This window comes from Micromonospora sp. CA-248260 (genome assembly GCF_050942205.1).
GTDB classification, from domain to species: domain Bacteria; phylum Actinomycetota; class Actinomycetes; order Mycobacteriales; family Micromonosporaceae; genus Micromonospora; species Micromonospora antibiotica.
On the sequence record NZ_CP192021.1, the window covers coordinates 278,577 to 392,110 of the forward strand.

The 113,534-nt window shown below is 71.9% G+C and carries 101 protein-coding genes and 2 pseudogenes (2 of these 103 cut by a window edge); 57 read left to right on the forward strand and 46 right to left on the reverse strand.

All coding sequences use genetic code 11. The features are described from left to right. The 4 genes from ACQP2H_RS01395 to ACQP2H_RS01410 all read right to left on the reverse strand — a co-directional run. Positions 1-142, reverse strand: partial view of an acyl carrier protein gene (locus tag ACQP2H_RS01395; RefSeq protein WP_208565400.1) — the 5' portion only. 128 nt of this gene lie to the left of the window's left edge; the window shows 142 of its 270 coding nt (coding positions 1-142); the start codon lies at positions 140-142; the stop codon falls past the left edge of the window. A 47-nt stretch (positions 143-189) separates the two neighbouring features. Then, positions 190-1,617 carry a class I adenylate-forming enzyme family protein gene (locus ACQP2H_RS01400; protein ID WP_433230572.1) on the reverse strand — a complete coding sequence of 476 codons (1,428 nt, stop codon included), beginning with the start codon at positions 1,615-1,617 and terminating at the stop codon, positions 190-192. Positions 1,618-1,620: 3 nt separating this feature from the next. Then, a complete protein-coding gene (locus tag ACQP2H_RS01405; RefSeq protein ID WP_433230574.1) occupies positions 1,621-3,102 on the reverse strand; it encodes a nitroreductase family protein in 1,482 nt (493 codons plus the stop codon). A 202-nt stretch (positions 3,103-3,304) separates the two neighbouring features. Continuing rightward, on the reverse strand, positions 3,305-4,912 hold the full coding sequence (locus ACQP2H_RS01410) for an FAD-dependent monooxygenase (RefSeq protein ID WP_433230577.1): 1,608 nt from the start codon (positions 4,910-4,912) through the stop codon (positions 3,305-3,307). Between the two features lie 236 nt (positions 4,913-5,148). On the opposite strand from ACQP2H_RS01410, the gene ACQP2H_RS01415 reads away from it, so the two are divergent. Then, complete coding sequence (locus ACQP2H_RS01415; protein ID WP_363818056.1) at positions 5,149-6,183, forward strand: ketoacyl-ACP synthase III family protein; 1,035 nt, start codon at positions 5,149-5,151, stop codon at positions 6,181-6,183. Between the two features lie 34 nt (positions 6,184-6,217). Then, positions 6,218-7,360 carry a ThiF family adenylyltransferase gene (locus tag ACQP2H_RS01420; protein ID WP_433230580.1) on the forward strand — a complete coding sequence of 381 codons (1,143 nt, stop codon included), beginning with the start codon at positions 6,218-6,220 and terminating at the stop codon, positions 7,358-7,360. Between the two features lie 64 nt (positions 7,361-7,424). Here the strand turns inward: ACQP2H_RS01420 and ACQP2H_RS01425 are convergent, their stop codons facing one another. Continuing rightward, positions 7,425-7,925 (reverse strand): FBP domain-containing protein, encoded by a 501-nt coding sequence (locus tag ACQP2H_RS01425; RefSeq protein WP_219465648.1) that lies wholly within the window; start codon positions 7,923-7,925, stop codon positions 7,425-7,427. Between the two features lie 110 nt (positions 7,926-8,035). On the opposite strand from ACQP2H_RS01425, the gene ACQP2H_RS01430 reads away from it, so the two are divergent. Continuing rightward, on the forward strand, positions 8,036-9,457 hold the full coding sequence (locus ACQP2H_RS01430; protein WP_219465650.1) for an MDR family MFS transporter: 1,422 nt from the start codon (positions 8,036-8,038) through the stop codon (positions 9,455-9,457). A 116-nt stretch (positions 9,458-9,573) separates the two neighbouring features. On the opposite strand, the gene ACQP2H_RS01435 is transcribed toward ACQP2H_RS01430, so the two are convergent. Together ACQP2H_RS01435 and rfbA are read right to left on the reverse strand one after the other, a co-directional pair. Continuing rightward, positions 9,574-10,800, reverse strand: a complete 1,227-nt coding sequence (locus ACQP2H_RS01435; protein WP_219465652.1) for a 3-deoxy-7-phosphoheptulonate synthase — start codon at positions 10,798-10,800, stop codon at positions 9,574-9,576. A 291-nt stretch (positions 10,801-11,091) separates the two neighbouring features. Further along, the gene (gene rfbA, locus ACQP2H_RS01440) at positions 11,092-11,985 is read right to left on the reverse strand and encodes a glucose-1-phosphate thymidylyltransferase RfbA (protein WP_219465654.1); all 894 of its coding nucleotides are present in this window, start codon (positions 11,983-11,985) and stop codon (positions 11,092-11,094) included. Positions 11,986-12,513: 528 nt separating this feature from the next. Between rfbA and ACQP2H_RS01445 the strand changes: the two genes are divergently transcribed. The 8 genes from ACQP2H_RS01445 (at position 12,514) to ACQP2H_RS01480 (ending at position 21,687) form a co-directional block, all read left to right on the forward strand. Further along, positions 12,514-13,383 (forward strand): helix-turn-helix transcriptional regulator, encoded by an 870-nt coding sequence (locus tag ACQP2H_RS01445; RefSeq protein ID WP_363818066.1) that lies wholly within the window; start codon positions 12,514-12,516, stop codon positions 13,381-13,383. A gap of 32 nt (positions 13,384-13,415) precedes the next feature. Beyond that, on the forward strand, positions 13,416-14,180 hold the full coding sequence (locus ACQP2H_RS01450; protein WP_219465658.1) for an SDR family NAD(P)-dependent oxidoreductase: 765 nt from the start codon (positions 13,416-13,418) through the stop codon (positions 14,178-14,180). Between the two features lie 444 nt (positions 14,181-14,624). After that, on the forward strand, positions 14,625-15,746 hold the full coding sequence (locus ACQP2H_RS01455) for an acyltransferase family protein (RefSeq protein WP_357532887.1): 1,122 nt from the start codon (positions 14,625-14,627) through the stop codon (positions 15,744-15,746). Positions 15,747-15,800: 54 nt separating this feature from the next. Beyond that, a complete protein-coding gene (locus ACQP2H_RS01460; RefSeq protein WP_433230587.1) occupies positions 15,801-16,925 on the forward strand; it encodes a glycosyltransferase in 1,125 nt (374 codons plus the stop codon). Between the two features lie 93 nt (positions 16,926-17,018). Continuing rightward, positions 17,019-17,804, forward strand: a complete 786-nt coding sequence (locus ACQP2H_RS01465; protein WP_433230590.1) for a 2,3-dihydro-2,3-dihydroxybenzoate dehydrogenase — start codon at positions 17,019-17,021, stop codon at positions 17,802-17,804. 24 nt (positions 17,805-17,828) lie between these two features. Next, positions 17,829-18,539: an isochorismatase family protein gene (locus tag ACQP2H_RS01470; RefSeq protein WP_357532891.1), complete on the forward strand. Its 711-nt coding sequence runs from the start codon at positions 17,829-17,831 to the stop codon at positions 18,537-18,539. After that, positions 18,506-20,458, forward strand: a complete 1,953-nt coding sequence (locus tag ACQP2H_RS01475; RefSeq protein ID WP_357532893.1) for a chorismate-binding protein — start codon at positions 18,506-18,508, stop codon at positions 20,456-20,458. The genes ACQP2H_RS01470 and ACQP2H_RS01475 overlap by 34 nt, the downstream gene beginning before the upstream one ends. 26 nt (positions 20,459-20,484) lie before the next feature. Beyond that, positions 20,485-21,687, forward strand: coding sequence for an FAD-dependent monooxygenase (locus ACQP2H_RS01480; protein WP_357532895.1), 1,203 nt, complete (start codon positions 20,485-20,487; stop codon positions 21,685-21,687). A 14-nt stretch (positions 21,688-21,701) separates the two neighbouring features. Here the strand turns inward: ACQP2H_RS01480 and ACQP2H_RS01485 are convergent, their stop codons facing one another. The 6 genes from ACQP2H_RS01485 to ACQP2H_RS01510 all read right to left on the reverse strand — a co-directional run bounded on the left by ACQP2H_RS01485 (position 21,702) and on the right by ACQP2H_RS01510 (position 27,775). Then, entirely contained in the window at positions 21,702-22,748 is a 1,047-nt protein-coding gene (locus ACQP2H_RS01485) for a hypothetical protein (RefSeq protein WP_433230593.1), read from the reverse strand. A 268-nt stretch (positions 22,749-23,016) separates the two neighbouring features. Continuing rightward, a complete protein-coding gene (locus ACQP2H_RS01490; RefSeq protein ID WP_433233414.1) occupies positions 23,017-23,814 on the reverse strand; it encodes an ABC transporter ATP-binding protein in 798 nt (265 codons plus the stop codon). After that, positions 23,811-24,878, reverse strand: coding sequence for a FecCD family ABC transporter permease (locus tag ACQP2H_RS01495; RefSeq protein ID WP_219465671.1), 1,068 nt, complete (start codon positions 24,876-24,878; stop codon positions 23,811-23,813). The genes ACQP2H_RS01490 and ACQP2H_RS01495 overlap by 4 nt, the downstream gene beginning before the upstream one ends. Next, entirely contained in the window at positions 24,875-25,924 is a 1,050-nt protein-coding gene (locus ACQP2H_RS01500; RefSeq protein WP_255597821.1) for a FecCD family ABC transporter permease, read from the reverse strand. The genes ACQP2H_RS01495 and ACQP2H_RS01500 overlap by 4 nt, the downstream gene beginning before the upstream one ends. Beyond that, positions 25,921-26,859: an ABC transporter substrate-binding protein gene (locus ACQP2H_RS01505; protein ID WP_219465673.1), complete on the reverse strand. Its 939-nt coding sequence runs from the start codon at positions 26,857-26,859 to the stop codon at positions 25,921-25,923. The genes ACQP2H_RS01500 and ACQP2H_RS01505 overlap by 4 nt, the downstream gene beginning before the upstream one ends. 64 nt (positions 26,860-26,923) lie before the next feature. Then, on the reverse strand, positions 26,924-27,775 hold the full coding sequence (locus ACQP2H_RS01510) for a siderophore-interacting protein (RefSeq protein ID WP_357532902.1): 852 nt from the start codon (positions 27,773-27,775) through the stop codon (positions 26,924-26,926). Positions 27,776-28,009: 234 nt separating this feature from the next. Here ACQP2H_RS01510 and ACQP2H_RS01515 point away from each other — a divergent pair, with 234 nt between their 5' ends. After that, positions 28,010-28,570, forward strand: coding sequence for a carboxymuconolactone decarboxylase family protein (locus ACQP2H_RS01515; RefSeq protein ID WP_219465685.1), 561 nt, complete (start codon positions 28,010-28,012; stop codon positions 28,568-28,570). A 49-nt stretch (positions 28,571-28,619) separates the two neighbouring features. Here the strand turns inward: ACQP2H_RS01515 and ACQP2H_RS01520 are convergent, their stop codons facing one another. Both ACQP2H_RS01520 and ACQP2H_RS01525 read right to left on the reverse strand, forming a co-directional pair. Beyond that, a complete protein-coding gene (locus ACQP2H_RS01520) occupies positions 28,620-30,002 on the reverse strand; it encodes an FHA domain-containing serine/threonine-protein kinase (protein ID WP_357532905.1) in 1,383 nt (460 codons plus the stop codon). Between the two features lie 14 nt (positions 30,003-30,016). Next, on the reverse strand, positions 30,017-30,703 hold the full coding sequence (locus ACQP2H_RS01525; RefSeq protein ID WP_433230601.1) for a DUF7019 family protein: 687 nt from the start codon (positions 30,701-30,703) through the stop codon (positions 30,017-30,019). 94 nt (positions 30,704-30,797) lie between these two features. Here ACQP2H_RS01525 and ACQP2H_RS01530 point away from each other — a divergent pair, with 94 nt between their 5' ends. Next, entirely contained in the window at positions 30,798-34,361 is a 3,564-nt protein-coding gene (locus tag ACQP2H_RS01530; protein WP_433230604.1) for a protein kinase domain-containing protein, read from the forward strand. Here ACQP2H_RS01530 and ACQP2H_RS01535 read toward each other — a convergent pair. Beyond that, positions 34,351-35,067 (reverse strand): hypothetical protein, encoded by a 717-nt coding sequence (locus ACQP2H_RS01535; RefSeq protein ID WP_357532909.1) that lies wholly within the window; start codon positions 35,065-35,067, stop codon positions 34,351-34,353. The genes ACQP2H_RS01530 and ACQP2H_RS01535 overlap by 11 nt on opposite strands. Positions 35,068-35,379: 312 nt before the next feature. Here ACQP2H_RS01535 and ACQP2H_RS01540 point away from each other — a divergent pair, with 312 nt between their 5' ends. The 3 genes from ACQP2H_RS01540 to ACQP2H_RS01550 all read left to right on the forward strand — a co-directional run bounded on the left by ACQP2H_RS01540 (position 35,380) and on the right by ACQP2H_RS01550 (position 39,850). Next, the gene (locus ACQP2H_RS01540; protein ID WP_219465703.1) at positions 35,380-36,915 is read left to right on the forward strand and encodes a hypothetical protein; all 1,536 of its coding nucleotides are present in this window, start codon (positions 35,380-35,382) and stop codon (positions 36,913-36,915) included. A 370-nt stretch (positions 36,916-37,285) separates the two neighbouring features. Next, positions 37,286-38,425: a tryptophan dimethylallyltransferase family protein gene (locus ACQP2H_RS01545; protein WP_219465705.1), complete on the forward strand. Its 1,140-nt coding sequence runs from the start codon at positions 37,286-37,288 to the stop codon at positions 38,423-38,425. 18 nt (positions 38,426-38,443) lie between these two features. Beyond that, entirely contained in the window at positions 38,444-39,850 is a 1,407-nt protein-coding gene (locus ACQP2H_RS01550) for a tryptophanase (protein WP_308290971.1), read from the forward strand. A gap of 127 nt (positions 39,851-39,977) precedes the next feature. Here ACQP2H_RS01550 and ACQP2H_RS01555 read toward each other — a convergent pair whose 3' ends face one another. From ACQP2H_RS01555 to ACQP2H_RS01570, 4 genes are read right to left on the reverse strand one after another with little or no spacing between them, the layout of a single operon-like run. After that, positions 39,978-40,532 (reverse strand): GTP-binding protein, encoded by a 555-nt coding sequence (locus ACQP2H_RS01555; protein WP_308290972.1) that lies wholly within the window; start codon positions 40,530-40,532, stop codon positions 39,978-39,980. A gap of 19 nt (positions 40,533-40,551) precedes the next feature. Then, the gene (locus ACQP2H_RS01560) at positions 40,552-40,917 is read right to left on the reverse strand and encodes a DUF742 domain-containing protein (protein ID WP_208565425.1); all 366 of its coding nucleotides are present in this window, start codon (positions 40,915-40,917) and stop codon (positions 40,552-40,554) included. After that, a complete protein-coding gene (locus tag ACQP2H_RS01565; RefSeq protein WP_208565426.1) occupies positions 40,914-41,345 on the reverse strand; it encodes a roadblock/LC7 domain-containing protein in 432 nt (143 codons plus the stop codon). The genes ACQP2H_RS01560 and ACQP2H_RS01565 overlap by 4 nt, the downstream gene beginning before the upstream one ends. Beyond that, positions 41,342-43,750: a nitrate- and nitrite sensing domain-containing protein gene (locus tag ACQP2H_RS01570; protein WP_357532914.1), complete on the reverse strand. Its 2,409-nt coding sequence runs from the start codon at positions 43,748-43,750 to the stop codon at positions 41,342-41,344. The genes ACQP2H_RS01565 and ACQP2H_RS01570 overlap by 4 nt, the downstream gene beginning before the upstream one ends. 502 nt (positions 43,751-44,252) lie before the next feature. Here ACQP2H_RS01570 and ACQP2H_RS01575 point away from each other — a divergent pair. Both ACQP2H_RS01575 and ACQP2H_RS01580 read left to right on the forward strand, forming a co-directional pair. Next, positions 44,253-44,960, forward strand: a complete 708-nt coding sequence (locus tag ACQP2H_RS01575) for a hypothetical protein (protein WP_433230610.1) — start codon at positions 44,253-44,255, stop codon at positions 44,958-44,960. A gap of 222 nt (positions 44,961-45,182) precedes the next feature. Beyond that, positions 45,183-46,265: an NAD-dependent epimerase/dehydratase family protein gene (locus ACQP2H_RS01580; protein WP_357532916.1), complete on the forward strand. Its 1,083-nt coding sequence runs from the start codon at positions 45,183-45,185 to the stop codon at positions 46,263-46,265. 267 nt (positions 46,266-46,532) lie between these two features. Here ACQP2H_RS01580 and ACQP2H_RS01585 read toward each other — a convergent pair whose 3' ends face one another. The 3 genes from ACQP2H_RS01585 to ACQP2H_RS01595 form a co-directional block, all read right to left on the reverse strand. Next, positions 46,533-47,282: a ZIP family metal transporter gene (locus ACQP2H_RS01585; RefSeq protein WP_433230614.1), complete on the reverse strand. Its 750-nt coding sequence runs from the start codon at positions 47,280-47,282 to the stop codon at positions 46,533-46,535. Positions 47,283-47,409: 127 nt separating this feature from the next. Further along, positions 47,410-48,618 (reverse strand): GNAT family N-acetyltransferase, encoded by a 1,209-nt coding sequence (locus tag ACQP2H_RS01590; RefSeq protein ID WP_433230617.1) that lies wholly within the window; start codon positions 48,616-48,618, stop codon positions 47,410-47,412. Positions 48,619-48,668: 50 nt separating this feature from the next. After that, positions 48,669-49,388 (reverse strand): PP2C family protein-serine/threonine phosphatase, encoded by a 720-nt coding sequence (locus ACQP2H_RS01595; RefSeq protein WP_208565430.1) that lies wholly within the window; start codon positions 49,386-49,388, stop codon positions 48,669-48,671. A 63-nt stretch (positions 49,389-49,451) separates the two neighbouring features. Between ACQP2H_RS01595 and ACQP2H_RS01600 the strand changes: the two genes are divergently transcribed. Further along, a complete protein-coding gene (locus tag ACQP2H_RS01600; protein ID WP_357532919.1) occupies positions 49,452-50,498 on the forward strand; it encodes a response regulator transcription factor in 1,047 nt (348 codons plus the stop codon). On the opposite strand, the gene ACQP2H_RS01605 is transcribed toward ACQP2H_RS01600, so the two are convergent. Beyond that, a complete protein-coding gene (locus ACQP2H_RS01605; protein ID WP_219465716.1) occupies positions 50,483-51,043 on the reverse strand; it encodes a helix-turn-helix domain-containing protein in 561 nt (186 codons plus the stop codon). The genes ACQP2H_RS01600 and ACQP2H_RS01605 overlap by 16 nt on opposite strands. Positions 51,044-51,159: 116 nt before the next feature. Between ACQP2H_RS01605 and ACQP2H_RS01610 the strand changes: the two genes are divergently transcribed. Then, positions 51,160-52,365: a benzoate/H(+) symporter BenE family transporter gene (locus ACQP2H_RS01610; protein WP_357532923.1), complete on the forward strand. Its 1,206-nt coding sequence runs from the start codon at positions 51,160-51,162 to the stop codon at positions 52,363-52,365. On the opposite strand, the gene ACQP2H_RS01615 is transcribed toward ACQP2H_RS01610, so the two are convergent. From ACQP2H_RS01615 to ACQP2H_RS01635, 5 genes are all read right to left on the reverse strand, one after another. Next, positions 52,352-52,552: a hypothetical protein gene (locus tag ACQP2H_RS01615; RefSeq protein ID WP_219465724.1), complete on the reverse strand. Its 201-nt coding sequence runs from the start codon at positions 52,550-52,552 to the stop codon at positions 52,352-52,354. The two genes, ACQP2H_RS01610 and ACQP2H_RS01615, sit on opposite strands and share 14 nt — an antisense overlap. A gap of 424 nt (positions 52,553-52,976) precedes the next feature. Then, positions 52,977-53,336, reverse strand: coding sequence for a hypothetical protein (locus ACQP2H_RS01620; protein ID WP_219465726.1), 360 nt, complete (start codon positions 53,334-53,336; stop codon positions 52,977-52,979). A gap of 44 nt (positions 53,337-53,380) precedes the next feature. Then, entirely contained in the window at positions 53,381-53,629 is a 249-nt protein-coding gene (locus tag ACQP2H_RS01625) for a hypothetical protein (RefSeq protein WP_088642027.1), read from the reverse strand. Positions 53,630-53,708: 79 nt separating this feature from the next. Further along, positions 53,709-54,179: a large conductance mechanosensitive channel protein MscL gene (gene mscL, locus ACQP2H_RS01630; RefSeq protein ID WP_433230623.1), complete on the reverse strand. Its 471-nt coding sequence runs from the start codon at positions 54,177-54,179 to the stop codon at positions 53,709-53,711. 42 nt (positions 54,180-54,221) lie between these two features. Then, positions 54,222-54,905 carry a FadR/GntR family transcriptional regulator gene (locus tag ACQP2H_RS01635; RefSeq protein ID WP_433230626.1) on the reverse strand — a complete coding sequence of 228 codons (684 nt, stop codon included), beginning with the start codon at positions 54,903-54,905 and terminating at the stop codon, positions 54,222-54,224. 160 nt (positions 54,906-55,065) lie between these two features. On the opposite strand from ACQP2H_RS01635, the gene ACQP2H_RS01640 reads away from it, so the two are divergent. Beyond that, positions 55,066-56,220: an MFS transporter gene (locus ACQP2H_RS01640; protein WP_357533341.1), complete on the forward strand. Its 1,155-nt coding sequence runs from the start codon at positions 55,066-55,068 to the stop codon at positions 56,218-56,220. A 9-nt stretch (positions 56,221-56,229) separates the two neighbouring features. Here the strand turns inward: ACQP2H_RS01640 and ACQP2H_RS01645 are convergent, their stop codons facing one another. Further along, complete coding sequence (locus tag ACQP2H_RS01645; RefSeq protein ID WP_067310147.1) at positions 56,230-56,586, reverse strand: STAS domain-containing protein; 357 nt, start codon at positions 56,584-56,586, stop codon at positions 56,230-56,232. A gap of 158 nt (positions 56,587-56,744) precedes the next feature. On the opposite strand from ACQP2H_RS01645, the gene ACQP2H_RS01650 reads away from it, so the two are divergent. From ACQP2H_RS01650 to ACQP2H_RS01675, 6 genes are read left to right on the forward strand one after another with little or no spacing between them, the layout of a single operon-like run. Further along, the gene (locus tag ACQP2H_RS01650; RefSeq protein ID WP_433230629.1) at positions 56,745-57,605 is read left to right on the forward strand and encodes an STAS domain-containing protein; all 861 of its coding nucleotides are present in this window, start codon (positions 56,745-56,747) and stop codon (positions 57,603-57,605) included. Continuing rightward, positions 57,605-58,024: an STAS domain-containing protein gene (locus tag ACQP2H_RS01655; protein WP_219465738.1), complete on the forward strand. Its 420-nt coding sequence runs from the start codon at positions 57,605-57,607 to the stop codon at positions 58,022-58,024. Before ACQP2H_RS01650 ends, ACQP2H_RS01655 begins: the two co-directional genes overlap by 1 nt. Then, positions 58,021-58,437 carry an anti-sigma regulatory factor gene (locus ACQP2H_RS01660; protein ID WP_219465741.1) on the forward strand — a complete coding sequence of 139 codons (417 nt, stop codon included), beginning with the start codon at positions 58,021-58,023 and terminating at the stop codon, positions 58,435-58,437. Before ACQP2H_RS01655 ends, ACQP2H_RS01660 begins: the two co-directional genes overlap by 4 nt. Further along, a complete protein-coding gene (locus ACQP2H_RS01665; protein ID WP_219465743.1) occupies positions 58,434-59,450 on the forward strand; it encodes a SpoIIE family protein phosphatase in 1,017 nt (338 codons plus the stop codon). Before ACQP2H_RS01660 ends, ACQP2H_RS01665 begins: the two co-directional genes overlap by 4 nt. Positions 59,451-59,473: 23 nt before the next feature. After that, positions 59,474-60,799 carry an ATP-binding protein gene (locus tag ACQP2H_RS01670; protein WP_219470578.1) on the forward strand — a complete coding sequence of 442 codons (1,326 nt, stop codon included), beginning with the start codon at positions 59,474-59,476 and terminating at the stop codon, positions 60,797-60,799. Between the two features lies 1 nt (position 60,800). Then, positions 60,801-62,339 (forward strand): SpoIIE family protein phosphatase, encoded by a 1,539-nt coding sequence (locus ACQP2H_RS01675; RefSeq protein ID WP_433230634.1) that lies wholly within the window; start codon positions 60,801-60,803, stop codon positions 62,337-62,339. A gap of 677 nt (positions 62,340-63,016) precedes the next feature. Here the strand turns inward: ACQP2H_RS01675 and ACQP2H_RS01680 are convergent. Continuing rightward, the gene (locus ACQP2H_RS01680; RefSeq protein ID WP_208565444.1) at positions 63,017-63,892 is read right to left on the reverse strand and encodes a helix-turn-helix domain-containing protein; all 876 of its coding nucleotides are present in this window, start codon (positions 63,890-63,892) and stop codon (positions 63,017-63,019) included. Positions 63,893-63,923: 31 nt separating this feature from the next. On the opposite strand from ACQP2H_RS01680, the gene ACQP2H_RS01685 reads away from it, so the two are divergent. The 5 genes from ACQP2H_RS01685 to ACQP2H_RS01705 are packed head-to-tail and all read left to right on the forward strand — an operon-like array spanning position 63,924 to position 67,295. Continuing rightward, entirely contained in the window at positions 63,924-64,496 is a 573-nt protein-coding gene (locus tag ACQP2H_RS01685) for a TIGR03086 family metal-binding protein (RefSeq protein WP_219465756.1), read from the forward strand. 33 nt (positions 64,497-64,529) lie between these two features. Next, positions 64,530-65,066 carry a PadR family transcriptional regulator gene (locus ACQP2H_RS01690; protein ID WP_204958604.1) on the forward strand — a complete coding sequence of 179 codons (537 nt, stop codon included), beginning with the start codon at positions 64,530-64,532 and terminating at the stop codon, positions 65,064-65,066. Then, positions 65,063-65,788 (forward strand): ABC transporter ATP-binding protein, encoded by a 726-nt coding sequence (locus ACQP2H_RS01695; protein WP_433230638.1) that lies wholly within the window; start codon positions 65,063-65,065, stop codon positions 65,786-65,788. Before ACQP2H_RS01690 ends, ACQP2H_RS01695 begins: the two co-directional genes overlap by 4 nt. Next, on the forward strand, positions 65,785-66,132 hold the full coding sequence (locus tag ACQP2H_RS01700) for a hypothetical protein (protein WP_433230641.1): 348 nt from the start codon (positions 65,785-65,787) through the stop codon (positions 66,130-66,132). The genes ACQP2H_RS01695 and ACQP2H_RS01700 overlap by 4 nt, the downstream gene beginning before the upstream one ends. Continuing rightward, positions 66,129-67,295 carry an FtsX-like permease family protein gene (locus ACQP2H_RS01705; RefSeq protein WP_433230643.1) on the forward strand — a complete coding sequence of 389 codons (1,167 nt, stop codon included), beginning with the start codon at positions 66,129-66,131 and terminating at the stop codon, positions 67,293-67,295. Before ACQP2H_RS01700 ends, ACQP2H_RS01705 begins: the two co-directional genes overlap by 4 nt. Before the next feature lie 127 nt (positions 67,296-67,422). Here ACQP2H_RS01705 and ACQP2H_RS01710 read toward each other — a convergent pair whose 3' ends face one another. Beyond that, positions 67,423-69,519, reverse strand: a complete 2,097-nt coding sequence (locus ACQP2H_RS01710) for a S9 family peptidase (RefSeq protein WP_433230646.1) — start codon at positions 69,517-69,519, stop codon at positions 67,423-67,425. A 74-nt stretch (positions 69,520-69,593) separates the two neighbouring features. Here ACQP2H_RS01710 and ACQP2H_RS01715 point away from each other — a divergent pair, with 74 nt between their 5' ends. Beyond that, a complete protein-coding gene (locus tag ACQP2H_RS01715; protein ID WP_433230649.1) occupies positions 69,594-71,030 on the forward strand; it encodes an FAD-binding oxidoreductase in 1,437 nt (478 codons plus the stop codon). Between the two features lie 136 nt (positions 71,031-71,166). On the opposite strand, the gene ACQP2H_RS01720 is transcribed toward ACQP2H_RS01715, so the two are convergent. Further along, on the reverse strand, positions 71,167-73,233 hold the full coding sequence (locus tag ACQP2H_RS01720; RefSeq protein WP_433230652.1) for a SpoIIE family protein phosphatase: 2,067 nt from the start codon (positions 73,231-73,233) through the stop codon (positions 71,167-71,169). A 320-nt stretch (positions 73,234-73,553) separates the two neighbouring features. Between ACQP2H_RS01720 and ACQP2H_RS01725 the strand changes: the two genes are divergently transcribed. Together ACQP2H_RS01725 and ACQP2H_RS01730 are read left to right on the forward strand one after the other, a co-directional pair. Beyond that, a complete protein-coding gene (locus ACQP2H_RS01725) occupies positions 73,554-77,918 on the forward strand; it encodes a HAMP domain-containing protein (protein WP_219465767.1) in 4,365 nt (1,454 codons plus the stop codon). Beyond that, positions 77,915-78,472, forward strand: coding sequence for a response regulator (locus ACQP2H_RS01730; protein ID WP_208565450.1), 558 nt, complete (start codon positions 77,915-77,917; stop codon positions 78,470-78,472). The genes ACQP2H_RS01725 and ACQP2H_RS01730 overlap by 4 nt, the downstream gene beginning before the upstream one ends. Positions 78,473-78,550: 78 nt before the next feature. Here ACQP2H_RS01730 and ACQP2H_RS01735 read toward each other — a convergent pair whose 3' ends face one another. After that, positions 78,551-79,048, reverse strand: coding sequence for a GbsR/MarR family transcriptional regulator (locus tag ACQP2H_RS01735; RefSeq protein ID WP_219465770.1), 498 nt, complete (start codon positions 79,046-79,048; stop codon positions 78,551-78,553). Positions 79,049-79,143: 95 nt separating this feature from the next. Between ACQP2H_RS01735 and ACQP2H_RS01740 the strand changes: the two genes are divergently transcribed. Then, entirely contained in the window at positions 79,144-80,178 is a 1,035-nt protein-coding gene (locus ACQP2H_RS01740; RefSeq protein ID WP_363818123.1) for an ABC transporter ATP-binding protein, read from the forward strand. Here the strand turns inward: ACQP2H_RS01740 and ACQP2H_RS01745 are convergent. Next, positions 80,097-80,477: pseudogene (locus ACQP2H_RS01745) on the reverse strand (hypothetical protein); the annotation flags it as partial. The gene ACQP2H_RS01740 and the pseudogene ACQP2H_RS01745 overlap by 82 nt on opposite strands. Here ACQP2H_RS01745 and ACQP2H_RS01750 point away from each other — a divergent pair. After that, a complete protein-coding gene (locus tag ACQP2H_RS01750; protein ID WP_363818126.1) occupies positions 80,406-81,767 on the forward strand; it encodes an ABC transporter permease in 1,362 nt (453 codons plus the stop codon). The pseudogene ACQP2H_RS01745 and the gene ACQP2H_RS01750 sit on opposite strands and share 72 nt — an antisense overlap. A gap of 78 nt (positions 81,768-81,845) precedes the next feature. On the opposite strand, the gene ACQP2H_RS01755 is transcribed toward ACQP2H_RS01750, so the two are convergent. Continuing rightward, a complete protein-coding gene (locus ACQP2H_RS01755; protein WP_208565454.1) occupies positions 81,846-82,181 on the reverse strand; it encodes an STAS domain-containing protein in 336 nt (111 codons plus the stop codon). Between the two features lie 170 nt (positions 82,182-82,351). Between ACQP2H_RS01755 and hemL the strand changes: the two genes are divergently transcribed. From hemL to ccsB, 6 genes are read left to right on the forward strand one after another with little or no spacing between them, the layout of a single operon-like run. Beyond that, positions 82,352-83,689 carry a glutamate-1-semialdehyde 2,1-aminomutase gene (gene hemL / locus ACQP2H_RS01760; protein WP_357532944.1) on the forward strand — a complete coding sequence of 446 codons (1,338 nt, stop codon included), beginning with the start codon at positions 82,352-82,354 and terminating at the stop codon, positions 83,687-83,689. 6 nt (positions 83,690-83,695) lie between these two features. Next, entirely contained in the window at positions 83,696-84,343 is a 648-nt protein-coding gene (locus ACQP2H_RS01765) for a histidine phosphatase family protein (RefSeq protein ID WP_208565456.1), read from the forward strand. A gap of 1 nt (position 84,344) precedes the next feature. After that, positions 84,345-84,920, forward strand: a complete 576-nt coding sequence (locus ACQP2H_RS01770; RefSeq protein ID WP_357532946.1) for a TlpA family protein disulfide reductase — start codon at positions 84,345-84,347, stop codon at positions 84,918-84,920. Continuing rightward, positions 84,920-85,822 carry a cytochrome c biogenesis CcdA family protein gene (locus tag ACQP2H_RS01775; protein WP_219465788.1) on the forward strand — a complete coding sequence of 301 codons (903 nt, stop codon included), beginning with the start codon at positions 84,920-84,922 and terminating at the stop codon, positions 85,820-85,822. The genes ACQP2H_RS01770 and ACQP2H_RS01775 overlap by 1 nt, the downstream gene beginning before the upstream one ends. Continuing rightward, positions 85,822-87,444, forward strand: a complete 1,623-nt coding sequence (gene resB, locus ACQP2H_RS01780; protein ID WP_363818136.1) for a cytochrome c biogenesis protein ResB — start codon at positions 85,822-85,824, stop codon at positions 87,442-87,444. The genes ACQP2H_RS01775 and resB overlap by 1 nt, the downstream gene beginning before the upstream one ends. Beyond that, positions 87,444-88,454, forward strand: coding sequence for a c-type cytochrome biogenesis protein CcsB (gene ccsB, locus ACQP2H_RS01785; protein ID WP_219465791.1), 1,011 nt, complete (start codon positions 87,444-87,446; stop codon positions 88,452-88,454). The genes resB and ccsB overlap by 1 nt, the downstream gene beginning before the upstream one ends. Here ccsB and ACQP2H_RS01790 read toward each other — a convergent pair. Next, positions 88,420-88,641, reverse strand: a complete 222-nt coding sequence (locus ACQP2H_RS01790; protein WP_219470581.1) for a hypothetical protein — start codon at positions 88,639-88,641, stop codon at positions 88,420-88,422. The two genes, ccsB and ACQP2H_RS01790, sit on opposite strands and share 35 nt — an antisense overlap. Before the next feature lie 609 nt (positions 88,642-89,250). Here ACQP2H_RS01790 and ACQP2H_RS01795 point away from each other — a divergent pair. Together ACQP2H_RS01795 and ACQP2H_RS01800 are read left to right on the forward strand one after the other, a co-directional pair. Beyond that, entirely contained in the window at positions 89,251-90,774 is a 1,524-nt protein-coding gene (locus tag ACQP2H_RS01795; protein WP_433230662.1) for a ricin-type beta-trefoil lectin domain protein, read from the forward strand. A 93-nt stretch (positions 90,775-90,867) separates the two neighbouring features. Next, positions 90,868-91,983: a LacI family DNA-binding transcriptional regulator gene (locus tag ACQP2H_RS01800; RefSeq protein ID WP_357532955.1), complete on the forward strand. Its 1,116-nt coding sequence runs from the start codon at positions 90,868-90,870 to the stop codon at positions 91,981-91,983. 106 nt (positions 91,984-92,089) lie between these two features. Here ACQP2H_RS01800 and ACQP2H_RS01805 read toward each other — a convergent pair whose 3' ends face one another. Then, positions 92,090-92,566, reverse strand: coding sequence for a MarR family winged helix-turn-helix transcriptional regulator (locus ACQP2H_RS01805; protein ID WP_219465793.1), 477 nt, complete (start codon positions 92,564-92,566; stop codon positions 92,090-92,092). 48 nt (positions 92,567-92,614) lie between these two features. Between ACQP2H_RS01805 and ACQP2H_RS01810 the strand changes: the two genes are divergently transcribed. From ACQP2H_RS01810 to ACQP2H_RS01820, 3 genes are read left to right on the forward strand one after another with little or no spacing between them, the layout of a single operon-like run. Further along, positions 92,615-93,190: a carboxymuconolactone decarboxylase family protein gene (locus tag ACQP2H_RS01810; RefSeq protein ID WP_433230665.1), complete on the forward strand. Its 576-nt coding sequence runs from the start codon at positions 92,615-92,617 to the stop codon at positions 93,188-93,190. A 45-nt stretch (positions 93,191-93,235) separates the two neighbouring features. Beyond that, the gene (locus ACQP2H_RS01815) at positions 93,236-93,517 is read left to right on the forward strand and encodes a hypothetical protein (protein ID WP_204925727.1); all 282 of its coding nucleotides are present in this window, start codon (positions 93,236-93,238) and stop codon (positions 93,515-93,517) included. Beyond that, positions 93,514-93,870, forward strand: coding sequence for a ribbon-helix-helix protein, CopG family (locus tag ACQP2H_RS01820; RefSeq protein ID WP_363818148.1), 357 nt, complete (start codon positions 93,514-93,516; stop codon positions 93,868-93,870). The genes ACQP2H_RS01815 and ACQP2H_RS01820 overlap by 4 nt, the downstream gene beginning before the upstream one ends. Before the next feature lie 146 nt (positions 93,871-94,016). Here the strand turns inward: ACQP2H_RS01820 and ACQP2H_RS01825 are convergent, their stop codons facing one another. Next, complete coding sequence (locus tag ACQP2H_RS01825; protein ID WP_219465799.1) at positions 94,017-94,889, reverse strand: alpha/beta fold hydrolase; 873 nt, start codon at positions 94,887-94,889, stop codon at positions 94,017-94,019. Between the two features lie 209 nt (positions 94,890-95,098). Here ACQP2H_RS01825 and ACQP2H_RS01830 point away from each other — a divergent pair, with 209 nt between their 5' ends. Both ACQP2H_RS01830 and mqnP read left to right on the forward strand, forming a co-directional pair. Beyond that, positions 95,099-96,559 (forward strand): menaquinone biosynthesis decarboxylase, encoded by a 1,461-nt coding sequence (locus ACQP2H_RS01830; RefSeq protein WP_219465808.1) that lies wholly within the window; start codon positions 95,099-95,101, stop codon positions 96,557-96,559. Then, positions 96,559-97,470, forward strand: coding sequence for a menaquinone biosynthesis prenyltransferase MqnP (gene mqnP, locus ACQP2H_RS01835; RefSeq protein ID WP_357532961.1), 912 nt, complete (start codon positions 96,559-96,561; stop codon positions 97,468-97,470). Before ACQP2H_RS01830 ends, mqnP begins: the two co-directional genes overlap by 1 nt. Before the next feature lie 201 nt (positions 97,471-97,671). Here the strand turns inward: mqnP and ACQP2H_RS01840 are convergent, their stop codons facing one another. Then, the gene (locus ACQP2H_RS01840) at positions 97,672-98,631 is read right to left on the reverse strand and encodes a terpene synthase family protein (protein ID WP_357532963.1); all 960 of its coding nucleotides are present in this window, start codon (positions 98,629-98,631) and stop codon (positions 97,672-97,674) included. Positions 98,632-98,877: 246 nt separating this feature from the next. Here ACQP2H_RS01840 and ACQP2H_RS01845 point away from each other — a divergent pair, with 246 nt between their 5' ends. After that, on the forward strand, positions 98,878-99,504 hold the full coding sequence (locus ACQP2H_RS01845; protein ID WP_208565475.1) for a UbiX family flavin prenyltransferase: 627 nt from the start codon (positions 98,878-98,880) through the stop codon (positions 99,502-99,504). A 258-nt stretch (positions 99,505-99,762) separates the two neighbouring features. Here ACQP2H_RS01845 and ACQP2H_RS01850 read toward each other — a convergent pair whose 3' ends face one another. Continuing rightward, the gene (locus ACQP2H_RS01850) at positions 99,763-100,029 is read right to left on the reverse strand and encodes a BldC family transcriptional regulator (RefSeq protein WP_084261470.1); all 267 of its coding nucleotides are present in this window, start codon (positions 100,027-100,029) and stop codon (positions 99,763-99,765) included. Positions 100,030-100,297: 268 nt separating this feature from the next. Between ACQP2H_RS01850 and ACQP2H_RS01855 the strand changes: the two genes are divergently transcribed. Together ACQP2H_RS01855 and ACQP2H_RS01860 are read left to right on the forward strand one after the other, a co-directional pair. Then, a complete protein-coding gene (locus ACQP2H_RS01855; RefSeq protein WP_208565476.1) occupies positions 100,298-100,756 on the forward strand; it encodes an Lrp/AsnC family transcriptional regulator in 459 nt (152 codons plus the stop codon). Between the two features lie 127 nt (positions 100,757-100,883). Continuing rightward, positions 100,884-101,975 carry a PLP-dependent cysteine synthase family protein gene (locus ACQP2H_RS01860; RefSeq protein ID WP_219465810.1) on the forward strand — a complete coding sequence of 364 codons (1,092 nt, stop codon included), beginning with the start codon at positions 100,884-100,886 and terminating at the stop codon, positions 101,973-101,975. A 182-nt stretch (positions 101,976-102,157) separates the two neighbouring features. Here ACQP2H_RS01860 and ACQP2H_RS01865 read toward each other — a convergent pair whose 3' ends face one another. The 4 genes from ACQP2H_RS01865 to ACQP2H_RS01880 all read right to left on the reverse strand — a co-directional run bounded on the left by ACQP2H_RS01865 (position 102,158) and on the right by ACQP2H_RS01880 (position 108,554). Further along, complete coding sequence (locus ACQP2H_RS01865; protein WP_219465812.1) at positions 102,158-102,778, reverse strand: putative glycolipid-binding domain-containing protein; 621 nt, start codon at positions 102,776-102,778, stop codon at positions 102,158-102,160. Positions 102,779-102,872: 94 nt separating this feature from the next. Next, positions 102,873-104,801: a DEAD/DEAH box helicase gene (locus ACQP2H_RS01870; protein ID WP_433230675.1), complete on the reverse strand. Its 1,929-nt coding sequence runs from the start codon at positions 104,799-104,801 to the stop codon at positions 102,873-102,875. A 255-nt stretch (positions 104,802-105,056) separates the two neighbouring features. Continuing rightward, complete coding sequence (locus ACQP2H_RS01875) at positions 105,057-105,641, reverse strand: hypothetical protein (RefSeq protein ID WP_433230678.1); 585 nt, start codon at positions 105,639-105,641, stop codon at positions 105,057-105,059. A 1,350-nt stretch (positions 105,642-106,991) separates the two neighbouring features. Next, a complete protein-coding gene (locus ACQP2H_RS01880) occupies positions 106,992-108,554 on the reverse strand; it encodes a C40 family peptidase (protein ID WP_363818158.1) in 1,563 nt (520 codons plus the stop codon). Between the two features lie 246 nt (positions 108,555-108,800). Here ACQP2H_RS01880 and mqnE point away from each other — a divergent pair, with 246 nt between their 5' ends. From mqnE to ACQP2H_RS01895, 3 genes are all read left to right on the forward strand, one after another. Continuing rightward, complete coding sequence (mqnE, locus tag ACQP2H_RS01885) at positions 108,801-109,970, forward strand: aminofutalosine synthase MqnE (RefSeq protein ID WP_219465818.1); 1,170 nt, start codon at positions 108,801-108,803, stop codon at positions 109,968-109,970. A 23-nt stretch (positions 109,971-109,993) separates the two neighbouring features. Then, a complete protein-coding gene (locus ACQP2H_RS01890) occupies positions 109,994-110,434 on the forward strand; it encodes a hypothetical protein (protein WP_219465820.1) in 441 nt (146 codons plus the stop codon). A 127-nt stretch (positions 110,435-110,561) separates the two neighbouring features. Further along, positions 110,562-110,834, forward strand: a complete 273-nt coding sequence (locus tag ACQP2H_RS01895) for a DUF4229 domain-containing protein (protein ID WP_204958639.1) — start codon at positions 110,562-110,564, stop codon at positions 110,832-110,834. A gap of 248 nt (positions 110,835-111,082) precedes the next feature. On the opposite strand, the gene ACQP2H_RS01900 is transcribed toward ACQP2H_RS01895, so the two are convergent. Beyond that, positions 111,083-112,459 (reverse strand): C39 family peptidase, encoded by a 1,377-nt coding sequence (locus ACQP2H_RS01900; protein ID WP_363818162.1) that lies wholly within the window; start codon positions 112,457-112,459, stop codon positions 111,083-111,085. A gap of 204 nt (positions 112,460-112,663) precedes the next feature. Here ACQP2H_RS01900 and ACQP2H_RS01905 point away from each other — a divergent pair. Further along, positions 112,664-113,534, forward strand: a pseudogene (locus tag ACQP2H_RS01905) (M14 family metallopeptidase) (its annotated part continues 437 nt past the right edge of the window); the annotation flags it as partial.

Genomic DNA, 113,534 nt, shown 5'->3' on the forward strand with positions numbered 1-113,534 from the left:
GGATGTAGGACAGCGACGAGTACCCCAGCGCCGGAAGCGATCCGCCGGCCCGGTCGAGGTCCGCCTCGCTGAGCCCGCCCTCGGCCGACTCGGTGATGATGCGCGCGACTTTCTGTCGAATTCTGGTGCCGCTTTCCGACATGACCATCTCCTTGCACATTGCGGCTATCGGGATCGATACGTGGCGTCTCAGCCGTCGGTGCGGTCGACGGCGAACAGTCCTTCGAGGGCCGCCATCGCCGGCTTGCCGGCGGACCCCCGGGGGATCTCGGGGACGACACGGACCAGGCTGGGAATCTTGTACGGTGCGAGCCGGCCGGCCAGGAAGCGTCGTGGCCCCGAGGGGTCCAGCGAGTCGTCGGCGGCCAGCACGGCAGCCAGGGCGGGCACGCCGTGCCGGTCCAACACCTGGAGCACCACGGCGTCGCGGACACCGGCAGCCGCCCGCAGGGCCTCCACCACCTCGGTGGCATCGATCTTCCGGCCGCCCACGTTGATCACCCGGTGGCTGCGTCCACTCAGGAACAGGCTGCCGTCGGCCAGGTAGCCGCGGTCACCCGTGCGGTAGTGACCGTCGTCGGTCATCCGGCTCTCCAACAGCCCCGGGGCGTTGAGGTAGCGGGTGCCCATGGACTCGCTGCGTACCTCGACGGGACCCGGGTTCGCCCTGGTCCCCGCGCGCAGCAGTACGCCCGGCAGCGGCCCACCGAGGCCCAGGTCGGTCAGTGGATCGGTGGCGAAGGTGAGCGGGCCGGCCTCCGCGGCGCCGAAGTAGTTCCGCAGCGGCACCCCGGTCGCCTCGACGAACCGGTGTTTCGTGCCGGGATCGAGCGGTGCCGCCGACGAGATGGCCATGCGTAGCCGGCTGAACGAGCCGTCGGTCACCGGTCGGCGTACCAGCGAGTCGTAGAGTGCGGGAAAGCCGACCAGCCGGGTGGCGGCGCACGCCGCGACCGCCCGGCCCACCGCACTGCCGGACGGCAGACCGTTGGGCAGGTGCAACCGGGCGCCCACCAGGAACGCCGACAGCAGCGAGGTGTTGAAGGCGAGGCCGTTCGACAGGGACGCGAAGCAGGCGATGCTGTCGTCGGCGTCCAGGCCCGTCCCCGTCGCCCAGTTGACGGCGGCCCGGTGCACCGCCTGCCCGCGGAACTCGATGCAGTGGGGCCGCCCCGTCGAGCCGGAGGTGAAACGGCAGACCTCGGTCTGCGGGTCGAGTGCGGCGCGACCGGCGGACGGGGCGCCGGTGACGGTCAGGGTGCCCAGCTCACCACGCGGGGTGCCCCAGCCGGGCGCGGGGGAGTCGTGCACCAGGAGGTCGAGGCCGCAGTCCTCCCGGATCGCCGCTGTCTCCTGCACCCCGCTGACCCGGTCGATGAGGAAGGGGACCGCGCCGCAGCGGAGGGCGGCCAGGTAGGCGACCACGTAGGCGACACCGTTGCCGGCCCGGATTCCGATGCGGCCACGGTCTCCACCCGGCAGCAACCCGGCCAACGTGTCGGCCCAGACCGCACTCGACCGGATGAGCTCACCGTAGGTCAGTGTGGTCTGCCGGTCGGAGACCGCCGGCCGGTCGCCGTGCCGTCGGGCGGCGTCGTCGATCACCTCGATCAGCATGTCTCAGGCCTCGTCATGGGCGTAGGCGCGTTGCAGCCGGTCGAGCTTGACCGCCACGACGCCGGCCTGACCGACCAGGGCCACGTACAGGGCTTCGTCCCTCTGCGGCAGCGCACTGACCCGGTGCCAACCGGCGGCGTCGAACCCGCCGATGGTGGTGATCGCCAGTCCCGCGTCGGCGGCACCCAGACACAGCAGGTGGGCCAGTACGCCCGCCCGCAACAGGGCCGCGTCCACGCCGTCGATGCCGAGCTGGAAGATGGCGTCCCGGGGGGCGTGGAAGACCACCGCCGCAGCGGCATGTCGGAGGTGCTCCTGACCCATGCAGATACGCACCAGTTCGTCACCGTCGACCACGTGCTCCGCCACCGGCTCCGGGGCGAGCGTCCCGTCGTACACCCGGTAAGCCCCGGCCGCCAACCCTGCCACCCGGCGGGCGAGCACGGTGATGCCGAACGTGCCGGTCACGGGAAGGTCCCACGGCAGGCGGGTCCCCGTGGCCCTCAGCGCCCGGCGGACGTCGCCCACCGGCACCGTCTCGCCGGTGAAGTCCTTGGCGGAGCGTCGTCGCGGCGCCGCCACGGCCAACTGTCCGGCGACCGGGCCGGCAGCCGCCACCCGGGCTGCGGTGAACGACCCGGCGCCGCTGTCCGCGACGGGCGTTCCCGGCTGCGGTCGGGCCGGAAGACGTTGCCAGCACTGCTGTTCGGGGTGCTCGGGCAGCGTCTGCCTCAGCGGGGCCCCGTGCTGGTCGACGCAGGCCCAGCTCTCCCGAGGTGCGGACGACGGAGCGGTCGGCGAGTCCAGCCACAGTGCGCTGTGGACGAAGCGGCAGCGGCCCGGCAACCCCAGCACCTGATCCAGCGGACGAACCTCGCGCGCTGTCAGGCCGCGTGTCCGCTCGAAGCGCGACTGAGCGAGACAGAGCAGATGTGTGCTCAGGTGGGCGGCGTCCAGGTGTGCGTAGAGGTAACCGCGGTCGCCGTACTTCCGCATCGACAGCCACGGGCGCACGTTGGTGAGCAGCAGGGTCCTGCCGGGCCCCGGCAGCGGCAGGCCACCAGGCCACTCGGCTGGTCGGATGCGGCACTGCAGATGGACCGACCGGCGTGCGGCGTCCACCGCGAAGACCGCCAGTTCTCCGGCGTGCTCCGCGACGACCGCGTGCTCGTACGGGTAGAGCGCCCCGGCCGAGGGCACCGAGATCCCACCGTGCCGGGACCCCCGGCAGGCCACCTCGAGAAGTTGCAGCACCGGATGGAGCTCGGCCGGTACCGGGATGCGCCCGGGGCGTGGCGCGTCGGCGGCCGGCGCCGCGAGCGCCATCCGGTGCCAGAAGGCCACGACGTCCGGCTCGGCCTCGGTGGAATGGCGGGCCAGCGACGCCGGGAGGCCCCGGTCGCCGTCGAGACCGTCGGCGAGACCCCCGGACACATCTTCGCGAGTGTTCCAGGAATTGTGGTACGCGACCGAAGATCGATCCATCAGCAGTCCGCTTCTCGTCTGCCGGCGCCACAATTCAACCATGCCGCAGGAGTGGCGGATGGTGTGCGCCGAGATGCGTGTGGAATTGCTTGTCGGCCGACCGCTGAAACAGGTCCGGCGCGAAATCAACCATGCCAGACCAACTATTGGCGGTCCAGCCCGGCAACTGCGGGATTCCGCAGTTGTACGGATGCGGTCGCGGTCAGTGGGTCCGCGACAGGATCGTGAGCAGTGCCTTCTCCAGGTCGTCGGCCGAGGCGGGCCCGATACGCCGGGCCCGCCACGCGACGAAGTCGTCCGGGCGCACCAACAGGACGCCGGACCCGTCGATCCCCACCGAGGCGGCCCACGAACCTTCCGGGTCCCCGCCGGACGTCTGGTCGATGCAGTGCACCGCCAGCCGCAGACCGAGCCGTCGGCTGACCTCGTCCGCCACGGCGTGCCAGGCCTGACCCTGCGGGCCGGCGAACAGGGTGAGCCGGTAGCCGACCAGGTCGAGGGTCGACACGGTGGCGCCGTCGTGCCGCAACCAGCGGTGCGGCAGGCGGGAACCGGGTGCGCCGTCCAGGTCGAGCTCGACCTCCTCGGTCGAGGGCAGCGCCGGCACCGGATCCAGCACCGCTGTCGACGCGTACCGGTAGCCGAGGTGCACCACGGGCGCGTGCAGGGCACCGGCGTCGGCGCGACGTCGCGCCCCGGCACTGCCCGTGGCCCAGTGCAGGGACGGGTCCGCCAGGCGCAGCGTCGACTGTTCCAGAGCCGTCCGGGCGACCGGGCGGCGCTCCGCCTCGTAGGTGGCCAGCAGGTCAGGTCCGGCTGAACCGGCCAGCACGTGCGCGATCTTCCAGGCGAGGTTGTGCGCGTCGGCCACCCCGGTGTTCATGCCGAACGCGCCGACCGGCGGCACGACGTGCGCGGCGTCGCCGGCCAGGAAGACGCGGGCGGCGCGGAACCGATCGGCCAGTGCGGCCCGTACCTGCCAGGTCAGCGTGCTGATCACCGCCACCGGGAGGTCGGCGCGGCCGACTGCGGCGCGGATCAGGCTCCGACACCGTTCGGGCGTGAAGTCCTCGGCGTGCTGGCCGGCGGTGGGCGAGTACCGAACGACGTAGAGCCACTCGCCCCGCCCGTCCACGGGCAGCAGGCCACCGGCCGCCTCCGGGGTGGTGATGTCGCACATGACGAACGGTTGGCCCTGCGTGAACTCGTCGAGGTCTGCCTGGAACAGCACGCTGACCAGCGGATCGCCGATGGCGCCCCGGCCGGTCACGCCGATGCCGAGGGCCTCTCGCACGCCGCTGCGCGCGCCGTCGGCGGCGACGAGGTAGTCGCAGGCCACCTCGTACGGCCCCTGTGGGCCGGTCAGGCTCACGGTGACCCCGTCCGGTCCCTGCTCGAAACCGGTGAGCTCGGTCGAGAACTCGAGGCGGGCTCCCAGTGCCCTGGCGCGGTCGATGACCACGCGGTCGAGCCGTCCCTGCGGGCAGGTGCCCCGCAGGATCTGCGGCGTCGTCCGCCGGAACGGCTCGGCGCGGGGGGGCGCCTGCCGGGCCAGCGCGGGCAGGTCCGCCTCGGCCAGGGTCGGTGTGCTGATCATCTCCAGGTTGCCACCCGACATGTCCACGCACAGGCGGTCCACCTCGTCGGCGATCCCGGCGGTCCGCAGCAGCTCCACCGTCCGGGGCCCGATGCCCATGGCGCGGGGGTGACGCAGCGGTGCGGGATGCCGTTCGACGAGGAGCGTCGAGACCCCCGACCGGGCCAGGAACATCGCGGTGAACAACCCGACGGTGCTGCCTCCGACGATCACGACATCAGTTTTTCGAGGTGCCACGGGATCTCCTTCTCCGAGTCCATGCGGTTGCCTTGCCGTGCCAGCGATAGCGGTTTTCGCGGGGCGCGTCAACTGGTGTTCAAAATTGCGTGCAGGTGATCCGGACAGGTATTTCCGGCTGTTACGGTGCCCCTGCGTTCGGCGCGAACGTCAGCCCGATCCTCGCCCTTGCGGCTGCTGTCCCTCTTTCCGCGGAAGGACCATTCGCCTTGATGATGAACGAGGTCTACTTCGACTCGGTCGGCGTCCGTCTCGGCCGTAGGCTGGACCTCCGCGAGGCGGTCGCGGACGGCCGCTACCCGGACGCCGAGTACGTGGGCAACGCGCTGCTCGCGGTGTGCGTGTCGGACGACGAGTTCGCACCCGACCTGGCCGTCGCGGCCGCACGGCAGGCCCTGGACCGGCGTCAGCCGTCCGCTGCGGACGTCCGGCTCCTGCTGCACCACGGCACGTACTTCCAGGGGCAGGACGTGTGGACGCCGTCCTCGTACGTGCAACAGCAGACGATCGGCGGCAGCGCTCCCGCGATGGAGATCGACCAGAAGTCCAACGGAGGTCTGGCCGGTCTGTTGATCGGCGCGTCCTTCCTGTCCGCCTGTCCGGACGACGCCACGGTGCTGATGACCACCGGCGAACGATTCTGCCTCCCCGGTTTCGACCGATTTCGTACGGAGAGCGGGACGGTGATGGCGGACGGTGGCACCGCGCTCCTGCTCAGCTCCCGGCCCGGCTTCGCCCGGGTGCTGTCCTGTGTGCTCAACGCCGACCCGTCGCTGGAGGCGATGTATCGGGGCACCCGGCTCAAGGACGCGCCGCACGCCGGGGACAAGCCCCTCGACCTGCGGGGCCGCAAGGCCCGGTTCATGCGCAAGAACCTCGACGATCTCGAGGACATCTCCCAGCGGATCGCCAGCGGGTTCTGCGACACGATCGGTCAGGCGTTGGACGAGGCCAAGGTCGCCGCGGCCGACGTGCGGCGCTTCGTCCTGCCCAACAACGGTCGCACGGTCCGCTGGTGGACGATGCTGGCCGAGATGGGTGTCCCGGACGACCGGACCACCTGGGAGTTCGGGCGTCGGGTGGGACACCTCGGCGCGGGGGACCAGGTGGCCGGTCTGGAGCATCTGCTGACCACCGGGTGCCTGGCCGTGGGTGACCACGTCGTCCTGGCCGGGAGTGGCTACGGCTTCAACTGGGGCGCGGCCGTCCTGGAGATCGTGACGATCCCGGACTGGGCCCGATCCTGACCGTCCGGTATGTCTGCCTTTCGAAAGGAGCACCATGTCTTTTCCAGCCCTGGTCGAGCCTGCGGCCGCCCTTCCTGACGGCGAGGCCGCTCGGCAGGCGCACCAGCTGATCCTCGGCGGCTTCGGATCGACCGGTCAGCGGCGACTGGCGGCCGGCCGCGTTCTCGTCGTGGGCGCGGACGAGGTTGGTGGGCTCGTCGCCGCCCACCTCGCCGACTCGGGCGTCGGTGTCATCGGCGTCGTCGACGCCGCGCCCCCACAGCCCTGGGACGATCACCTCGGCATTCCGGACGGCGGCTGCGCCACCCGCGCCGAGGCGTGGGTGACCGCTCTACGGCGGACGCGTCCCGCCCTGCGGGCCGAGGTGGTGCCCGGGCGCTTCGACCTCGCGAACGCCGAGTCCATGGTCGACTCGTACCACCTGGTTGTCTGTGCCGGCGAGGACGCCGCCCGTTGTCAGCTCGTCGACGACGTGTGCGCCCGAGCCGGGATCCCCTTCGTGTGGGGCGAGCTGGACGGCGGCCGGGCTCGCCTGTCGGTGTTCTGGGACGGGCAGGGGCCGGGCTTCCGCGATCTGCACCACGAGCGGCCAGCCGCCTACTTCCGGGGCATGTCGGGGACGCTGCGGTTGTGGGGCGGGTGGTTGGCCGGGGCCATGAGCATGGAGGTGGTCAAGCTGCTCACCGGCACCGGTGAGCCGCTGGTGGGTCGTGTGATGACGTACGATGCGACGCTGGGTGAATGCTCGGTCCGGCCGTACGAACGCCGGCCCGGTGTGGACCGGCCGGCCGAACTGACTGCGGCGGAGCCGTTCTTCGGTCTGTTGTCACCGGCGGCGGCCGAAGCCGCCCGGGGCGGGACCATCTCGGTGCTCGCCCTGCGCGACCTGGTGGCAGGCGGCGAGAAGTTCGCGTTGGTGGACGTACGGGAGCCCGAGGAGTACGACTACGTGCACCTGCCCGGCTCGACGTTGATCCCCAAGGGCGAGTTCTTCAGCGGGGACGCCGCCGAGCGCCTTCCGCGCGACCGCCGGGTCGTGTTGATCTGCCGGTCGGGGATCAGGTCGGCGGAGGTGCTGGCCCTCGTGCACCGCAGTGGTCTCCCGGACGCCGTCCACGTCGGAGGCGGGATCCTCGCGTGGGCGCACCAGCTGGATCCCTCCATGCCGGTCTACTGAGGGCGGCCCGCGCCGCTGCGCCCGGGGTTCACCGTCCGGGCGCAGCGGCGCGCGTCGACCAGGGTTACGTGCTGGCGACCTGCTGGATGAACGCCGCCACCCGACTCTTGATGCGCTCCACCTTTTCCGGCACCGTGAGCGTCTCCTCCATCCGCAACCCTGGCGGGAGGGCTTTGAGCCCCCGCACGTAGAGGGAGCAGTTCAGGTCGGCGCACATGTACAGCCCGACGGTGTCGCCCTTGCGTCCGGCCGGACCGGACTTGCGCGCTGCCATCAGCGTGACACCACCCGAGCCGTGGGTGGTGAGGCACAGCGAGCACATGTTGCGCTGCAGGCCCGGCAGCCTGTCCGGGTGTCGCAGCATCACGCCGATCGGCGCGTCGTCCTCGCCCTGCTGCCAGACGAGGTAGCTGCGTTCGGGTGCCCGCGGGTCGGTCCACCCGAGGAAGTCGAGGTGCTTCCACGGAAGCTCCTCCACCTCCCGCGGTAGCGAGATGCGTCGTGACTCTCCCTTTGAGCAGTTTATGAAGGAATCGCGGATCGCGGCCTCAGCCAGCTGCTTCATGGAGCGACTGTAACAACACAAATCACCTAAGGCAAACGGCTATATGCTATAGGTAGAGAGGTGAAGAAGACCTTCATCCGGCAGGTCACCCGTCCCGACGAGGAGACACGATGAGTACGGACCAGGCAACGACAGATCAGAGCCCGCCACCGAGCCTGGACCGGGCGCTACTGGGCAAGGTGATGCTCCTGGCCCTCGGAGGATTCGTCGGGCTGCTGGACAGCACCATCATCGGGGTGGCCGTACACAGCCTGTCGGCTGCGTTCTCCGCCACCCTGGCCCAGACGCAGTGGGCCTCCACGGCCTATCTGCTGGCGATGGCGGTCGTCATCCCCGCCACCGGGTGGGCGACACAGCGCTTCGGTTCGGCAGCGACCTGGGTCGCCTCGCTGAGCGTCTTCCTGGTCGGCTCCCTGGCCTGCGGGCTGGCCTGGTCGCTGGGCAGCCTCATCCTCTTCCGCGTGGTGCAGGGCCTGGGCGCGGGCATGCTGTTCCCGCTCATGCGCATCCTCGTGGTGGAGATCGCCGGACGGGAGCGGATGGGCCGCGCCATGGCCGTCATCGCCATTCCGGTGCAGATGGCGCCCATTCTGGGGCCCGTGGTGGGCGGGGTCCTGATCGAGAGCCTGTCGTGGCGCTGGGCCTTCCTGGTCAACGTGCCGATCGTGCTGGTCGCCGTGATCCTGTCCGCTCGCCACCTGCCCAACCGCAAGGGGCAGGACGCGCCACGACTCGACGTCTTCGGCCTCGTCACGATGGGTCTGGGCATCGCCGGGTTGCTCTACGGGCTGAGCATGCTCGTCGACGGAACCCCACCCACCGCCGTGCGGGTCTGGGCACCGCTGCTGCTGAGCGTGGTCTCGCTGGCCTGGCACGGCATCCGGGCGAGCCGCGCCACGCGTACCGGAGTCGTCGAGTTCGACCTGTTCCGGGATCGCGCCTTCACCGCCTCGACGGCGATCACCCTGCTCAACAACGCGGCCCTGTTCGCCGTCGTCTTCCTCGTCCCGTTGCTCCTACAGGAGGGCGACGGCCGCGGTGCGGTCGACGCCGGCCTGGCGCTCGCTCCACAAGGCGCCGGGATGCTGGTCGCCGTGCTGGTCGTCGGCAAGATGGTGGACCTGAAACACAACTCCCGGGTGATGGTCCTCGGCGGGCTGGCGGTGGTCGCGGTGACCACCGTCCCCCTGGCCTTCGCCGAACCCGGATCGGCGCAGTGGCTGATCGTCGCCGCGCTGTTCGTCCGTGGTATCGGCCTGGCCTTCGTGGTGTCACCCACCATGCTGACGCTCTATCACTCCCTGAGCCAGGAGCGCGTCCCGGCCGCCACCACGGCGAACGCGATCATCCAGCAGATCGGGGGCGCGGTGGGCACCGCGGCAGTCGCCCTGCTGCTGCAACCGCTGACCCGGCAGCAGGGCAGTGAGCTCGGCGGCTTCCACGCCACCTTCTGGGTGGTCGTCGGGGTCGTGGTGCTGACCGCGGTGCCCGCGATGTTCCTCCCGGCACGGCGCAAGCCGGTCGTGAGCTGAGCCGGGCGGCCGGGTGGCGCAGCCGGTCACCGGTGTCCACGGACACCGGACCGGCTGCCCACCCGGTGCCGCGACGAGCAGGCCCGGCTGCGGAGCCGGACGGGCGTACGCGGTCCTCAGGCGTGCCAGGCGGACACCACCCGGGCGGCCTGGTCCCCGTTGAGCCGTGGATCGCAGAGGGTCGTGAACGGACCAGCCGGTTCGTTGCCGGCGACCGGCACGCACTCGGCGACGGTGTTGGGTGTCGTTTCCAGGTGGAGTCCCCCGGGTACGCCCTTCCCGGCGAGGACCGCCAGTTGAAAGCGTTCGACCTCGGCGACCACGTCGGCCACGGAGCGCGTCTTGCGACCGCTGGGGCTACGGATGGTGTTGCCGTGCATTGGATCGCAGAGCCAGATTGCCGGATGCCCCGCCCGGCGTACGGCTCGGACCAGCGGCGGCAGTGTGTCGGTCACCCGGCCCGCCCCGAGCCGCGCGATCAGCGTGAGCCGGCCCGGACGGCGCTGCGGGTCGAGCTTCGCGCACAGCTCGAGCAGTTCACCGGCGCTGATTCCCGGGCCGACCTTGCATGCCACCGGGTTGTCGACGGCCGCCATCACCTGGACGTGGGCCCCGTCATGACGCCGGGTGCGCTCACCGATCCAGGGCCAGTGTGTCGAGGCCAGCAACGAACTGCCGCCGGGGGCCCGCCGCAGCAGGGGAATCTCGTAGTCGAGCAGCAGCGCCTCGTGACTCGTCCACACCGGGTCGACACCCGCCTGCCCGGGGTGGCGGCCCAGCAACTCCAGATGCGCCAGCACGGCGCGAGACATCCGATATCCGTGGTACAAACGCACCGGGTCCGGGGAGCGGTCCGCCATGGTGTGCCCGGGGCGATTCACCAGCGCCCCGCGGAAGGCGGGCAGGTCCACACCGTTCACCCGCTCGAACGGCTCGGAGCGGGGCTTGGCCAGTTGACCTGCCAGTCGTCCGACCCGCAGGACCGGTAGCCCGGAACCAGCCGTCATCAGGGCGGCGAGTTCGTCGATCAGACGGATCCGGTCGCGGACGTGCGTGGCCGTGGCCTCCCGGGGATCCTCGACGCAGTCACCGCACTGCAGGACGCGACGCCGGCCGTCGGCGACCTCGGCCAGCAGGCGACTCAGCTCCTCGACCTCAGGCGAGGTGACCAGCGGTGCGCTCCAGGCCAGGGTGGCGCGGGCCCACTCGAGCAGGTGGCGGTTGCGCCAGACCGGTTGCTGGTGCGGCGGTTCCTTGAATCCCCGCCACACGTCGCGCAATCCGTCCGGCACGCGGATCTCGTCGTCGGCGAGGACGTCGTACCGGAATGCCTTCTCGGTCACGGCAGACTCCTTTCAGTTGCTGAACGTCGTGCTGATCGCCGTCGTCGAGCGATCGATGACAGGACTCTTCGGGTGGGCGAGTGCGTAGTTCCGCACTTGGACGTGCGCGCTGGACGGTCTGCCCGGGTCGGGCCGGGATGTTCGCCGGCCGGCTGCGCTCCCGCCGGGCCGGCTGCGCTCCCGCCGGGCCGGCTGCGCCACCGCCGGGCCGGCTGCCTGGCAGGCGGTGGCGTCGGCGCCGGGGTCGCCCCGACGTCCCCACGCGCCAGCAGCGGCGGGGCGTGCTGCGGGTCAGGCGAAGGCCTCGAAGCCGAGAGGTTCCCGGGCGAGCAGCCCTGCCAGGTAGGTGGCCACGGCACTGCCCTCGGGATAGTTCCTCGTCAACCGGACCATCTGCCGGGTGCTGATGAAACCCATTCGCCAGGCGATCGCCTCCAGGCAGGCGACGGGCTCGTTGCGGTGCTGGAGCAACTGCACGACGTTCCCGGCGGCCAGGAGGCTGTCGTGCGTGCCGGTGTCCAACCAGACCGCTTCCGGTCCGAGACCGACGATTCTGGCCCGCCCCTCACCGAGGTAACGATTGTTGAGATCGGTTATCTCCAGTTCACCGCGGGCGGAGGGTGCGAGTGCCCGCGCGTGATCCACGACGTCGGGAGTGTAGAGATAGAGGCCGGTGACCGCCTGGTTCGATGACGGGGAAATCGGCTTCTCCGCCAGTCGGACCAGGCGCCCGTCGCGGTCCAGTTCGGCGATTCCGTACCGGGTGGGATCGGAGACGGGGTAGGTGAACAACGTGCAACCCGACACCTGCTCGGCTTCTGCCCGAAGCAGTGGGCCCAGGTCGGTGCCGTGGAATATGTTGTCGCCCAGCACCAGGCAGACGTTCTCGTCGCCGATGAAGTCGGCGCCCAGGAGAAATGCCTCCGCCAAGCCGCCCGGCCTTTCCTGGACGGCGTACTCGATATTCAGTCCGAGTTCCGCTCCCGTCTCGAAGAGTTGTTGGTAGAGCGACAGGTGGTCAGGGGTGGAGATGATCAGGACGTCCCGGATGCCGGTAAGCATGAGAACGGACAGCGGGTAGTAGATCATGGGTTTGTCGTAGACCGGCAGCAGCTGTTTGGACAGGGCCTTGGTTGCGGGCCTCAGCCGCGTACCCGAGCCGCCGGCGAGAACGATACCGCGCATATTTCAACCTCTCCAGGAGAAGATGGTCGGTGGTGAATCGCCACCAGTTGTTTCCGCCGGCACCGACTCTGTCGGCACCATTCGACCGTTTCGGTGGGGCTGTTGCGCACCCGGTCACGTCGCAAGCCACGTGATCGAGAGAAGTCGATTGATCTTGGCTCGACGTCCGCCGTGGCTCCGGTGGTCCCGACACCCGGTGCGCCCTCGCCGGGGTGCGTGGGACCAGTGCGGGTTCGGTCAGCGGCGATTGGTCGGCGTCGCTGCCGGACAGCTGGGTCCCGGGTGGCTGTTGAACATCGACGTGCTCCGGGCAAGGTGATTTCGATCATGGCCCGAGTGGATTGCCTGATGCGGCGGAGTTCTTCGCCAACTGCACCGTACCGACTCTTCTCGGCGGTGTCCTCCAGCCGTTGACGACAGCTTGTCAAAGTTACGGCGACTCATGTAGACCAATTTGTGGCCCGTAGCGGCCGTGGCCCCGGGCGGACAATGGAACGAGGAAGAGGTGGCTCGATGTGCCCTCTCACCGTGAAGGACGATCGACGTCCTTTGGAGGCCCTGCTGGACCTGCTGGAACGGCACGAAGAGGCGCAGGTCGGGGCGGCGGCTGCGATCCGGTCGGTCCGGGCGAAGGTCGCGGCCCTGGCGACATGTGGATGGCCGGTCACGGCGGGCGCCACCGGTATAGAAGAGGTGGCGGGCTGGTCGCGGATGGAAGAGTTGCTCAAGAACGCTGCGGTTCACGCCGCCGGTGAGATGATGTGGATGGATCCGCCGGCACCGGCCCAGCAGATTGTCACCGACGCCGTGAATCGCCACCGTACGGGCATTGACGCCGGGCTGGTGATCCGAGTGATCCGACAGAATACCTCCGTCGGCGCCGCACGGATCGCGGGACCATTGCAGAAAATGGCTTCGGTCAGCGTGCAGGTGCGCAGCACACAGCTCGTTCCGTTCCGTTTCCTGGTCGTCGACGACGATCTTGCCCTGATCTGGCCGACCGGTCCGGGCAATAGGATTTCCGGCCACCTGCTCGTACGACAGGAAACTGTCGTCGCGCTGCTGCGACGCGTCTTCGAGTTCTGCTGGAGTACCACCACGGAAAGCCCCACCGCCATGACGCCGGGCGTCGCACCCGACGATCGGGACCCGATCGTCCGGTACACCTCCACCGACCTCGTCGACAGCCCGTTGCGCCTGACGGAGCAGCAACTGATGATCCTGCGGCTGTGGGCACGTGGCCGGCCAGACACCGCGATCGCCCGCGAGTTGCAACTGTCGGCCCGCACCCTGCGGCGGCTCGTCTCCGCGCTGCTGCGGAGGCTGGGCACCAGCAGCCGCTTCGAGGCCGGAGTGGTGGCCGGCCGCATCGAGGGCCTGTTGGACTTTCCGTCGTAACCGATCGTCGACGACAGCTCTGGGGAGAAGACATGGACAGAGGTACCACGCGCGCTGTGCTCGTCACCGGCGCCAGTCGCGGGATCGGCCGGACCATCGCCGTACGGCTCGCAACGGCGACGACCGTGGTCGCCGTCCACTACCGTCGCGACGACGCGATGGCTGCGGAGACGGTGGACCTGATACGTGACCGGGGTGGGACGGCGTTCGCCGTCCGTGCCGACTTCGCCCACGACTCGGGTCTGGACGTGCTCCTCGACGGACTGGCAGCGGGTCTCCGACACCACACCGGCGACACCGCGCTCGACGTGCTGGTCAACAACGCCGGGGTGGGCTGCCGGGCGGATGTCGCCAAACTCGTCCCGGAACAGCTCGACCGGGTGTTCGCGATCAACGTGTGTCTCCCGGTGTTCCTGGCGCAGCGGGCCCTTCCCCTGATGCGCGACGGGGGTCGGATCGTCAACATCTCCTCGCTGGCCACCCGGGTGGCGCACCCCGAGATCGTCGGTTATGCGATGAGCAAGGGGGCACTCGAGGTCTTCAGTCAGGCACTGGCCGAGCAGCTCGGTCCGCGCGGGATCACGGTGAACAGCGTCGCTCCCGGCCTCATCGACACGGAGTTTCACGGTGACCGCCTGCGGCAGCCGGGAACGGCGGCGGAGCTGGCGTCGAAGGCCGCGCTCGGCCGGATCGGTCAGGTGGACGACGTCGCCGACGTGGTCGCCTTTCTGGCGTCCGATGCCGCACGCTGGATCACCGGTCAGCGCATCGAGGTCGCCGGCGGGACCTCGCTCTGAACCGGGAGTCGCCAGGCAGTGGGCGCGGCACCCCGATCGTGCCGCTGTCGCCCGCGACATGGTGAGAATGTCCGCATCCGGCCACGACCGGCAATGGTCAGATGCGCGCCTGTACCGGTCGGCGACGGTCTGGCAGCCTTACCCGTGAGCCGCCCACCGATCGCCCCCGGTCGCCGGCGGTTCGATGTCATCACGATTCTGGAATACCAGCGCGGCTGACCGTCGGCACTGTTGCCGCCTGCCCCGCGCACCGGCCGCCTGATGCGGTCCGCCGGGGTCGTACGCCCTGTACAGCCAACCGCGTCGAACCATGGTCGAGACCGTGCCCCGACCGGGTCGGCCGGAAGAGACCGAATGTGGTCGGTCGGTCCTCACTTCGGCGTTCACTGAGGAGATCCGTTGACTAGTGGTGCTGCGCGGCCAGGCGGTGGTCGCCTCGAATCGTTGACCGGCGCGCGATTCGTCGCCGCGTCGATGGTGTTCCTGTTTCACGTGGCGACACTGCGGCTGTTCGCCGATGGCACCGGTGTCTCCGGTGCGCTCACCTATGCGACCAAGAGCGCCGCCACCGTCGGCGTCTCCTTCTTCTTTCTCCTCAGCGGCTTCGTCCTCACCTGGTCCGCCCGGCCCGACGACACGTACCGTGGGTTCCTGCGGCGACGGCTGGTCAAGATCTATCCCAACCACGCGGTCACCTTCGGGCTGGCGATGCTCGTCTTCGCCGCCGCCTCCACACCGTGGTCCACCGCGCTGCTCAATCTGCTGCTGTTGCAGGCATGGGTGCCGAAGCCGGACGTCTTTCTCAGTGTGAACGGCCCCAGTTGGTCGCTGTCCTGCGAGTTGTTCTTCTATGCGATGTTCCCCCTGCTGCTGCCCCGGCTCGCCCGGATCAGGGCCGGGCAGTTGTGGGCGTGTGCGGCCGGCGTCGCCGGTACGGTGATCGCGTTGCCCGTGCTCGGGTCGCTGCTGCCGGCGTCACCGCGGTTCCCGGAGGGCTTCGCCGGCACCGTGCTGGCCGACCAGCCCGTCGACCAGATGTGGTTCCTCTACGCCTTTCCGCCGGTGCGGCTCCTGGACTTCGTACTCGGGATGCTGATGGCGAGGATCGTGCTGACCGGTCGGTGGGTGGGCCCGGGGCGGGGCGTCGCCTTCGCGCTGACCGTCGTCGGCTACCTGGTCGGCCTCATCGTCCCGATGACGTACACCGTCAATGCGGTCCTCATCGTGCCGTTGGCGCTGCTGGTGCCCGCACTGGCGGTGGGCGACGACCGCGAGGGCCGGTCGTGGCTGAGCAGCCCGGTCATGCGTCGGCTCGGGGAGGCGTCGTTCGCGTTCTACCTGGTGCACGAGATCGTCCTGGTCGTCATGCGGGCGGGCATCGGCTTCGACCGTGACCTCGGACGGGGTGCCGGCCTGCTCTTCGTCGCCCTCGCCTTCCTTCTCAGCCTCGGCCTGGCCGTTCTTCTCCACCGCCTCGTCGAGTCACCTGCGATGCGCCGGTGGGGCCGACCGCCGCAGGGCAAGCGGATCGAGACCGACGCCGCCGTCCGGGTCGAACCGTCGTAGCCGACGCGCCCGGCATGCCCGCTCATCCCCGTCAACGAAACGTGAGGAATCGTCATGCGCTTCTTGTTCGTCACGGGTGGGAGCCCGGCCACGGTCTTTCCGCTGACGCCGCTGGCCACCGCCGCGCGCAACGCCGGTCACGAGGTGATCGTCGCCTCGACTGAGGAGACGCTGCCCGCCATCGTCGGGGCCGGCCTGCCGGGCCTCTGCGTCTCACCGGTTCCCATCCGCCACCACATCACCACCGATCGCTCCGGCGCTGCGATCACGGAACCGACCGATCCGGAGGCTCACATGATCTACATCGGTCATGCCTTCGGCCGGTTGGCGGCGGCCTGCATCGACCCGCTGCTCGACTTCGCTGCGCAATGGCGACCGGACGTCGTGGTGGGCGGCATGCTCACCTTCGCGGCGCCGCTGCTCGCCAGCAGGTTGGGCGTACCCTACGTGCGGCACTCCTGGGACACCGGTGAACCACCTGTCGTGGATTCGGCCGCCGAACGGGAACTACGCCCGGAGCTGGAGCGCCTCGGCCTGGCCCGGCTTCCCGTTGCCGACCTCTGGATCGACATCTGCCCGCCGAGCCTGCGTCCGGCCGACGCCGGCCCGGCCCAGCCGATGCGGTTCGCACCGACGAACATGCAGCGCCCACTGGAGCCGTGGATGTACGTCCGGGGCGAGCAACGCCGCATCGTGGTGACAGCCGGTACGAAGGTCGCCCGCGGCAACTTCTTCGACTACCTGGTCGACCTCGTCGGCAAGGTGAAGACGGTCGGGGCCGAGGTCGTCGTGGCGGCGCCGGCAGCGGTCAGCGACGAGCTGTCGCAACGGCTCGGTGTGCGGGCCGGCTGGTTGCCGCTCGACGTGGTGGCCCGCAACTGCGATGTGCTGGTGCACCACGGTGGCGGCGGCACGGCCCTGACCGGTATGGCGTGCGCCGTGCCGCAGCTGCTGATACCGAACATGCCCAAACTCCTGGCGCCGTCGCGTCGTCTCGCCGACTCCGGTGCGGCCGTCATGCTCCTGCCGGGCGAGGACACCGCCGAGGCGATCGCGGCCGGGGTCGACCAACTGCTCCACCAGCCGATCCACCGAGAACGTGCGGCGGTGTTGTCCCAGGAGATCATGACCATGCCGTCAGCGGCCGACGTCGTGGACGTGGTGGAGAAGTTGTGCTGAGGCACCCCGACACCGTCCCGCCGGCCCGGTCAAAGGCGACGGCGTCCCGTCCGTTCCGCCGTGGAATCGACCCACTCTGGAGGACCAGCCCTCATGTATGAGGATCAGTTCCGAGGTCAAGTCGCCATCGTCACGGGTGCGGCCGGCGGTATCGGGGAGGCTGTCGTCTCCGCCCTCTGCCGGGCCGGTGCCTCGGTGGCGGCCCTCGACGTCGACGGTGACCGCCTGTCGGCGCTCTTCGGTGCCCGCGACGACGTGCCCGGCACCGTCACGCAATTCACCGCCGACGTCCGCTCCGCGGTCGAGGTCGAGGACACGGTGGCCGCAGTGGAGGAGCGACTGGGCCCCGTCGCCTTCCTGGTGAACTGTGCCGGGGTGCTGCGGGCGGCGACCGCGGTCGAGCTGACCGAGCGGGACTGGGACGACACCCTCGCGGTCAACGCCCGCGGTGTCTTCCTCATGTCGACGGCCGTCGCCAGGCGGATGACGCCGCGCCGACGGGGCAGCATCGTGACCGTGGCCTCGAACGCGGCCGGAGTACCCAGGGTGCGGATGTCCGCCTACGCCGCATCGAAGGCGGCGGCGACCGCCTACACCAAGACGCTCGGGCTCGAACTGGCCAGCAGCGGCATTCGCTGCAACGTGGTCGCCCCGGGCTCCACCGACACGGCGATGCTGCGGGGACTGTGGGGCGGTGGTGACGGCACGTCCGTGTCCGTCGCCGGTGTCCCGACCGAGTACCGCGTGGGCATCCCGCTCGGCCGCCTCACGACCGTCGCCGACGTCACCAACGCCGTGATGTTCCTGCTGTCCGACCAGGCGGCCAACGTCACGATGCACGACTTCTACGTCGACGGTGGCGCCGCCCTCGGGCGTTGACCCGTCCGGACCAGGGAGATGAACTTGGACACCACCACTACGCCGTACGCGATGCCGGACCCCTGCGAACTACCCGCCAACACGGCCGGCTGGCGGCCCGATCCGCGCCGAGCCGTGCTGCTGGTGCACGACATGCAGCGCTACTTCCTGAGGTCGTTGCCGGCTTCGGGTCAGCCCGGCGGGGCACTGATCGCGAACACCGCAGCGCTGCTGCGCCGTTGCCGACAGCTCGCGGTGCCTGTCGTCTACACCGCGCAGCCCGGGGACATGACGCAGGTCCAGCGCGGACTGCTGCGGGATTTCTGGGGCCCCGGCATGACCGCTACCGCACAGGACCGGCAGATCAGCGACGAGCTGGCCCCGGGTGAGCGCGACACCGTGTTGACGAAGTGGCGCTACAGCGCCTTCCACCGCACCGCACTACTGGATCACCTCCGCGACGTCGGGCGGGACCAGCTGCTGGTGTGCGGGGTGTACGCGCACGTCGGATGCCTGATGACAGCGGTCGAGGCGTACTCCCACGACATCGAGACGTTTCTCGTCGGCGATGCGGTGGCCGACTTCTCGGCCGAACACCATCGGATGGCCCTGCGGTATGCGGCCGACCGGTGCGCCGTCGTGCTCTCCACCGAGGCCGTCCTCGCCGAGCTGGGCCAGCGGTCGGTGCCCGCAGAATCCGTCAACCCTATCGAGGGGGAGCTATGCCGTTCGACGATGGACGTTTCGCCCGGTTGATGGATCAGGTGCTGGGGGCGGAGCCGCCGGCGTTCGCCCTGTTGCATCGGCCGGAGGCCGTGGGTGGCCGGGTCGAGCTGCTCGTCGGTGACGTCGGGTGCGTGCGTACGCTGGCCGACCTGCCGTTGCCCCGGTTGACGGGGCCAGGACAGCCCCGGCACGACCTGTTGGCTATGGTGCCGTACCGGCAGCTCACCGAGACCGGGTTCGAGTGCCACGACGACGGTGCCCCGCTGGTCGCGATGACCATCCGTGAGCAGGCGGTCGGTTCGGTGGCGGCCACGTCGAGGTTGCTGCCCGACGGCGTGATAGACCTCGGCACCCCGCAGTTCGACATCGAGGACGACGAGTACGCGGAGATCGTGCGCCGGGTGCTCGTGAACGAGATCGGACACGGCACGGGTGCCAATTTCGTCATCAAACGCACACTCACCGCGCCGTTGCGCAGCTCGCCCGTCCAGACCGCGCTCACGGTGTTCAACCGGCTGCTGGCCGACGAGCGTGGCACGTACTGGACGTTCGTCATCCACACCGGCTCCCGCACGTTCGTCGGCGCGACACCGGAGCGACACCTCAGTCTCTTCGACGGCACCGCGATGATGAACCCGATCAGCGGGACCCTGCGTTACCGGCCCGGTGGACCGGCGCTGTCCGAGGTGCTCGACTTCCTGGCCGACCGCAAGGAGACCGGGGAGCTGTACATGGTCCTGGACGAGGAGTTGAAGACGATGGCCCGGGTCACCGACCGGGGCGGGCGGGTGGTGGGTCCCTTCCTGAAGGAGATGGGCAACCTGGCGCACACCGAGTACCTGATCGAGGGGTCGACGTCACTCGACGTGCGGGACGCTCTCCGCGAGACGATGTTCGCGCCGACCGTGACGGGCAGTCCGGTAGCGAACGCCTGCCGGGTGATCAGGCGTTACGAACCCGACGGGCGGGGCTACTACAGCGGCGTGGCGGCACTGTTCAGCCGGGACGTCAACGGCGGTCGCTCACTGGATTCGGCGATCCTGCTGCGTACCGTCGAGATCGTGGACAGCCGACTACGGATCACGGTCGGTGCGACGCTGGTGCGTGACTCCGACCCGAGGCTGGAAGTTCTCGAAACGCACGCCAAGGCGCAGGGTGTGTTGCGTGGACTCGGCGTGGCCCCCGGGCCCGACCGTACGGCGTCCGCCAGGTCGAGCCTCGCGGGTCACCCCGCGGTACAGGCGGCGTTGGCGGCGCGCAACACCGACCTGGCGCGTTTCTGGTTCGATGACCGGGACGGGCGCACCAGGGTGCCGCAGGTCGCGCAGCTCGTGGGGCGGCGGGCGGTGATCGTGGACGCGGAGGACTCGTTCACCGCCATGCTGGCCCATCAGTTGCGCGAGTTCGGGCTACAGGTGACCCTGTGCGGGGCCACGGAGCCGTTCCCCCGGGAAGAGGCCGACCTGGTCGTCATGGGGCCGGGCCCGGGCGACCCGAACAACCGCGACGACGTACGGATCGACCGTCTGCACACCCGCATCCGGGACCTGCTGCACGCCGGTACGCCGTTCCTGGCGGTCTGTCTCAGCCATCAGGTCCTCGGTTCGCTTCTCGGGCTCGACCTGGTGCGACGCAGACGACCCAACCAGGGCGTCCAGCGGGACATCGAGTTCTTCGGCCGGCGGGTCCGGGTCGGGTTCTACAACACCTTCGCCGTCCGCAGCGCCGACGACCATCTGTGGCCGGCCGGGGTGGGGCCGGTGGCGGTGAGCCGGGACCCGCGGACCGGTGAGGTGCACGGGTTCGTCGGTCCACACTTCCGGTCGGTGCAGTTCCATCCTGAGTCGGTGCTCAGCACGGACGGCACCTCCATATTGGCTGAGATGGCCACGTCCGTGCTGTCCGGATCCGTGCACGAACTGGCCGCCGTCGACACGTCACGTGGATGACACCGATTTCATCGCCGAGGGGCAAAGTGTCCACAATTCTCGTCGCCGGTGGCGGCATCAGCGGGCTCGCCGTGGCCCTCGGGCTGTCCCGCCAGGGCCGGCACCAGATAGAGGTCTTCGAGCGCAACGCCCAGTTCGCCGAGCTCGGAGCCGGAATTCAACTGGCCCCGAACGCCTTCCACGCACTCGACCTGCTCGGTGTGTGCGATCAGGTGCGGTCGCGGGCGGTCTACATCGACGAACTGGTCCTCAGAGACGGCCGGTCCGGGGAACGACTGGTGACTCTGCCGGTGGGGGCCGACTACCGGCGACGATTCGGTAATCCGTACGCCGTGGTCCATCGGGGTGATCTGTACGCGCCGCTGCTGGCCGCGTGCCGCGCCGAGGAACGGATCCGGCTCAGAGCCGACAGCCCCGTGGTCGGGTACCGCACCTCCGACGAGTCGGTCGTCTGCGAGCTGGCCTCCGGTGAACAGGTGGTGGGCGACGTCCTGATCGGTGCGGACGGGATCCGCTCCCGGGTGCGGCACCAGCTCGTCGGTGACGGTGAGCCCCGGGTCACCGGGCACACCATCTTCCGCTCCGTGGTCCCGACCAGCTCCGTCCCCGCTGAACTGCGGTGGAACGCGGTGTCCCTCTGGGCGGGCGAAGGTTGGCACCTGGTCTCCTACCCGATAGCGGGTGGGCGGGAGCTGAACATCGCCGCAGTTCGTGACGACGGAGCCACCCGGGCGGTCAGTGGTGAACCCGTCGACCAGCACCTCGTACCGGCCGCCTTCCCGGAGGCGGGAGGGCAGGCACGCCGGCTGCTGCACCTCGGCAGACGGTGGCGCAGGTGGGTGCTGTGCGACCGGCCGCCGGTGGCGCGGTGGGTGCAGGGGCGGGTCGTCCTGATCGGCGACGCCGCCCACCCGATGCTGCAGTACGCCGCCCAGGGCGCCGCGCTGGCGTTGGAGGACTCCGTCGTCCTCGCCCGGTCGCTGAGGTGCGACCCCGACGAGATCCCGGGCCGCCTCCTGCACTTCAACGAGGTACGCCGGGAGCGCACCTCCCGCGCGCAGGAGGCGGCGCGGTGGTTGGGCGATGAGCTGTACCACCCTGCCGGCGTCCGGGCGCGGACACGGGACGCGATGCTGAAGTCGATGACCGCCGACGATCTCATGGAGGCGGTGTCCTGGGTGCACGGTTTCCGGCTGGGCGCGCAGGAGGCGTCACCCGCACCGCCGTGACCGGCACCCGGCGGTCACCGCCACAGTGTCAGCCAGAGATCGGCTTGGAACCCGGACACTCGCGGGTCGAAGGTGACGGTGCGAATCTCGACCAGGGCGAGAGCGTCGTCGTCCGTACGTGTGCAGAGCCAGAGGCCGGACCGTGGTTCGACGACTCTGATCTTCCTGTCGGACGGGGCGGCTTCGTCGCACTCCTGCGCCGTCGAGGGTTCGTGCGGCACGGTGGCCATGCCCAGATAGAAGATCATCCGCAACGTGCCCTCGTCGCAGTAGTCGTAGAAGGCGAGGTCCCGGGCGTCGCTTGAGGTGCCCACCCCGGTGGGTCCCGTAGCGAGTGTCACGGCTGGACGGTCCGCGTCGACCGTCGACCGGGTCGCCGTGTTCTTCGTCCTCCAGTCGGAGGCGCACCGGCCGGCGACAGCCGTGAGGCGACGCTTCTCGTACACCAGGGAGTAGTGCCTGGGCAGCTGATGCCTGACGATGACAGCTGCGAGCAGCAGCAGCAGGAGTAGTAGTAGCGCGCGGACGGTGGGGGACTTCAGAAAACGGCGGACGCCCGACTCGGACGCGATTTTCAGATAGGAATCGACGGCGTCGTCCATCTTCCTCGACCTGGCCAGATGGTCGGCGATGTGTGGCCCGTCCCAGATCTGCAGATCGATGCCGTATGCGGATCGTGCCCATTCCTGGAGTTGGTGCTGTTTGGCGATCTCCATTCCCTGGGCCAGGAAGAAGATCACCCGTTGCACCGGTCGTCCGGTGGTGCATGCTCTTTTGACGTCACTCTTGACCTTCCGCGAAAGGTCGTTCTTCTGGATCGTGCAGCAGAAGGCGAGGTCCCCGTCGGAGGAGGAGGTCTCGCTCCAGTAACTCTCGCCGTCGCGCCCCTGGTCCCCGCCGGCGCTGACCGGGCCGGTGGAGATCCGAACATTCGGGGCGATGAACTCGCGGGTCAGGTGAAGGCAGATCTGCTCAAAATCGTGATGCCCGTTCCTCTCCCCGAGCAGGGCCAGAGCGAAGCGGATCTGCGCGGCCCGATGGACCCGGTTGACGGTCGTCAAGGCAGCCGCCGGGGCCGGCGCGTCAGCAGTCGGATGAGGTGCCGCACCACAGTGGTCATCGCTCGATCTGCCCTGTCTTCTCGGGCGGCCGGAGAGGCGCCCTGCCGGATCGCCTCAACTCCTCCACCGCGCAAGGGGGTGCTACGCGTAGCCCGTGATCGTACCAACGCGGCTGCCAGCAACGGGGCCTTCGCCTCGCGTGGGAGCGGACGTGCCGGGACGGGGTGGTGGACCGGGCCGGAGCCCGGCGGCGCTGTCAGCCGACGGCTCAGCCGGCGGCCGGCTCCCGGGTGTCGGCCGGTACGACCATGGGCGCTCCGGTGACCGGGTCGGGGACCACCTGGTTCGGCATCCCGAACACCTCGGCGACGAGCCCGGCACCGACGGTCGACGCCGGGTGCCCCTCGGCCACGATCCGGCCGTCACGCATCGCGACCAGGTGGGTGGCGTACCGGGCGGCGTGGTTGAGGTCGTGCAGCACGGCCGCCACGGTGCGTCCCCGGGTGACCAGGCGGTGCAGCACGTTGAGCACGTCGATCTGGTGTGCCACGTCCAGGTAGGTGGTGGGCTCGTCGAGCAGGACGAGGGGTGTCTCCTGGGCGAGCACCATGGCGATCCAGGCCCGTTGGCGTTGCCCGCCGGAGAGTTCGTCGACCCGCCGATCGGCCAGCTCGGTGGTGCCGGTGGAGTCGAGCGCCGACTCGACGGCCTCCTCATCGGCGTGGGAGAAGCGGCGCAGCACCCGCTGGTGGGCGTAGCGGCCCCGCCCGACCAGCTCGCGGACGGTGATCCCCTCGGGCGCGGTCATGGTCTGCGGCAGCAGCGCCAGCCGGCGGGCGCGTTCCTTCGCCGGCAGGGTGACCAGGTCCGATCCGTCGAGCGTGACCCGACCCTCGGCGGGGCGGAGCAGCCCGGACAGCGCCCGCAGGAGCGTCGACTTGCCGCACGCGTTGGGCCCGATGAGCACGGTGAACGAGCCGTCGGGCACAGAGAACGACAGGTCGGCGCTGACGGTCCGCTGGTCGTACCGGAGGGTGACGTTCTCGGCCCGCAGCCGCGCGGTCAGCTGGTCGACCATCGGGTCCTCCTGATCTCGTGGACGAGCAGCCAGAGCAGGTACGCGCCGCCGAGGGTGACCGTGACGACCCCCACCGGCACGGTCAGCGGGATCACGTGTTGGGCGATCAGGTCGGCGCCGAGCAGCAGCAACGCCCCGACCCCGGCGGTGGCGGCGAGTGGCAGGCCCGGTGCCCGGACGAGACGACGGGCGATCTGCGGGGCGGCCAGGGCGACGAAGGAGATCGGGCCGGCGACGGTGGTGACGGCGCTGACCAGGGCGACCGCGATGACCACGAGGACTGCGCGGTTGCGGTCGACCGCGACTCCGCTGGCGGCGGCGACGTCGTCGCCCAGTTCCAGTTGGGCCAGGGCCGCCGCCCACAGTGGGGTGACGGCCAGCAGCACCAGGATGATCGCGGCGGCCGGCCAGACCACGTCGGCGGTGGCCGTGTTGAGCGAACCGGCGCCCCAGGCGGCGGCGAACAGCGCCGTCTCCAGGTCGGCGCGCAGCAGCAGCCAGGTGTTGGTGGCGGCGAGCATCGAGGAGACGCCCACCCCGACGACGATGAACCGGAACCCGGAGAGCCCGTCCCGGTAGGCGAGCAGGTAGATCGCCAGCGCCGCCAGCAGGCCACCGGCGAGTGAGCCGAGCATCAGCAGGTGCCAGCCGCCGCCGAGCAGCAGCAGGGCGGTCAGCATGCCGGTGAACGAGCCGTTCGCCAGGCCGATGATGTCCGGGCTGGCCAGCGGGTTGCGGGTGATGGTCTGGAAGATCGCCCCGGCGACGCCGAGCGCCGCGCCGAAGGCGACGGCCGCGGCGATGCGGGGCAGCCGCCACTCCAGCACGACGGTGCGGGTCAGCCCGCCGATCCGGCCGCCGAGCACGCCGAGAACCTCGTCGAGGCGGAGCGGGAAGTCGCCCAGCCAGAGGCCGACTACCGCCAGCGCCGCGACGACGAGCGCGGCGGCGGCGCAGACGGCGGCTTCGCGTACGCCGACGGTCACGTGCCGGTGGTCGGTGCCGAGCAGCAGCCGGCGACCCCCGGCGGTGCGGCGGACCGGCCGGTTCACAGCGCGGTCGCCCGTCGGCGTCGGGCCAGCGCGATCAGCACCGGAGCACCGACGAACGCGGTGACGATGCCGACCGGCATCTCACTGGGTAGCACGGCGATCCGGCCGAGCACGTCGGCCAGCAGCACCAGCATCCCGCCGGCCAGCAGCGACCCGGCGAGGATGCGGCGCTGGTCGGTGCCGACGCCCCAACGCACCAGGTGCGGCACCACGAGCCCGACGAACGAGATGGGGCCGGCGATGGCGCTGGCCCCACCGGCGAGCAGGGTCACCGCACCGAGCACGAGCAGCCGGGTCCGGACCAGGCTGACGCCCTGGGCGGCGGCCAGGTCGGGGCCGAGCGCGAGCGCGTTGAGGCTGCGGGCCGCGACCAGCGCGGCGAGCAGCCCGGCCACGATCAGCGGGAGCACCGGCAGCAGCACTGCGGTGTCACGTTCGAGCAGGCTGCCGGCGTTCCAGCCGCGCATCCGGTCGAAGGTGTCGGGGTGGGTGAGGGTGATCCCGGTGGTCAGGCCGGCGAGCACGGCACCGGTCGCCACCCCGGTCACCAGCAGCCGGGTGGGGGTGGCCCGCAGGTCGGCGGCACCGCCGACGGCGTACACGGCGGTGGCGACCAGGAGCGCGCCGAGCAGGGCGAGCCACATGTAGCCGGCCGGCGAGGTGATCCCGAAGAAGGCGATGCCGGCGGCGACGAACGCGGCGGCACCGGCGTTGACGCCGAGGATTCCCGGTTCGGCGAGCGCGTTGCGGGTGAACGCCTGCATCAGCGCGCCCGCGACCCCGAGGCCGGCTCCGACGAGTAGCCCGGCGAGGGTGCGCGGGAGGCGCTGCCCCCAGACGACGTACTGCGCGGTGTCGCTGCCCGCGCCCCGCAGCGCCGCCCAGACGTCCGCCGGGGGCACCGGGTTCGCGCCCACGAAGACCGACAACACCACCGACCCGACGAGTACGACGACCGCCCCGACCAGCCACCGCCGGGTGGTACGCCGACGCGCGGCACGGCCGGTGGTCGGCCGTACCGCGCGGGCGGGTGTGGTGGCGGTCAACTCGACGCGGTGAGGATGCGTTCGAGGTCGTCGAGGACGGCCTGCCCACCGACCGTGCCGACCCCGGTGATCCAGAAGGACTGGTCGACGAGGTGCAGGCGGGGGAAGGCGGCGGCGTTGGCGGTGACCGAGGCGGGGATGGTGCTGCGGTCGTTGACGTCGACGGTGGTGACGAAGACGTGGTCGGCCTTGGCCTCCAGCACCCGTTCCGGGGAGACGTCGACCGAGATGGAGTTCTCCCAGTCGCGCTCGGGGGTCTTGAAGCCGACGCACTCCAGTGCGCTGCCCGCGAACGAGGTGGGGCCGTAGAGGGTGAGGACGCCGTCGCGGGGGCGGATGAGCTGCGCGCTCTTGCCGGCGGTACCGAACTTCCTGGCGATGTCCGCGCACCGCTGCCGGAAGTCGGTGAGCAGCTTGTCGGCGGAGTCCGCACCGCCGAGCGTGGTGGCGGTGAACTTCACGTTGTCCTGCCACGGGTCGGCCTGGGACGCCATGAACACGGTCGGGGCGACGTCGGTGAGCTGCTGGTAGAGGGCGGAGTGCCGGGATTCGGTGCCGATGATCAGGTCGGGCTTGAGGGCCGCGATCTTCTGCACGTTGGGTTCCTGGACGGTGCCGACGGTGGTGATGCCGGCGGCCTTGTCGCCGAGGTACTTGGGCACGCCGGCGGCCTCGTTGAGTACGGCCGCGCCGACCGGGGTGAGCTGCAACGCGATGGCGGTGTCGAGCTGGACCGGTTCGAGGACGACGACCCGGGTCGGCTTGTTCGGCACGGCGGTCTTGCCACGCGCGTGCTCGACGGTCCTGGTGTCGCCGACGCTGCCCGCCGGCTCGGAGTCGTCGGAGCCGCAGGCGGCCACGGCGAGCACCGCCGCCGAGGCGACGGTGAGGGCGAGGAGGCGTCGGCGGAGTGTTCGAGGGGTCGGCGTACGCATGGCGCGAGGTTCCCGTCTGGCTACTTACAGTGATTTTCCACTAACATATTTAGGTTAGCATTACCTAATCATCCACCTCGTCGCGGGCCGGGCGGTCATGCCAATATCCCTGTGTGTGGACCTGCTGTGGATCGACGCGCACCTCGGTGAAGAGCCTGCGCACCTGCGCAATCCTGCTACTCTCCGTAGCTGTCCAGGCGTAGAACTGCGCCCCCGACGATGCCGCCGCCGGCCCGTACTCGGCCAACCAGTCGCCCACCATGGCGGTCAGGACCGTCCCGCCCGGTGCCCCGCGACGCAACCGGACCTCGACCGCGTGGCCGGCGGTCACCTCGTCGAGGGTGGCGGCGTCCGCCGCGACGCCGGCCTCCAGCAGGACCGTCGCCCGCACCCCCGGGCCGAGACCGGACAGGATGCCGCGCACCGCCGGGTACGCCGTCTCGTCCGCGGCGATCAGCACCCGGGTCGCCGGCCCCGGCTCCCACTGCACGCCGTAACCGGGTTGGCCGGCCCCCACGTGCGGGCCCGACAGGAGCAGCCGGTCGCCCGGCCGGGCCGTCGCCGCCCAGCCGCTCGCCGGGCCGTGCGGCTGGTGCAGGTAGAAGTCCAGGTCCAGCTCGCCCGTCGCCGGCCGGGTCCGGTACGCGGTGTAGCTGCGCAGCCTCGGGCGCACCTCGCCGGGAACGGACCGCCACTCACGTCGCCACGTCTGCTCGGGCAGCCCCGCCCGCAGCGCGGTCGGATAGCCACCGTCGACCGGCAGCATGATCTTGATGCGCTGGTCGAGCTGGTACGGCGCCATCTCCCGCAACCGCTCGTCGCCGAGCGTCACCCGGACGAACCCGGGCGACAGTCGCCGGGTCGCCGTCACGGTCGTCGCGAACAGGACGTTGGGCGAGTTGCCGAATGCTGACATGCCGGCAGAGGCTAGCGTGCCCCGTCCGGGCAGCTCACCGCCCCGGACCCGGCGGGTGATCAGGGCCCACCCGGCTCGTGCCCGGGTCACCCCCGGCTGGGGCGTTCCCCGGATCCGGCCACCGGACCAGGAAGAATGCGCAGAACATTGACGGTGACCATGGCGATGATCCAATCTGACGCCGGTCCGGGTCAGGAAGTCCGGGCTTTCCATTGCGTCGGCGAAGGAGCTCGCATGCCACACATCACGTTAAATACCAACGAACCCGGAATCCGTGGCCTGTTCCGCTTCCGGCCGGAGACGGCGTTGCCACTGAACGGGCTGGTCGAGGCGCTGCTGTGTGCACCGGGCACGTTGACCCGGGGCGAAAGGGAACTCATCGCAGCCTATGTGTCCGGCCTCAACGAGTGCCGCTACTGCTACTCCGCCCACGCGGCGTACGCGGCGGCGCAACTCCCCGAGGGCATGCCCCTGGTCCAACAGGTGCACGACGACGTCGACAGCGCCCCGGTGTCGGCCAAGATGCGCGCGCTGCTCGACGTCGCCGGCGCGGTGCAACGCGGTGGTCGGGAGGTCACCGGAGACCTGGTGGCCGCCGCCCGGGCCGAGGGCGCCACCGACGTGGAGATCCACGACACCGTGCTGATCGCCGCCGCGTTCTGCATGTTCAACCGCTACGTCGACGGGTTGGCCACCGTCCTGCCGGACGACCCGGACTTCTACACCGACCGCGCGCAGCGGATCGCCGCCCACGGCTACCTCGGGGTACTGCAACAGGAGGTCATCCACGAGTGACCGGCCCGGCGGGCACCGGCAGGTCGGCGGGCGTCGGCGCGGCACGCCGTCACCGGGCCTGCCGGAGCGCGTCGGCGAGCGCGGCGGCCGTCGTCGCGGCCACCCGGGGTTGGTCGACGAGCATCTCGTCGATCACGTCGGCCAGCCTCGCCGGAACAGCCCCGTCCCGCTGCCGGACGGGCACCGGCCGGGTCCTCAGAACCACCGCGACCGGGTCGGCCCCGGCGGGGAAATCCCGGGGCGTCGTCCCCGTCAGCATCCAGTACAGACAGGCGGTGACCGCCCACAGGTCCACCTCCGGGCGGGCGTACCGGTAGTCGATGAGTTGGGCGCGGGGCTGGAAGGCCAGGCTGCCGCCGATCGCACCGGTCCCGGTGTGCCCGGACAGGCCCGCCTTCTCGAACGCCTTCGCCAGCCCGAAGTCGGCGACCTTGGTGACGACCTCACCTCCGGCCCCGGTGGTGAGCAGCAGATTGTGCGGGGTGACGTCCCGGTGCACCAGGCCGTGGGCGGTCTGGGTCCGGCCGTCGGCCAGCACGACCGCAAGCTCCGCCCGGTGGGCGTAGGCCAGTGCGTCCAACGCGTCGAGCGTGATCGGCAGCGCCTCGTCGACCGGGAGCCGGCCACCACGCCGGGCCACGAACTCGGCGACACTGCCGCCCGGGCAGTATTCGCAGGTGAAGAAGAAGGCGGCATCGGCCGCGCCGCTGCTGTGCAGGGCGACGACGTTGCGGTGCCGCAGCCCCCGGACACACGCGATCTCGCGGCGGAAGGCGTCCCGCGCGGCGGGGTCCACCGCCCGGTCGGCGAGCAGCGTCTTCAGGGCCACGAGCCGGCCGGACGGCTCGTGGCGGGCCAGGTAGACGACGCTGTGGCCGCCCCGGCCGATCTCCCGCAGCACCCGGTGGTCGGTGAAGTCGTCGAGGCCGGGGGCCCCGACCGCCGCAGCCGTCACCAGCGCCGGCAGGGCCCGTCCCCGCTCCGGACCGGGGGGCCCGGTGTCCGGGGTGGTCGGTGTGGCCCCGGTGGGGGTGGCCCCGGTGTCCTCCGGTCCGGCGGCGGCTTCCCGAGTCCCGTCGTCGGGCAGGGTGACGCGTAACGTCGCGCGCCCGACCCGTACCTCGTCACCGGCCGACAGGTGCTGCCCGCCGTCGACCGGGCGGCCGTTGAGGTGGGTGCCGTGCCGACTGCCGAGGTCGCGTATCCGCACGTGGGGAGGGTCGACGTCGAGTTGGCAGTGCCGGCGGGAGACCAGCCGCTGCCCGTCGTCGACCCGGATCCCGCAGTCGGCGGCCCGCCCCACCACGACCGTCGTGCGACGGTGGAAGACGTACGTGTCGACGGTGGACCCGGCCTGCACGGTCACCGTGACGGGCGGGGGGACCGGCACCGCCCCGGCGGGTCGCCCGGCCCCGGGGTCGTCGGTGCCCACGCCCGGCCGTCCGGTCAGTCGACCAGCGCCACGTACAGCGGGCTGCCCAGCAGCACGGTCATGCCGGGCCGCCTGTCGAGTTCCGGGTACGGGCTGGGCCCGTGGAGCAGCCGCTTGGCGAGGAACTCGACGTTCTGCGTGGGCCCACGCAGGCGGGTGCCGGCCTGGTGCACCGAGGCCAGCGCCGCCACCTCGGCCGCGTCCGGCTCGTCCGCCGCGTCGTGCGCAGTGCCCGGCACCGGTGCGGCCTCGTCGTCGACGAGCCCGGCGAGCAGCGCCGGCATCGTGGACGATCCCATGGGCCCACGCCCGGTGGACTCGGCCGCCGGGGCCGCGCCGACGAGGTGGAACGGTGACCCGCCGAGGCCGACGATGGTGTCGTCGGTGCGGCCACCGAAGTAGACGAGCGACAGCTCACCAGTGGTCGGGACGATGCCCCACCGCATCGGCAGCAACCCCCGGAAGAACTGCCCCGGCTCGTCCACGGAACCGACGTCGGCGTGCTCGTCCAGGTAGCGGGTGACCCGCTCCAGGCGGGCCAACCGGTCGGTGCCCGGGTTCTCGACGCTGCGTTTCACCCCGACGACGGTGAGGTTCACGCTGAACTCGGCGGCCCGCCTGCGCTGGTGACCCGGGTCGATCTGGGACAGCAGCATGTCCACCTTGGCGTCGCTGACGTAGAGGTAGTAACGAAAACTCACGGTCACTCCCTGACGACGCGGCCCGACCCCCGAGGTTACCGTCCGCGACCAACCGATGGTTGTCCCGTGTGTCGGGGGGTGCCAGGCTCGAACCATGCGGTGGCGTCCCGGGGACCGGATTCTGGATCTCTACGAAGTGCTCGACGAGCCCCTCGCCGGTGGCATGGGTCTGGTCTACCGGGTCCGGCACCCGGGCTGGGACACCGACCTCGCCGTCAAGGTGCCGCGCCCCGAGCAACTGACCACCGAGGCGCAGCGTGCCCGCTTCGAAGCCGAGGCGGGCACCTGGGTCGGGCTGGGCCTGCACCCCCACGTGGTCAGCTGCGCGTACGTGCGCCGGGTCGACGGGCTGCCCTGCGTGTTCGCCGAGTGGGTCGCCGGTGGATCGTTGGACCAGGTGGTCCGGGCCGGGCGACTGCACGAGGAGCCGGACGGCGGGTTCCTCGCCCGGGCGCTCGACCTCGCGGTGCAGTCGGCGTGGGGCATCGACCACGCCCACCAGCAGGGCCTCATCCACCAGGACGTCAAACCCGCGAACATCATGGTCGGCCTCGACGGCGCCTGGACGGCGAAGGTCACCGACTTCGGGCTGGCCGGCGCCCGCGCCGCCGTGGACGGGGCCACCGGTGCCGCAGTGGACGTCAGCCTGGGTGCGAGTTTCGGCGGCATGACCCCCGCCTACTGCTCGCCCGAGCAGGCCGAGGCGGCGGCCGGTGCGCGGGTGACCCTCACCCGGGCCACCGACGTCTGGTCGTGGGCGCTGTGCGTGTGGGAGACGTTCGCCGGTCGCCGTCCCTGCCGTTACGGTCAGGCGGCACGGGAGACCTTCGCCGCATACCTGGCGGCGGGGGAGACCTGGCCGGGGGCGCAGCCGATGCCGCCGGGGATCGTCGACCTGCTCCGGCGGTGCTTCGACGTCGACCCGTCGACCCGCCCCCGCCGCCTCGCCGACCTGGCCACCGAGGTCGCCGGGGTGTACGAGGACGCGCTGGGCGTCCGCTATCCACGGGTGCGGCCGTCGGCGGCGGGCCTGCTCGCCGGCAGCCTGTCCAACCAGGCGCTCTCGCTACTCGACCTCGACCGGCCGGCGGAGTCGGAACAGCTGTGGCGCTCCGCCGTCGACACCGACCCGCACCATCCTGGTGCGGTCTACAACTGGGCGCTGTACCGGTGGCGGCAGGGCCGGATCACCGACGAACAGGTGCTGGCGGAGCTGCTGGCGGCACGGGAGATCGCCGGGGAGAACTGGCGGGCCGACCACCTGCTGGGGTTCGTACACGCCGAACGGGGTGACGATGCGGCGGCCCGGCCGCTGCTGGCCGCCGCGCCCGCCGGCCCCGAGATCACCGAGGTGACCGCCGCCCTGGCCCGGCGCGGGACGCAGCCCGGGTCGCCGCGGCTGTCCGGCCACCGGGGCCGGGTGACCGCCGTCGCCGTCGACGGGAACGGTCGGGTGGCGGTCACCGGCGGCAGGGACGGCAGCCTCCGGACGTGGTCGCTGACCGGGCAGCCGGTGGGCACCGAACTCGGTGCGGACTCAACCGGTGCCGAGGTCACGGCCCTGACGGTCGACCGGGACGGCCGGGCCGCGCTCGTCGCCCGCAAGGGGGGCCCGGTCGAGTGCTGGGACCTGGCGCGGGACAGGTGCGTCCGGGTGCCGTCCGACCAGCGGGCGGCGGTGACCGCACTGGCGCTCACCGCCTCGGGCACGGCCGCCATCGGGTACGACAACGGTCGGATCGAGGTACGGGACACGGCTGACGGGCGGCTGCGGCGCACCCTGGAGCACCCGCCGAGCACCCACCAGAACCTGGACGCGGCGGGCCGGATCCTGCCGGAGATCCAGGAGAGCCCCGCGGCGGTCACCGTGCTGGGCCTGAGCGAGGACGGCGCGGTCGCGGTGTCGGCGGCGCCCCCGGACGGCAGTGTGGTGGTCTGGGAGGTCGACACCGGACGGTGGCTGCACCGCCTGGTCAAGTCCGCCGACATGCGGATGACCGGGGTAAACCAGGTTGCGTTGGGCGGGTCCGGCAGATACGCCCTGCTGATCGGGCACCAGACACGGGTGGCGCACCTGTGGGAGACCCGACCTAACCGGGTTCGGGGTCCGGTGCCGAGCACCCTGAACCGGCACTCGACGATCGTGCTCAGCGGCGACGGCGAACGGGCGGCCTCCATCGGGTTCGGCAGTGCCAACCAACCGGCACGGATCTGGGAGACGGATTCCGGTCGGTGCCTGCGTACCGTCGCCACGCGTACCGACGGGCTGCCACCGGAGCTGGTCGGTCTGCTCTCGCTCACCTGTGTGGCGATCAGCGGCGACGGCACGCTGGTCGTGGTCGGGGACGAGTACGGGGGGCTGCACGTCCACCGGTTGCCCCGCCCCGACCTGCGGGCGCCGTGGAGCTACGAGCGGCCCCTGGCGGCGCGGGCGGTGCTGGCGGCCGAGGAGCAGGTCCGGCAACGGATCGCCCGGGCGGAGGCGCTCGTCCGGGAGGGTCGGACGGCCGACGCCGCCGGGCAGCTACGGGCCGCCCGCGACCTGGTCGGGTTCGAGCGTCACCCGGAGCTGCGGGACCGGTGGGAGCGGTTGGGGCGGACGGCGGGCGGGCGGGCCGCACCCCTGGGCATCTGGCAGCGCTACGAACTGCGCGGCGGCAACTTCACCTTCGTGGCCGGGCTGGAGCCGGCGCTCAGTGTCGACGGGGAGCTGGCGGTGACGGGTGGCGCCGACGGCCTGATCCGGGTGTGGGAGCTGCCGACCGGCCAGCAACGGCACACCTTCGCGGAGCGGGTGGGCAAGACGCACACCCTAGTGCTCTCCGCCGATGCCCGGCTCGCGGTCAGCGCGGACTGGGCCGGGACCGCCCACCTGTGGGACCTGACGGCCGGCCGGCGGCAGGCGGAGCTGCACGGCGACCACGGGGTGGTGCGGGCGGTCGCCCTGGACGGTGCGGGGCGGTACGCGATCGTCGGTGACGCCGAGGGGAACCTGTGCCTGTGGAGCCTGTACCGGTTCCACCTGAGCCGCACGATGGTGGCGCACCAGGGGCCGGTGGGGGCGGTCCGACTCAGCGACGACGGTCGGTACGCCGCGTCGGCCGGCGCGGAGGACCGGACGTGCCGGCTGTGGCGTACGGGCACCGGCAGCCCGGTGCTCACGGTCCCCGTCGGGTTCGGACGGACGACGCTGCGGTTCACCCCGGACGGCCGGCAGCTCCTGGTCAACTCGGCGAGGGAACTGACCGCGTGGGACGTGCACACCGGCCGCCAACGGTACGTCCTGCCGAGCCGGGGCGACGCCGTGGCGGTGAGCCGGGACGGACGGGTCGGGCTCGTCCCCGCGTACGACGGGTCGTACGGGCGGGTGGTGTCGGTGTGGGAGCCGGCGACCGGGCGGGTGCTGTGCGAACTCGCCTCCGAGGCGGACGTGTTCGACGTCAGCCCGGACGGGCGGCACGCGGTGACCGCCGACGCGGACCGTACGCTGCGCATCTGGGACGTGCGGACGGGGCGGCGCGTGCACACGTGCGACGGTCATCCGGAGCCGGTGACGTCCGTGGCGTTCACGGCGGACGGCCGGAGCCTGGTGTCGATGGACGACCGACCGGCGATCCGGCGGTGGGAGCTGGACTGGGACTACGACTTCACGGGCTGACCCGCAACCGGGCCGAGCCGAGCCGGGTGCTGAGCCCACCTCCCGCCACGGGCTCCATCAGCTGGTCGTCGTACGCCGCCGCGCGCAGCGCTTCGTCGTGGGCGGCCCGCTGCTTGCGGGAGAACCGGCTGCGGTCGACCGCGAGGTCCGCCACGACCGGCGGGACGAGATCCCGGAACTCCTGCGGCAGGCCGGCGGTGTTGCGTTCGTAGTGGGGATCGTCGGGGTAGCTCAGCGTCAGGGTGATCGGTGGCTCGCCGCGTAGCCGACCGCCCAGGGCGCGCAGGGAACCGGCGAGGAACTCCAGGGCGATCTTGATGTCCACCGACAACCCGACGTTGTTGGAGTCCGGCTGGTATACGGGTGGGACGTCCTCGGGCACCACGAACCGTACGGTGACCCGCTTGGCGGGCAACTCCAGCAGCAGGCGGGGCCAGGGTCCGCCGCCCTCGATGGTGACGTCGACCCGCTGGGGATCGACGGACAGGCGCAGGCTGAGCCAGTCGATCATCGCCAGGGCCTCGGGCGGCAGGTCGTCCTGACGGTACGGGCCCCGGCTGCGGGTCCGCAGCGCGCTCGCGTGCATGGTGGTCAGCACGCGTGCCCCGGTGCTGTCGACCTCCAGGGCGAGCGGGTGGACCGCCAGGTCCCGCATGACGCGCACGACCGCGCCGATCAGCACTGATGGTGCCGCAGCGGTGGCCATCGCCTGCCCTTCCGTTGGGTGTGTGACAGGTTTCGCACCGTGACGGACAGTGTCGCACATGAATGTGTTCGGCGCTGTCGCCCGGACGCCGACCGGGGTACGCGGTGAGCCGCCCGCCCGCCCGCCGGGCGCCGCGGCGGATCGTCGACCCGAGCGGGATCAACGCGGGTCGACGGGTGCGCCCGGTCCTTTCTGGATGGTGTGGCCTGGCTATTGTCAGCAGTGATCCATCGAGGGATCTCTTTTGCACGGGGAGAGCAGATGATGTCTTGGCGCCTTCGCGCGCTTTCCGCCACCGTGGCAGCTGCCGCGGTGGCCCTGTCGATCACCACTGCGGGCGGGGCGGCAACGGCCGCCGGGCCCGTCCTGGAGATCACGTCGATCGCCTTCGACCGGCCGCAGGTCGACGTCACCCAGGACTACGCCGTGGTCGACCTGACGTGGACGATCACCGACCGGGCGGCCAGGGCCCAGCGCGTCAACGGCGCGGTCGAGCTGCGCCAGTTCGCCGGAGACGAGCAGGTCGGCCAACCCCACACGGTCTCCTACGACCTGCTCGGGGGTCGTACGCAGGTCGGGGGCACCGGAACGGCCCAGCAGTCCACCTACGTCTACGAGTTCGTGGTGCCGCGTTACTCCGTCGCGGCCGAGACGGTCTGGCGGGTGACCAAGGTGACCATCGCCGACGACGTCGCCCATGCCCGTACGGTGCGCGACCCGGGCCCGGCGGCGTTGGCGGTGACCCAGCTCGTCGACTCCCAGGGTCCGGTGGCGGAGCAACTCTCCTTCGACTTCGGTCAGCCGAGCGGCTTCTACGATGACGGTTCCGGGGTGACGTTGCGCTACCGGGTGCAGGTCGTGGACGAGTCCGCCTTCAGGAAGGGCAAGCTCACGCTCGCCGGCCCGGGAGGTGCCCGGCTGACCTCCACGTTCCAGCTCGTCCAGAGCGGTTCGCAGTGGTCGTGCAACGGCGAGACGGTCTATGAGCCGACCTGGGCGTTCTGCCCCGTCTCGATCGTCGTGCCGGCCGGTTCACCGTCCGGCACGTGGCGGGTGGCCCGGCTCGACCTGACCGACAGTTGGGGCAACACCCGGACGGACACCTCGCCGCAGGGGCCCGAGCCGATCCAGGTCAGCCGCAACGACGTGGTCAGCGCGTCGGGCTTCGCGCTCGTCCCGGCGCAGGTGAACAACTGGCGGGGGCAGGCGACGACGTCGCTCAGCTTCACGCCGCACGGTGCGGTTGGTGGCCTGACCGCCGTCGACGTGGACCTGTCCTGGTGCTCCCAGCTGTCACACACCCCGACCGTGGGTGAGAACGGCGTGGTCTCGGTGGAGATCCGGGTGCCGGCGGGCTGGGCCAGCTCCTGCCGGATCGACGGGATCAAGCTGACCGACGGCGCGGGTAACGTCGCGTTCTACGGCACCACCTACGCTGCTCCCGAACTCGACCTCACCGTCACCCGGGTGCCGGACGAGAAGGCGCCGGTGGTGCTCTCGGCGAAGCTGCCCAAGGCGACCTGGACGTCCCAGGAGACCGCGGACGCCTGGGGCCTCGGCTTCGACGTCACGATCGAGGTCGACGAGTTCGCTCCGATCTCGTCGACCAGCGCGACGATCTACGACAGCACCGGAGCTTCGCGGGGCGGCATGTACGGGGGGCAGCACGACGACGGCACCGGTCTTCTCCACCTGGCGGTGTCGACCGGCCGGTTGGAACCGGGCCGGTACACGATCGGGTTCACGCTGGACGACCAGGCCGGAAACTCGAGTTCGTGGGGCTATCCGAACAATGCCGGCACCCCGCTTCCCGGCGGTCCGTTGACCCTGACCGTGGTCGCTGACTGACGGTCGGACGGACCGCCCGGTCGGGCCGTTCCTCCGAGCGGTGCGGCCGGGGCGGCGGACCGCCCCGGCCCGGGTCCTGCCGGAAACCGGAGGGCGACCCTGTCGCCGTGCCCCGATGTCGGGCCGACGCCACCTGGCGTCGGCCCGACGTCTTTTCGGGCACCCCGACGGGTTCGACCCCGGCCGATGACCCCCCGTCGGACGGCAACTACGCGTGACGTATCCTGTACGCGACTCTGGGTAATTGTTCAGGGTGATTTGCCAGTCTCGATCCTGTTATGTCATTGCAAGTTGTGATCAATCTTGACCTTCTTGATAAACGCTTCCTAAGGTCTCTTTTGGTCGCCGGCATGATCAGGAGAGAGAATCGATGGACGAGGTTTCCCTTTCCGATCGTCTGAGCGACCAGCTGAGGCGTTTGTGCGAGGCCAGCGGAATCAATGCGGCAGAACCGCTGGAACTGCTGGAAAGCCTGCTCGGGCCCGCCGGCCCGCAGCCGTTGTCGGCCCCGCCGCGTTGGCCGTCCAACATCGCCGACGATCACACTCCGGTGGAGTTCTCCATCGCTTTCAGCGGCACCGAACCGCCCACGGTGCGGATTCTCGGCGAGACGCTGGGAACGCCACCCGGCCGGTTGACCAACATGTTCGCCACCCGGCGGTTCCTCGACCGGCAGGCGCACCGCGCCGGACTCTCCACCACGCGGCTGGATTCGGTACGCGACCTGTTCGCCACGTACGACCCGCAGGGTGTCTTCGCCCTCTGGTGCTCACTGGTCTTCCGCAACGGACGACGCCCCGAGTTCAAGGTCTACCTCAATCCGGAACTCCGCGGGGTCGACCGGGCACCGGGCCTGGTCTCCGAGGCCCTGCACCGACTCGGCCTGGGCCGGTCCTACCGGGCGATGCTCGACCACGGCATTCGGCCGGGCGAACTGGGTCACCGGGACCGGCTGACGTTCTTCGCCCTCGACCTGCACGACGGTGCCCAGGCCCGGGTCAAGCTCTACCTGACCCACCACGACGCCGAGGTGTCCGACGTCGTCCGGGCGGCCGGCGTGGTCCACGACGTGGACGCGACCAACCTCGCCGAGTTCGCCGCACTGGCCGGGGGCGGCCGGACCCGGTTCGCCGGTCTCCCGCTGGTCGGCAGCTACACCCTGGTCGAGGGGGTCGACCGGCCCGTCGGCTACAGCCTCTACGTGCCGATCCGGGGCTACGTCCGGGACGACGAGGAGGCGTACGACCGGGTGGTGGCGGTGCTGGACCGCTACGGGTTCGACCGCACGGTGCTGGACCGGGCGCTCGCCGCAGTGGCCCGCCGGCCGCTACGCGACGGGGTCGGGCTGATCCCGCACCTGTCGTTGCGGTTGGGCGCCCCCCGCCCGGGGGTGACCGTCTACCTGTCCGCCGAGGCGTACCAGGTGAGTCCCCCGGTACGCCGACCGTCGACCGTGGACCTCGTGGCACTGGCGACCCCCACCGGCCGGGCCGGCGCTCGACACCCCTGATCCCCCAAGGAGCGAACCGTGGTCGTGGACCTGCACCAGATGTTGCCCCCGTACCGGATCAAGGTGGTCGAGCCGATCCCCTTCCTCAGCCCGCAGGAGCGGCGGGCGGCCCTCGCGGAGGCGGGATACAACCCGTTCAACCTGCGCGCCGACCAGATCACCGTCGACCTGCTGTCCGACTCCGGCACCGGGGCCACCTCGGCGGCGCAGGAGGCCGCCGCCGCGCTCGGCGACGAGTCGTACGCCGGGGCACGCTCCTGGTTCCGGTTCCGCGACGAGGTCCACGACCTCACCGGCTATCCGCACATCCTCCCCGTGCACCAGGGCCGGGCCGGCGAACGCGTGCTCTTCAGCGGCCTGCTCAAGCCCGGCCAGCTCTGCCTCAGCAACACCCACTTCGACACCACCCACGCCAACGTCAAGCTGGCCGGGGCGGAACCCCGGGACCTCCCCTGCCCGGCCGCGTTCGACCTCGACAGCCCGGCACCGTTCAAGGGCGACATCGACCTCGACGCGTTGGAACGTACCCTCACCGGGCCGGAACGCGACCGGGTCGGCCTGGTCCTGATGACCATCACCAACAACGGTCTCGGCGCGCAACCGGTGTCGATGGCCAACCTCACCGCCGTGCGGGACCTGTGCCGCCGCCACCGGGTGCCGTTCTTCCTGGACGCGGCCCGGTTCGCCGAGAACGCCTGGCTGGTCGGGCAGCGCGAGCCGGGCTACCAGGACTGGACGCCACGACAGATCGCCACCCACGCCTTCGGGCTCGCCGACGGCTGCGTGGTGAGCCTCAAGAAGGACGGCCTGTCGGCCATCGGCGGGCTCATCGGGCTACGCGACGACGACCTGCACGCCCGGTGCGAGGCCAACCTGATCGCCACCGAGGGCTTCTCCACCTACGGCGGGCTGGCCGGCCACGACCTCGAACGGCTCGCCCAGGGGCTACGCGAGGTGGTCGACCCCGGCTACCTGCGGGCCCGGGCCGCCTCCACCGCCCGAATGGCCCAGCTGATCAACGAAGCCGGGGTGGACACCGTCCAACCGGCGGGCATCCACGCCCTCTACCTCAACGCCGGCCGGCTGCTGCCGCACCTGTCGCCGCACGAGTTCCCCGGCCACGCCCTCGGCTGCCAGCTCTACCTCGACGGGGGCATCCGCTGCGCCGAACTGGGCTCGCTCTACCTCGGCGGGATGGACGACCGGCACCGGCTGGTCACCCCGGCCCCCTTCGAGCTGGTGCGCCTGGCCATCCCACGCCGGGTCTACACCGACACCCACCTCGAGTACGTGGCCGCCGTACTCGCCGACATCGCCAAGGAACCCGGGCGGGTCCCCGGCTACCGGGTGGTCTCGTCACCACCCCTGCTGCGTCACTTCAAGGTGCGGTTGACGCCGCTGACGGCGGCGGGCAGCGCCGACTGACCACACCCGCGACGCTGCGGCTCCGGCCCGGGCCCCACGGCCCGGGCCGGCGTGCACCACCGCCCTGCCTGGCGGCACCACAGTCGTGGGTCGCCGCTCAGGTGGGTCGGAGGCCGCCGCCCGCCGCTCAGGCCGTGGCGGGCAACCGGGTCAGGGCGTGCCGCACCAACTCGATCAACGCCTGCTTGCTGGAGGCCCGGTCCCGCGCGTCACACCACAGCAGCGGCACGGTCTCGTCCAACTCCAGCGCGGCGCGGATCTCCTCCTCGGTGTAGGGACACTCACCGTAGAAGCGGTTGACGGCGGCGACGAAGGGGATACCCCGGCGCTCGAAGTAGTCGACCGCCGGGAAGCTGGTGCCGAGCCGGCGGGTGTCGACCAGCACGATCGCCCCCACCGCACCCTGCGCCAGCTCGTCCCAGATGAACCAGAACCGGTCCTGCCCCGGGGTGCCGAACAGGTAGAGCACCACGTCGTTGCTGATGGTGATCCGACCGAAGTCCAACGCGACAGTGGTGCTGGTCTTGCCCTCGACACCGGTGATGTCGTCGACACCGATGCTGGCCTGGGTGAGGACCTCCTCGGTGACCAGTGGCGGAATCTCGCTGACCGATCCGACCAGGGTCGTCTTGCCGGTGCCGAAGCCACCCGCCACGACGACCTTCACCGATTTCCGATCCACGTGTATCAGTCCCTCTTGTCTAGATCCGCTGGAGGCCGGCGAGTACCGTCTCCAGCAGCCACCGGTCGGCGATCTTTTCCTGTGCCGGCGAGCCGATATCCAGAAAGCCCTGCTCGTGGAGCACGTCGACCATCACCTTGGTGATGGTGAGCGGACGGTGCAGGTAGGCGCCGATCTCGGCAATGGAGATCCAACCGGTGCACTGCTGGAGGATCTCCCGGTATTCCTGCTCCAGCCGGGTCTGGTCGGCCGGCAGGGCGATCACCTGGGTGGCCAGGTCGAGGCTGGTGTTACGGGGACTCGTCCGCCCGTTGACGAGGATGTAGAGCGGCACGAGCCGGCCGGCCTCCGCCTCGTCGTCGCCGTCCCACACGTCGTGGGTCACGATTTCAGTCCGGGTCGGTCGGCGAGCATCACGCCGTCGAGGCGGGCCTCGGAGCCGAGGTAGTCGCCGATCCGGGTCACCAGGCGACTCATCTCGTACGCGACGGTGCCCATGTCGACGGACTGCTCACAGAGCACCGCCAACCGGGCGTTCTGGCCGGCGGCGGCGACGAACAGCGTCCGTCCCTCGTACTCGATGATGACCTGCTGGACCGGGCCGCTGTCGAACCGTCGGCCCATCCCCGCCGCGATGCTGTGCAGGGACGACGCGCCGGCCGCCAGCAGTTCCCCGGCGTCCTGCGGGAGCGACGTGGACTTCTGCACGATCAGCCCGTCGGTGGACAGGACAACCGCGTAGACAACGTCAGGGACCTCTACCAGATCGTCCAGGATCCAGGTCAGATCGTTCTGCGGTGCCGAGTGGGTCATACTTTCCTGCCTTGGTCGTCTCTGCTGGCTGGATCTCCGTTTTTCGCCGCCCGACCAGCGGCCCAGGCCCGCTGGTATCTGGTGAACCGGTCCCTGGCCTCCTCGGGTGACCGCACGGCAGCCGGGGCCGCCTCGGACGCCGGTGCGGGCAGGCCCTCCTCGCGCAGCTCGGGAGCGAGATGCTGCTGCGGCCGTCGGTGCGGCAGGGGCGGCCGGTCGGCGACCTGGGGGCCGGACGCACCACTGCGGACCACACCACGCTGCGCCGGAACGTCGGTCATGATGCCCCCGATGCGGTCAGGCTGCCGGCCCCCGGCAGGATCGGCCGGTGCCTGCACCGACCCACCCGCCGCCGTGGCCACCATGGCGGCGGGCCGGGCCCCGGCGGCGGGGTGCAGCTCACGCCGGCCACCGCCGACCGGCAGCACCGCACCGACGCCGGGACGCGACATCGCCGTGGCGACCGTGCCGAGCGGCAGGACGCCCGGGTCGGTGCGGTCCAGGTCGGCGGGGAACGGGTCGGTGGCGATCACCCGGTCGGGCAGCAGCACGATCGCCAGCAGACCCCCGTACGCCGAAGCGCGCAGGCTCACCTGGACGCCGTCCCGCTTGGCCAGTTCCGCCACCACGTGCAGACCGACCTGCGCGCCGTCCTTGAGCGCCGTCACGTCCGGGGTCGGCGCGGTGGCCAACAGCTCGTTCGCCCGTTCCAGCGCGTCCGCCCGCATACCCACACCGGCGTCCTCGATCTCCACCGCGATGCCGCGCTTGACCTCGATGCAGGTGACCCAGACCGTGGTCTCCGGCGGGGAGAACGCCAACGCGTTGTCCAGCAACTCGGCCACCAGGTGGACGGTGCCGGCGACCGCCGGCCCCACCACCGCCACGTCGGGTGCGCTGCGCAACGTGATGCGCTGGTACTGCTGGGCCTCCGCGAAGGCCGCCAACAGCACCCGCCGGACCGGCACCGGGTTCTGGAAGCGGCGACCGATCTGGCCGCCGGCCAGGATGACGAGGTTCTCCAGGAAACGGCGGGTCTGGGTGAGCTGGTGGTTGATGTCGAACAGCTCCGCCAGCAGCTTCTCGTCACCGATCCGGTTCTGCAGATCCTCGATGACCTTCAGACCGCGTTGCAGCGGGCGTTGCGGACGGCGCGCGACACCCATCAGCATCGCGATGCCGGCCGCCCGGGTCTTCGCCTCGTCGACGGCAGCGCCCGCCGCCGCCTGCAACGAGCGGTTGATCACCTCGGCGACCCGACCGATCTCGTCACTGCCGTAATCCTGCAGGGGCAACTCGGCCGCCAGGTCGACCTTCTCCCGCCGGCGTAGCCGCTCCATCATGGCCGGTAGCTGCTTGTCGACCACCGACTCGGCGTCCCGGCCCAGCTGGGCCAGGCGGACCGACAGCGCCCGGTCCACCAGGATCTGCGACTGGCGGACCGCCCAGATGATCGCGGCGATGACGACGAGCAACGCGATCAGACTGCCCAGGGAAGCGGTCAGGAGCTGGGTGTTGCCGGTACGCAGCGTCCGGGCCGACACGGTGTCGGCCTGCACCACGGTCAGATTGATCAGATCGTCGGAGACCTGTCGGGTGAGGGTTTCCCACTGGGCCCGGTTGAACGACAGCGCGCGGGGCGCCCCGGAACGCCAGGGCCCATTGCTGACCAGCGCCTTTTCCGCCGCGACGAGTTGCTTCCAGGAGTCGCTCGCGGTGATCTCGGCATAGCGTCGGCGGGCCTGCGGTTCCAGGTGTGGCGCCACGTTGGTGAGGCCGGCGTGATAGGCCCCCACCAGGTTGGTGAAGTCGAGATGGTCCTCCGGGCTGAGGGTGCGCGCACCGAAAGCACCGTCAATGGTGGAACCGGCCCGCGACATCAGGTCACTGGCCCGGAACGCCTCGGTCGCGGCGATGCCACCCTGGGCGGCGATGACGTCCGGGACGATTCTCGCCTGCGTGTCGAAGAGGCCGGTCGCGGCGTCGAGCAGCCGGTTGTAGAAATCGTAGACACCCGTCCCGTTGGCGGACCGGGAATCGATGGTGCTCCGTACGCTGGCCATTTCGTCCAACAGACCGGCCAGCGTCTCCCACCGCGTCACGATCGAGTCCGGGGCGCTGGCCAGCGCCGAGTCGGCGGCGGGGCGCAGGGCCGCCAGCAGCTGGTCGGTCTGCTGCCGCTGCTCGATGAGCCTGCTCAGGTCCCGCGACGGCTGGGTCAGGTAGCTGACGCTCAGCCGCCGTTCCTGCTGGATCGACGACAACGCGGACACCGCCGGGATCGACACCTGCCGGACGCTGTTGGCGACCTGACGGTTGTAGAAGCCCTGGAAGATGAGATAGCCGGAGGCGACGAGCCAGACGACCAGGGCGACGACGCTGGGAATGAGCACCAGCCTGATCACGCGTCGTTTGATTGACTGCGGTCGACCGGCACGCCGACCCGATGTCGTCGGGGGGGCCTGATCGTCTGAGGCGCGGCGCGGGTCTTCGCGGTCGGCCTGTTTGTGCGCCAAGTCGTCGTATCCAATCCTGGTCAAGCCATAGACACCAGCGGTCCTGCGCCACTGGTCGACGCCGATGTGTGCCAACCCTACCGTCTATCCGGTCAGGCACCGGGCCACAATCCGGCGACTGTGGACGGTCGCGCCATTCGTACTGGTCAGACATTCGGTATGAGCCGTGGTCGATCACGCCCACCCGAATGACGTGACGTGTGTCACGGCAGCGGGGCGGAAGCCCGCCGGGAACGCCCGGCCGGAGCACCCCGCCGAATTTCTCCGGACACCGCGAAACCGGCGGACGGTCACCGGCGTCCAGTGTGTGCCGCGGTGCGATCACCGCTGGCGGGAAGCTCAGGTGGACGACCCCCGCGAACGACCGCGGGGCCGGGTGGAGGAGCACGGCATGGCGAAGGTGAAGTGGATTACCGGGATGGCGCTGCTGGTGTGCTCCGGGGCGCTGATGGCCTGCGGGGACACCACCGCCACGCCCACCGGGGCCGCGTCGGGCAGCGCCACGCCGTCGAGCACCGGCACGCCGTCCGCTGCCGCGACGCCCAGCGGCACGGCGCTGCCCGCCGACCCGGCGACGTCCCCGCCGACCCCGGCGCCGTCCAAGCCCACCGGGAAGCCGGCGGCCACGGCCAGCCCGGCCCCGGTGCTGTCGGGCAAGCGGGAGGTCACCATCGTCCGCGTGCAGTCGACCGAGTCCGGGGTGTCCCTGGACGGCGGCGCGCTGGTCGAGGTCGACGACGACAGCGGACGCCAGTTGTTCGTGCCGACGCCGGCCGGTGCCGGCAAATACCTGATCAAGTCGTACGGCAAGCGCGACAACCACCCCGCCAGCGACGACCCGGCCTGCTGGCAGGTGGTCAACCCGGCCAACGGCGGGTCGCTCACCGTCGAGGGGGCGGCCTGCAACCCCCGTAAGTCGGCCCAGCTGTTCACCATCGCGAGCGCGGGCAAGGGCGCGTACGCGATCAGCAACAACTCGGCGTTCCTCCAGTTCTCGCCGAGCCGTGGGCTGATCCTGGAGGAGTTGGGCGACGCGCCGCTGCGGAGCACGTTCCGGCTGGTCGACAACGGCCCGGCCCGTACCCCGGCCGGCGGCTGACCCGCGATCGGGAGACGGTGCCGGCGGGGCCGTCCGGCACGGCGAGGGGCGGCGTCCGGTCGACCGGACGCCGCCCCTCGCCGGCGGCCACGGCCGGCTCGGTCTGGCCACGGGGTCGGCCCGGCCTCGGGGTTGGCGATGCGGTGCGGGGTTGGAGTCGCGGTGCGGGGTTGGCGATGCGGTGCGGGGTTGGAGTCGGGTGCAGCGGGTACCGCAGCCGGTATGCGGATCGTGATCGTGGGGGCCAGTGGCAACGTGGGCACGGCGGTGCTGCGCCGGCTGGGCCGGGAACCGGGGCTGGACCTTGTCGGCGTCGCCCGCCGGCTGCCCGGCCCGGACGTCGGGGCACCCTACGCCGGGATGCGCTGGCACTCCTGCGACGTCGGGGCGCCGGGCGCGGTCGACCAGCTCACCGCGATCTTCACGCAGGCCGATGCCGTCGTGCACCTGGCCTGGCAGATCCAACCCAGCCACGACCAACGCACCCTGCACCGGACCAACGTCGGCGGCAGCCGCGCGGTGACCGAGGCCGTCGTCCGGGCCGGGGTGCCCGCCCTGGTGTACGCCTCGTCGGTCGGCACCTACGCGCCCGGCCCGAAGGACCACCCGATCAGCGAGCGGTGGCCGGCTACCGGGGTGCCCGGCTCCTCGTACAGCCGGGACAAGGCCGAGGTCGAGGCGATGCTGGACACCGTCGAGGCCGCACACCCGCAGCTGAGGGTGGTCCGGCTGCGCCCCGGGCTGATCTTCCAACGGGACGCGGGCACCGAGATCACCAGGTACTTCCTCGGGCCGCTGGCCCCGGTGCGGCTGCTGCGGTACGGGCGGATTCCGCTGGTACCGGCCAACCGTCGGCTGCGGATGCAGGCGGTGCACGCCGACGACGTGGCCGACGCGTACGCCCGGGCGGTCCTCGGTGAGGCCCGCGGCGCGTTCAACGTCGCCGCGGACCCGGTGCTGACCCCGGAGCTGGTGGCCCGGCACTTCCAGGGCTGGACGGTGCCGGTGGCCGCCCCGGTGCTGCGTACCGCCGCCGCGCTGACCTGGCGGCTGCGGCTGCAACCGGTGGATGCCGGCTGGGTCGAACTGGGGCTCAACGCACCGCTGATGTCCAGCGCCCGGGCCGAGACCGAACTCGGCTGGCAGCCACGGATCGACGCGGTGACCGCGCTGAAGGAACTGTTCGCCGGGATGGCCCACGGCGCGCACACCGCCGGCCCGCCGATGTCCGGCGACGCCGACCTGCCCGGCCGCCCCGCCGGCCTGCTCCGGGGTCGGGCCCCCGGCCAGGGCGACCCCTACTGACCGGCGACGCCCCGCCCCTCCACCGGCCCGACCCACTCGTGCACGTCCTGTTCGTGTGCGGCCGGCTCGTGCGGCTGGCAAGGTCACGCTCGATCCTGGTTGTAGTGGCATCCCTGCGAGGAGGCCACTACAACCAGGATCGAGCACGATCTTGCCGGGCGAGTGCGGGGCGGTGGCGCAGCGCAGTGCGGGGTGGCGCAGTGCGGGGCTCGGTATGCGGAGGGGCGGGATGTGGGTGTGCGGTGGGGGCGGGTCGGGTGGGGTGGGTCAGGCGTGGGAGAGGGCGAACGCGGTGAGGAAGCCCAGGACGGTGATCAGGCCGACCAGCAGGTGCGCGTCCTCGAACGCCTCCGGGACCATGGTGTCGGTGATCATCGCGAGGATCGCCCCGGCGGCCAGCGCGGTGATGGTGGCCAGCACCTCCGGTGGGGCACCGCCCAGCAGGGTGTTGCCGAGCAGCGCGGCGACCCCGCTGATCAGGGTGATCGCCGTCCACAGTGCAAAGACGTAGCGGCGGGAGCGGCCGGCCCGGCGCATCCCGGCGGCGCTCGACAGCCCCTCCGGTACGTTGCTGAGGAACACCGCGACCACGGTGACCAGGCTGACCGGGCCGCCGGTCAGCAGGCTCGCGCCGATCACCACCGATTCGGGTACGCCGTCGAGCAGTGCACCCACCGCGATCGCCGACCCCGAACCGGGCTGCTCCTGCTCGGAGGGCTGCTCCTGGCCGGACCGCTTGCGGTGCCGGGCGCCCCGTCGGGCGAGGAGCACGTTCGCCCCGGTGTACGCCAGCGCCCCGCCCGTCGCCCCGAGCGTGGTCGGCAGCAGACCACCCTGATCGTGCGCCTCGGCGATCAGCTCGAACGACACGGCGGAGAGCAGCACGCCCGCGCCGAACGCCATGATCGACGCGACGACCGTGCGGGGCACCCGGGCGAAGTACCCGACAGCTGCCCCGATCAGCAGGGCGGAACCGGCCAACAGGCCCCACGCCCCGGCTTGCAACCACTGTGGCATTCCGGGGACCGTACCCGCCCCGGGAGCACGTCAACCAGACCCGCGCCCGGTCCCGCCCGACGGCACCCGGGCTGCCCGGCGACCCGACGGCATCCGGGTGGCCGGGGACGCGGCGCGGATCGGATGGTCAGAAGTCGGCGAAGAGGTAGGGCAGGGCGCGGGGGAAGAGCCGGCGCAGCTCCGCCGCCGCCTCCGGGCCGACGTCACCCAGCCCCCGCAGGTGCACCTCGGCCGGGTCGAGCACCCCGTAGGCCAGCGCGGACAACCCGGCGGCGGTGAGCGTGACCGCCGGCACCGCGACGCCGGAGGTCACCACCGACCGGCCGGCGGAGGACAGCTCCAACCGACCGGAGGTGCCGTCGAGCAGGTGGGTGCCGGCGAGCCAACGGTCGTCGACCAGCTCCACCCGGACCCGGCCGGGCCCGGCGGGCAGCCCGGCGAGGGCGTCCACACCGAGCAGGCGGGCCATCGGCGCGGGCGAACCGGGTCGGGTCACCCGGGCCTCGACGTGCACGGCCAGATCGGTCAGCCACAGTTCGGGCAGGTCGTCGGCGGGGAGCTGGAGGCTGATCCGCTCCACCTGGTCGACGTGCCGGGCGAGGAACTGCAACAGCAGGGCGCGCGCGTACGGGTCGGCGGCGAGCAGGTCGTCCCCGATCAGTTCACCACCGTGGTCGTCGATCCGGTAGGTGAGCGCGCCGACGACGCTGCCGTCGATCGTCGCGGTGATCAGCCAACGGTCGTCCCGGTCACGCAGCCCGACGTCCCGGAACTCGGGGAAGATCGCGAAGCCGTGCCGCTCCCGCAGGCACCGCTCGGTGAACGACCGGTAGCGGGCGTACCCGGAGCCGATCCGTTCCCAGGTCACCGTGCCGGGCAGCTCGGCGCGCAGCAGCGGAGCCAGGTCGGCCGGGGAGAACCGGGCGGTACGCGCCCGGGGCAGCCCCACGTAACCGAACCGCTCGTAGAAGCTGGCCCGGAACGGGTACAGCGCGCTCACCGGGTGCCCGCCGTCGCGCATCTCGTCGAGGAGTTGACGCAGCAGGGCGCGTACGTAACCCTGGCGGCGGGCCAGCGGGTGGGTGGTCACCCCGGCGACCCCGGCCATCGGCAGCACCGCGCCGCGCAGGTTCTGCCGCATCGGTACGGCGCTGGCGGTGGCCCGCGCCTCGCCGCCCTCCTCGACCACCAGCGTCCGGTTGCCCTTGTTGTAGGGCAGGTAACGGTGGAACGCCTCGACCCGTTCCCGGCTCAGCGGGGACGCTTCGAAGGCGTACGCCTGGAGCGGGAAGCTGGTGGTCAGTCGTTCCTCGGCGGCCAGGCGACGGATGAGCATCCGTCCATCCCAACCCGGCCGGCGGCCGGCCGCAACCCGGTTGGCCCGGTTCAGCCCTCGGTCACGTCGGAGACCACCACGGTGACGTTGTCCGGCGCACCGGCCTGGTGGGCCAGTTTGACCAACTGCTCGCCGCAGTGCTGGCGGTCCTGGTAGCTGGTGAGCGCGCCGTGGATCGCCTCGTCGGCGACGTAGTCGGAGAGCCCGTCGCTGCACAGCAGCACCCGGTCCCCGGCGAACACGGTCAGCACGCCGATCGCGGGTGGCGCGTCCGCCCCCTGCACGGCCCGGGTCACCAGGGACCGCTGCGGGTGGTGGCGGGCCTGGTCGGGGGAGAGCGCACCCTGGTCGACCAGCGCCTGGACGAAGGTGTCGTCCCGGGTTAGCTGGGTCAGCTCGCCGTCGCGCAGCAGATAGCAGCGGGAGTCGCCGACCTGGGCGAGGACCAGGGTGTCCCCGGCGAGCAGGCCGGCGGTCAGCGTCGTACCCATGCCTTCGCGGGCCGGGTCGGCGGAGATGGCGGCGCGGATGCGGCGGTTGGCGGTGGAGACCACGGCCCGCAACGCCTCGGCGGCCTCGTCGGTGCCGGTGGGGGGGACCAGCTCGTCCAGGATGCGGATGACGATCTCGCTGGCCACCTCGCCGGCGGGCAGCCCACCCATGCCGTCGGCCACCGCGACCAGGCGTTCACCGGCGAGGGCTGAGTCCTCGTTGTTGGTGCGGACCAGGCCGACGTCGTTGAGGATGGCCGAGCGGAGGATCAGCGTCATGCGTCAAGCTTGCCGGATACACCCTCCCTCCGTCTCTACGCACTAGTACGTAGGGTGGGAGAAATGATCCCGGTGTCGATGGTGGGTCGCGTCGGAGAGCTGGCGGAGCTCGACCGGGCGTGGTCCACCGTGGCCGGATCGGGCCGGTCGGCACCCGCCGTCACGGTGATCACCGGGGCCGCAGGGGTGGGCAAGAGCCTGCTGGTCGCGGCAGCCGTCGAGCGCCTCGCTCCCCGTCCGGCGGTGATCCTCACCGGCACGGCGCGGGTGCACGATCCGGCCCCCTACGACTGGTTGGCGGCGGTGCTCAGCGTCCGCGACGTCGGGACCCTGGACCTGCCACCGGACGCGCTGGCCTGGCTGGCGCAGCAGCCGACCGCGCCGCGCGAGCGGTACGCCCCCGGCACGCTGCTGCGGCTCGCCGTGCGTACCGTCCGGTTGCTGGTGGGTGCCGGCCCGGCCGTGCTGGTGGTGGAGGACCTACACGACCTCGACCCGGCCAGCCTCAACCTGGTCGTCGAGCTGGCCACCGCGCCGCAGCTGCCGGCGCTGCTGGTGGTGGCGAGCCGGCCGCCGGCCGACGCGGTCGCACCGGACCTCACCCGCCGCGTCCTGGCCCGCCTCTGCGGGGTACGCGGTGCGGTGCGCCAGCATCTCGGCCCGCTCGGCGTCGCCGAGGTGGCGGAGATCCTCACCCAGGTGTACGACGAGGGCCCGCCACCGGCGCGGGTCTGTGCCGCGGTCTGGCAACGCACCGGCGGCAACCCGTACGCGCTCACCGAGCTGTTGGCCGTACACGCGGGTCGGGGGATGGCGGCGCTGGTGCGTGAGCCGCTGCCGGAACACCTGCGGACGCCGGAGCGCAGGCCCGTGCCCCGGCCCGCCGCCCCACCCGTCGCCGAGCTGACCGGTCGGGAGGTGGACGTGCTCGGCTGCCTGGTCGCCGGGATGTCCAACAAGCAGGCCGCGCGGGCGTTGGGCATCTCGGTGCGGACGGTGACCGTGCACGTGTCGAACCTGCTGCGCAAGACCGGTTCCGCGTCGCGTACCGAGGCGGCGCTCTGGGCGGTGCAGCACCGGGTGCCGGGCGCGGGTCAGCTGCGGGGGTAGCGCAGCAGCAGGCTGGCGGCGACCTCCTCGTCGCCGAGGGCGGCGTAGCCGTGCGGCACGTCGGAGGTCCAGCGCAGGTGGCCACCGGCGGCGGCGGTCAGCGGGGCGTCGAGCGGGCCGGCGCGGAGCATCCCGGCGAAGACCGTGACGTGTTCGGTGACCCCGGGCCGGTGGGCGGGGGAGACCTGTTCCCCGCCGGGGCGGACCCGCAACCGGTACAGCTCGTAACTGGCGTCGGTGTCGGTGAACGACTCCAGCAGGGTGGCGACGACCGTGGCGCCCCGCACGGTCGGGGTGGCGGCGGGCCCGGCGAGCACGGCGGCCAGCGGCACGCCGAGCTGGGCGGTGATCGCGTAGAGCGTCTCCAGGGTGGGGTTGCGGGTGCCGTTCTCCAGCGCCGAGAGGGTGGCCTTCCCGACCCCGGCGGCCCGGGCGAGCGTGGACAGGGAGACCCCACGCTCGGCGCGGAGGGCGCGGATCCGCTGGCCGACCGCCCCGGCGTCGGCGTCGAGCGGGGGCCGGCGGGCTGGGCGAGGCGGGGTCATCCGGCTATGGTGCTACACGCCGCCGTTCCGTAAACGGAACGATGGCGCCCGACCCGACCCGGCACGCCGGGGCGGTCTGCGGGTCGTCGGCGGGAACGGACGCGAGGGAGGCTGTGGTGGGGGATCGGTTGCAACCGGTGCTGGCCGGCGTGGTGACCGCCGTGGTCGGCTTCGCCAGCTCGTTCACCGTCGTGCTCGCCGGGCTGCGGGCGGTCGGTGCCAGCGAGGCGCAGGCCGCCTCCGGGCTGCTCACGGTGAGTGTCGCCGCCGGAATCTGCGCTGTCTGGCTCGGCCTGCGGCACCGGATGCCGATCGCGATCGCCTGGTCCACGCCGGGCGCGGCGCTGCTGGTCGCCACCGGGCCGGTCCCCGGCGGCTGGCCCGCCGCCGTGGGCGCGTTCGCGCTGTGCGGGCTGCTCATCGTCACCGCCGGCCTCTTCCCCGCCCTCGGCCGGGCGGTGGCCGCGATCCCCGCCCCGGTGGCGGCCGCGATGCTGGCCGGGGTGCTGCTGCCGCTGTGCACCGCCCCGGTACGCGCGCTGGTCGAGGTGCCGGCCCTGGCCGCCCCGGTGATCGTCACCTGGCTGGTGCTGCACCGGTTCGCCCCCCGGTGGGCGGTGCCGGCCGCGCTGGTGGCGGCGGCGGTGGCGATCGCCCTGACCACGACCGGCGTGGGAGTCACCCCCGGTGACCTGCGGCCGGTGGTGTCGCCGACCGTGCCGGCGTTCACCCTGCCCGCCGTGTTCGGCCTGGCGCTGCCGCTGTTCCTGGTCACCATGGCCGCGCAGAACGTGCCCGGCACGGCGGTGCTGCGCGGCTTCGGCTACCGGCCGCCGCTCGCCCCGGCGCTGCGCGCCACCGGGCTGGCCAGTGCGCTCGGTGCCGCCACCGGCGGACACGCCGTCAATCTCGCCGCGATCACCGCCGCCCTCGCCGCCGGCCCCGACGCCCACCCCGATCCGGACCGGCGCTGGATCGCCTCGGTGACCGCCGGCATCGGCCTGGCGCTGCTCGGGCTCGGCGCCGGCGCGGCGACCACGCTGGTGCTGCTCTCCCCGCCGGTGCTCATCGAGGCGGTCGCCGGGCTCGCGCTGCTCGGCGCGTTGGCCGGTGCACTCTCCTCGGCGCTCGCCCCCGCCCCCGCGTCCGACCCACAGAGCCGGGAGGCCGCCGTGGTGACGTTCGTGGTCACCGCCTCGGGGGTGAGTCTGCTCGGCGTGGGTGGGGCGTTCTGGGGACTGTTGGCCGGCTGGCTGATGCTGCTGCTCTTCCAACGCCGGACGCCGGCTCCGGCCCAGTCCGGGCAGGTCACGGGGCGCTGACGGTCGCCTCGACCGCCACCACCCGCAGTCGCGCGTCCGGCACGTACTGTTCGACGGTCGCCGCGAACTCCAGCGCGTGCTCCCGGCTGTCCAACAACACCAGGGCGTGCCCGGTCGCCTGGTCCGCCTCGCCCGACCCCCACCAGCCACGGACGAACCCCGGGCTCTGCCGGGCCACCTCCGCCATGACCAACTCCTTCCGGCTTCTTCCGGACCTCTTCCCGCTGCATCCTGGAGGTGAGTCCTCGGCGGGCGGTGATACCTCTACGGGTCCTTTAGAGCTGATGACGTTGACGGCTCACCCACTCCCACCCCGCCGGATGGCTCTGAATCACCCCGTTCAAGACGGTGGCTTAGGCAGCCGGGGCGACCCGCGGGGTTGCTTTGCGCGCCGAGGCGGCCGGGTCGTCGATGATTCGTTTACGTCATCAGCTCTAAAGGATGCATGGCAGGGTTGTTGCCCCCAGCCGGTGGGATCGATCGGCGCACGCGAGCAGCTGAGATCCCCGCGCGACGCAAGCGCGCCGCCGCCCGGCGGCCCGCCCGGCGCGGCCGACCGGCCGCCGACAGCCCGTCTCCGGCCAGCGCAGGTGGTGAGGGGCGGGGGCGGGTCACTCCTCCGGAGGCAGGTCGCCGACGGGGACGTGCAGGCGTACCTGGTCGTCGGTGACCGTGGCGATCTGGTCGGCCAGCACGTACACCGCGCCGGTGCGGGCCAGTTCGGTGGAGACCTTGAGGTAGCCGGTGCGCAGCAGGCGGGCGGCGAGGTCGGCCGGGACGTCCGGCTCCTCGACGGCCACCGACTCGATCAGCTCGTCCAGGCTGCCGCCCGGGTCGGCGGTCGACGCCTGCACGGTCACCGCGTTGGGGTCGCCCCGCTGGACGAGGTCGACGGTGCCGATCTCGACCCCGACGGTGTCGACCACCCGCATGCCGGTGGTGACCCGGGAGATGACCGCCCGCTCTGCCATGCCCTGCTGCTCCATCCCCGGGCGGTTCCCTGCCCCACCCACCGCTAAACCGCCGGGCCCCAGGCACCGGGCGGGCGCGGGGACAGCTCCCGCCAGGCGTCCGTCCCCTCCAGCAGGGCCCGGACGGTCTCCTCGGCCTCGTCGACGCTGCCGTACTCGTAGAACTGGGAGACGCCCTCCGCGCCGCCGGCCCGCTGCTCGACGTGCCACCGGTCGGCGTCGACCCGGAGGAACACGTCCCGCCGGGCCAGTCGTCCCCATTTGCCGTTCCACCAGTGCCTACGCTGCTCCATGGCCGGACTCTATCGAACATGTGTACGACAGAAGTCGGCCCCTGCGGGAATTCCGCAGGGGCCGATGTGCACCGGTCGGTCAGCGCGGGGCGGGCGGCTCCGTCCGGCGTCCGAGCACGTCGTCGAGCGCGCCGCGCTGCCCCGGAGCGGTGGGGCCGCCGGCCAGCAGCGCGTCGCGGATCTCGGTGAGCAGCTTGACCTCCTCGCTGGGGGCGGCGGGCGGCGGCTCCTCGCCCCGCTTGCGCCGCTCGGCGAGCCGGTTCATCGGGTAGACGACCAGGAAGTAGAGCGCCGCCGCGGTCAGCGCGAAGGTGATCGCCGCGTTGACGAAGGCCACCCAGTCGAACGGGATGTCGCGGAACTTCGGCGTCGAGCCGCTGAGGCCCTTCTGGTTGCCGGTGATCAGCACGATGATGACCCGGACCAGTGGTTCGAGGAACGACTTGGTCAGCTGGGTGACCACGCCCGTGAACGCGGCACCGATGACGACACCGACCGCCAGGTCGACGACGTTGCCGCGCATGATGAAGTCTTTGAAGCCCTTGAGCATCTGCTGCACTCCTGTGCCGTCCGATTCTCCGTCGGGGACAATCTATGCCCCGGACGGCGGCTCCAGAAAAGCCCCGGCCTCGATCGCCGCCCGCCCGGGATCGCCGTCCCGGATCGCCGCCACCAGCCGGCCGTGGTCGACGTACCGCTGGGGTTGCAGGGTGTCGCCGATCGCGTGCGCGACGGTGCTGCGCAGGGCCGCGCCGACCGAGGCGTACAGCTCGGCCAGCATGGTGTTGTGGGCGGCGGCGACCACCGCCGTGTGCAGCGCGACGTCCGCCTCCACGAACTCGCCGACCCGGCCCGACCGCCAGGCGGCCTCCCGGGTGGCGAGCGCGTCGTCGAGCGCCACCAGATCTTCCGGGGTACGCCGCAGCGCGGCCAACCGGGCCGCCTCGACCTCGAACGCCCGGCGGACCTCGACCACCTCGGCCATCCGGTCGTCGGTGAGCCGGCGGGCCACCACCGGGGCCAGCTCGTCGGTCGACACCACGTACGTCCCGGAGCCCTGCCGGCACTCCAGCACCCCGGCGTGCACCAGCGCCCGGACGGCCTCACGGACGGTGTTGCGCCCCACCCCGAGCGCCGTCACCAACTGCGGCTCGGTGGGGATGCGTCCACCGACCGGCCATTCGCCGCCGAGGATCCGGCCCCGGAGCTGCTCGATCGTCTGGTGCACCCGCTGACCGCGCGGGGGCACGGGTGGGGAATCGACGGACGGTGTCACCGGTTACACCAACTGCCGAAATTCATCCCATGATTGTAGGTTCGAGGTCATGACCCCGCCAACCGCACCCGCCGTCGAGGCGCCGATCGAACCGCTCGCCCACCGGCCGGCCCACCGCGCCCCGTCGCCGGCCACCGGCGGCGCGCTGGTGCTGGTCGGGATGCTGCTGGTCGCGCTCAACCTGCGGGCCGCGGTGACCAGCCTCGGCGCGCTGCTCGACGAGGTACGCACCGGGCTCGGTCTCTCCGGCACGATGGCCGGGTTCGTCACCACCCTGCCCACCATCGCCTTCGCCGGTCTCGGCGCGCTCACCCCGTGGCTGATCCGCCGCTGGCCCGCAGCCCGGGTGCTGGTGGTGGCGATGCTCGCCCTCACCGTCGGTCAGGTGCTCCGGGTGGTCACCGACTCGGCGGCGATCTTCGTGTTCACCAGCGCGCTCGCCCTGGCCGGCATCGCGGTGGCGAACATCCTGCTGCCGATGCTGGTCAAGCAGCACTTCCCGCACCGCACCGGGCTGGTCACCGGGGCGTACACGATGGCCCTGACGGCGGGTACGACGGTGGCCGCCGCCTCCGCCGTGCCGGTGGCGCACGCCTTCGGCTCCTGGCGGGCCGGGCTGGGCGTGTGGGCGGCGTTGGCGGCGGTGGCCGTACTCCCGTGGGTGCCGCTGGCGTTGCGGGCGCGCGCCGCCCGACGGACCGCGCCCCCGACGGCGGGCCCGGCCGTCCGCACCCGGGTCCAGCCGGCCCGCACCCGGCTCGGCTGGGCGATGGCGGTCTACTTCGGCGCGCAGTCACTGAGCGGGTACGCGGTGATGGGCTGGCTGGCCCAGCTCTTCCGGGACGCCGGCTTCCGGCCGGAGAGCGCCGGACTGCTGCTCGCCGGGGTCACCGCGCTCGGGGTGCCGGTCGCCCTGCTGATGCCGACGCTGGCCGGTCGGCTCCGGACGCTGCGCCCGCTGGTGTTCGGGCTGACCGCGTTCTCCGCGGCGGCCTACCTGGGGTTGGCGCTCGCACCCCGGGACGGGGCGCTGCTGTGGGTGCTGCTGCTCGCCTTCGGCCAGGGCGCGTTCCCGCTGATCCTGACCACCATCGGCCTGCGGGCCCGCACCGCCGACGGCACGGTGGCGCTGTCCGCCTTCGCGCAGAGCACCGGATACGTGATCGCCGCGCTCGGGCCGCTGCTCGTCGGGGTGCTCTACGAGGCGACCGGTGGGTGGACCGCGCCGATGGGCTTCCTGCTCGCCGCGCTGGCGGTGCAGACGACCGCGGGCATGGTGATCGCTCGTCCCCGGTTCATCGAGGACGAGCGGTGAGGAAACCGGTCAGGACGAGGCGGGGGTGGGATCGCCCGCGACGGCCTCGTCGACCGTCGGGTAGGTGTGCAGCACCTCGACCAGCCCACTGACCTCGAGGATGCGCAGCACGCCGCGCTGCGGGGCGGCCAACCGGACCACGCCGCCGGCCTCGTCGCAGCTGTTCTTGGCCCGGACGAAGACCGACAACCCGGTCGAGTCGCAGAACGACACCTCGGCCAGGTCGAACACCAGCCGGCTGCGCCCCTTGTCGAGCAGGTCGGTGATCTGGTCCTGCAACTGCGGTGCGGTCGCCATGTCGAGTTCGCCCGCGACCGACACGACGACGACGTCGCCGCGCTGTTCCGTGTGCACCGTCAGGGACATTCAGACCTCCTGTTATTGGTGGAACGGTATCCCACGAACAGCGGGACACGCAGAACGGGAGCGCTTCCGGTGGGACCGATCATTCCTTTGCCGCGGGGCAACTACCGGGTCTGCCTCCGGTGATAGAGTCCGGCCGGCCCAGCTCACAGGAGGTAACCATGGCGTTGACCGCAGACGGAGGCGACCGACTCGTCGAGCTACTGACCGGGCACGGCGAGCGGGTGGTGCAACGGTGGACCGAGGTCGTCGCCGCCTCGCTGCGCGGTCGGCTCAGCCAGGCCGAGCTACGCCTCCAGGTGCAGGAGCTGCACGCTAGCATGATCAATGCCGGCGGTGCCGGCCTGGCCGACCTCCAGGACCCTGCAGCGGGCGAGCTGCGGGCGGTGCTCGCCGACCTGTCCCGCAGCCGGGCCCGGCAGAGCTTCACCGCCACCGAGACCGCGACCAGCATCTACGCCTTCAAGGACGTCCTGGTCGAGCTGGCCGAGACCGCCGGCGTGGAGTTGTCGCTGCGGGACGTCGTTGACTTCACCGGCCTGGTCGACCGGATGGGGCTGCTCACCTTCGAGACCTACGTGCAGACCCGCGAGGGGCTGATCGCCGACCAGGCCGAGCAGCTGCTCGAACTCTCCACCCCGGTGGTGAAGATCTGGGACGGTGTGGTCGCCGTGCCGCTGGTCGGCACCCTCGATTCGGCCCGCGCCCAGGTGGTGATGGAACGGCTGCTCCAGACCCTGGTCGACACCGGCTCGCCGTACGCCATCATCGACATCACCGGCGTGCCGGCGGTCGACACCCAGGTCGCCCAGCACATCCTCAAGACGGTGGTGGCCGCCCGGCTGATGGGCGCCGACTGCATCATCTCCGGCATCCGCCCGCAGATCGCGCAGACCATCGTCGCGCTCGGCATCGAGTTCGGCGACATCGCCACCAAGGCGAGCCTGGCCGACGCGCTGCGGCACGTGCTGCGGCTCACCGGGGTGGAGACGTCCCGCCGTCACCCGCGTCGGGAGGCGTGATGGAACGGGTGCCGATCCTCAAGATCGGCGACATCCTGCTGGTCTCCATCCAGATCGACATGTCCGACCAGACGGCGGTCACCCTCCAGGAGGACCTGGCCGAGCGGATCGTCGCGACCGGCTGCCACGGCGTCATCATCGACATCACCGCGCTGGACATCGTCGACTCCTTCGTCGGCCGGATGCTCTCCACCATCGCCTCGATCTCCAAGGTGCTCGACGCCGAGACGGTGGTCGTCGGGATGCGTCCCGCGGTCGCCATCACCCTGGTCGAGCTGGGCCTGTCGCTCAACGGCATCCGCACCGCGCTGAACGTGGAGCGGGGCATGGAGCTGATCGCGGCGACCCGCGACGACGACCTCGGGTACGACGACGACCCCGAGGACGTGGAGTCCGGGACGGCGGCGACATCGTCATGACCGCGGGAGTCGACCTGGGCCCGAAGACCCAGGCGATCGGCAGTGACGAGGACGTCGTCCGGGTCCGTCAGCTGGTGCGTACCGTGGCGGTGGCGGTCAAACTCTCCCTCGTCGACCAGACGAAGCTGGTGACCGCCGCGAGTGAGCTGGCCCGCAACACCCTCATCTACGGCGGTGGCGGCACCGCCGAGGTGACGGTCGTCGAGGACGGCCGGCGGCGCGGCGTGCGGATCGTCTTCGCCGACTCCGGGCCGGGCATCGCCGACCTGGGTCTCGCCCTCACCGACGGCTACACCACCGGCGGTGGCCTGGGCCTCGGCCTCAGCGGCTCCCGTCGACTGGTCGACGACTTCGACATCCAGACCGCCCCCGGTGAGGGCACCCGGATCACCGTCACCAAGTGGTCCCGATGATCCACGACGTGGTGCCGGACGCGGGCCACTGGTACCGGGTGGAGAGCGGCAGCGCCGCCAGCACCGTGCGACGCGCGGCGGAGCGTCTCGGCGGGCAGCTCGGCCTCGGTGAGAACCGGGTCGCCGAACTGGCCATCGTCGCCGCCGAGCTGACCAGCAACCTGGTGAAACACGCCCAGGAGGGTGTCCTGCTGCTGCGCCCGGTGCGCACCGGCGACGCCGCCGGGGTGGAGCTGATCGCGGTCGACTCCGGCCCCGGGATGGCCGACCTGACCGTCTCCTCCCGCGACGGCCATTCCACCACCGGCACCCTGGGCATCGGCCTCGGTGCCATCACCCGCCAGGCCAGCTGGTACGACGCCTGGTCCCGGCCGGGTCGCGGCACCGTCTTCGCGGTGCAGGTGTGGGCGAAGGAGGTGCGGGCCACGCCGGCCTGGGCGGCGGGGCTGACCCGGCCGATCACCGGCGAGCAGGTCAGCGGCGACAGCCACGCGATGCGTACCGAACAGGGGCGGCACCAGGTGCTGGTCTGCGACGGGCTGGGCCACGGGCCGTTGGCCAACGTGGCCGCCGAGGCGGCCGTCTCCGCCTTCCGGGTCGCGCCGGCCGGTCCGCCCGCCACCGTGGTGACGCACCTGCACCGCGCGATGTCGCACACCCGGGGGGCCGCGTTGGCGGTGGCGGAGCTGGACCCGGCGGCGGGTCTGCTGCGCTACGCCGGGCTGGGCAACATCGCCGGGACGGTGCTGGCCCCGGACGGCACCCGCCGGGGGCTGGTGTCGCTGCCCGGCATCGCCGGCCACCAACGTCCGACGGTGCGTGAGTACGACTACCCGTTCCCGGCCGGCGCGACCCTGGTGATGCAGAGCGACGGGGTGGTGGACCGGTGGCGGTCCGAGGACTATCCGGGGCTGACCGGGCGGGCGTCGGTGGTCGTCGCGGCGACCCTGCTGCGCGACGCCGGAATCCGCCGGGACGACGCCTGCGTGCTGGTCGCGAGAACTCCGTCGTGACCGCCCGCGAGCCACTCCTGCGGATGGCGTTGCGGGTGGAACAGGACATCTTCGGGGTACGCCAGCGGGGCCGGGAGGTCGCGGCGGCGATCGGGCTGGAGCACCAGGACCAGGTGCGGTTCGCCACCGCGCTCAGCGAGGTGGCCCGGGACCTGCTGCGTACCGTGGACGGCGCGGACGTCAGCTTCGCCCTCGTCACGGAGCCGGACGGGCGGCGGTTCCTCAGCGTCGACCTCGCCCCGTTGCGTCCGCTGCCGGGCAACCGGTACGAGCCGCAGTCCGGCGCGGTGGCGCGATTGGTGGACACCCTGGGGCTGGCGGAGGCGGCGGGATATACCGTCGTGAGGATGTCCCGACGTGTCCCGGCCGCCGCTGCTGCGCTGACCCCGCCGCGCCTGGCAGAGCTGCGCGCCGAGCTGGGCACCAGCGCCCCGGCCAGCGCCCTGGACGAGTTGGCCACCCAGAACGGGCAGCTCATCGCCGCTCTCGACGAGGTACGCAGCCAGCGCGACGAGCTGGCCGTGCTGAACGCCGAGCTGGAGGAGACCAACCGGGGGGTGATGGCGCTCTACGGTCAGCTCTCCGAGGAGTTGGAGGAGACCAACCGGGGGGTGGTGGCCCTCTACGCGGAGCTGGACGAGAAGTCGGCACAGTTGCGTGCGGCGAGCGAGTCGAAGAGCCGTTTCCTGGCCAACGTCAGCCACGAGCTGCGGGCCCCGGTGACCGCGATCATCGGGCTGGGGCGGCTGCTGACCGACTCCGCGTCGGACCCGCTCACCGCCGAGCAGGCCCAGCAGGTCGAGCTGATCCGGTCCTCGGCAGCCGACCTGCTCTCCCTGGTCAACGACCTGCTTGACCTGGCCAAGGCGGAGGCTGGCCGGATCGAGCCGGAGTGGGTGCAGGTCGACCTGCGGGCGGTCTTCGGGCAGCTGCGGGGGACACTGCGGGCGCTCACCCTGCGTTCCGAGGTGGAGCTGGTGGTGGAGGAGCCGCCCCCGGGCACCGAGCTCCGCTCGGACGAGGTGCTGCTGGCCCAGGTGCTGCGCAACCTGCTGCACAATGCGGTGAAGTTCACCGACCGGGGTGAGGTGCGGATGTGCGCCGAGCGGGTCGACGACCGGGTGCGGATCCGCGTCTCGGACACCGGGCCGGGCATCCCCGCCGAGCTGCACGAACGGATCTTCGAGGAGTTCTACCAGGTGCCGGGGACCAGCCGGCGCAGCGGCACCGGTCTCGGTCTGCCGTACGCGCGGCGGCTGGTGACGCTGCTTGGCGGCACCCTGGCGCTGACCAGCGAGCCGGGTCGGGGCAGCAGCTTCACGGTGGACCTGCCCGTGGCGGGGGTGTGAGGTGGCCGGCGTCCCGGCGACGATCCTGGTGGTCGACGACAGCCCCACCAAGCGCTACCTGCTGGTGAGCTGGCTGACCCGGGCCGGTTTCACGGTCTGGGAGGCGGAGAACGGCACCGAGGCGCTGGCCCGGGTCGGGGTGGACCCGATCGACCTGGTGGTGCTCGACGTCCGGCTGCCGGACCTGAGCGGCTTCGAGGTCTGCGAACGGATCAAGGCGGACCACCCGGCCATTCCGGTGATCCACGTGTCCGCGCACGCCGTCGACGTGGTGGACCGTACCCAGGGACTGACCCGGGGTGCGGACGCCTACCTGGCCGAGCCGATCGAGCCGGAGGAGTTGGTGGCCACCGCGCACGCGGTGCTGCGCTACTACCAGGCGCGGACGCGGGCCGAGCTGCTCGCCGAGCGGCTCACCGGGTTGGCCGACACCACCGTGGCGGTGCACGCCGCGTCCACCTTCACCCGCCTGTTGCAGGAGGCGGCGGCCGGTGCGGCGCAGATCTTCCGCAGCCCGGCGGCGGTGGTCGCGGAGACCTTCGACGGGGACTGCCTGGCCGGGGTCGCCGCCGGTCCGGGCGCGACGGCGGAGGTCGTACCGTGGGTGGTCGACGACACCGGCGTGCCGACCGGGGCGACCGTCCGGGTGGACGCCCCCGACGGGTGGGGGTTGGTGCGCTGGCCGGCGGGCGACACGGTGACCGTGGCCGCCGCCAAGCTGCGGGAGGACCGCGCCCCGCTCTACGTGGTGGTGCCCACCGCCACCCAGACCGCCCGGACGCCGGTGCTGGTGCAGCTCGCCCAGGCGGTCGCCTCGGCGGTGGAGGCGCAGCGCTCCTTTGACGAGGAGCACCGGATCGCGGTGACCCTCCAGCGGAGCCTGCTGCCCCGACGGCTGCCCGACGTGGCCGGCCTCGACCTGGCGGTGCGTTACGAGCCGGCCAGCGCGCAGACCGAGGTGGGCGGGGACTTCTACGAGCTGGTGATGCTCGACGGGCACCTGTTGGTGGCGATCGGCGACGTCGCCGGCCACTCGCTGCACGCGGCGACGGTGATGGCCGAGCTGCGGCACGCGATGCGGGCGTACGCGGTGGAGGGGCACCAGCCCGGGGTGATCCTGGAACGGCTCAACGTGCTGATGCGTACGCTGCTGCGCAACGAACTGGCGACCCTGTGCATCCTGCTGCTGCACCCGTCGACGGGCCGGATCAGACTGGCCAGCGCCGGGCACCTGCCGGCACTGGTGACGGTGGACGGCCGGGTGGAGTACGTGCAGCAGTCGGCCCCGCTGCTGGGGGTGCGCGCGGACCGGCCGGAGGATCTGGAGTTCACCCTGCCGGCGGGCGCGACGCTGGTGCTCTACACCGACGGGCTGATCGAACGGCGGGACACCACCATCGACGACGGTCTGGCCGCGTTGGCCGCCTGCGCGACGGTGGTCGACGACGACCTGGACGGCTTCTGCCAGCGGCTGCTGGTCGAGCTGGCCCCGCCGGAGATCCACGACGACGTCGCGGTGGTGGCGGTCCGCCGCCGCTGAGTGGTTCCGACTGCTTTCCCCGACTCCCGATCCGGCCCCCGGGCGGTCGTCCGCCGGCTCGACCGAGCCACCGAGGTCCCCCCAATCCCAACCGCTGTCGTGGTTACTGAGGGTGCTCGGCAGCGGGCCGACTCCTGACGTCACTCACCGTAGCTAAGGGCCAACCTCGAATTACTCCCCTCTCCATCCTTTGCTCTGCTGCCTTATCCGCGACAGCGCGCTGAGCTGCAACTTTGAAAATCGCCATAGGTGGGTCGCTCTTCCAGCCTGAAACGGTGAGTAGCTGTCGCCTCGATGGCAGCAGAGCAAAGGATGCGGAGTGGGGAGATGGGGGGGTGGCGGCTGATGTTACTCATCGTTATCGCCAGGGGGTGGGGCTGCTTGGTGCTGGGATCGCCAAAAGTGGGGACCAGGATCGTGGAGAGTTCCTGCGGCCATGGCGACGAGAACGCTTCACACGGTGAGCTGACCACCGGTGTGGTCCCGGACTGGTCCGGGCGGTGGGGTCGTCGGTCGACCACCGGGCGGGCTGAGCGACCCGGCGGGCGGGCTGAGCGACCCACCGGGCGGGCTGAGCGACCCGGCGGCCGGGCCGGCGGCGAAGCGGTCGCCTGCTCTCCGCGCCCGTCGGGCCGACGCCGTCCGGTGCGGGTCGCTGGCTCGGACGTGGGTGGGGATCAGTGCAGGGAGCGGGCGTAGCCGGTGGGGGTGTGACCGGTGACCGCGGCGAAGTCGCGGGCCAGGTGGGCCTGGTCGCTGTAGCCGAGGTCGGCGGCGAGGGCGGCCCAGTCGGGCAGCCCGGTGACGACCTGTTCGATCGCCTCCAGCAGGCGGTAGCGACGGATCACCCACTTGGGGCCGACGCCGACGTGGTCCAGGAAGAGCCGCTGTAACCGCCGGACGGAGAGATCGTGCCGGCGGGCCAGGTCGTCCACCCGCAGCACGCTCCGGTCGGTGCGGATCGACTCGGCGAGGGCGATCGCCTCGGCCGCCGCCGGGTCGGGCTGTGGCGCCCAGGCGAGCAGGAAGGCGTCCAACGCCCGCCGGCGCTCGTCGTCCGTACCCCCGCAGCGGGGTGACGCGACGGCGGACCCGGCGGCGCGGGGCGTGGTCGGGCCAGCGGGGTGGGTGGCGGCGGCACCGGGGGTGGTCGACCCGGCGGCGCGGGCGGCGATCGGGTCGGTGCGGAGCGGGACGTCCCGGTCGGTGAGTTCGGCGACCGGGCGACGCCAGAACGGGCGGAAGCCGCCGGGGCGGAACTGGATGCCGCTGACCGTTCCGGTGCCGGTCAGGGTGACCGTGAACAGCCGCCGACCGACCCCGGCCACCTCGGCGGTCTCCGGGCCGCCGGCATCCTGCCGGAAGACGACGTTGACCGCCGGGTGCGGCACCACCTGCTGGGTGAACGGCGCGGTCAGCGCCCAGTCGGCCAGCCAGTAGTGCTCCACCCACGGTCGCAGCGCGGGGGCCGGCAGGTGCCGCCGGAACCGCAGCTCCCGGCGCAGCCGGGCCGGATCGAGGATGCCCCGGTCATCCGCGCGTGGCTGTCGCATTCGTTCAAGACCACCTTCATACGCTGGCCGTATGCCAACGAAGACTAGTGAGCTGCTGGCCGCCGCCGCCCCGGGGACCGTGGAGTTGGTCCGGGCGATCGGCGACGACCAACTCGACCTGCCGACCCCGTGCGCGGAGTACGACGTCCGCGGACTGATCAACCACGTGTACGACGTGGCGGTCAACTTCCAACGCCTCGCCGCCGGGCAGGAGACGGACTGGTCGGTCAAGACCGATCACGTGGCCGAGCCGGGCTGGCGGGACCGGTTCGCCACTGAGGTGAAGCAGCTCGTCGTGGCCTGGGACGACCCGGCCAGCGAGGAGGGCGTCGCGCCGGCGATGGGGCTGCCCCGGTCGACGATCGGCCTGATGGGGGTGGTGGACCTGGTGGTGCACGGCTGGGACCTGGCGCGGGCCACCGGCCAGCCGTACCAGCCGGCGCGGGAGAGCATCGCGGCGCTGCACGGCTTCATGGACGAGATGGGCCCGATGGGCCGGCAGATGGGCGCCTTCGGCGCGGAGGTGCCGGTCGGGGCGGACGGGACCGAACTGGACCGGCTGCTCGGCCGTACCGGTCGCGATCCGGCCTGGAGGGCTGCTTGACATCGACTATTCACTAGATGAATAGTTGGCCGGGTGTCCACGTCGCACGTGCTGCTCGGGTTGCTGGCCGCCGGCAACCGGCACGGCTACGAGCTGAAGCGCGCCCACGACACCCGGCTGCCCCGGGCCAAGCCGCTCGCCTTCGGCCAGGTCTACGCCACCCTGGGGCGCCTGCAACGGGACGGCCTGGTGGTCACCGCCGGTCAGGAACGCGAGGCCGGCCCCGACCGGACCGCCTACGCGCTCACCGACCAGGGCCGGGCCGCGCTCGCCGGCTGGCTCGCCGCCGTCGAGCCACCCATGCCGTACGTGACCAGCGCGCTGTTCACCAAGGTCGCGGTGGCGTTGCTGGTCGCCGACCTCAACGCGGCCCGGTCCTACCTGATCGCCCAGGCGCGGGCGCACACCGACCGGCTGCGCGAACTCACCGCCGTCAAGACGGCACCCTCGACCACCCTCGATGACGTCGTCGCCGTCGACTACGCCGTCGCTCACCTCGACGCCGACCTGAGGTGGCTGCGCACCACCCTGGCCCGCGTCGCCGACTGGCACCGGGAGGTGCACCCGTGAGCCGACTCCAGGCCCGCGACGTGGCCCGGTCGTACGGCCCGACACCGGCCCTGCGCGGCGTCAGCCTCGACGTCGCCGACGGCGAGATCGTCGCCGTGACCGGACCCAGCGGCTGCGGCAAGTCCACCCTGCTGCACTGCCTCGCCGGCATCCTGCGCCCCGACGAGGGGGCGGTGCGCTGGAACGGCGAGCGGATCGACACCTGGCCCGAGGCGGCGCGGTCCCGGCTGCGCCGTACCGAGTTCGGGGTGTTGTTCCAGTTCGGTCAGCTCGTCCCCGAGTTGACCGCGGCGGAGAACGTCGCCCTGCCCCTGCTCCTCGCCGGCACGGGGCGGCGAGAAGCAGGGCGGGCGGCGGGCGAATGGCTGGACCGCTTCGGCGTCGGGCACCTCGCCGACGTGCGCCCCGGCGCGATGTCCGGCGGGCAGCAGCAGCGCTGCGCCACCGCCCGCGCCCTGGTCACCGGGCCCCGGGTGATCTTCGCCGACGAGCCGACCGGTGCCCTCGACACGCTCAGCGGCGAGGAGGTCCTCACCCAGCTCGTCCAGCTCGCCCGGGAGCAGGGCACCACCATCGTCCTGGTCACCCACGAACCCCGGATCGCCGCGTACGCCGACCGCGAGGTGATGCTCCGCGACGGCGTGGTCGACCCGACGGGCCTCGGCCTGGACGAAACCCTCGTCCCGCTCCCGGCGGCCGGCCCCGGCGCGGACCCCCGGTGAGGCCGGGCGTCGCGCTGCGGCTCGCCCTGGCCGGCAACCGCACCGACACCGCCCGGGTCGTGCTCACCGCGCTCAGCGCCGCCCTGGCCAGCCTCGCCGGGCTGGCCGCCCTCACCGTGCTGGCCATCCCGACCCCACCCGGCGGACGGGGCAGCAACAACTCCGAGCAGTACACCAACGCGCTGCTGCGCGAGCCGGGCCTGCGCGGCGGGACGGCGGTCGCGTTGCTGCTGCTCGCCGTGCCGGTGCTCGCCCTGGCCGGGCAGTGCGTGCGGCTCGGCGCCCCGGCCCGGGACCGGCGACTCGCCGCGTTCCGGCTGGCCGGGGCCACCCCGGGCAGGTGACCGGGCTGGTCGCGGTGGAGGCCGGGCTGGCCAGCCTGCTCGGCACCCTGGTCGGGCTGGGGACGTACCTGGTGGGCCGGGTGCTGCTGCACCGGCCCGACGCCCGGGGGCTGCTGCCGCTGCCCACCGACGTGCTGCCGGCGCCGCCGGTGATCGCGGCGGTGGTGCTCGGCCTGCCGGTGCTGGCCGGGCTGGTCGGTGTCGTCCTGCTGCGCCGGGTCACCGCGACCCCGCTCGGCGTGGTCCGGCGGACTCGCCGGGAACGTGCCCCGAGGCCGTGGGCCGGGCTGCTGATCGTGGCCGGGCCGGCCGCGTTCGGCCTGCTCGCCCCGATCAACAGGTGGTACGCCGACCGTGCTCAGGACCCACCGGCGCTGCTGGAGCCGGCGCTGATGGCCGGCGGTGCGCTGGCCGCGCTGGTCGGGGTGGTGGTCGGCACCGGCTGGCTGTCGTACACGGCCGGGCGGCTGCTGCACCGGTGGGGTCGCGGGGCGGCCGTGCTGCTGGCCGCCCGTCGGTTGACCGCCGACCCGTGGGCCGGCAGCCGGACCCTGGCCGCCCTGCTGGCGGCGGTGATCGTGGGGGCGGGTGCGGCCGGGCTCCGGGCCTCGATGATCGCCGACATGGCGGCGAACCGGGCCACCGGCCAGGGCCTGGCCGGCAGTGACGACTTCTACCTGAACACGATGGACCTGGTCGACCGGGCCGCCCAGCTGGCCGTGGCGCTGGCCGCCGGTGGCCTGGTCGTCGCCCTGGTCGAGGGGATCGTCGCCCGCCGCCGGACGTACGCGGCGCTGGTCGCCTCCGGGGTCCCCCGCAGCGTCATCGGCAGGTCCGTCGGGTGGCAGGCGCTGGCCCCGGCGGTGCCGGCCATCGTAGTGGCGCTCGCCGGCGGCCTGCTGCTCATCTGGGGCGTCGCGGGCCGCCCACGCACCTACGGGGCGCACTCCTTCCAGGTGTGCACGGGCGACGCCGTGCGGTGCGCCGACCCGTCGGCCCTGCGCACCGTGTGGGTGCCCGAGGTCGTGGTGACACCCGAGCTGCCGTGGGCGCAACTCGCCTGGGTCGGCGCGGGTGCCCTGGTCGCCGTGCTGGTCACGGTCGGTGTCGGTCTGCTCTTCCTGCGGATGAGCACCGCCGTCGAGGAACTCCGCACCGGCTGACCGCGATCAGCCGGTGCGCAGCGGCAACCGCCCGCCGGTCCCGGGCCGACCCGCCGAGCGTTGCCGGCCCGCCGGTCCCGGCCGGCCCGGGGACCCGCCCCGGCCCGGCGGGGACCGGTGGCGGCGGTCAGGCGCGGCCCAGCCGGTCGAGGATCCAGGCGTTGATGAACGCCTCCTCGCGCCAGGCGTCGTACCGGCCGCTGGGGCCGCCGTGGCCGGCACCCATCTCCGTCTTGAGCAGGTAGTCGCCCTGCGGGGCCACCGCCCGCAGCCGGGCGATCCACTTGGCCGGCTCGTGGTAGAGCACCCGGGTGTCGTTGAGGCTGGTCACCGCCAGGATCGCCGGGTAGTCGGCGGCGGTGACGTTCTCGTACGGTGTGTACGACTTCATGTACGCGTACACCTCCGGGTCGGCGAGCGGGTTGCCCCACTCCTCCCACTCGGTGACGGTCAACGGCAGCGACGGGTCGAGGATCGAGGTGAGCGCGTCCACGAAGGGCACCTGCGCCACGATCCCGGTGAACGCGTCCGGGGCGATGTTGGCGACCGCGCCCATCAGCAGGCCACCGGCCGAGGCGCCCCGGGCGACCAGCCGGTCGGCCGCCGTCCAGCCGGCCTTGACCAGGTGCCGGGCGCAGGCCACGAAGTCGGTGAAGGTGTTCTTCTTGGCCAGCATTTTGCCCTCGTCGTACCACCGGCGGCCCAGTTCACCGCCGCCCCGGATGTGCGCCACCGCGAAGACGACGCCCCGGTCGAGCAGGCTGAGCCGGGCGACCGAGAACCACGGGTCCATGCTGGCCTCGTACGAGCCGTACCCGTAGATCACGGCGGGGGCGGAGCCGTCGCGTGGGGTGTCCCGGTGGCAGACCAGCGAGATGGGCACCCGGGTGCCGTCGTCGGCGAGCGCCCACTCGCGGTGCTGCTCGTAGTCGGCCGGGTCGTACGCGCGCCCGTCCGGCCCGGGGAGCACCGGCTTGCGGCGACGCAGCGTCAGTTCCCGGGTGACCAGGTCGTAGTCGTAGACCGAGTCGGGGGTGACCAGCGAGGTGTAGCGGAACCGCAGCTGCCGGGTGCGGTATTCCGGGTTGGCGTCCAGCCCGACGCTGTGGATCGGCTCGGGGAACTCGATGTCGTGGCCGTCGCCGCCGCCGACGGGGAGCACCCGCAGCCCGGTCAGCCCGTTGCTGCGCAGCGAGACGACCAGGTGGTCGGCGAACGCGTCGACCGACTCCAGCCGGGTGCCGCGGCTGTGCGGGATCAGCGGCACCCAGTCGCCGGGGGCGTCCGCCGAGGTGTACGCGAGCGCGAAGTCCTCCGCGCCGTCGTTGTGCAGGATCAGGAACCGGTGGCCGTGGTGCTCGACGCTGTATTCGACGCCCTGCCGGCGCGGGGCGATCACCGCTGGCTCGCCGGTCGGGTTGTCGGCCGGGATGACCCGCACCTCGCTGGTGACCTTGCTGGTGCTGTCGATCAGCACGAACCGCTCGGATCGGGTCAGCTCGACGCCCACCCAGAACCGCTCGTCCTCCTCCAGATGCACCACCACGTCCTCGCCCGACGGGGTGCCGACGGTGTGCCGCCACACCCGGTTGGGTCGCCACGCCTCGTCGACGGTGATGTAGAACAGCACGGTCGCGTCGGCCGACCAAGCGGTGCCGTAGAAGGTGTCGGGCACCTCGTCGCCGAGCAGTTCGCCGGTGCTCAGGTCCTTGATCCGCAGGGTGAAGCGTTCGTCGCCGGAGAAGTCCGTCGAGTAGGCCAGCCACCGCCCGTCGGGGCTGACGTCGAACGCGCCGAGGGAGAAGAAGTCGTGCCCTTCGGCGAGCTGGTTGCCGTCGAGCAGTACCTCTTCGCCGTCGAGCGGGGCGCCGTCCGCGCTGACCGGCGGGTCGGTCTCGTCGTCGCGGACCGCGCGGCGGCAGTGCACGCCGTACTGCTGGCCCTCGATCGTGCGGGTGTAGTACCAGTGGCCGCCCTTGCGGGTGGGCACCGACAGGTCGGTCTCCTGGGTGCGCTGCTTCGTCTCGGCGAACAGCGTGCCGCGTAACGCTTCCAGGTGCGCGGTGCGCTGCTCGGTGTAGGCGTTCTCGGCGGTCAGGTGGGCGATGGTCGCCGGGTCGTCCTTGGCGGCCAGCCAGGCGTACTCGTCGACGACGGTGTCGCCGTGGTGGGTGCGCTCCGCGCGGACCTGTCGGGCGACGGGCGGGGTGGTCTCGGTGGTCACGCCGCCACGTTACCGGCCCGTCGCGCTGCGCGGCGCGGTCGAACCACCACCCACCTCTTTAGAACATGTGTACGATGGCTGTCATGTCGACGCCAGCGGGTTCGAGCGGTGCAGCGGAGATCACCCGCCGGTTGGCCGGGATCTGCGGTCCGTCCTTCGCCCGGTTCGCGGGCGCGGCCGACGAGGTCGCCGGCCGGCTCGCCCGGTGGGTGGCCGTCCCGGGTGGGCCCCGGGCGGCGGCCGAGGTGCTGCGGCTCGCCGCCCGGCACGACCTTTCGGTGGTGCCCCGGGGCGCGGGCACGAAGATCGACTGGGGTGCCGCGCCGGCCCGGGTCGACATCATGCTCGACACCGGCCGGCTCGCCGGGGTCGGCCACCAGCCGGCGGCCTCCCCGGTGGTCGAGGTGGGTGCCGGCACCCCGCTGCGGGCGGTGCAGGCCACCCTGGAACGTGCCGGCCGTCGGCTGGCCCTCGACCCGCCGTCCCCCGGTGCCACCCTCGGTGGGGTGCTCGCCGCCGACGAGTCCGGTCCGCTGCGGCACCGGCACGGCACCCCCTGCGCGCAGCTCGTCGGCCTGCGGTGGTTGGACGCCGACGGTGAGCTGGTCAGTGCCGGCCGCAGCGCTGCGGAGCTGTCCGGGGTGAGCGCACCCGTCGGTCTCGACCTGGGCCGGTTGCTCTGTGGTTCGCAGGGCGGGCTGGGCGTGCTCGTCTCGGCGACGCTGCACGCGCAGGCGCTGCCGGCGAGCCAGGTCTGGGTGTCCCGACCGGTGTGGAGCCCGCTGGAGGTGCACGACCTGGTGCGGGCGGTGTTCGCCGCCGACCTCGACCCGGCGGCCGTCGAGCTGGACCTGCCGGCCACCGGGTCCCCGCCGCGTCGGGCGGTCGCCCCGGCGTCGGGCGCGACGTCGGGGCCGCCCGGTCGACCGATGTCCGCCGCCGAGGCGGCGGCCCGGGCCAACCATCCCGCGATGTCCGGCCGGCGGGCCGATCCGCCGCCCGCCCGGGGTAGCGCCGGTGAGCTGGCGATCCTGCTGGAGGGTGACCGGTCCGAGGTGGCCGAGCGGGCCGACCGCCTGTTGGCCGTGCTCGGTGGCGCGGCGAGCGTCGCCCCGTTCGCCCCGGCCTGGTGGGGGCGCTACCCGTTCGGCCCGGGCGACACCGCGTTGCGGGTCGAGGCCCCGGCCAAGGATCTGCACGCCGCCGTCTACGCGTTGCGCGACGCCGCCGGCACACCCCTGTCGGTACGCGGCTGCGCCGGTGCGGGTGTGGTGCACGCCGCGCTGCCCGGATCGTTCCCCGTCGACCGGGTGGCCGGCATCCTGGCCGCCGTCCGGGGGGTGTTGCTCGCCCGCCGGGGCCGGTGCGTGGTGGTCGCCGCTCCCGCTGCGGTCCGCCGTGAGGTCGACGTGTGGGGTGAGGCGGCGGTGATCCCCCGGCTGCGGGAGGCGAAGGAGCACCTCGACCCGCACCGCCGGCTCGCCCCCGGCCGCCTCCCCGGCGGCCTCTGACCAGCCCCGGCGGCCTCCCCCGGTGGCCTCTGACCAACCCCGGCGGCCCCTGACCAACTCCGGCGGCCCCTGACCAACCCCGGTGGCCCCTGACCAACCCCGGTGGCCTCTGGGTGTCGAGGTGATCGGGAGTGGATCAGGAGAGGGCGTCGTTGCGCAGCACCAGGATGGCGATGTCGTCGCGGGGTGACTCGACCGAAAAGTTGATCGCGGTGGCCCGCAGTCGCGCCGCGACCACGTCGGCGGAGTAGCCGGCCAGCGGCGCGGCGGCCTCCCGCAGCCGCTCGGTGCCGAAGAGTTCCCGGCCGCGTCGCCGCTCGGTCACCCCGTCGGTATAGAAGATCAGCGCATCGCCCGGCGCGAGCAGGATCTCCTCCGCCGGTGAGGTGATCGAGTCGAGCAGGCCGAGCGCGGTTCCACCGGTCCCGACGAAGTTCGCCCCGCCGGGACCGTGCAACAGCACCGGTCGGTCGTGCCCGGCCAGGTGCAGCGAGACGTCGAGCCCGTCGCCGTCGGCCGGCCCGACCGCCGCCAGGGCCAGCGTGCAGTAGCGTCCCCCGCCGCGCTCAACAAGCGTGTCGTTGAGCCGGGCCAGCACCTCGGGCAGCGGCTTGCCGTCCCCGACGAGCACCCGGATCACGTCCCGGACCAGCCCGGTCACCGCCGCCGCCTGCACCCCCTTGCCGGACACGTCGCCGACCACCACCAGCCAGCGCCCGTCCGGCAGCGGCACCACGTCGTAGAAGTCGCCGCCGACCTCGGCCTCGTCCCCGGTCGGGACGTACTCGGCGGCGAAGCCGACGCCCTCGACGACCGGGAGCACCGGCGGCAGCAGCGACTGTTGGAGGGTTTGCGCCACCCGACGCCGTTCGGCGTGGATCCGGGCGTTCTCGATGGCGAGGCCGGCCCGCCGGGCCACGTCCTCCAGCACCGCCACCTCGTCGGCGTCGTGCCGGTGGCGCTGGTGCCGGCCCACGGCCAGCGTGCCGAGCTTCTGGCTGCGGACGACCAGCGGCACGGCGAAGCCCTCCATCGGCCCGCCGAGCGGCACCTGGGACCCGGTTCGCGACGCCTCACGCAGCCGGGCCTGGACCGAGTCCGGCCCGGACTCCTCCAGCACCTTGTGCAGTTGGGGCAGGACCGACTCGTCGGCGTGGCTGCACGCGGCCAGCTTGAGCCGGCCCCACTCGTCGGTGGTGTGCACCGCGCACCACTGGCCGAGCCGGGGCACCACCAGTTGCGGGATCAGCGCCATGGTCAGGTCCACGTCGAGCGACTGGGCGAGCAGTTCGCTGGCCTCGGCGAGGAAGGTCAGCCAGGCCGAGCGGCGGACGTCGGCGCGGCGCAGCCGGTCGTTCTCCAGGTGCAGCGAGAGCCGTTCGGCGGCGAGTACGGCCAACGGCCGGGCGTACGCCGACGGTGCCGCGTCCAGCTCCAACTCCCCACCGTACGGTCGGTGCACCGCCAGCGGGACCCGGAGCAGCTCGTTGCCGGCGCGCGGCTGGCGGCCGTACCGGGCCAGCACCTGCGGGCCCTCTCCCTCGCCCCGGTCGAGCCGGATCACCCCGCCGGCCGCGCCCACCATCTCGGCGACGCGGGTGAGCAGGTCGGTGGCGAACTCGGGCAGCGGTTCGTCGGCGTACGGGTCGGGCCTGGTCTGGGTCAGTTCGCTCATCGCTGCGGCGCTCGGTGCGGTGGTCGCCAGGTCGCTCTCGGCCTGCCCGGGTGGCGGGTACGGGGACAGCGGCCCGCCGCCGTGGTCGCCGTGGCGGTCCAGCCGGAACCACACCCCCTTGCCGGTGGGCAGGTAGGTGGTGCCCCAGCGGCTGGCGAAGTGGTCGACGAGCAGCAGCCCGCGCCCCCGGGCGGAGACCTCGCCGATCTCGTCGGTGTCGTTGCGGCTGCCGACGATCAGCTCGTCGACCGGCCCTGCGGCGAAGTCGGAGACGGTGACGGTCAGGCCGATCCGGTCGGCGACGACCTCGATGTCCAGTTCGGTGCGGGCGTGCTCGACGGCGTTGGTGGACAGTTCGGTGGTGAGCAGCAGTGCCTCGTTGAGCAGTTCGTCGAGGTCCGCCTCGGCGAGCACGGAGCGGACGACGGCGCGGGCGGCGGCCGGGGTGCGCCGGTCGGCGGGCAGTCGGACGCGCCGGACGTGCTCGTCCCGTCCCGCGTCTGTCCCGGCCCCCGGCTCCGTTGACACCCCCGTATCCTCTACCGCGACCGCCCGGGTGCCAAGCCGCACCACGCACCGTCACACCCGTCGCACCGATCGGCAGGTCGACGTCACCCCCGTCGTCGGGTGCGGGTCGGCGACCAACGGCTACGTGTCGACCTGGGGTGGTGGGGTCGGGCCGGGTGCCGGGACCGCGTCCCGCCTGCGGTGTCGCTGTCGGGGCGGTGGTGGCACCGGCAGGGACATGTCGGGCACGTCGTGTCCGCTGCCCGGGTCCGGACGCGGGCACAATGAGGGAAAGTCGGCGTGTCGGCACGCCGGGGACCCTCCGAGCTGAGCGAGGAAAGATGACCGCGAAACAGTCGGTGACGGCGGACGTGTCCGCTTCCGAGCATGACGCGCTCCTCGGTGAGCTGTCGGAGGCGCTGCGGCGGGTCGGCCGGGGTGACTTCAAGGTACGGCTGCCCCGGCGCGCGGGTGCGGCTGGTGAGGTGGCGGACGCCTTCAACGAGGTGGTGTCGCTCCAGGAACGGCAGCACCTGGACCTGCGCCGGATCAGTCGGGTGGTGGGCCGGGACGGCCGGCTGACCGAGCGCCTCGACGAGGAGGGCCTGGACGGCTCCTGGGCGGAGGGCCAGCGGGCGGTCAACTCGCTGATCGACGACCTGGGTCGACCGACCACCGAGATCGCCCGGGTGATCATGGCGGTGGCCGACGGTGACCTCTCCCAGCACATGGAGTTGGAGATCGACGGTCGCCCGCTGCGCGGTGAGTACCTGCGGATCGGCCGGACGGTCAACACGATGGTCGGGCAGCTCTCGTCGTTCTCCAACGAGGTGACCCGGGTGGCCCGGGAGGTGGGCACCGAGGGCAAGTTGGGTGGTCAGGCGGACGTGCGGGGTGTCGCCGGCACCTGGAAGGACCTCACCGACTCGGTGAACACCATGGCGTCGAACCTGACCGGCCAGGTGCGGTCGATCTCGCAGGTGGCGACGGCGGTGGCCCGGGGTGACCTGTCGCAGAAGATCACGGTCGGGGCGCGCGGCGAGGTCGCCGAGCTGGCCGACACGATGAACTCGCTGACCGACACGCTGCGCCTGTTCGCCGAGCAGGTGACCCGGGTGGCGCGGGAGGTGGGCACCGAGGGCAAGCTCGGTGGGCAGGCCGACGTGCCGAACGTCGCGGGCACCTGGAAGGACCTCACCGACAGCGTCAACTCGATGGCGTCGAACCTGACCTCTCAGGTGCGTAACATCGCGCAGGTCTCGACGGCGGTGGCCCGGGGTGACCTGAGCCAGAAGATCACCGTGGCGGCGCAGGGCGAGATCCTGGAGCTGAAGGACACCGTGAACACGATGGTGGACCAGCTCAGCTCGTTTGCCGACGAGGTGACCCGGGTGGCCCGGGAGGTGGGCATCGAGGGCAAGTTGGGCGGTCAGGCCCAGGTACGCGGGGTCTCCGGCACCTGGCGGGACCTGACGGAGAACGTCAACCAGCTCGCCGGCAACCTGACCAGCCAGGTCCGCAACATCTCCCAGGTCTCCACGGCGGTGGCGAAGGGTGACCTGTCGCAGAAGATCACCGTGGACGCGCAGGGCGAGATCCTGGAGCTGAAGAACACCGTCAACACGATGGTCGACCAGTTGTCGTCGTTCGCCGACGAGGTGACCCGGGTGGCCCGCGAGGTGGGCACCGAGGGCAAGCTGGGCGGGCAGGCACAGGTGAAGGGTGTCTCGGGCACCTGGCGCGATCTCACCGACAACGTGAACTCGATGGCGTCCAACCTGACGTCCCAGGTGCGCAACATCGCCTCGGTGACCACGGCGGTGGCGAAGGGTGACCTGTCGCAGAAGATCACCGTGGATGCCCGGGGTGAGATCCTGGAGCTGAAGTCCACGGTCAACACGATGGTGGATCAGCTGTCGTCGTTCGCCGACGAGGTGACCCGGGTGGCCCGGGAGGTGGGCACCGAGGGCAAGCTCGGCGGTCAGGCCCAGGTACGCGGGGTCGCCGGCACCTGGCGGGATCTCACCGACAACGTGAACTCGATGGCGTCGAACCTGACCAGTCAGGTGCGTAACATCGCGCAGGTCTCCACGGCGGTGGCGAAGGGTGACCTGTCGCAGAAGATCACGGTGGACGCGCAGGGTGAGATCCTGGAGCTGAAGAACACGGTCAACACGATGGTGGACCAGCTCAGCTCGTTCGCCGACGAGGTGACCCGGGTGGCCCGGGAGGTCGGCACCGAGGGCAAGCTGGGCGGTCAGGCGCAGGTGAAGGGTGTCTCGGGCACCTGGCGCGATCTCACCGACAACGTGAACTCGATGGCGTCCAACCTGACGTCCCAGGTGCGCAACATCGCCTCGGTGACCACGGCGGTGGCCAAGGGCGACCTCGGTCAGAAGATCACGGTGGACGCGCAGGGCGAGATCCTGGAGCTGAAGAACACGGTCAACACGATGGTGGACCAGCTCAGCTCGTTCGCCGACGAGGTGACCCGGGTGGGTCGCGAGGTCGGCATCGAGGGCAAGCTCGGCGGTCAGGCCCAGGTCAAGGGCGTGAGCGGCACCTGGCGGGACCTCACCGAGAACGTGAACCAGCTCGCCTCGACCCTGACCACCCAGCTCCGGGCGATCTCCCAGGTCTCCACCTCGGTGACCCGGGGCGACCTCACCCAGCGGATCGCGGTCAAGGCGCAGGGCGAGGTCGCCGAGCTGAAGGACAACATCAACCAGATGATCGTCACCCTGCGGGAGACGACCAAGAAGAACGCCGAGCAGGGCTGGCTCGACTCCAACCTGGCCCGCATCGGTGGCCTGCTCCAGGGCCAGCGGGACCTGGGCGAGGTCTGCCGCATGATCATGATGGAGGTGACCCCGCTGGTCGACGCGCAGCTCGGCGCGTTCTTCCTGGCGGACACCTCCGACGGGGTGATGCGGCTGCGGCTGACCGCGTCGTACGGGTATGTGGCGCGGGGGCACGACGTCACGTTCGGGCCCGGTGAGGGGCTGGTCGGTCAGGCGGCGCTCTCCCGCCGGACGATCCGGCTCAACGCGCTGCCCGACGGGCGGATCACCCTGCGGTCGGGGCTGGCCGAGACGCTCCCGTCCGACCTGGTGGTGCTGCCGATCCTGTTCGAGGGGGAGCTGCTCGGGGTGATCGAGTTCGCCAGCGTGGCCCGCTTCTCGGAGCTGCACCTGGCGTTCCTGGAGCGGCTGGTGCTCACCATCGGTGTCGCGGTCAACACCATCCAGGCCAACCGGCGTACGGAGGAGTTGCTGGCCCAGTCGCAGCGGCTGGCGTTGGAGTTGCAGGACCAGTCGGCGGAGTTGCAGCGCACCAACGCCGAGTTGGAGGACAAGGCGAAGCTGCTCAGTGAGCAGAAGGGCAACATCGAGACCAAGAACCGGGAGATCGAGCTGGCCCGGCTCGGCCTGGAGGAGAAGGCGCAGCAGCTCACCCGGGCGTCGGCGTACAAGTCGGAGTTCCTGGCGAACATGAGCCACGAGCTGCGTACCCCGCTGAACTCGCTGCTGCTGCTGGCCCGGTTGCTGGTGGAGAACTCGGAGCGCAACCTCACCCCGAAGCAGATCGAGTTCGCCCGGACGATCCACGGCTCGGGCTCGGACCTGCTGCGCCTGATCGACGACATCCTGGACCTGTCCAAGATCGAGGCGGGTCGGATGGACGTCGAGCCGACGGAGATCCGGTTCGCCGAGATCCGCAACTACGTGGAGCAGGCGTTCGCCCCGCAGGCGGAGGACAAGAACCTCGACTTCCAGGTGCGGGTGGCCAAGGAACTGCCGCCGGCCCTGGTGACCGACGCCCAACGGTTGCAGCAGATCCTGCGCAACATGCTCTCCAACGCGGTGAAGTTCACCGACAACGGCGCGGTCACCCTGCGGATCGCCCCGGCGGCGGAGAACGCGGTCTTCGACGTGCCGGCGTTGACCAACGCCCGCCAGGTGATCGCCTTCACCGTGATCGACACCGGCATCGGCATCTCCGACGACAAGCTGAGCATCATCTTCGAGGCGTTCCAGCAGGCCGACGGCACCACCAGCCGGCGGTACGGCGGCACCGGGCTGGGCCTGTCGATCAGTCGGGACCTGGCCCGGCTGATCGGCGGCACGATCACCGTGACCTCCGCGCCGGGGCAGGGTTCGACGTTCACCCTCTTCGTACCGGATGTGCTGGCGCCGGACGCGGTGGTGGCGCCGCAGTCACCGTCGCCGGAGCGCGCGGGCCTGCCGGCGTCGCTGCTGATGCCGCCGGTGGAGTTGCTGGCCGCGCCGGAGGCCCCGGCCACCCGGCAGTTGGACGGCGCGACGGTACTGATCGTCGACGACGACGTACGCAACGTGTTCGCGTTGACCAGCGCGTTGGAACTGCACGGGATGACCGTGCTGTACTCGGACAACGGCGCGGACGGGGTTCGCGTGCTGGCCGAGCATCCGGAGGTGGACATCGTGCTGATGGACGCCATGATGCCCGACCAGGACGGTTACGAGACGACCCGGCAGATCCGCCGGAACCACCGCTTCGCGGACCTGCCGATCGTCTTCCTCACCGCGAAGGCGATGCCCGGTGACCGGGAGTCGGCGCTGGCGGCCGGGGGTAGCGACTACATCACCAAGCCGGTGGACCTGGACGGGCTGATCGAGCGGATGGCGTCCTGGATCAGTGGCAGCCGAGACAAGGAGAATTCGTGACCCAGACTGCCAAGGCGCTGCTGGTCGACGACCGTCGGGAGAACCTGATGGCCCTGGAGGCGATCCTCCAGGGGCTCCCGGTGCAGTCGGTGGCCGTGGAGAGCGGTGAGGCGGCGCTGAAGCAACTGCTGGTGGACGACTTCGCGGTCATCCTGCTGGACGCCCAGATGCCCGACATGGACGGCTTCGAGACGGCCAGTCACATCAAGCGCCGGGAGCGGACCCGGCACGTGCCGATCATCTTCCTCACCGCCGCCGACAAGGACGCCCAGTTGGCGCTGCGCGGCTATGCGGTCGGGGCGGTGGACTACCTGACCAAGCCGTTCGACCCGTGGGTGTTGCGGGCGAAGGTGTCGGTGTTCGTGGAGCTGTGGGTGAAGACCCGGCAGTTGGCGGCGCAGTCCGACGTGGTGCGTGAGCGTGACGCCCAGTGGCGGGTGCTCACCGACGCGGTGGACGCGGCGGCCACCCTGCTGCGGGTCGAGGACGACCCGGAGGCCCGGCAGCGTGCCCTGGACATTCTGGAGCAGGCCCGCTGGGGCAACACCGCCTGACCGGCGGCGTGCACCGGGCGTGACCAGGCGGGTGCCGGCCCGGCCGGGGGGCGGGCGTGCGGTCGGGTGGCGGCGTGCTCAGTGGGCGGGTGTGCCGCTGGCGGCGCGGCGGGCCCGCCAGCGCTCGCCGAGCGAGTCGAGTTCCTCCTGGATGAAATAGAAGAAGTCCCGCATCTCGGCCACCCGTTCGCCGCCCGGGGTGGCGGTGCCGCCCAGTGCGGTGACGCCCGCGTCGGCGATGTCGATGAAGTTCTTGTAGAGGCCGGTCTTGGTGATGGTGCCCTCGTACCAGGGGTTGTCGGGCAGCCGGTAGTGGTCCCGGCGCGAGCGCGGGACCGGTTCGCGGACCAGCATGCTGACCTGGGTCAGGTGGCGTACCGCGCCGGATACGGCTGCCGCGCTGACGCCGAGCCGCTCGCCGATCTGGGCGGCGGTCAGCGGGCCGTCGGCGCTCATCACGGCGAACAGGACCCGGGCGGACATCCGGGGGAAGCCGACGTCCGCGAAGGCCATCGCCATCCGTTCGACGAAGAGGTGGACCTCGTCGTCGTGGCCGGGTTGACGGTCGTCAGGCATCGGACGCTGCTCCTCGGGCTCGGGACGGTTCAGGCGATGGTGCCGCACCGGACAGAAACTTCACAACTTTGTGAAACGAGTGTAGCTTCTGAATTATGGAAACCCCGATAGCGGTGACCGGCCTGGTGAAGACCTTCGGCCGCACCCGGGCCCTCGACGGGCTCGACCTGAACGTCCGGGCCGGTGAGGTGCACGGCTTCCTCGGCCCGAACGGCGCCGGCAAGTCGACCGCCATCCGGGTCCTGCTCGGGCTGCTGCGGGCGGACGCGGGGGCCGTCCGACTGCTCGACGGTGACCCGTGGCGCGACGCCGTCACGCTGCACCGCCGCCTGGCGTACGTGCCGGGCGACGTCACCCTCTGGCCCCAGCTCTCCGGCGGCGAGGTGATCGACCTGCTCGGGCGGATGCGCGGCGGGCTCGACCCGAAGCGCCGCGCCGAGCTGCTCGCGTCGTTCGAGCTGGACCCCCGCAAGAAGGGGCGCACCTACTCCAAGGGCAACCGGCAGAAGGTCGGCCTGGTCGCCGCGCTCGCCTCCGACGTCGAACTGCTCATCCTCGACGAGCCCACCTCCGGGCTGGACCCGCTGATGGAGGAGGTGTTCCAGCACTGGATCGACCGGGCCCGCCGCGACGGCCGCACCGTGCTGCTGTCCAGCCACATCCTGGCCGAGGTGGAGGCGCTCTGCGACCGGGTGACGATCATCCGCAACGGCCGCCACGTCGAGACCGGCACCCTGACCGAGCTGCGTCACCTGCACCGCACCGCGATCGACGCCGAACTGGCCGGCCCGGTGGACGGCCTGGCCGACCTGCCCGGCGTGCACGACCTGCGGGTAGACGGCGACCGGGTCCGCTTCGCCGTCGACACCGTCGCGCTGGACACCGCGCTGCGCCGGCTCACCGAGATCGGCGTACGCAGCCTGGTCAGCCAGCCGCCGACGCTGGAGGAGCTGTTCCTGCGCCACTACGAGACCCCGGCCCCCGACACCCCGGTCTCGACCGCGTCGGGCAGCACCGCGCCCGACAGCACCGCGCCCGACAGCACCGCGCCGGGCAGCACCGCGCCGGGCAACACCGCGCCCGACAGCACCGCGCCGGGCAGCGACCAGCCGACGGGGGTACGGCGATGAGCACCCTCACCGGCACCGGTCACCTGGCCCGGCTGATCCTGCGCCGGGACCGGATCGTCCTGCCGCTCTGGGTGCTGCTGCTGACCGTCCTGCCGGTGTCCTACGCGGGCAGCTTCTTCGCGCTGTTCCCCACCGCCGCCGAGCGGGCCGCGTACGTCACCGGCACCGCCCGCAACCCGTCGGTGGTGGCCCTGCTCGGCCCGGTCTACGGCGACAGCGTCGGCGCGTTGACCGCCCAGCGCGGTGGCTTCCTCCAGGTGATCGTCGGGCTGGCCGCCCTGCTCACCGTCATCCGGCACACCCGCACCGAGGAGGAGGCCGGTCGACGGGAACTACTCGGCGCGACCGTCCTCGGCCGGTACGCCGGGCTCACCGCCGCACTGCTGGTGACGTACGCGGCCAGCCTGCTGCTCGGCCTGCTCACCGCCGCCGGGCTGGCCGCCACCGGGCTGCCGGCGACCGGCTCGCTGGCGTACGGGCTGTCGGCGGCGCTGGTGGGGGTGGTCTTCGCCACGGTGGGCGGGTTGGCCGCCCAGCTCACCCAGACCGCCGGTGGGGCGCGCGGGATCGCCGTCGGGGTGCTCGGGGTGGCGTTCACGCTCCGGCTGGTCGGGGACACCTCCGAGCACGGGTGGCCGAGTTGGCTGTCCCCGCTGGGTTGGGCCGCACGCATCCGCGCCTACGCGGGGGAGCGCTGGTGGGTGCTGGCCCTGCCGGTCGCGCTGACCGTGCTGCTGGCCGTGGTGGCGTACCCGGTATCGGTGCGGCGGGACCTCGGGGCCGGCGTGCTGCCGTCGCGGCCGGGTCCGGTGCGGGCCGGGCGGGTGCTGTCCGGGCCGTTCGGGTTGGCTTGGCGGCTGCACCGGGGGCCACTGCTGGGCTGGTCGGTGGGCTTCCTCCTGCTCGGGTCGGTCGTCGGTGGCGCGGCCGAGGCGGCCGGCCGCTCGGTCGCCGGCAACGCCGCGTTGGAGCAGGTGATGGCCCGGCTGGGTGGCGCGTCGGGGCTGGCCGAGGCGTACCTGGGGGTGTCGTTGGGGGTGGCCGGGCTGGCCGCCGCCGGCTACGGCGTCCAGGCGGCGTTGCGGATGCGGTCGGAGGAGGCCGCCGGGCGGGCCGAGCCGGTGCTGGCCACCGGGGTGCACCGGTCGACCTGGCTCGCCTCACACCTGGTGTTCGTCCTGCTGGGGCCGGTGGTGGTGCTGGCGTTGGTCGGGCTGGCGGCCGGCCTGACCTACGGGCTCAGCATCGGTGACGTGCCGGGGCAGCTGCCCCGGATGCTCGGTGCCGGCCTGGCGCAGGTGCCGGCGGCCTGGGTGCTCGCCGGCCTGGCGGTGCTGCTGTATGGCCTGTTGCCCCGCCTCTCCCCGGCGGCCTGGGCGGTGCTCGCGGTGGTGGTGCTGCTCGGTCAGCTCGGCGCGGTGCTGGAGCTGAGCCAGTGGCTGCTGGACCTGTCGCCGTTCACCCACACCCCACAGGTGTTGCGCGCCGGCTGGAGCGTCATTCCGCTGCTGGCCCTGACCGTGCTGGCCGGGGTGTTCTGCGCGGTCGGCTTCGCGTCCTTCCGCCGCCGCGACATCCCGGTCGGCTGACGGCACGACATCTCCCGGCTGGCCGGCCGCGCCACGACGCGTCGGCCGGCGGGCCCTTGCCGGGGCGGGCCCGACCGGTCAGCCGGAGGGGGTCTCGTTACGGATCATCAGGGCGGAACGCAGGCCGGTGATGTCGAGGACGCGCAGCAGGAAGTCGCCCACGTTGCTCAGGATCAACAGGCACTGGGAGTGGCTGGCCTTGCGACTGAGCACGACCAGCGTGCCGAGCCCCTGCGAGTCGCAGAAGGTCACCCCGGCCAGGTCGAGCACGATGCGCGGCGGAGGCTCGGCGAGCACCTCGTTCACGACGGTCGACAGTTGGGCGGCGGTGAGCATGTCGATCTCACCGGCCAGGCGCAACACCACTTCGTCGCCAGTCCGGTGTACCGTGATGGACAGCTCGGCACGATCCACGCCGTCAGCCTATCGCGATCCCACCAACCTGGCCCGGCGAGACGATCCGCCGTGCCGATCACCGGGCGAGCGGCAGATCCGCCCCACCGGCTCCGGTGGGGTGAGCCGGGTAACCCGGCCCCGGGGTGGCTGCGGATTCCCCGCCCGGCGCTGACACAATGGGCCGCATCGTGACCGATACCTTTTCCGCCGGGACCGGCCGCTACCCGGCCGACGCACCGGCCTCCGAGGCCCTGTTCGACCGCGCCCAGGCCATCGTGCCCGGCGGGGTCAACTCCCCTGTGCGCGCGTTCCGTGCCGTCGGTGGCACCCCGCGCTTCATGGTCCGGGGGGAGGGTCCCTGGCTGTACGACGCCGACGGGCGACGCTACGTCGACCTGGTCTGCTCGTGGGGGCCGCTGATCCTGGGCCACGCCCACCCCGAGGTGGTCGAGGCGGTGCGGGAGGCCGCCACCCTCGGCACCAGCTTCGGCACCCCCACCCCGGGTGAGGTGGAGTTGGCCGCCGAGATCGTCGAGCGCACCCCGGTCGAGCAGGTCCGGCTGGTCAACTCGGGCACCGAGGCGACCATGTCGGCGATCCGGCTGGCCCGGGGGTTCACCGGCCGATCCAAGATCATCAAGTTCGCCGGCTGCTACCACGGCCACTCCGACGGGCTGCTCGCCGCCGCCGGCTCCGGTGTCGCCACCCTCGGCCTACCCGACTCTCCCGGGGTCACCGGCGCGGCGGCCGGCGACACCATCGTGCTGCCCTACAACGACATCACCGCCGTCGAGGCGGCGTTCGCCGCGCAGGGTCCGCACATCGCGGCGGTCATCACCGAGGCCGCCGCCGGCAACATGGGCGTGGTCGCCCCCCGCGACGGCTTCAACTCCCGGCTCGCCGCGATCGCCCACGCCCACGGCGCGCTGCTCATCGTCGACGAGGTGATGACCGGGTTCCGGGTCTCCCGCGCCGGCTGGCACGGCCTCGACCCGTCCGACGCCGACCTGTGGACGTACGGCAAGGTGATGGGGGGCGGGCTGCCCGCCGCGGCCTTCGGCGGGCGCACGGAGATCATGTCCCGGCTCGCCCCGGCCGGCCCGGTCTACCAGGCCGGCACCCTCTCCGGTAACCCGCTGGCCTGCGCCGCCGGCCTGGCCACCCTGCGGCTGGCCGACGACGCCCTCTACCGCCGGCTCGACGACACGGCCGCCGTCGTGGGCAAGCTCGCCGCCGACGCGCTGGCCGCCGCCGGGGTCCCGCACCGCCTGTCGTACGCGGGCAGCATGTTCTCGATCTTCTTCACCGACGCCGACGTGGTCGACTACGACAGCGCCCGCACCCAGCAGGTGCCCGCGTTCAAGGCGTTCTTCCACGCGATGCTCGCCGCGGGTGTCTACCTGCCGCCGAGCGCGTTCGAGTCGTGGTTCGTGTCGGCGGCGCTCGACGACGCCGCCCTGGAGCACATCGCCGCCGCCCTGCCCGGCGCGGCGACAGCAGCGGCAGCGGCAGGCAGCGGGGGGTAAACACCAATGAGCAAGACCGTCGTCCACGTGCTGCGGCACGGCGAGGTGCACAACCCGGACCGGATCCTCTACGGCCGGCTGCCCGGCTTCCGGCTGTCGGAGCTGGGCGTGCAGATGGCCAAGGCCGCCGCCCAGGCGGTCGCCGAGCGGGAGGTCGTGCACGTGGTGGCCAGCCCGCTGGAACGCGCCCAGCAGACCGCAGAGCCGATCGCCGGGCAGTTCGGGCTCCCGGTCGGGGTGGACGAGCGGCTGATCGAGAGCGCCAACTGGTTCGAGGGCAAGAAGGTCTCGCCCGGGGACGGCTCGTTCCGCGACCCGCGCAACTGGTGGGTGCTGCGCGACCCGGTCACCCCGAGCTGGGGCGAGGCCTACCGGGCCATCGCCGAGCGGATGTTCGCCGGGCTGCACGCCGCCCGGGTGGCCGCCGAGGGACGGGAGGCGGTCATCGTCTCCCACCAGCTTCCCATCTGGACGCTGCGCCGCTACGTCGAGCGCAAACGGCTCTGGCACGATCCGCGCCGCCGGCAGTGCGGGCTGGCCAGCCTCACCTCCTTCCATTTCGACGGGGCGAAGGTGGTCGGGATCGGCTACTCCGAGCCGGCCGCCCACCTGATCGCCATGTCCGCGACAGCCCGGACGGCCAAGGGGGCCTGAGATGCGTTCCCGGAGGCCGTTGGCCGTCCTGCTCGCCGCCGTCACCGCCGGGGCGGCGCTGGTCGGCTGCTCCTCCGGCACCGACGAGAGCCGGTGCGCCAACAACGGCGGCATCGTCGAGTGCGCCCCCGACCAACGCTCCGCCGCCCCGAAGATCGCCGGTGACCTGCTCACCGGCGGTGGGTACGACACCTCCCAGGCCCGGGGCCAGGTGGTGGTGGTCAACTTCTGGGGTTCCTGGTGCGCGCCCTGTCGCGCCGAGGCCGATGACCTGGAGGCCACCTACCAGGCCACCAAGGCATCCGGGGTGACCTTCCTCGGCATCAACGTGCAGGACAGCCGGGACAAGGCGATCGCCTTCGAGGAGGGTCGGGTGACGTATCCGAGCCTGTTCGACCCGGCCAGCCGGCTGGCGCTGGCGCTGGACATCCCGCCGAACACCATCCCGGCCACCGTCGTGCTGGACCGGCAGGGCCGGATCGCCACCGTGATCAGGGCCGCCGTCACCACCGACGGGCTGCGCCCGATCGTCGAGCGGATCGCCGCCGAAGAGCCGGCGTCGACCGGTTCCCGCTGATGGGCGAGACGTTCCGCGAACTCGCCCAGTCCGGCCCGTTGCTGCTGGCCATCGGTGCGGCGGCGCTCGCCGGGCTGGTCAGCTTCCTGTCCCCGTGCGTGCTGCCGCTGATGCCCGGCTACCTGTCGTACGTGACGGGGCTGGCCGGCACCGACCTGGAGGGCCGCGCCCGGCCGACCACCCCGACCGGCGCGGACCCCGCCCCGGGCGGCGGGTCGGCACCCGGCGAGGGCCCGGCCTCCGACGGCGGTTCGGCTCCCGACGGCGGTCCCGGCGGCACGGTGGCGGTGGCGACGCGGGCGGCGGCCCGGCCGGTGGCGGCGGTCAAGGGCCGGGTGCTGGCCGGCACGCTGTTGTTCATCGCCGGCTTCACCGTCGTCTTCACCGCCACCGCGATCCTCTTCGCCGGGTTCGGTCGGATCTTCTTCGACTACGAGCGCACCTTCCAGGTCGTCATCGGCGGGCTGATCGTCCTGCTCGGGCTCAGCTACCTGGGCGTGCTCCCGGGGATGCAGCGGGAACTGCGGATCCGACGGTTGCCCGCCGCCGGGCTGCTCGGTGCGCCGGTCCTCGGCGCGGTGTTCGCGTTGAGCTGGATGCCGTGCACCGGTCCGACGCTGGGTGCGGTGCTGGGGATGGCCGCCACCGGTGGGCAGACCGACCGGGCCGTGGTGCTGGCGGTGGCGTACTGCCTGGGGTTGGGGTTGCCGTTCGTGGTCTTCGGGTTGGGCTTCCACCGGCTGCTCGGGGTGTTCCGGGCGGTCCGGCGCAACAGCCGGTGGGTGACCCGGATCGGCGGGGTGCTGCTGATCCTGATCGGCCTGGCGCTGGTCACCGGCGGCTGGCAGAGCTTCGTGATCTGGTTGCAGACGACAGTGGGCCCCGGCGAGGTGAGCATCTGATGACGACCGTCGACGACCGGCCGGCCAGCCCACCCGCCGAGGCCCCCCGCCGCCGGCCGAATCCGGTGCTGGCCCTGCTGCGCAACTCCTGGCGGCAGCTCACCAGCATGCGTACCGCGTTGATCCTGTTGTTCCTGCTCGCGGTCGCGGCGATTCCCGGCTCGGTGCTGCCACAGCGGGGGGTCAACCCGGAGAACGTCGACAGGTACTTCGTCGAGCACCCCGACCTGGCCCCGCAGCTCGACCGGATCGGCGCATTCGAGGTGTTCGGCTCGGTCTGGTTCTCCGCCATCTACCTGCTGCTGTTCACCTCGCTGGTGGGCTGCATCCTGCCCCGGATGCGCGACCACGTGCGGGCGTTGCGGGCCCGGCCGCCGGCCGCGCCCAAGCGGATGGACCGGCTGCCGCAGCACACCGTGCTGGAGGCGCCGGGGGCCGCCGATCCGCAGGCCATCGCCGCCGTGCTGCGCCGCCGCCGCTGGCGGGTGCAGGTGCGCGGCAACGAGGTCTCCGCCGAGAAGGGCTACCTCAAGGAGACCGGCAACCTGCTGTTCCACACCTCGCTGGTCGCCGTGCTGGTCGGCGTCGCGCTCGGCTCGTGGTACGGCTGGCACGGCAACCGCCTGCTGGTCACGGGCGCGGACAACGCCTTCTGCAACACCCGCCAGCAGTACGCCGAGGCGAAGCTCGGCCCCCGCGTGGACAGCGCCGACCTGCCGTCGTTCTGCCTGACCCTCGACAGGTTCGACGCCCGGTTCCTGCCGACCGGTCTGCCGGAGAGCTACCGCGCGACGGTGACCGTGGACCGGCCGGACGGCTCGGACCGGCGGACCGCCGATTTCTCGGTCAACTCGCCGCTGCGGCTCGGCTCGGCCAACGTCTACCTGCTGGGTCACGGCTACGCCCCGATCCTGAAGTACACCGACCGGTACGGCCGCAGCCAGACCAGCACGGTGCCGTTCCTGACCAGCGGCGACGCCAACCTCACCAGCGAGGGGGTGGCCGCCTTCCCGGACGCCAACGTCGACCCGGCGACCGGCCGGCGGGACGCCAACCAGCAGGTCGCCTTCGAGGGGTTGTACCTGCCGACCGCCCCGGACACCGCGCCGTTCGCGTCGTCGCGGTTCCCGGAGGAGCGCAACCCGGCCGTGGTGCTGGCCGCCTACCGGGGCAACCTGGGGCTGGACGCCGGCATCCCCGGCTCGGTCTACCAGCTCGACCAGCGGCAGGTGACCAACGGCAAGCTCAAGCAGGTCGGCAACAAGAAGCTCACCCCCGGTGAGACGTGGACCCTGGACGACGGCAGCAAGCTGGAGTTCCTCGGCACCAAGCGGTACGTCACCCTGTCCGTCCGGCACGACCCGGGCGAGAAGCTGATGCTGGGCGCCTGCGTGGTGCTGCTGGTCGGGCTGATGGGCTCGCTGTTCGGCCGCCGTCGGCGGGTCTGGTTCCGGGTGACGCCCCCCGACAGTGGATCTCCGACGGGCGGTAGTAGTTTGGTGTCGGCCGGTGGGCTGCCGCGCACCGATCATCCAGGGTTCGCCGAGGAGTTCGCGTCTCTCGTCGCTGCGGTTCGCGACGACGGGCGGCCCGACCGGCGGGCGCGAGAGGGAGTCGAGTGATGTCCGCAGTCTCCGACCAGCTGGTGACGTTCGCGATCCTGGTGTACCTGGTCGCGATGATCAGCCACGCCGTCGAGTACGCCCTGGGCAACGTCCGCGCGGTGTCGGCCCGGGTCGCACCGGCCCGGGAGTTGGTCGGCGCGGGTGTCGGCGGGGCCGGCGACGCGGTTGCCGGTGGGGCCGACGCGCCGGTGAAGGGCGACGCCGTCGGGACCACGCCGCCGTCGACCCGGCCGAGCCGTTCGGCGGGACGGGCCAGGCTGGCCGGGCGGATCGCCGCCGGGCTGACCGTGCTCGCCGCCGCGCTGCACCTCGGCGCGCTGGTCACCCGGGGCATCGCGGCCGACCGGATGCCCTGGGGCAACATGTACGAGTTCGTGCTGACGGTCACCTGGATCGGGACCGCCGCCTGGCTCGTGGTGCTCTGGAAGCGGCCGTCGCTGCGCCGGCTCGGGCTGTTCCTCACCCTGGTCATGGTGCTGCTGCTGGCCTTCGCCGAGCTGAAGCTCTACGTCCCGGTGGTGCCGCTGATGCCGGCGCTCCAGTCGTACTGGTTCATCATCCACGTGTCGACGATCGTCTTCTCCTCCGGCATCTTCCTGCTGGGCGTGGTGCCGGCGGTGTCGTTCCTGCTGCGCAACGGGTACGAGCAGGGGCGGCGCAGCTTCCCGTACACGTTGGCCCGGCGGCTGCCCGGGGCGGCCGACCTGGAGCGGCTGACCTTCGCCCTGCACGCCTTCTCGTTCCCGATCTTCACGTTCGCGGTGATCGCGGGCGCGATCTGGGCCGAGGCGGCCTGGGGCCGGGCCTGGGGTTGGGACCCGAAGGAGACCTGGGCGTTCATCTCCTGGGTGGTCTACGCCGGCTACCTGCACGCCCGCGCCACGCCCAGCGTCCGGCGCAACGTGGCGACCTGGATCGCGGTGCTGGGCTTCCTGACCGTGCTGATGAACCTGTTCGGGGTGAACTTCTTCTTCACCGGCCTGCACTCGTACGCCGGGGTGGAGTGAGTCGGCCGGTGAGCACCCGGTCGACGCCCAGGGTCACCTGGTAGGCGACCTCCGGCACGTCGGCCAGGTCGATGCGCTCGGCCCGCAGGGCGAGCTGGGCGTGCAGTTCCCGGGCCACCGCGTCGCGGATCTCCTTCAGCAGCGGGGAGAAGCCGTCCGGATCACCCACGGTGTACGCGTCGTCCATGCGTCCCATCCTCTACCGGAGGACCAGGTGTGTCGATGCCCCTGGCCTGCAGAACGTCTATCTCTCCCGAAGTCGGTCAGCGGTACCGACCGCCAGCGGTCGTTGGTGGTCGTGATGCCTTCCCATTGGCTGACACCTTGACGCCCCATAAGGCTGATGACATCATCGCCGAACGATGTTTGCGTAAACAATTTAGGGCTTAAATCGGACATCAGCTTCGACTGTGGCATCCGGATGGGGGCGCGCTGCTTGTCGATGTTTACGTAAACATCGACAAGGGTGACGTGGTCGACGTTGACGGCCGGCGGGGGAGACGCCCTGACCCCTGGCCCACCCGTCTGCGAGGAGAGACTCTCCATGAGGAAGTTGGACAAGCGCACCGCCTCGGTGCTCGTGCCCCCTTGATGGCGATGCACCCTACGAGGACAACGACCAGCCGCTGGACACCGACTCGCCCGGCTGACAGTTCCCTGAACTCCGCCGTACCGCCACCTGGTCACTCCCGACGCGGCGGACCCGGACGAGAACCTCGTTCCCCCGCTATTGGAGCCGCACATGTTCCCGAAGCAGACAGGCGTCAGATCCGGCGCCGCCCCGCTTTCCCGTCCCTTGCCCCTCCTTGTCCTGCTACTGCTGCTCGCCCTGGTCGCGGCGGTCGGCACGGTCCTCCTCCCCACGGTGAGCGAGGCCATCACCCGCTCCTCGCAGACCATGTACACCCCGCCGCCCGGCACCCCCGCCCCCGGCACGCTCTACCCCAGGGGGATACGGCTGGAGCACAGTGGGTCGGCCAACGGCACCATGCTCGCCACCTTCGAGCAGTACACCACCGGCAAGCCCGTCTTCCCGATCTACCGCAGCACCGACACCGGCAACACCTGGACCAAGATCTCGGAAGTCGCCGACACGCAGAACGGCTGGGGCATGCGCTGGCAGCCACAGCTGTTCGAACTGCCCATCGCGATCGGCAACTTCCCCGCCGGGACCATCCTGGCCGCCGGCGACTCCGTCCCCAGTAACCGCTCCGGGTTCAAGATCGACATGTACGCCAGCACGAACCAAGGGCAGACCTGGACCTTCGTCAAGAACATCGCCAACGGCGCGGGCAGACCGGTCTGGGAACCCTTCTTCCTGGTCAACGGCAACAAACTCATCGTCTACTACTCCGACGAGCGAGACAGCAGCCACAGCCAGAAGCTGGTGCACCAGGTCAGCACGGACGGCATCAACTGGGGCCCCGTCGTCGACGACGTGGCGACCTCCACGCAGAGCGACCGGCCCGGCATGTCGACAGTTGCGAAGCTGCCGAACGGCAACTACGTGATGACGTACGAGTACGGGGGCTCGCCGGCGGGAAACCTCGCGGTCTACTACAAGATCTCCTCCAACCCCGAGGCGTTCGGCTCGGTCACCGGCCAGGTCCTGAGGTCGACCGACGGCCAGACCGCCTTCTGGAACCCGTACATCACCTGGCTTCCCACCGGCGGCTCCAACGGCACCCTCGTCGTCAGTGCGCAAAGCACAACCGACGTGTTCGTCAACACCCAGGGTGGTGCCGCGAACGCCTGGACCCGTGTCGATTCCAAGGTCGCCGGCGGCTACAGCCGCGGCATGGTTCCGCTGGCCGACGGCCATAGCCTGGTGGTGCTCAGTGGCGGCTACAACGGCAGCACCGTCAACTCCGTCACCTACAGCACCATCGACCTGGGCGGCGTCGTGCCGACGACACCGGTCCCGTCCACGGGGACGACGACGGCGAGGCTGATCGGCGCCCAGTCGGGTCGTTGCCTCGACGTGCCGAACAGCAACTCCGCAAACGGGACCAGGCCGGCGCTCTGGGACTGCCACACCGGGGCCAACCAGCAGTGGACGTACAACGCCTCCACCCGCCAGTTGCAGTCGCTCGGCAAGTGCCTGGGCGTCTCCGGTCAGAGCACGACGCCGGGCGCCACGGTGGTCCTCGGGGACTGCGGCAGCGGTGCCAACCAGCAGTGGACCCTCACCAACAACACAGTGGTGGGAGTCCAGTCCGGGCTGTGCCTGGACGTCGCCAACAACGCGACCGCGAACGGATCAGCGGTGAACATGTGGACCTGCAACGGAGGTGCCAACCAGCGGTGGACCCGCGGCTGACACCAACCTGACGTCGGAGGGATCCGGAACGAGGCGTTCCGGATCCCTCCACCGTCTTTCTCGGATGGCGTCACGAACCGATAGCTGTTTATCGTGTCGTTCAACAGCCCGCCGGGCTGCGAAAGGAGCACCGCAGCGATGATCCCAGCATCGCCGGACGGTGTGCCGCGGGCCCTCGCCGGATCGTCAGGCATCACCCGGCGCCACCGGCGCGTGTCGATGGCGGACGTGGCCCGGGCGGCCGGGGTCTCCGCGCAGACGGTATCCCGCGTCTCCACCGGCCATCCCGGGGTTGTCGCGTCCACCCGCCAACAGGTTCTCGCGGCGATGCAGCAGTTGGGCTACCGGCCCAACAGCGCGGCCCGGGCGCTGAAGAACGGCGAGTTCCGCACCATCGGCGTCATCATCTTCACGCTGTCCACCACGGGAAACAGTCGGCTGCTCGAAGCGATCGCCACCCACGCCAGCCGTGCAGGTTACGTGATCACGCTCATGCCCGTGGCGACACCCACCCAGCACGGCGTGCTGGGCGCGTTCACCCGACTGGGCGAGCTGGCGGTGGACGCCGTCATAGTGGTGATGGAGGTGCATCTGCTCGACGCCGCGATGTTCGTCCTCCCGCCAGGGGTGCATGTCGTGGTCGTCGACTCCGATGCCGGCGACCGTTACAGCGTGGTGGACACCGATCAGGCCGACGGCGCGCGGCAGGCCGTCCAACACCTGCTCGACCTCGGCCACCACACCGTCTGGCACGTCGCCGGGCCGCCGGAGTCCTTCGCCGCCGGGCGTCGGTCGACGGCGTGGCGCTGCGTGCTCGAAGGGGCGGGTCGGCCCGTACCGGCGATGTATCGCGGCGACTGGTCGGCCGAATCCGGCTACCGCGCCGGCCTCCTGCTGGCAGACGAGGCGTCGTGCACCGCGGTATTCGCCGGCAACGACCAGATGGCCCTCGGCGTGCTGCGGGCGTTGCACGAGAAGCACCGGGTCGTTCCCCGCGACATCAGCGTGATCGGCTTCGACGACATCCCGGACAGCGCCTCGTTCATCCCACCGCTGACCACGATCCATCAGGACTTCGCCGAAGTAGGCCGCAGATGCGTCGAGACCGCGCTGCGACAGATCCGCAACCAGCCCGTCGAGCCCGGTACCAGCCTGGTGCCGAACCGGCTGGTGACACGGGCCAGCACGGCAGCACCGCGAACCGTCTGACCCGAACCGGGCTGCTCCTGCCGGTGCTTCCGCCCGCATCGTCGGTGCAGGAGTTGAAGCGTGCCGTGTCCCGCGCTCGGATCGTCGTTGCCTGGCTCTGGAGTGGTCAGGTGCCGAACCAGCCGGGGACGTCGAGGCGGAAGGAATCCGGTGGGGTGACCGCGCGCAGGTCGTCCTCCAGGGCGGCGACCCGCTCCGCGCCGAGCCGGGCCACCCAGCGTTCCCGCAGTGCGTCGAAGAGCACCGCCGAGCGGCGCAGCCCGTCGACGCCCTTCTCTGTCATCCGGACCAGTTTGCGGCGGGCGTCGGTCGGGTCGTCGGCGCGTTCCAGGTAGCCGAGGGCGACCAGCCGGTCGACGGTCTTGCCGGCGGCCTGCTTCGAGACGCCGAGGCGGTGGCCCAGGTCGGATGCGGTGGTGCCGTCGACCCCGACGGCCTGGAGCACGAAGCCGTGCGCCGGCCGCAGCTCGGGGTGCCCCTGCCGGGCCAACTCGGCGTGCAGGTCGTCGACCAGGCTGCGGAAGCCGGCGAGCAGCAGCAGGGGCAGCACAAAGCCGGGCCGCTCGGGGTCACCTATCGACATGTTCGACAACCTGGTTTACTGTTTCGACAACCACGTTGACTATCGTACGTGAGGGGTACCGCCATGTCCCGACCCGGCTTCACCACCCACACCCTCGACACGGCGCCCGACGCCGCCCGCGCGACCATGGCCGGCGTACACCGAAGGCTCGGCCACCTGCCCGGCGCGGTCGGGCTGATGGCCGAATCCCCCGAACTGCTCAAGGGGTTCCTGACCGCCTCCGCCACCTTCGAAGCCACCGACCTCGCGCCTGTCGAGCGGGAGGTGGTGGTGCTGACGGTCGCCACCCGCAACCGGTGCCACCTCTGCGTGGCGATGCACACCGCCACCCTGCACCGGCTGGGTGCCGCCGCTGAACTGATCGCCGCGCTGCGCGACGGCACCGACCTGCCCGAGCCCCGGCTGGCGGCGCTGCGCCGGTTCACCCTCGCCGTCCTCGACCACGCCGGTGACGTCCCGGACGACGAGCTGACCGCCTTCCTCGACGCCGGCTACCGGCCCCGACACGCCCTGGACGTGGTGCTCGGGGTCGGGACGTACACCATCTCGACCCTCGCCAACCGACTCACCCGTGCCCCACTCGACCCGCCCTTGACCGGTTACGCCTGGGAGCCGGCGGCCTGACCGCAGCTCCACGTCGGGCGTATTACAACGTGTTACGCTTGAGGAGTGTCGGATCGTGAGTATGTCTGGACCGACGAGGGTCTGGACAACGCCAGCCGCAACGGTGTCGGCGTGGACGAGACGACCCAGGCGCTGTACGCCCCGTCGGGCCTACGCCATGAGCGTGCTCTCGGGGATCTGCTGCTCATCATCATGGGGATGGCCGACAGCGGTCGGGTGATCGCCGCACTGTGTGACCGCATCGGTGGGACGAGCACATACAAGATCATCGGGGCTCGGGCCCTGCGCGGCGCAGACCTCGACGAATGGAGGAGGCGAGTCCTATGACCGAGCCGGACTTTGAGTGGATGACCAAAGACGAGGTCGTGGCATGGTTCCAGCACACCGACAGCCTGGCGCCGGTCATCAGGTCCATGACGGCGACGCCAGCCTCCGGCACCGCTCCCGAGACACCGATGGCGCTGGTCAGCACCCGACTGCCGGTGGCGCTGGTGAAGCAGCTTGACCGCCTCGCCGAGCAAACCGCAGTCCGTCGCTCCGACATCATCCGCGACGCTCTGACCAGGTACGTCACCACCCGCTCCGAGCCGGTGAGCCACGACGAGGCCGAACACGCCCTCGACGTGCTGCGCCGTGTCGTCGCCGCCCGAACCACCGAAGGTCGGGCGGACGCGGCATAACCCTTTGGCGAGATGCCTTGCCGCATGACGCCGGGACGGCACGCGTCACCGACGCCGGGCCGGGGCGGGGCATCGAGGAAGATGATGCCCCCGAGGGTCGACATTCCGACATCCCGGGCCGACCCGATCTCGCCGGACCGGGGCTGTCAGTCGTGCAGGAAGGGGAGCAGCAGGGCGGTCAGCTCGGCCGGGCGCTCCTCGAACAGCCAGTGGCCGCTGTCGGTGACCACCCGGCCGTCGACCGTCCGGGCGTAGCGGCGCACCTGGTCGGCGACCTGGCCGCCGAGGCTGGCCGCCGCGCCGACGGCCAGCACCGGCATCGGCAGCGGATTCTCCCGGTACGCCGCGTTGTCCTTGACGTCCTGCGCGAAGGCCCGGAAATAGTTGAAGCTGGCCCGCAGGTGGGCCGGGTCGGTCAGGTGCCGGGCGTACTCCTCGATGTCGTCCGCACCGATGCTGCCTTTGTTCACCATGATCGAGTCGGTGAAGCGGTCCACCCAGCGCGCCTCCCGGCCGGCGACCAGCTCCTCCGGCAGGCCGTTGGTGAGGCTGAAGAAGCCGAAGTTCCACACCGCCGGCCCGGCCTCGGTCAACGCGGGAAACGTGTAGATGCTCTCGTCCGGGATCGGTGCCTCGGTCAGCACCAGCCGGGACACCGAGTCGGGGTGCGCGGCGGCATAGGCGTACGCGACCATGGTGCCCACGTCGTGACCGACCAGCCGGATGTCGTCGGCCAGGCCCAGGCCGGTCAGCAGCCCGTGCAGGTCGGCGGCGACTGTCTTCTTGTCGTACCCGTCGGGTGGGGCGTCGCTGCCGCCGAAACCGCGCAGGTCGGGCGCGACCACCTGGTACGTCGCGGCCAGTTCCGGCAGCAGCGCCCGCCACATCCGCCAGCACTGCGGATAGCCGTGCAGCAGCACCAGGGTCGGTCCCCGGCCGCCCCGGACGTAGTTGATCGCCACGTCACCGACCTGCGCCCGCTGCTCGGTGAACCCCGCCGGAACCCGTCCGTCGCCCATCCCGACCCCCGCCCCCATCCCGACCCCCGCCCCCGTCCCGACGTCGCCGGCTGGCACCCGCCCCACCGTCACCCGTGCAACGAGCAACTGTCGGCCGGAGAGACGCGCCTGCCCGGGTGGGGAGGCGTGCCGGCCCGGGTGGGGAGACGCACACCGCCCGGCCCCACCCGGCGTGGGCGGTGCCGGCAGCGGTGCGGGAGACTGGCCGTATGGCGGCTCGTGGCTTCCCGTACACCGATCTCAAGGACTTTCTCGCGGCGCTGGAGCGCGCGGGCGAGCTGCGGCGGGTGACCGTCCCGGTGGACCCCACGCTGGAGATCAGCGAGGTGGTCACCCGGACGGTCCGGGCCGGCGGGCCGGCGCTGCTGTTCGAGCGGCCCACCCGGGGTGAGATGCCGGTGGCGATCAACCTGTTCGGCACCGAGAAGCGGATGGCGATGGCGCTCGGCGTCGAATCGCTCGACGAGATCGGCGACCGGATCGGCGCGCTGATCAAGCCGGAGCTGCCGGTCGGCTGGTCCGGCATCCGCGAGGGCCTGGGCAAGGTCATGCAGCTCAAGTCGGTGCCGCCGCGCAAGGTCAAGACCGCCCCCTGCCAGGAGGTGGTCTACTCCGGTGACGACGTCGACCTGAACCGGCTGCCCGGCCTCCAGGTCTGGCCGGGTGACGGCGGGATCTTCCACAACTACGGGCTGACCCACACCAAGCACCCCGAGACCGGCAAGCGCAACCTCGGCCTCTACCGCCTCCAGCAGCACTCCCGCAACACGCTCGGCATGCACTGGCAGATCCACAAGGACTCCACCGCCCACCACGCGGTCGCCGAGCGGCTCGGCCAGCGGCTCCCGGTAGCCATCGCCATCGGCTGCGACCCGGTGGTCAGCTACGCCGCCTCCGCGCCGCTCCCCGGTGACATCGACGAATACCTGTTCGCCGGGTTCCTGCGCGGCGAACGGGTCGAGATGGTCGACTGCCTGACCGTGCCGTTGCAGGTGCCGGCGCACGCGCAGATCGTGCTGGAGGGCTACCTCGAACCCGGCGAACGCCTGCCCGAGGGCCCGTTCGGCGACCACACCGGCTTCTACACCCCGGTCGAGCCGTTCCCGGTGCTGCACATCGAGACGATGACCATGCAGCGCAACCCCGTCTACCACTCGATCGTCACGTCCAAGCCGCCGCAGGAGGACCACGGCCTCGGCAAGGCCACCGAGCGGATCTTCCAGCCGCTGCTCAAGCTGATGATCCCGGACATCGTCGACTACGACCTGCCGGCCGCCGGGGTGTTCCACAACTGCGCGATCGTGTCGATCCGCAAGCGCTACCCCAAGCACGCGCAGAAGGTGATGAACGCCATCTGGGGCGCGCACCTGATGTCGCTGACCAAGCTGATCGTGATCGTCGACTCCGACTGCGACGTGCACGACTACAACGAGGTCGCGTTCCGGGCCTTCGGCAACGTCGACTACGCCCGCGACCTGCTGCTCACCGAGGGCCCGGTGGACCACCTCGACCACTCGTCATACCAGCAGTTCTGGGGTGGCAAGGTGGGCGTCGACGCGACCCGCAAGCTGCCCACCGAGGGCTACACCCGGGGCTGGCCGGAGGAGATGACCATGTCGCCGGAGGTCGCCTCCCTGGTCGACAAGCGCTGGAAGGAGTACGGCATCTGATGGCCACCGCCGTCGCGCCCGCCCCCCGCCCCGGCCGGGTCAAGTCCTTCCTCAAGCTCGTCGCGATCGAGCACTCCGTCTTCGCGCTGCCGTTCGCCTACCTGTCGGCGCTGACCGCGATGCAGGTCAACGGCGGTCGGGTCCGTTGGCTCGACCTGTTGCTGATCACCGTGGCGATGGTCGGGGCGCGGACGTTCGCCATGGCCGCCAACCGGATCCTCGACCGGCGGATCGACGCCCGGAACCCGCGTACCGCCGGGCGGGAACTGGTCACCGGGGCGGTGAGCGTGCGGACGGCCTGGACCGGCGCGGCCGTCGCGCTGGTGGTCTTCCTCGCCGCCGCCGCCCTGCTCAACCCGCTCTGCCTGCTGCTCGCCCCGCTCGCCGTGATCCCGCTGGTCGTCTACCCGTACGGCAAGCGGTTCACCGACTGGCCGCACGCCATCCTGGCCATCGCGCAGGCGGTCGGCCCGGTCGGCGCGTGGCTGGCGGTCACCGGCACCTTCGCCGGCTCGTGGCCGGCCTGGCTGCTCGGCGCGGCCGTCGGCCTGTGGATCGGCGGCTTCGACCTGATCTACGCCTGCCAGGACGACGAGGTCGACCGGGTGATCGGGGTACGCAGCGTCCCCGCCCGCTACGGCCGCCGCTTCGCGCTGCACGCCTCCACCGTGGCGCACGTGGTGACGTTCGCCCTGTTCGTCTGGTTTGGCGCGCTGGTCGGCTACGGCTGGCCCTGGTGGATCGGGCTGGCGCTCACCGCGGTCGCCTTCGGCTACCAGCACGTGGTGGTCACCCCCACCGACCTCAGCAAGGTCAACCGGGCCTTCTTCACCGCCAACGGTTTCGTCGGCATCGCCCTGTTCGCCTTCGCCCTACTCGACCTGGTACTCCGTCTCAACCTCCGCGCCTGACCCCGCCCCCTCCCCTCGCCCCTGCCCCCTGCCCTTCCCCCTGCCCCCTCGCCCCCCGTGATCAAGAGGTTTGCGTCAGGTGATCAAGAGGTTTGCGTCAACTTTGATCTTCAAGTTGACGCAAACCTCTTGATCACCGGGGCGGAGCGGGCCGGGGCAGGGCGGGCCGGGGCGGGCCGGGCGGCGCAGGGTGGGTGGGGGTTAGGGGTGGGTGGGGTAGCGGGCGCTTTCCAGGGTCCAGTCGATGGTGCCGCGGACGGCGTTCGCTATGCCGTCGAGGTGGGCGGTGACGGATTCGTCCAGCGCGGGGCCGAACGACGGGACCGCGGCGCGTTGCGCCTGGAAGCGGGCCATCGTGTCTCGCCACCGCTCGGCGACCAGCTCCACCGCCTCCGCCACCGGCACGTTCCGCTCGGCGGCCAGCGCCAGCACCAGGTTGTGCCCACCCGAGGTGACCCGGTCCCGTTCCATCGAGGCGAGGTCGTTGTACCAAGAGAGCAGGTCGTTGCCGAGGGTGCCGATCCGGCGCAGCAGTGGATGGTGGTACACCGCGTCGGGCAGCACCCGGCCCCCGACGAACTCGATCAGCGGATACGACACGTACGCCGCCGAGGTGGCCCGGCGCAGCGCGATGTACTCGGCCACCCCGGGCACCCGCCCGTTCTCCTTCGCCACCGCCTCCCGCCAGTTGCCGTCCAGGTGGTCGCCGACCGCGTCGGCGAACCGCAGCCGCCAGCGCGCCGGCATCCGGCGGCGGGGGGACCGCCACGCCTCCACCAGCAGCCGGCGCAGCGGACCACCGAAGTTCGGGTGTCGCCGTCGGGGGCCGTCGTGCAGCAGGGTCAGCGTCCCTCGCCGCAGGGCCCGGATCTGCTCCGAGGGCAGCCGGTCCGGCCCGTCGCAGGCGTCGTCGACCAGGAAGAACCAGGTGAACAGGGCGGCCACGGTACGCAGGTCTGGTTCGCTCGCGTCCGGATAGAGGCGGCCGGCGTACCGGGCGAAGCCCGCCCGGTCGAGCCGGTGCAACGCCTCGGTGCCCAACGGCAGGCCCAGTCGGGGCAAGCGGTCCAACAACCAGTCCTGCACCCCCTCGGCGTACGGGGAGAGCCGGGGAGGGATCGGGCACGCCGACCGTAACGACCAGAGGATCTCGTCGACCATTACCGATGTCTCCCCCGTACGATGTGGATCATCCGATCGCAGCATCGCAGGTCCGCCGCTGACGCGCCGTCCGGGCTGGTCGACGAACGCCTGGTCCGCAGGCATGACGACGGTGAGTGGATCAACCGGTCCCGCCCCGTGATGCGGTCGTCGGGTCGGGACGCGCGGAGAGTGTGACCGCCGGAGCGGACGGGCGATTGCGGGGGTGGGCGGCGGCTGCCGGCGTACACCAGGCAGGCTGGGCGTATGCGCGAACCATGGGTGGTGGGGGTTTCGGGGGCGTCCGGCACCCCGTACGCGGCGGCCGTCGTCCGGGGGTTGCTCGACGCCGGGCAGCCGGTGGATCTGATCGTGTCCCGGGCCGCCCGGTTGACCGTTCTCGACGAGACCGGCCGGCCGTTCCGGGACGGCCACTGGGCCGAGGACCTCGCCGGTTGGCTGGGCCGCGACCTGACGGGCGACGACGTACGACACTGGCCGGCCGGCGACATCGCGGCCGGCCCGAGCAGCGGCTCCTACCGGGTACGCGGGATGGCGGTGGTGCCGGCCAGCACGGCGGCCTGCGCCGGCATCGCCATCGGCCTGTCGAAGGATCTGCTGCAACGCGCCGCCGAGGTCAACCTCAAGGAGCGGCGGCCGGTGGTGCTGGTGCCCCGGGAGACCCCGGTGACCCGCAGCCACCTGGAACACCTGATCGCGCTGCACGACGCCGGTGCGGTGGTGCTGCCGGCCAGCCCCGGCTTCTACGGCGCGGGGGCGTCGGCCACCGCTCAGCAGTTGGTCGACTTCGTCGCCGGCAAGGTGCTGGACGCCCTGGGGGTGCCGCACACCCTGTTCCGGCGCTGGGCGGGCCAGTTGGCCGCCGGGCGCTGACCACCACGACCGCCGCCGTCGACCGGAACGTGTGCCCGGCCGCCGGAACGTGTGCCCGGCCGGTTCCGGGCGACCGGAACTGTGCCCGGCCGCCGGGAGATGTGCCTGGCTGCTGCCGTCTACCGAGCCGTGTGGCCGGTCGCCGTCGTCGACCGGGACGGGTGTCGGGGCGCAACGATCGGTCCCGGCCGGCCGCTACCCGGTCAAGCGGCGGCGGGCCGGACCTTTCGGCCGGCCCGCGCGTCCGTCTCGCACCATTCAGTACATCCCGGCATTGGCCGGACCCGGCCCGGTCGAGGCGGCTGGGCCCACATTGCGTGGTTTGCCCATGTCATCCGCCTCGTCCAACATGCCCTCCCCTTCCAGCAGGGCCCGCACCTCGGATTCCCGAAACCGGCGATGCCCGCCTGGAGTCCGGATGCTGCCTATCCGGCCGGCCGCCGCCCACCGCGTCACAGTCTTCGGGTCCACCCGAAACAGTGCGGCGACCTCACCCGGTGTCAGCAGGCGATCTCCAGTGTCCACAGCCCCCTCCTCGCGTCGACGAAGCCCTCGGCTGAACACACTGCCCCCGGCCGGTGCGAGCCCAGAGCCGTCATGAGGGACGTATGGCAATTACAGCACCAGCGAACTGGCCTGTCCGCCAAACGCGAAAAACGCACGGAGTGGGAAGTTAGTAAATGGTACCGGCGCGGGACTCCCTTGACCGTCGGTCTGCGAACTGTCACCTGCTGTCAGATCCAACGGATGCCGGTCGCCGGACGTTACGCCCCAACGGATAGGCTCACCCTCCGTGGACGCGATCGACCGGAGCCTCGTCGAACTACTGCGCGGTAACGCCCGCCTGTCGTACGCCGAGCTGGCCCGGCAGGTCGGCCTCTCCGCGCCGGCCGTGCACGAACGGGTCGGCAAGCTGGAGTCCAGCGGCGTCATCCGGGCCTACCGGGCCGAGGTCGAGCCGGAAGCCATCGGCCTCGGGGTGACCGCGTTGATCGGCATCGTCGAGGACTCCGGCGGGGACACCGACGACGTGCTGGAGACGTTCCGGCAGATGCCCGAGATCGAATCCTGCTATTTCATGGCCGGCGTCGAGTCTTTCCTGCTCAAGGCTCGGGTAGGCACCATCGCCGAGCTGGAGCAGCTGATCGTGCGGCTGAGCCGTACCCCCGGGGTGGCCTCCACCCGCACGGGCATCGCGCTGTCGACCAAGTGGGAGAACCGGCCCCAGCCGATCGACCCGCCGGCCTCCTGACCGGCCGGCACGCCACCCACCGGTCCCCCTCCCGTCGGCCGTACGCGCAGCGTGGCCGTCCCCGCCGTCGGCGGCGGATGCCGGGTCGACCCGAACGCGAGCCGACCTCGCTTGTACCGTTGCCGTCGTGACTCATCTGGAGCGGTGCGACGAGGCCAGCCGGGTCTGGGTGACCGAGGCGATCGCCGCGGTGGAGGCCGACGCCAACCGGTCGGCCGACACCCACCTGCTGCCGTTCCCGCTGCCCCGGCAGTGGGGGATCGACCTCTATCTCAAGGACGAGTCGGTGCACCCCACCGGCTCGCTCAAGCACCGGTTGGCCCGATCGCTGTTCCTCTACGGGCTCTGCAACGGCTGGATCGGGCCGGCGACCACGGTGATCGAGGCGTCCTCCGGCTCGACGGCGGTCTCCGAGGCGTACTTCGCCCGGATGCTCGGGCTACCGTTCGTCGCCGTGATGCCCGCCTCCACCTCACCCGAGAAGATCGCCCAGATCGAATTCCACGGCGGGCGTTGCCACCTGGTCGACGACCCGGCCAAGGTGGTGGTCGAGGCGCGCTGGCTCGCCGAGGACAGCGGCGGGCACTTCATGGACCAGTTCACCTACGCCGAACGGGCCACCGACTGGCGGGGCAACAACAACATCGCCGAGTCGATCTATGCCCAGCTCTCCCTGGAACGGCACCCGGTGCCCGCCTGGATCGTGGTCGGTGCGGGCACCGGCGGCACCAGTGCCACCATCGGCCGGTACGCCCGCTTCCAGCGGCTGCCCACCAAGCTCTGCGTGGTCGACCCGGAGAACTCGGCGTTCTACCCGGCGTGGCAGGCCGCCGACTGGTCGGTACGCACCGGGCGGGGTTCCCGGATCGAAGGGATCGGTCGACCCACCGTCGAGGCGTCCTTCCTCCCCTCGGTGGTGGACCGGATGACCCAGGTGCCGGACGCCGCCTCACTGGCCGCCATGCGGGCCGGCTCGGCGGTGCTCGGCCGGCGGGTCGGCGGCTCGACCGGCACCAACCTGTGGGGCGCGTTCGGGTTGATCGCCGAGCTGCTCGCGCAGGGTCGGACGGGCTCGGTGGTCACCCTGATCTGCGACGCCGGGGAGCGGTACACCGACACCTACTACGACGACGGGTGGGTGGCCGCACAGGGCCTCGACCTGACCCCGCACCTGGCCACCATCGACCGGTTCCTCACCACCGGCGACTGGCCGACCTGACGGCGTCGCGGTGGCTGGCCGGCAGTGCCACCGCGGTCGACACCGTGGACGTGCCGCGCCGCCGGGTAGCGGCCGTAACCCGGCGGGCTCCAGCCGCCGTGCGGTCGGCTGCCGACCATGCTGCTCCTCGGACAGGCCGAGCCCACCCCAGCCGTCCGCCGGATCCCCGGCGAGGGCGCGGATCAGCCCAGGTCCGCCCGGTCGGCGAGGCCGGGGTAGTGCCGGACCAGCCCCTCGCCGTCCACCTCCAACTCGGTGCGGAAGGTGTCGCTGGTGAAACCCACCCGACCCGGCCCGAGCGCGGTGTAGACCTGCTCGCCGGCCACCACCTCCAGGCTCGGCGTCAGCACCCAGGCCACGGTGATCCGGTGTTCGGTGCTGGACGTCGCCCCGGCCAACCCCAGTCTGCGGATCGGCAGGCTGTTGAACAGCGCCGAGCCGGCCAGGTCGACGTCGACGGCGTCGTGCAGCCGGTCGGTGTCCTCGATGCCGGGTAGGCCGGCCGGTGGCTGCCCGGCCGCCCGCAGCACCGCGTCCAGGTCGCCCTGCTCGCCGGTCGTCACCCGCCAGCCGTCCGTCCCGCGTTCCAGGCGTACGGTCCGCGACCAACCGGCCCCCTCGGCCTCCACGGCGAGCGAGTCTGTGCCCCCGTCCGCGCCGGTCACCAGCCGGTAGCGGCAGGTGTGGGGGACCGGGTCGACGGCCAGTTGGGTGCCGTGCGCGGCGAACCGGGGGCCGTCGTCGAGGACGGCGTACTCGGCCCCGGCAGTGTCCGTCCGGCTCCAGAACAGTGATCGTGCCATGGTCCGGACGTTACGCCAGCCGGACGCAGCCGGCAGCGCATGCGCGAACGCCGCCCCGGAGCGCGGGCTCCGGGGCGGCGTCGGACAGCACGGATCAGTGGGTACGCGCCGGGGGCCGACCGCCGAAGCCCTGCCGGTCGTCACGCGGCCGGTCGTCGCGGACCCGGCCCTCGGTGCGGAACCCGCCCCGACGGTCGGTGGCACGCGGCTCACCGGCACCGAACCGGCGTTCCCCGGAACGCTGCTCGCCCCGGGTGTCCCGGTCACCGAAACGCTGCTCGCCCCGGTCACCGAAACGCCTGTCGCTGCGGTCGCCGTAACCCCGGTCGGCCGGTGCGCGATCCCCGTAACTCCGGTCGCCGCTGGGCCGGTCGCCGTAGCCGCGCTCGCCGGTGGGTCGGGCGCTGTAGCTCCGGTCGCCGGTGGGCCGGTCGCCGCCGTAGCCGCGCTCGCCGGTGGGTCGGGCGCTGTAGCTCCGGTCGCCGGTGGGTCGGGTGCCGTAACCCCGGTCGCCGCCGTAGCCGCGCTCGCCGCTGGGTCGGGCGCTGTAACCCCGGTCGCCGGTGGGCCGGTCGCCGTAGCTCCGCTCGCCGGCCGGCCGGGCGCCGTAGCCCTGGTCGCCGCCGTGACCCCGGCTGTCGCGACTGCCGGAGTAGCCCCGGCTGTCACGGTTGCCGCCGTAGCTGCGGGAGTCCCGGTCGCCGAAGCGGCGCGGGCGGTCACCGTGCCGGCGGGGCTCGGGCTCCTCGCGGACCACGACGGGGACGCCGCTCGGCTCACGGGCCCCGGTCAGCTCGGTCAGCACCGCGTCACCGACCCGGACCCGGGTCTCCGCCGGGGACACGCCGGCCTTCTCCATCATCGCCAGCGTGGTCCGCCGCTGCTTGGGCAGCACCAGCGTGGCCACCGCGCCCGACTCGCCGGCCCGAGCGGTACGACCCGCCCGGTGCAGGTAGTCCTTCGGGTCCTTCGGCGGGTCGATGTGCAGCACCAGGGAGACCCCGTCGACGTGGATGCCCCGGGCCGCCACGTCGGTGGCGACCAGCACGTCCATCCGCCCCTCCTTGAACTCGGCGAGGGTCTTGGTACGCATCCGCTGGGTCTTGCCGCCGTGCAACCCACCGGCCCGTACGCCGACCGCGCCGAGCTGCTCCACCAGCCGGTCGACCCCGAGCTGGGTACGGGCGAAGAGCATGGTCCGGCCGGGGCGGGCCGCGATCGACGCCGCCACGGCGAACTTGTCGTGCGGCGGGATCAACAGCAGGTGGTGGTCCATGGTGGACACCGACGCGGTCGACGGGGCGGTGGAGTGCGTCACCGGGTCGGTCATGAACCGCCTGACCAGGGTGTCGACGTCACCGTCCAGGGTGGCCGAGAAGAGCAGCCGCTGGGCGTTCGCCGGGGTCTTGGCGAGCAACTCGGTGACCTCGGGGAGGAAGCCCATGTCGGCCATCTGGTCGGCCTCGTCCAGCACGGTCACCTCGACGTCGTCCAGGACGCAGACGCCCCGGTTGATCAGGTCGCCGAGCCGGCCGGGGGTGGCCACCACGATCTCGACACCCCGGCGCAGCGCGTCGACCTGCCGGTCGTACGGGACGCCGCCGACGGCGGTCTTGAGGAAGATCCCGACGGCCTTGCCGAGCGGCAGCAGCGCGTCGTTGACCTGCATCGCCAGCTCGCGGGTGGGGACCAGGACCAGGGCGCGCGGGTGCAGCGGCCGGGCCCGGTTGCGTTCGGCCAGCCGGGCGATGATCGGCAGGCCGAAGGCGAGGGTCTTGCCGGAGCCGGTCTGGCCCCGACCGAGCACGTCGCGGCCGGCGAGGGCGTCGGGCAGGGTGGCCCGCTGGATCTCGAACGGGGTGGTGATGCCCTGCCGGGCGAGGGTGTCGACCAGCTGCCGGGGCAGTCCCAGGTCGGCGAAGCCCACGACGGGGGCGGCCGGAGCGGGTTCGTTGCCGGTGGCGTCACCGGTCGGCAGGTCGTGGGCGGACGGAATGGTGCCGGAGTCAACAGAGGTGGTCAAGAAAGGCCTTTCGAGCGGGGCGCATCTTCGCGATGGCCCGCCGCAGCATGAGGTACGCCGCCGAATCGCCCGCAAGATCGCCCAGGGGCACGCCACGCGCGCCAGGTCAGTGATCCCGACCAGTGTACGGCGATCCGGCGGTGCCGCCAGTGAACCCCGAGCCGGTAGTGGGCGGACTCACCCCGATCCGGTGGGCCTCGTCCGCCCGACGGATACGCCCACCAGCACCTGCGTGCCGCCCCCGTCGGCCCGGCCTCACTCGGACAGCATGTTGCCGACCAGCCCGTCCATCACGTCGTTGGCGAGTAGGACGACCAGCACGCTGATCGCGACCAGCAGCCCGAGTGAAGCGGCGAGCACGATCACCACCCGGGTGGTTCGGGATCGCGGGGCCGGCGTGTCGGACCACCCCTGGGCCAGGATGTGCCCGGTCAGCGAGCCGGAGTTCTCTACCGGGTTGGCTGCCGGGAACGCGATCGTGGAGTGCCCCGGGCCGTCGGTGCCGCCGTAGCCGATGCTCGCCAGGTCCGGACCGCCCCGGTACGAGGTGCCGGTGGCGGGGCGGGCCACGCCGTCGGTCGTCCCGACCGGGGCGGGGGCGAAGCGGGGTGGTTCGGGCGGTGCGGGTGCCGGCACCACCGGCAGCGCCGACGTCGCCCCGTCAGCGGACGGGTCGGGCACGACCGGGGCCCGGAACGTCGGGGTGGTCGCGCCGACGGCACCCGACCCGGTGCTCGCCACCGGTGCCGGGGGCGCGGACGCCGGTGGGGTGAAGGTGGGTGGGGGCGGGGATGCGGGTGGGGTGACGGCAGCGGCCGGCGGGAGCGGGGGCGCGGACACGGACGGCGGCGCCGAGGTGGGCGCGGTGAAGGCGACGGGTGCCGGGGCTGACGGTGTCGCGGCGGGCGGGCTGGTGGTGCCGGCGGGGGCGGATTGGCGGTGCCGGCGGGGGGCGGGCCGACGGTGCCGGTGGGGGGCGGGTTGGCGGTGCCGGCGGCGGTGCGGACGACCGCGGAGGCGCTGGCCCGGACGGTCGGGGTCGCGCGGCCGGGCATGGCCGGTGGCGGCGGGAACGGGGGCGCCGGCATCGGGCCGGGCGGTGCCGGCGACGGCGGCACCACCGGACCCGGGGGCGGCACCGGCGGCCCCGGCACGGGTGGGACCGGACCGGGCGGGACCGGGGTGGGACCCGGCGGAGGGCCGGGCAGCGGCGGGACCGGCGCGGGGAACGGGCCGGGCGCGGGCGGCTCGGGGGTGAACGGCGTGGGACTCGGGGCCGGCTCGGGAACGGGCGACGGCCGCGGGGCCGGCGACGGCTCGGGGGCGGGCTCCGGGTCCGGGGTGGGCGGCTGGACCGGGGCCGGTGGGGTGGAGGGCTGCCCCGGGGTCGGCGGGGTGGGTGGCTGGGCCGGGGTCGGGGGCTGCGCCGGCTCGGGCGGCTCCGGGCTGACCGGTGCCGACCGGTACACCCCGGGGGCCGCGTCACCGGGCCGGGTCCCCGCGCCCGCTGCCGCGCCTTCGGCCTCGGCGGCGGAGATGCGACTCAGCCCGGGGACCGAAACGCTGGCCCGGGCCGTCCCGCCGTCCGATCCGCCGCGTTGTTCGGGAACACCGCCCGGGGTGGCCGGGCGGACCGGGCCCGAACCGCCGGGAGCCGGGTCACCCGGTTCGGGTGTTCGCGAGGCGGGGACGGTGGACGGGCCGGCGGCGGTGGGGCTGCCCGCCCGGTAGGTGGTCGCGGTGGCCACCCCGGAGGGCAGTTCGTCGCCCTCGGGCGGCACGGTCATGGTGTGCACGCTGGCCGTGGCGCGGGCCGACCCGTCGGCGGTCGGGCCAGGCCGGGCCGACCCGTCGGCGGCCGGACCTGGCCGGGCCGGGGTGTCGGCGGTTCCGGTGGGCCGGCCGGGGGCCTCGGTGGGTCGGCCCGGGGGGTCGGAGGTCGCGGCACCGGACCGGTCGGGGGCGTCGGCGGACACGACGGGTCGGTCCGGGCTGCCGGTGGCCGGGTCGGGCACGGATCCCTGGTCGACGTGTCGCACCGGAACCTCTTGCTCAGCCATGATCGCCCTCCGCGCACCCTCGCACCCGTGCCCTGTGAACGGCGACCGGATGTGCCTCGTGTCACCGTGCCACATCTCGCCCCGTCGGCACAGTCGGAGTGCCGAGGGTGGTCGCAACGGTGGCGGTCGGTCAGCTCCCGGTGCTCGCCGAGGCGGAGGTGGACGCCGACCGGCTGCTCTCCGGGGCGCCGGTGCTGCCGCCCGTGGTCGGGTTGGTGCTGCTGTCCGGTGTGCCGGTGCCGGTGCCGGAGACGCTCGGTGTCGGGTCGGGGCTCTTGCTCGGCGTGGGCGTGGGCTTCGGCGTCGGTGGCTTCGTCGGTGCGGTGGTCGACGTCGGCCGGGGCGTGGGCGGCTTCGGCGACGCGGTGGTGGGCTTCGGGGAGGGCGTGGTGGGCTTCGGCGACGCGGTGGTGGGCTTCGGCGTCGGGGACGGCGTCGGGACCTGGGTGATCGGGGAACCGGGGGTGTTCACCGCGCCGACGACCCGGGTGGCGGCGTAGAGACCGGACCACCGGACCTGGGAGATCTTGACCACGTCCCCGCTGCGTGGCGCCTGCACCATCCGCCCCCCGCCGATGTACATGGCGACGTGGTGGATGGTCGTCCAGCTGCTGCCCGAGGCGAAGAAGAGCAGGTCGCCGGGGAGTAGGGCCGCCTGGGAGACCGTCCGGCTCCGCGTGGCGTAGTACTGGTCGCGGGCGACCCGGGGCAGGTCGTAATAGCCGGCGGACCGGTAGGCGGCCCACATCAGCCCCGAGCAGTCGAAGCGGTCCGGGCCTTCGGCCGCCCACAGGTAGGGGTCGCCGAGCTGCGCGAGCGCGTACCGCACGGCGGCGAGCGCCTGCGGGCTGGCGTTCAGCCCGGTGCTGCTCTGCCCCTCGACGTACGCCGCACCCAGCTTCTGCTCGGCGGCCTCCTGCTGCTTTTCCAGCGCGATGAGCTGGGCCTGGTTGTCCGCGCGCAGCTTGGCGATCTTGGCGTCGTTGTCGCGCAGCGCCTTCTGCACCGCGGCGAACTGTTCCTCCGCCCGCCGGACCCGGTCGGTGGCGGCGGTGACCGCCTGGGCGGCGACCTGCTCGGCCGTCCGGGCCCGGGACAGTTCGCCGGCCGCCGCGGTGGTCTCGTCGTCGGCCTGCTGCCCCCGGGAGACCCGCTGCAGGACGCTCAGCCCGTGCAGGTCGCGGGCCAGTTCACCGGGCGGCAGGGCGGCGGCGGCCTTGAAGGCGTTCGCGGCGACGGCGTTGGCCTGCTGCTCCGCCACGGTCAGCGCGCCCCGGGCCCGGGTCAGCTCACCCTGGACGCCGGTGAGCTGGACCCGTGCGTCGTCGCGTTGCTTCTGCAACTGCAGGAGTTGGTCGGCGAGCTGACCGTTCTGCGCGGTCAGGGTGTCGATCTGGGACAGCAGCGGGCTGGTCGGTAGCCCGCCGACCGGCAGGGTCGGGTAGCTGGGCTGGCCCGGGAGCGGGTAGCCGGGCGTCGCCGCGCCGGGCAGCTGCAACCCGCCGGTGACCACCGGCCGGGAACCGGTGTCCGGGACGGTGTTGGGCAGCGGCGGCTCGGCATAGGCCGGGGTGGCCAGGACCATCGCGGCGACCGCGCCGAGCAGCGCCGACCAGAGCGCCGGCCGCAGCACCGGGGAGATCACCGGGACCCTGCGTCGTCGCTGTCGTCGCCCGTGCCCGCTGTCGACCATTCCGCTCCCTGTGCCGCGTGATGGTGCCGCCGCCTTAGGTGGGGCGCGACGACCCGGGACGCCGCCGGTGTGCGCCGCGTCCCATCCTGTCTTACCGCACCGGGACAACGATGTCGATGCGTGAGCAGCTTGGAGAACCCTGGGAGTACGGGTGAGGTAGGTCGCTGGCGGTGCCCGTCCTGCCGACCTGTCGCTCGTCCGACGTAGGCTCGATCCGACCGCAGGTGGAAGGGACGTGGCTTTTCGATGGACGCCGGACTCAAGCGTGAGCTCGAAGCGAAGGTGTACGCGGGGGAGCGACTGACCCGCTCGGACGGGATCGCCCTCTATGAGAGCGACGACCTGACCTGGTTGGGCCGGCTGGCCCACCACCGGCGTACGGAGTTGAACGGCGAACGGGTGATGTTCAACGTCAACCGGCACCTCAACCTGACGAACGTCTGTTCCGCCTCGTGTGCGTACTGCTCGTTCCAGCGCAAGCCGGGCGAGAAGGACGCGTACACGATGCGTATCGAGGAGGCGGTCCGCAAGGCCAAGGAGATGGAGGACGAGCAGCTCACCGAGTTGCACATCGTCAACGGCCTGCACCCCACGTTGCCCTGGCGCTACTACCCGAAGGTGCTGCGGGAGCTGAAGGCGGCGCTGCCCAACGTCAAGCTCAAGTGTTTCACCGCGACCGAGGTGCAGTGGTTCGAGAAGATCAGTGGCCTGTCGGCCGACGAGATCCTCGACGAGCTGATGGACGCCGGCCTGGAGTCGTTGACCGGCGGCGGCGCGGAGATCTTCGACTGGGAGGTCCGCCAGCACATCGTCGACCACGCCTGCCACTGGGAGGACTGGTCCCGGATCCACGCGTTGGCCCACGCCAAGGGCATGAAGACCCCGGCGACGATGCTCTACGGCCACATCGAGGAGCCCCGGCACCGGGTCGACCACGTGCTGCGGTTGCGTGAGTTGCAGGACGAGACCGGCGGGTTCGCGGTCTTCATCCCGCTGCGCTACCAGCACGACTTCGTCGACTCGGCGGACGGCAAGATCCGTAACCGGATCCAGGCGCGCACCACGATGGCCTCGCCGGCCGAGTCGCTCAAGACGTTCGCGGTGTCCCGGTTGTTGTTCGACAACGTCCCGCACGTGAAGAACTTCTGGGTGATGCACGGCCTGTCGGTGGCCCAGCTCTCGCTCAACTTCGGCGTGGACGACCTGGACGGCTCGGTCGTCGAATACAAGATCACCCACGACGCCGACTCGTACGGCACCCCGAACACCATGCACCGCGACGACCTGCTGCACCTGATCTGGGACGCCGGCTTCCAGCCGGTCGAGCGGGACACCCGCTACAACGTGGTCCGCGAGTACGACCGGGCACCCGCGTTGGCGTCCCGGCGTGCCGAGCCGCAGCAGGTCTGGGCCTGACCCGGCCGTATGCTCGTCACACCATGACCGGACAGCAGCCGACCGCGCAGCAGCGCAGCGGGTTTCCCCGCCGCGACACCGAGGGACGCATCCTCACCCTGGGTGACCTGCTCGGGGTGAGCCTGGCCGGTTGGGTGATCGGCGTGCTGGCGCTGGTGCTCTTCGACTGGGCGTTCGCCGTGGCCGGCGCGGGCGACTTCGGCCGTACCAACGGCTGGCTCGCGGTGATCCTGCCGGTCTGGCTGTTCTGGGACGAATTCCGGGCCTGGGACTTCGGCGCGGCCCGGGTGGTGGCGGCCCTGTTCGCCGCGGTGGTCGCGGTGGTCGCCGGGCTGCTGGTGGCGGGCCTGGCCGCCGGGCTCGCGCCGCTGTTCACCGGTGGGTTGGCCGCGCTCGCGTTCACCGTCGGGTACGCGGTGCTCTGGTTCCAGGGCGTGCACTGGCTGGCCCGACGGACGGGCTGAACCACCCGGCTGCGGGCCTCCCGACGCAGCAGCCGGGCGTTCCGACGCAGAATCAAGGAGTGGGCAACGTGGGCGCGAGCAGCGAGCGGGGTGTGCGAGCCCTGCGGTCGCGGATGAGGATGGTCCGGTGAGCGCGGCGGTGAAGTACACGCTGGCCCGGATCGGGCTGTTCCTGGTGGTCGTGGCGGCGTTGTGGCCGGTCGGGATGAACCTCTTCCTGAAGCTGATGGTGGCGTTGATCTTTTCCGCCGCCGCGTCGTTCTTCCTGCTCCGGGGCTGGCGGGACCAGATGGCCGAGGAGGTGGCCGCCGCCGCCGAGCGGCGACGCGCGGAGAAGGAGCGGCTGCGCTCCGCCCTGGCCGGCGACGACCACCCCGGCGGGGACGCCCCGCGCCCCTGATCCCCGCCCGCCCCGCGGACACGCCCCGCCCCCCGCGGACACGCCCCGCGCCCTCTCCGGCCCCCGCCCTGGTGATCAAGAGGTTTGCGCCAACTTCGATCTTCAACCTGACGCAAACCTCTTGATCGCCAGGCACCAGCGACGCATCGCGTCCTACCGGGCGTGATCCACTCCAGGTTGACTCAAGAGCGGTATCGCTGCCTGGCGATACCGCTACTTCGGCTCCCGAGAGTGGATCTTGAGCCGGGTCACCAGTTGGTCGAGCCCGGGACCACCGGCCATGGGCGGTCGATCGGCTTGATCAGGTAGGCGATGCCGCCCGACCCACCGGCCACCGTGCCGTTCGCCCGGTAGCGCTTGGTGCGTAGCCAGATCTGCTCGAACTGGTCGCGTCGGTAGACGTTGCGGACCTCGGCGTTGGACGCCGACGCCGGGTCGTTGACGATCACGTCGCCGTCGGCGGTGAAGCCGACGATCACGAAGAGGTGCCCGGAGGTGCCGTAGTTCGACCCGTCCAGCTCGGTGTCGAGGAAGGACTGCGAGGTGACCACGGGGATGCCGGCCCGGATGAACCGTTCCGCCTCGTCGAGGGAGTGCAGCCGGGTGACCCGGGCCTCGATGCCGGGGAAGCTGGCCGCGTACGCGGTGTTGAACGGCCAGTTGCCCGCGCCTTCGTACTCGTTGTCCCAGGTCATCCGGGCGGCGTGGACGACCTGCGGGTCGGGGTGGTCGGGGTCTATCCAGGACAGGTCGGCCGCCGACGGCAGCTTGCCGTAGTGCTCCAGCACCATCGTGGTGGACGTCGGGCTGCACCAGACCTGACCGCCGCCGCCCCACTCGGGGTAGCTGCCCCGGTGGATCATCTGGGAGCGGGCCGGCACGGGCAGTTCGGTGCCCCAGGCGATGTGGCCCCGGCTCGGGGTGACGGTGAACCGGTCCGGCACGTGCGAACTCATCGCGCCGAGCATCCGGACCCGGGGCGCGGCGGCCTGACCGGGTGCGCGGTAGAGGGTGAGCCGCAGTTGGTACGACCGCAGCAGCACCCCGGCGGCGGCGTCGTCGATGGCGAAGGTGTCGGTCCACACGCTGGACCAGGGGTCGCCCTGACCGTCCAGGGTGGCGCGGGCGATGTCGCGGTCACCGGAGGCCCAGCGGGCCATGACGTACCACGGGGTGTGGTCGCCGGTGGTGTAGGTGCCCTGGAGTTCGACCTGAAGCCAGGTGCCGGTGGGGGTGTCGGCGTTCCAGGAGGCGACCAGTTCGGTGGCGTCGAAGCCGATCGTGGTGGGTGGCGAGGTCCAGGTGGCGTACTCCCAGGTGCGGGTGGTGCCGGTGTGCGGGTCGGTGAACTCTGTGGTGCCGGCCGGGCGGCCGATGGTGAGACCGGCGCGGTGCCCGGGTGCGGCGTACGTGCCCCGGTGGGTGCCGGCCCGCCAGTCGGGGTGCCGGGACCACTCCTGGAAGGTGATCTGCTCGTCGTGTCCGCCCGGGGGCGGGCGGTCCCCGGCGGGTGGGGGCGTCCCGGTGGGTGACGGGCCGGCGGCGTGGACGGGTGCGGTGCTGGCGAGCAGGGTGAGGGTGGCGACGCCGACCAGGGCGACCGCGCGCAGGGCTCTGCTGGACATGGCAACTCCGCAGGGTGGGGAATCGTTGTCGTTCACTGTCCCGCCCGGCAGGAAGTTTCGCCAGGGCTTGCAGATGAGAAAGTCATTGCCGATGTGACGATCCGGTCGGGATGGTTGGAGACAGTCACGGATATTGATATGACCATGTGACTCCTGGTGAAGTGGGCACACAACGGGATCTCCCGTACCCCGAGGAGGATGTTCATGGCCTTCCGCACCTCCCCCTTCCGGCGTCGCCTGGCGCTCGCCGTCGTCGCCGGCCTCGGCCTGACCGCCGTCGCCACCGGGCCGGTCTCCGCGCGCCCGGCCCCGGAGCCCGAGCCCGCCGCCGCCGAATACCGGGTGCTCGGCCCGCGTACCCTCGCCGACCGCAACGCCGTCGCCCGCACCGGCGCGGCGATCGACTCCGCTGAACACGGCGTGCTGTACGTCTCGGCGACCCGGTCCGAGGCAGCCGCGATCACCCGGCTCGGTTTCCGGCTGGAGCGGGAGACCGCGCCGGCTCCCGCCGAGGGGGCCAGTGCCCTCGCCTTCCCCCCGGCCGACTCGAACTACCACGACTACGCCGAGCTGACCACAGTGGTCAACCAGGTGGTCGCCGACCACCCGGCCATCGCCCGCAAGATCAGCATCGGTCGGTCGTACGAGGGCCGCGACCTGATGGCGGTGAAGATCTCCGACAACGTCGGCACCGACGAGGCCGAACCGGAGATCCTGTTCAACTCCCAGCAGCACGCCCGCGAGCACCTGACCGTCGAGATGGCGATCTACCTGCTGAACCTGTTCACCGACAGCTACGGCACCGACTCGCGGATCACCAGCATCGTCAACTCCCGGGAGATCTGGATCGTCCCCACGGTCAACCCGGACGGCAGCGAGTACGACATCGCCACCGGCTCCTACCGGTCCTGGCGCAAGAACCGGCAGCCCAACAGCGGCGCGGCGGCGGTCGGCACCGACCTGAACCGCAACTGGGGCTACAACTGGGGCTGCTGCGGCGGCTCGTCCGGTGCGCCGTCGTCGAGCACCTACCGGGGGCCCTCCGCCTTCTCCGCGCCGGAGACCAAGGCGCTGC

Bases quoted from the DNA above. Each gene is read 5' to 3' on its own strand.
- ACQP2H_RS01865 (WP_219465812.1), bottom strand. From the start codon at position 102,778: ATGGCACGATCACTGTTCTGGAGCCGGACGGACACTGCCGGGGCCGAG.
- ACQP2H_RS01820 (WP_363818148.1), top strand. From the start codon at position 93,514: ATGACCGAGCCGGACTTTGAGTGGATGACCAAAGACGAGGTCGTGGCA.
- ACQP2H_RS01415 (WP_363818056.1), top strand. From the start codon at position 5,149: ATGATGAACGAGGTCTACTTCGACTCGGTCGGCGTCCGTCTCGGCCGT.
- ACQP2H_RS01845 (WP_208565475.1), top strand. From the start codon at position 98,878: ATGCGCGAACCATGGGTGGTGGGGGTTTCGGGGGCGTCCGGCACCCCG.
- rfbA (WP_219465654.1), bottom strand. From the start codon at position 11,985: ATGCGCGGTATCGTTCTCGCCGGCGGCTCGGGTACGCGGCTGAGGCCC.
- ACQP2H_RS01575 (WP_433230610.1), top strand. From the start codon at position 44,253: ATGGCGAAGGTGAAGTGGATTACCGGGATGGCGCTGCTGGTGTGCTCC.
- ACQP2H_RS01405 (WP_433230574.1), bottom strand. From the start codon at position 3,102: ATGGATCGATCTTCGGTCGCGTACCACAATTCCTGGAACACTCGCGAA.
- ACQP2H_RS01670 (WP_219470578.1), top strand. From the start codon at position 59,474: ATGGCGTTGCGGGTGGAACAGGACATCTTCGGGGTACGCCAGCGGGGC.
- ACQP2H_RS01680 (WP_208565444.1), bottom strand. From the start codon at position 63,892: ATGCGACAGCCACGCGCGGATGACCGGGGCATCCTCGATCCGGCCCGG.
- ACQP2H_RS01640 (WP_357533341.1), top strand. From the start codon at position 55,066: ATGCTGCTGGTCGCGCTCAACCTGCGGGCCGCGGTGACCAGCCTCGGC.
- ACQP2H_RS01725 (WP_219465767.1), top strand. From the start codon at position 73,554: ATGACCGCGAAACAGTCGGTGACGGCGGACGTGTCCGCTTCCGAGCAT.
- ACQP2H_RS01420 (WP_433230580.1), top strand. From the start codon at position 6,218: ATGTCTTTTCCAGCCCTGGTCGAGCCTGCGGCCGCCCTTCCTGACGGC.
- ACQP2H_RS01535 (WP_357532909.1), bottom strand. From the start codon at position 35,067: ATGGCCACCGCTGCGGCACCATCAGTGCTGATCGGCGCGGTCGTGCGC.
- ACQP2H_RS01590 (WP_433230617.1), bottom strand. From the start codon at position 48,618: ATGCTCATCCGTCGCCTGGCCGCCGAGGAACGACTGACCACCAGCTTC.
- ACQP2H_RS01660 (WP_219465741.1), top strand. From the start codon at position 58,021: ATGACCGCGGGAGTCGACCTGGGCCCGAAGACCCAGGCGATCGGCAGT.
- ACQP2H_RS01805 (WP_219465793.1), bottom strand. From the start codon at position 92,566: ATGTCGATAGGTGACCCCGAGCGGCCCGGCTTTGTGCTGCCCCTGCTG.
- ACQP2H_RS01770 (WP_357532946.1), top strand. From the start codon at position 84,345: ATGCGTTCCCGGAGGCCGTTGGCCGTCCTGCTCGCCGCCGTCACCGCC.
- ACQP2H_RS01580 (WP_357532916.1), top strand. From the start codon at position 45,183: ATGCGGATCGTGATCGTGGGGGCCAGTGGCAACGTGGGCACGGCGGTG.
- ACQP2H_RS01505 (WP_219465673.1), bottom strand. From the start codon at position 26,859: ATGCGTACGCCGACCCCTCGAACACTCCGCCGACGCCTCCTCGCCCTC.
- ACQP2H_RS01530 (WP_433230604.1), top strand. From the start codon at position 30,798: ATGCGGTGGCGTCCCGGGGACCGGATTCTGGATCTCTACGAAGTGCTC.
- ACQP2H_RS01840 (WP_357532963.1), bottom strand. From the start codon at position 98,631: ATGGTCGACGAGATCCTCTGGTCGTTACGGTCGGCGTGCCCGATCCCT.
- ACQP2H_RS01825 (WP_219465799.1), bottom strand. From the start codon at position 94,889: ATGGGCGACGGACGGGTTCCGGCGGGGTTCACCGAGCAGCGGGCGCAG.
- ACQP2H_RS01600 (WP_357532919.1), top strand. From the start codon at position 49,452: ATGATCCCGGTGTCGATGGTGGGTCGCGTCGGAGAGCTGGCGGAGCTC.
- ACQP2H_RS01515 (WP_219465685.1), top strand. From the start codon at position 28,010: ATGCCACACATCACGTTAAATACCAACGAACCCGGAATCCGTGGCCTG.
- ACQP2H_RS01430 (WP_219465650.1), top strand. From the start codon at position 8,036: ATGAGTACGGACCAGGCAACGACAGATCAGAGCCCGCCACCGAGCCTG.
- ACQP2H_RS01465 (WP_433230590.1), top strand. From the start codon at position 17,019: ATGTATGAGGATCAGTTCCGAGGTCAAGTCGCCATCGTCACGGGTGCG.
- ACQP2H_RS01460 (WP_433230587.1), top strand. From the start codon at position 15,801: ATGCGCTTCTTGTTCGTCACGGGTGGGAGCCCGGCCACGGTCTTTCCG.
- ACQP2H_RS01620 (WP_219465726.1), bottom strand. From the start codon at position 53,336: ATGGCAGAGCGGGCGGTCATCTCCCGGGTCACCACCGGCATGCGGGTG.
- ACQP2H_RS01450 (WP_219465658.1), top strand. From the start codon at position 13,416: ATGGACAGAGGTACCACGCGCGCTGTGCTCGTCACCGGCGCCAGTCGC.
- ACQP2H_RS01890 (WP_219465820.1), top strand. From the start codon at position 109,994: ATGACCGGACAGCAGCCGACCGCGCAGCAGCGCAGCGGGTTTCCCCGC.
- mqnE (WP_219465818.1), top strand. From the start codon at position 108,801: ATGGACGCCGGACTCAAGCGTGAGCTCGAAGCGAAGGTGTACGCGGGG.
- ACQP2H_RS01655 (WP_219465738.1), top strand. From the start codon at position 57,605: ATGGAACGGGTGCCGATCCTCAAGATCGGCGACATCCTGCTGGTCTCC.
- ACQP2H_RS01775 (WP_219465788.1), top strand. From the start codon at position 84,920: ATGGGCGAGACGTTCCGCGAACTCGCCCAGTCCGGCCCGTTGCTGCTG.
- ccsB (WP_219465791.1), top strand. From the start codon at position 87,444: ATGTCCGCAGTCTCCGACCAGCTGGTGACGTTCGCGATCCTGGTGTAC.
- ACQP2H_RS01605 (WP_219465716.1), bottom strand. From the start codon at position 51,043: ATGACCCCGCCTCGCCCAGCCCGCCGGCCCCCGCTCGACGCCGACGCC.
- resB (WP_363818136.1), top strand. From the start codon at position 85,822: ATGACGACCGTCGACGACCGGCCGGCCAGCCCACCCGCCGAGGCCCCC.
- mqnP (WP_357532961.1), top strand. From the start codon at position 96,559: ATGGCCACCGCCGTCGCGCCCGCCCCCCGCCCCGGCCGGGTCAAGTCC.
- ACQP2H_RS01685 (WP_219465756.1), top strand. From the start codon at position 63,924: ATGCCAACGAAGACTAGTGAGCTGCTGGCCGCCGCCGCCCCGGGGACC.
- ACQP2H_RS01715 (WP_433230649.1), top strand. From the start codon at position 69,594: ATGGCTGTCATGTCGACGCCAGCGGGTTCGAGCGGTGCAGCGGAGATC.
- mscL (WP_433230623.1), bottom strand. From the start codon at position 54,179: ATGCTCAAGGGCTTCAAAGACTTCATCATGCGCGGCAACGTCGTCGAC.
- ACQP2H_RS01545 (WP_219465705.1), top strand. From the start codon at position 37,286: ATGGACGAGGTTTCCCTTTCCGATCGTCTGAGCGACCAGCTGAGGCGT.
- ACQP2H_RS01625 (WP_088642027.1), bottom strand. From the start codon at position 53,629: ATGGAGCAGCGTAGGCACTGGTGGAACGGCAAATGGGGACGACTGGCC.
- ACQP2H_RS01475 (WP_357532893.1), top strand. From the start codon at position 18,506: ATGCCGTTCGACGATGGACGTTTCGCCCGGTTGATGGATCAGGTGCTG.
- ACQP2H_RS01900 (WP_363818162.1), bottom strand. From the start codon at position 112,459: ATGTCCAGCAGAGCCCTGCGCGCGGTCGCCCTGGTCGGCGTCGCCACC.
- ACQP2H_RS01735 (WP_219465770.1), bottom strand. From the start codon at position 79,048: ATGCCTGACGACCGTCAACCCGGCCACGACGACGAGGTCCACCTCTTC.
- ACQP2H_RS01790 (WP_219470581.1), bottom strand. From the start codon at position 88,641: ATGGACGACGCGTACACCGTGGGTGATCCGGACGGCTTCTCCCCGCTG.
- ACQP2H_RS01565 (WP_208565426.1), bottom strand. From the start codon at position 41,345: ATGACCCACTCGGCACCGCAGAACGATCTGACCTGGATCCTGGACGAT.
- ACQP2H_RS01830 (WP_219465808.1), top strand. From the start codon at position 95,099: ATGGCGGCTCGTGGCTTCCCGTACACCGATCTCAAGGACTTTCTCGCG.
- ACQP2H_RS01880 (WP_363818158.1), bottom strand. From the start codon at position 108,554: ATGGTCGACAGCGGGCACGGGCGACGACAGCGACGACGCAGGGTCCCG.
- ACQP2H_RS01615 (WP_219465724.1), bottom strand. From the start codon at position 52,552: ATGGCGGAGGTGGCCCGGCAGAGCCCGGGGTTCGTCCGTGGCTGGTGG.
- ACQP2H_RS01645 (WP_067310147.1), bottom strand. From the start codon at position 56,586: ATGTCCCTGACGGTGCACACGGAACAGCGCGGCGACGTCGTCGTCGTG.
- ACQP2H_RS01665 (WP_219465743.1), top strand. From the start codon at position 58,434: ATGATCCACGACGTGGTGCCGGACGCGGGCCACTGGTACCGGGTGGAG.
- ACQP2H_RS01650 (WP_433230629.1), top strand. From the start codon at position 56,745: ATGGCGTTGACCGCAGACGGAGGCGACCGACTCGTCGAGCTACTGACC.
- ACQP2H_RS01400 (WP_433230572.1), bottom strand. From the start codon at position 1,617: ATGCTGATCGAGGTGATCGACGACGCCGCCCGACGGCACGGCGACCGG.
- ACQP2H_RS01740 (WP_363818123.1), top strand. From the start codon at position 79,144: ATGGAAACCCCGATAGCGGTGACCGGCCTGGTGAAGACCTTCGGCCGC.
- ACQP2H_RS01595 (WP_208565430.1), bottom strand. From the start codon at position 49,388: ATGACGCTGATCCTCCGCTCGGCCATCCTCAACGACGTCGGCCTGGTC.
- ACQP2H_RS01585 (WP_433230614.1), bottom strand. From the start codon at position 47,282: ATGCCACAGTGGTTGCAAGCCGGGGCGTGGGGCCTGTTGGCCGGTTCC.
- ACQP2H_RS01425 (WP_219465648.1), bottom strand. From the start codon at position 7,925: ATGAAGCAGCTGGCTGAGGCCGCGATCCGCGATTCCTTCATAAACTGC.
- ACQP2H_RS01765 (WP_208565456.1), top strand. From the start codon at position 83,696: ATGAGCAAGACCGTCGTCCACGTGCTGCGGCACGGCGAGGTGCACAAC.
- ACQP2H_RS01510 (WP_357532902.1), bottom strand. From the start codon at position 27,775: ATGTCAGCATTCGGCAACTCGCCCAACGTCCTGTTCGCGACGACCGTG.